Consider the following 115,343-nt stretch of genomic DNA (forward strand, 5'->3'; position numbering starts at 1 on the left):
AGGAGCCTGGGCGGGCCGGGGTGCCGCGGGGCGCATCGCCTCGTAACCCGCGGGCGCCGCCGGGCGCGGCTGCTGGGGCTGGGGGGCCGGGTAGCCGCGTGGTGCGGTGGCCTGCTGCGGGATGTACGCCGCGGGCGCCTGCTGGAGCGGGGCGGGCTGCGGCGCCTGCGGATAGCCGTAGGCGGGCTGGGACGGGGCCGCCGGCAGCGCCGGCAGCGCCGACGGGAGGGCGGGGAGGTTGCCGGCCGGCATGTCGTACTGCGCGGGGACCCGGATCGGGGCGATCTGCGGGGTACCCCGCTCGGCGACGAGCTTGTCGTAGATCGGGGTGTCCGGGAAGGAGGCGGAGTAGTAGCCGCCGCCATAGGTGGAGCGGGGGGAGGTCATGGCACATAAGTTAAGCCCACGATGTGCTGGTTGGGGAGACCGATAAGAGGGTTGTTTTCCGTGTCCGCAGTGACCCGGTATCCCCAATGCGAGCGAACTTGGCAAAAAGGGGCGCCGACCAGGGTTCTGATCGTGTAAAGGCCGAGTTCCGGGCAGGTTGCCGGGGGTTGGCCGCCGGTCTTCCGGTCGTCGTGCATGGGAGTTCGCCGCCGGGAGGAATAGGTTGTCCGAAGGGAACTCGTCCGGACGGCCGGGATGGGCCTGGCGCGGTGCCACGCAATGGGGGCGGACATGCAAATGCTGAAAGGTTCAAACACTCCTGTGCCCGCCGCGGCGCTGCGAGTGGAATTGGGCTGGCGCACCGGACCGGGCGTGCCCGACGCCGACGCCTCCGCTTTGCTGCTGATAAGTGGAAAAGTGCGTTCCGACGCGGACTTCGTCTTCTACAACCAGCCCGCGCACTCCTCCGGCGCGATCCGCCACGAGGGCAAGCGGAACACCGGCGGGCGCGTGACCGACACGCTCCTCGTCGACCTCGCGCGCGTGGAGCCCGCCATCGAGACGATCGTCCTCGCCGCCTCCGCCGACGGGGGCGCCTTCGGGCAGGTCCCGGACCTGTACATCGAGGTCCAGGACGCCGCCCAGGGCACCACGGTGGCCCGGTTCGACAACCCGGGCGCCACCACCGAAACCGCTTTCGTGCTCGGCGAGTTCTACCGCCGCCAGGGCGCCTGGAAGTTCCGCGCCGTCGGCCAGGGCTACAGCAGCGGACTCGAAGGCCTGGCCACGGACTACGGCATCACAGTGGACGAGCCGCAGCAGGCGGCACCCGTGACGGCGCCCGCGCCGCCGGCCTACACGCCCCCGACGACGACCCAACAGGCCACCCCGCCGCCCCCCGCGGAACCCCCCGCACCCGTCCGCCTCACCAAAGTCACGCTCACCAAGGCGGCCCCCTCCGTCTCGCTCACCAAGCAGGGTGGCACCTCCGGCGCCCTGCACGTGAACCTCAACTGGGAAGTGCGCAAGCAGTTCTCGGGGTGGAGCAGCAAGTTCGGCCGCCCGGCCGCGCTGCACTCCGACCTCGACCTCGACCTGTGCGCCCTGTTCGAACTCACCGACGGCAGCAAGGGCGTCGTACAGGCCCTCGGCAACACCTTCGGGGCACTGCACCAGCCGCCGTACATCCACCTCGACGGCGACGACCGAACCGGCGCTGTCGCGGCCGGTGAGAACCTCACCGTCAATCTCGACCACAAGAACGCCTTCCGGCGCATCCTCGTCTTCGTCACCATCTACGAAGGCGCACGCTCCTTCGCCGACCTGAACGCCACCGTCACCCTCCAGCCGCAGCACGGCGCCCCGATCGACTTCTCCCTCGACGAGTGCACGGTCCCCTCACCCGTGTGCGCGCTCGCCCTGATCACCAACACCGGCGGCGACCTGGTCGTCCAGCGGGAGGCCCGCTACCTGGTGCCCGAGCGCGGGGTGAGCCCGCAGCGGACCGTCGACCAGGCCTACGGATGGGGCATGAACTGGACCCCCGGCAGGAAGTGACGCCCTCCGGCGGGGATCAGCCCTCGTCGGGCACGGCGTCCGGGCGCGCGTAGGTGCGGCCCTTCCAGGCCGCACCCCGTCCCCGGTAGTGCTGCACGGCCGAATCGACCGTCATGAGGAGGTAGAGGAAGGCGGTGAACGGCAGCAGCGGCGCGAGCCACAGCGGTTGCCGGTAGTAGCGGAGCATCGGGACGTACGTCCCCGCCATCACGAGCCAGGCCAGGCCCCCGGCGACCGCCGCGGCCGTGCCGCCCGTGGCCAGGCCCACCACGAGTGCCACGGGCGGCACCAGGTACACCAGCGCCAGCCCCGCCACAGTCCCGGCCAGCAGCAGGGGGTTGTGCCGCAGCTGGGCGTACGCGCTGCGGGACACCATCCGCCACAGGTCGCCCAGCCGCGGATACGGCCGCACGCTGTCCACCCGGTCCGCCAGCCCCAGCCAGACGCGGCCGCCACCGCGCTTGACGGCCCGGGCCAGCGCCACGTCGTCGATCACCGCGTGCCGGATCGCGTCCGGGATCCGCGCCCGCTCGGCGGTCTCCGCCCGCAGCAGGACGCAGCCACCGGCAGCGGCCGCCGTCCGCGTCCCCTCCCCGCCGATCCGGCGGAAGGGGTACAACTGCGCGAAGAAGTAGACGAAGGCCGGCACGACGAGCCGCTCCCAGACGCTCTCCACCCGCAGCCGCGCCATCTGCGACACGACGTCGAACCCGCCGGAACGGGCCGCCGCCACCAGCTCCCGCAGACTGTCCGGCGCGTGCGCGATGTCGGCGTCGGTCAGCAGCAGGTACTCGGGACCACGCGCGCGTGCCAGGCCGATGCCGTGGCGCACCGCCCACAGCTTGCCGGTCCACCCCGCGGGCGGTTCACCCGGCGAGGACACGGTCAGCGGCAGCCCGCCGTGCCGGCGTGCCAGGTCACGCGCGAGATCACCGGTGCCGTCCGCACTGCCGTCGTCGACGAGGAAGACCTCCGCCCGCCCCGGATAGTCCTGCAGGAGCAGCGACGGCAGCGCGGCGGGCAGCACCGCCGCCTCGTCACGGGCCGGGACGACGACGCACACGTCCGGCCACACGTCCGGCTCCACGCGCCGGGGCAGTCGCACATCGGTACGCCAGAAGAAGCCCTGACAGAGCAGCAGCCACAGCCAGGCGAGAAGTGATCCAGCGGCAGTCCACACAACGGCGCTCACGCGCGCAGTCTGCCCCACGGGACCGGCCCGGGACCGCTCATCGTCTATCGTGATCGGGTGAAGATCGCGCTCATGGACTCCGGAATCGGTCTGCTGGCGGCCACCGCCGCGGTACGGCGGCTGCGCCCCGACGCCGATCTCGTGCTCTCCCTGGACCCCGATGGCATGCCCTGGGGCCGGAGGACACCGGAGGAGCTGACCGAGCGAGCCCTGGCCGTGGCCGAGGCGGCCGCAGCGCGCCGCCCCGACGCCCTGATCGTCGGCTGCAACACCGCGACCGTGCACGCGCTCACCGCCCTGCGCGCCCGCCTCGAACCCGAGCTTCCGGTCATCGGCACCGTCCCCGCGATCAAGCCGGCCGCGGCGGGCGGCGGACACCTCGCCATCTGGGCCACCCCGGCCACCACCGGCAGCACGTACCAGCGCACCCTGATCCGGGACTTCGCCGGCGGCGTGCCCGTCACGGAGGTGCCGTGCTGGGGCCTCGCCGAGGCCGTGGAGCACGCGGACGAGGCGGCGATCGACGCCGCCGTGGCCGCGGCCGCCGCACTCACCCCGGAGGACGTGACCACCGTCGTCCTCGGCTGCACGCACTACGAACTGGTCGCCGAGCGCATCCGGACCGCCGTCCAGCGCCCCGGCCGCCCGCCCCTCGTGCTGCACGGCTCCGCGGGCGCCGTGGTCGCCCAGGCCCTGCGCCGGCTCGGCGAGCAGCCCGCGCCGGGGGCCACCCCGCACGGCACCCTGACCGTGCTGCTGAGCGGACGCGAGGGTGCGCTGCCCGCGCCGGCCCTGGCGTACGAGGAGGGGCGGCTGCTGCAGGCGGTCACCCCGGCCCGCTGACTGCAGCCTCCTGACGGTCGCCGACGCGGTGGAACCGGCCGACGCCCGGCCGGCCCAGTCACGCTCCGCCACCGGCTACCAGCGCAGCGAAACCTGAGTACTCTCATATGCATGAGGGACCACCGCCACGGCGAGAACGCCTCTGCCGCGCATCCCGACGTATGGACCGGCCGTGCGACCAACCGCGTCCAGTGGCTGCTGGCGCTCGTCGGAGCGGCGTGCATGGCACTCGGTATCGAGCTCGCGGTCGACTCGGCGTGGACCTCCGGCACGGCTCCGCTCATCATGGCCGTCGTCGGGTGCATCGCCGCCGGGCTCCTCGTCCTCTTCGGAACCCTCGCCTTCGTGCACGTCGCCCTGCGGGTCGACGAGGACCATCTCGAGGTGCGCTGCGGCCACATCGGCCTGCCCCGCCGCCGTATCCCGCTCTCCCATGTGGCGGGCGCCACGTACACCTCCCACGTCACGCCCCGCCACTGGGGCGGATGGGGCTACCGGTGGCGGCCCGAGAAGGGCACCGCGGTGGTCGTACGCCAGGGGGAGGGCGTCGTGCTGGAGCTGTGGGACGGGCACACCTTCACGATCACGGTGGACGACGCGGAGGCGGCCGTAGAGGTGATCAAGGCCCGGCTGCGCCCCCGAAAGCCGGGCGCTCCCGCGCACTGAAGCGCCCGCGGCCGCTGATACCAGGGTCCGGCGCGCTGCCGTCTCCGGTCGCGCGGGTCTGACGCGCTGCCGTCTCCGATGGGACGAGCCCCGAGCCCCCCGAGTCACCCTGCCGCCAGGGCATCCCTCACCACGCGGGAGTGCGTCCGGTGTCCCGCGGACGCGGGTCCGGGGCGCGGCTCGGCGGCTCGTCGGCGAGTGGGCGTGCCGTGGCCATGCCCGCCAGCAGCCCAGCTCCCACCGACACCGCCGTGAAGCTCAACGCGTTGCCGAGCGCGGCGATGGCGGCGAGCACCGTCAGGGCCGCGCCCGCGGTCAGCGCCACCGGCGTCGGGCGCGGGCCGCGCCACAGCGCGTACAGCACCCAGCCGAAAGCCGCCGCCAGCAGGGCCACGCCGACGACGCCCTGCTCGGCCGCCTGCTGGAGCGGCGCCGAGTGCGGCTTGCCGTCGGACAGCAGTGACTGGGCGGACGTCGCGCTCAGCTCCCCGAACCGGCCCGGGCCGACCCCCAGGGCGGTGTCCCCGCGCAGCTGGCCCCACGCGTCCTGCCACAGCTGGACGCGGTGCGGCGTCAGGCGCCCCTCGACGGCGGCGCCGAACCCACCCGGCACGGCCCGCGCGGCGATCGCGCAGGTCAGGCCGGTCACCAGGACGACGACCGCGGCCATCGCGGCGAGAACGGCGCCGCGGCGCCGGGTGCGGCCGGCGGCCAGCGAACACAACAGCACCGCCACGCACGTGACGCAGCCGGTGGTCGAACCGAGCACGGCCGCCAGCACCGCGGTCCCGGCGGCCACCAGGCGCAGCGCGAACCGCACGGCCGGCGCGGGAGCCGCCCAGGCGGCGCAGCACGCGGCGCCCGCCGACAGCGTCAGCACGGCCGCCGTGGCCCCGGCGTGCCCCAGAGGCACGGTGATCTGCGGGCCCGGAGCGAGATGCGGAACGGCCACCGTCAGCCCGATGCCGGCCAGCGCGCCGGCGCAGGGCGCGGCGACCGGCAGCAGCGCCCCGCTGATCCGCCCGGCGGCGTACCCGGCCGCCACGGCCAGCACCGCGAGGAGCACACCCTCGGGCCGGCCGTCGCGCACGGCCGCCGTAATCAGGGACCAGCCGGCGCAGGCCCCCAGCACCGCCACGCCCGCCGCGTCCAGCGCGATCCGTCTCTCGCCGTCCGCGTCCGCCCCGGACGCGGACGTCATCCCACTGGCACCCACCCCGCCCCGCCCCCCGCACCCCGTCGCCCCCGACCTGTGAAGACCCCGGCCGCACGGACCGCCACCAACCGCACGACTGAGGCTTCGGCACACCGTAACGGCTGGTGGGCGGTTTGGGGATGTGTCGTGACGAAATGAGCAGGAACGTTGCTGCGGTGCGGGCGGCGAAGGGGCCGTGGTCCCGTGCGCGGCGACCGGAGCCGTGTCGCCGCCCCCTGGGCCGCGCTGTCGGCGTCCAGGCCGGTCGACTTACACTCCGGGAGTGACCGTCACCGCAACCTCCGTCGACGAGTCGGACCAGCTGAAGCCGCGGATCGCCTCCGGGACACCGGCGGCGTGGTCCCAGCGGCTCGTGCGCCTCCTCCCGGCCGCCACCGCCGCGCTCTCCGGCCTGCTCCTCTACGTCAGCTTCCCGCCCCGCACCCTGTGGTGGCTGGCCCTGCCGGCCTTCGCCGCCTTCGGCTGGGCGCTGCGCGGCCGCGGCTGGAAGGCGGGGCTCGGCCTCGGCTACCTCTTCGGCCTGGGCTTCCTGCTGCCGCTGCTGGTGTGGACCGGCGTGGAGGTCGGGCCGGGCCCCTGGCTCGCCCTGGTCGCGATCGAGGCGCTCTTCATCGCACTGGTCGGCGCGGGTGTCGCGGTCGTGTCGAAGCGGCCCGGGTGGCCGGTGTGGGCGGCGGCCGTGTGGACCGCCGGCGAGGCGGCACGCGCGCGTGTGCCGTTCGACGGCTTCCCCTGGGGGAAGATCGCGTTCGGGCAGGCGGACGGCTTGTTCCTGCCGCTCGCCGCCGTCGGCGGCACTCCGGTGCTGGGCTTCGCGGTGGTCCTGTGCGGCTTCGGACTGTACGAGGTCGTCCGGCTGGCCGTGTCGTGGCGGCGGACCGGGACGGTGCGGCGCGCCGCGGCGGCCGTGGGCCTGCTGAGCGTGGCCGTGCCGGTCGTGGGCGCGGTGGCGGCCCGGCCGCTGGTCAGCGACCAGGCCGAGGACGGCAGCGTCACCGTCGCGGTGATCCAGGGCAACGTGCCCCGCGCGGGCCTGGAGTTCAACGCCCAGCGGCGGGCCGTACTCGACTACCACGCGCGCGAGACGGAACGCCTGGCCGCCCAGGTCAAGGCCGGCAAGGTCGCACGCCCCGACTTCGTGCTCTGGCCGGAGAACTCCTCCGACATCGATCCCTTCGCCAACCCCGACGCCCGAGCCGTCATCGACACGGCGGCCAAGGCCATCGGCGTGCCCGTCTCGATCGGTGGCGTCGTCGAACGGGACGGCAAGCTGTACAACGAGCAGATCCTGTGGGACCCGGTGAAGGGCCCCGTCGACACCTACGACAAGCGCCAGATCCAGCCGTTCGGCGAGTACCTGCCGTTCCGCTCGCTCATCGGGGCGATCAACAGCGACTGGACCTCGATGCAGCGGCAGGATTTCAGCCGCGGCACGAAGCCGGGCGTGTTCACCATGGACGGCGCCAAGGTCGGTCTCGTCACCTGCTACGAGGCCGCCTTCGACTGGACCGTGCGCTCCGAGGTCACCGACGGCGCCCAGATGATCTCCGTGCCGAGCAACAACGCGACCTTCGACCGCAGCGAGATGACGTACCAGCAGCTCGCCATGTCCCGCGTCCGCGCCGTCGAGCACAGCCGTACCGTGGCCGTGCCGGTGACCAGCGGTGTCAGCGCCTTCATCATGCCGGACGGCAGGATCACGCAGCGGACCGGCATGTTCGTGGCCGACTCGCTGGTGCAGAAGGTGCCGCTGCGGTCCTCGCTGACCCCCGCCACGCGGCTCGGCGTGCTGCCGGAGATCGCCCTCGTCCTGGTCGCGGCGGGCGGACTGGGCTGGGCCGTCGGCGCCGGTCTGCGCGGGCGACGCGCCGGTGACGTCTAGACGCGCCGGTGACGTCCAGTCGTATCCCGGTCGCACGCTGCCTGAAACGGGTCGGGGCGCCCTGACCGGCCCCTTAGGGTCGACGTCATGGCTACTCCCGACTTCATCCGCGCCCTCCGTGCCTCCGCCGGGCATCAGCTGCTGTGGCTCCCCGGAGTCACCGCCCTGGTCTTCGACGACGAGGGCAGAGTCCTGCTGAACCGCCGGTCCGACACCCGCAAGTGGTCGGTGATCGGCGGCATCCCGGACCCCGGGGAGCAGCCCGCGGCCTGCGCCGTGCGGGAGGTCTACGAGGAGACGGCCGTGCGCTGTGTCGCCGAGCGGATCGTCCTCGTCCAGGCCGGGGACCCCGTCACGTACGACAACGGCGACACCTGCCAGTTCCTGGACATCACCATCCGCTGCCGGGCCATCGGCGGCGAGGCCCGGGTCAACGACGACGAGTCGCTGGAGGTGGGCTGGTTCGACGTCGACGCCCTGCCCGAGCTGAACGAGCACTGCCTGTTCCGGATCAAGCAAGCCATGTCGGACGCCCCCACATGGTTCGACCCCACTGACTCCAGCTGAACTATGGGGTCTGACCATATGGGGCGCGGCAGGGGCGCTGCCTAGGGTCGAGGCATGACCGCGCCCCGTGTCCTTCCGGCTCCCCACGCCTCCCCGCTCGACCTCGGCGGCCGCACCGCGCTCGTCACCGGCGCCGCCGGCGGCATCGGCCGCGCCTGCGCGCTGCGGCTCGCGGCCGCCGGGGCCAAGGTGAGAGCGGTCGACCGGGACGCCGCCGGCCTTGAGACGCTCGCCGAGCAGGGCCGTGACCTGGCCGGCACCGTGGAACCGCACGTCCTCGACCTCACCGACCTGGACGCCGCCGAGCTCGCTGCCGCGGGCACCGACGTCCTCGTCAACAACGCCGGGCTCCAGCTCGTGCGCCCCATCGAGGAGTTCCCGCCCGACGTCTTCCACACGGTGCTCACCGTGATGCTGGAGGCACCCTTCCGCCTCATCCGTGGTGCCCTGCCCCACATGTACGGGCAGGGGTGGGGCCGCATCGTGAACGTGTCGTCCGTCCACGGACTGCGCGCTTCCCCCTACAAGTCGGCCTATGTGGCCGCCAAACACGGCCTGGAGGGGCTCTCCAAGACCACCGCCCTCGAAGGCGCGCCCCACGGTGTCACCTCAAACTGTGTGAACCCCGCCTATGTGCGCACCCCACTGGTCGAGAAGCAACTCGCCGACCAGGCCCAGGCGCACGGCATCCCCGAGGAGCGGGTCCTGTCCGAAGTGCTGCTCCAGGACAGTGCGGTCAAGCGGCTCATCGAACCGGAGGAGGTCGCCGAGGCCGTGGCGTACCTGTGCGCTCCGCAGGCGTCCTTCGTCACCGGCACGTCGCTCGTGCTCGACGGCGGCTGGACCGCCCACTGAGCACGGCGGTGTCCGTCGGCCGGGGAGTTATCCACAGGGCTGACGGGACGGGCGGGTCATGGTGAATCCTGTGGGCATGTCCAGCGATCACGTTCAGCCGGCCGGGCGATTCGCCGGCGCCGCGGAAGGGCCGTCGGGTCGGGCGGAGGTGCCGTCGGGCCGCGCGGAGATGCCGTCGGCGCGTGCGGAAGTGCCGTCGGGTCGGGCGGAGGCGCCGTCGGGCCGCGTGGAAGTGCCGTCGGTGAGTGCCGAGACGCCGTTCCTCGAGCTGCTGGCCCGGGGCGCGTCCGCCGACGCCTACGAGCAGCCGGTGCTGCTGGCACGCGCCGAAGGACGGCCGGCCGAGTGGATCGACGCGCTGCAACGGGCCAAGCCGCTCGCCCTGCGCGTGCGTGCGGAGCTGGAGGGACGCCGCCGCCGCGAGGCCGAGCTGTCCGCCCTGTTCGAGACCGCCCACGATCTCGCCGGGCTGCGCGACCTGGACGCCGTGCTCCAGGCGATCGTGCAGCGCGCCAGGTCGCTGCTGGGCACGGACGTCGCGTACCTCAGCCTGAACGACCCCGAGCGCGGCGACACGTACATGCGGGTCACCGAGGGCTCGGTCGCGGCCCGCTTCCAGCAGCTGCGACTCGGCATGGGCGAGGGCCTCGGCGGCCTGGTCGCCCAGACCGCACGTCCCTACGTCACCGACGACTACTTCAAGGACGACCGCTTCCAGCACACCCTCACCATCGACGCGGGCGTGCGGGACGAGGGGCTCGTGGCCATCCTCGGCGTGCCGCTGACGCTCGGGCACCACGTCATCGGGGTGCTGTTCGCCGCGGACCGCCGTGCCCGGGTCTTCGAGCGGGAGCAGATCGCCCTGCTCGGCTCCTTCGCCGCCCTCGCCGCGGCGGCCATCGACACGGCCAACCTGCTCGCCGAGACGCGCTCGGCGCTCGCCGGCCTGGAGCGGGCCAACGAGATCATCCGGGACCGCAGCGGTGTCATCGAGCGCGCCTCCGAGGTGCACGACCGGCTCGCCGAGCTGGTGCTGCGCGGCGGCGGGGTGCACGACGTGGCCGCCGCGGTCTCCGAGGTCCTCGACGGCACGGTCGAGTTCGCCGAGGCCGCCACGGCACCCGCCGAGGCACTGGAGGCCTCCCGCGCGGACGGGCACGCGGTGCGGCACGAGGACGACTGGATCGCCGCCGTCGCCGCCGGCGGTGAACTGCTCGGCGCACTCGTGCTGCGCGGACACCCGGGGCTCGACCCCGTCGACCAGCGCACCCTGGAGCGGGCCGCCATGGTCACGTCCCTGCTGCTCCTGGCCCGCCGGTCCGCCGCCGAGGCCGAACAGCGCGTGCGCGGCGAGCTGCTGGACGACCTGCTGGACGCCCGCGACCGTGATCCGCGCCTGCTACGGGAGCGGGCGGCCCGTCTCGACGCCGACCTCGACGCCGTCCATGTGGTGCTGGCCGCGCGGCTGGAGGGCGGCGCGGCCGACGCCGGCCAGGAGGCGGACGCCCGCAGACGCCTGGCGGCCGCGGCGTCCCACCTGGCCGCGACCCGGCACGGCCTCGCCGCCGCACGCGACGGCGGCACCGTCCTGCTGCTGCCCCTCGGCCCCGGCGACACCGCCACCGACCTGGCGCGCACGGCCGCCCGGCAACTGGGCACCGCGGTCCACGCGCCGGTCACCGTCGGCGCCTCCGCACCCGCCGAGGACCTCTCCACCCGCCCGGACACGGTGGCCACGGCCTACGCGGAGGCCCGGCGCTGCCTCGACGCCCTGGGCCTGCTCGGCCGTTCCGGGGACGGGGCCGCCGCCGAGGACTTCGGCTTCCTGGGGCTGCTCCTGGCCGGCGACCGGGACATCCCCGGCTTCGTCGACCGCACCATCGGCGACGTCGTCGCGTACGACCGAAGACGGGGTACGGAGCTGCTGCGCACCCTCGACGCGTACTTCGCCTGCGGCATGAGCCCCGCCCGCACCAAGGACGAACTGCACGTCCACGTGAACACGGTCGCCCAGCGCCTGGAGCGCGTCGGCCGCCTCCTGGGCGACGACTGGCAGACCCCGGCACGCGTCCTGGAGATCCAACTCGCCCTGCGACTGCACCGGTTGTCGGCACCGGCGCGGCACTGACCCCCGTACGCGGGGACGTACGGGGGCCGGCCGCACCGGCGGAAGGCTCAGGGGGTCCGGGCGTCCGCCGCCGGGGCCGTGGCCCGGTCCGGGCCGGCGGCGGGGGTGACGTCGGACAGGTCCCGGTGGCGGGTCTCCTTCGCCGCCGCCACGGCGACGACGGTGAGGAGGGAAGCGGCGACGACGTACAGGGCGATCGGTGTGGAGCTGCCGTAGTCGGAGAGGAGCGCGGTGGCGATCAGCGGCGCGGGCGCGCCTGCCGCGACGGAGGCGAACTGGGCGCCGATGGACGCGCCGGAGTAGCGCATCCGGGTCGCGAACATCTCGGAGAAGAACGCCGCCTGCGGCGCGTACATCGCCCCGTGCAGCACCAGCCCCACGGTGACGGCGATGATCAGGTTGCCGAAGCCGCCGGTGTCGATCAGCGAGAAGAACGGGAACATCCACAGCCCCACACCGACCGCGCCCACCAGGTACACGGGACGGCGGCCGATCCGGTCGGACAGCGCCCCCCACGCCGGGATGACCGCGAAGTGCACGGCCGAGGCGATCAGTACCGCGTTGAGCGCGACCTGCTTGGAGACGCCGGCCGAGGTGGTGGCGTAGACGAGGATGAACGCGGTGATGACGTAGTAGCTGATGTTCTCCGCCATCCGGGCGCCCATCGCGACCAGGACGTCACGCCAGTGGTGCCGCAGCACGGCGACGAGCGGCAGCTTCTCCGCGTCCCCGGACCGGGCCGCCTTACGGGCCTCGGCCTGCGCCAACGCCTGCTTGAAGACGGGGGATTCATCGACAGACAGACGAATCCACAAACCGACGATCACCAGCACGCCGGACAGCAGGAACGGGATCCGCCAGCCCCAACTGCCGAACGCGGCGTCCGAGAGCAGGGCCGTCAGCAGGGACAGCACACCGGTGGCGAGGAGTTGCCCCGCCGGCGCGCCGGTCTGCGGCCACGACGCCCAGAACCCGCGCCGTCGCGCGTCACCGTGCTCCGACACGAGCAGCACGGCACCGCCCCACTCGCCGCCGAGCGCGAAGCCCTGCACGAGCCGGAGCACGGTGAGCAACACCGGCGCGGCCGTCCCGATGGTGGCGTGCGTGGGCAGCAGCCCGATCGCGAAGGTGGCCCCGCCCATCAGCAGCAGACTCAGCACCAGCAGCTTCTTGCGCCCGAGCCGGTCGCCGTAGTGCCCGAACACCAGCGCGCCGAGCGGCCGGGCGGCGAAACCGACCGCGTACGTCAGGAAGGACAGCAGTGTGCCGACGAGCGGGTCGGAGTCCGGGAAGAACAAGGTGTTGAACACGAGCGCGGCGGCGGAGCCGTAGAGGAAGAAGTCGTACCACTCGATGGTGGTGCCGATGAGGGACGCGGCGACGATGCGCTTGAGGCTGGCGGGGGGTGGGGGAGCGGTGGTTTCGGAGGCCATGTGCGCCACTTCCTCGTGTGCGGTGGGGACGGGTGGGTGTCGGCACACAGTAGAAACATGCAGGTCAGGCGCACATGTGGCGGGGCAACATAGTTCGAGGGTTGGCTATGCCTGTGGCCACCATGCCGGCTCGCGGAAGGGCGGTTCAGGGGCTCGGAAGTGGGTGGAGCATGTGCCGTCCGGGAGCGTAGTTCGGGGTGATTTGACGGTGCGGTGCTGACTCCCGTGCTGACTTGGTGCTGACTACGCTCCGTTGAACTCGGACATCTGGGGTTCATCGGCTCAGAGTCGTCGCGTGGTAGGTGACGGGGCTGAGAGACCGAGCCTGGCCCTGCCGTTCAGCCGCCGCGGGCTCGGGCAAGGCGCTGCACCCGTGTGCGGTGCGCGTTTCTCCCAGCAGGTTCTTCGTCTTGGAGCTGGCCACACAACCTCACCTGCCGGTCCGTTGTCAGTGTCACCAGTTAGGTTCGAGCACAGTGCGAGAGGCCGGGACGTCCTCGCGGACCCGCAGCAGGGCCAGCCTCTCCCTGCCGCTCCAGGCGTACTTCGCGACGGCGGCGAGGCACTCGCCGACCGGGCCAGCGAGTGAATGCCCTCGCCAGCATGCCGCACGGCCTCGGCGTTGCCGGCCGCACCTCGCCGACAGCGCGGCGGGCGTACGTCGGGCATGGCGGGCTCCAGGCGGGAGAGGGGCAACCGGGCGAGGAGCGGCGGAGTTCTGACGCGATCGGGTGGAGGCGGGCCTTGCCACCAGTGGGCGAGCGGCCTGACCACCGGGGCGGACATGGCCCGGCCGGCGCGTGGTCAGCGCGCCGAGCTCAGTGGCATGACCCTGCGATACGTCGGCACTGCGATCGCCGCGACCGCGACGTGCATCACGAGCAGCGCCACCACACCGGTCACCTCACCCTCGCCGAACTGGAAGAAGTCCGGAACGCAGGACAACACGACGACGGAGGGGACGAGCCGGCGGAGCAGCCGTTCGGGATCGGGGGAAAACCTGCGGACGAGGGCCCATCCGGCGGATCCCGCCAGCACTCCCAGCGCGGTCAGAAAGACGTACGACGAGGGCTCCAACGGGTCGAAGTCCTCCGGTGCACCCAGTGCGTGCGCCAGCACAGCGATCAACGCGTTCGCAAAAGAGGACAGCAGGAAGGCGACGAACACGCCTCCCGCCACCACGAGCGGACACCGACGTGAAGGGAGCGTCTCAGAGACAGGGGACATGGCAACTCCGGCTTATGAGAGGGAACATGGTCAGTTCTTGGGGCTACTGGTGGCATCCACTTGCTGGAGGAGACGGCCGCCGTCGACGCCGTCACGCCTGCCGGCCGCGCGCCGTGTCGCAGCCACGAGGTAGGCGACGGCAGCCGCGAAGACCAGCAGCGCGATCCAGTCGTTCAGGCGCAGGCCCAGGATGTGGTGGGCCTCGTCCACCCGCAGGTACTCGATCCAGAAGCGGCCGACGGTGTACGCGGCGGCGTACAGCGCGAACGCCCGGCCCCGGTCGAGACGGAAACGGCGGTCCGCCCATACCACCAGCGCGACCACGCCAAGACACCACAACGACTCGTACAGGAACGCCGGGTGATACGTCGCCAGGTCCGGGGTGGCCTCAGGCCGGTGTGCGGGGTCGATCTCCAGGGCCCAGGGGAGAGTGGTGGCCCGCCCGTAGAGCTCCTGGTTGAACCAGTTGCCCCAGCGGCCGATGGCCTGGCCCAGCGCGATCCCGGGAGCGACGGCGTCGGCGAACGCGGACAGGGCAACGCCCTTCCGGCGGCAGCCGATCCAGGCTCCGACGGCCCCACCGGCGATGGCGCCCCAGATACCGATGCCTCCGTCCCAGATGAAAAGGGCCTTGACCGGATCGCCGCCCTTGCCGAAGTACAGCTCGCCGGACGTGATCACGTGGTAGAGGCGGGCACCGACGACACCGAATGGAACAGCCCACAGGGCGATGTCCGCCACGACGGTCTTCTCTCCGCCGCGAGCGGCCCAGCGACGGCCGCCCAGCCACACCGCGGCGGCGATTCCGAGGATCAGCATCAGCGAGTAGCCGCGCAGTGGGAGCGGGCCCAGGTGGACCTCGCCGATGGACGGGCTGGGAATGAAGGCCAGGAGCACTGGTGGTTCCTCACAAGGGGCGGTGGGGCAGCAGGCCGTCGGCTGCGGGGCCGATCGTCGCCGCCCGCGCCCCTCACACACATCGACCGATCGACGCGCCCTGCATCCACCGATCGGTGGACCCGCCCCCACTGGCCGGCTGATTCTCCCGCTACGCGGCTGCGCCTACTCTGAGGGCCATGGCACTGCGACAGGCGTGGGAGTGGGAGCGGTGGAAGACCATGGGGCAGCACGCCTTCTTCGCCACCGTGCTCGCCCTGTCCGTGCCGGGTGCGCTGGCCGGGGCGGATATGACGACCGGCGCGGCGCTGTCGCGGATCGGCCCGGCGGTGGGGCTCGCCCTTTGGTACGCGTACTGGATCGCGCTGCGCGGTGGCGCCGACCGCCCGCCGCTGCCCTACCTTGTCGGGGCCATGGCCGGATGGGCGTTCATGGCCGTGGTGGACCCTGCGTTCCTCCCGGTCGCCGTGGCGGTGCTGAGCCCTTACTGGCTGAGGCGGGCCTGGTGGTCCGCCGGCGGGGTGCTGGTGCTGGGCGCCGGCTGGTCATGGCAGAGCCTCACCACGGACGGCTCCGTCGACGTACGGGCGCTCACGGGCTGCGTGCTCGCTACCGCGGTGGCGGTCACCATCACCTGCTACGTCGCCACCCTCGACCATGAGAGTCACAAACGGCAGCGGCTCCTCGACGAACTCACCGCCACCCAGGCCGAACGCGCGGCAGCGGAACGCCAGGCGGGTACCCTGGCCGAACGTCAGCGCCTGGCCCGCGAGGTCCACGACACGCTGACCCAGGGGTTCGCGTCCATCGCCATGCTGCTGGACGCCGCACGCGACGACCTGCCACCCGACTCCCCTGCGGCCCGCCGCGTCGAGCATGCCATGCGCACGGCCCGGGACAACCTCGCAGAGAGCCGCCGCCTCGTGCACGCCCTCCGCCCGGCGCCACTGGACCGCACCCACCTGGCGGACGCGGTCCGCGAACTCACCGCCCGGCTCGCGGAGGAGACCGGCGCCGAGGCCTACACGGTCGTGACCGGCCGCCCGGCCGCCCTGCCTCCCAGTACCGAGGGCGAGTTGCTGCGGGTCGTGCAGGAGGCACTGACCAACGCCCGGCGGCACGCCCGCGCGATCAGTATCTCGGTCACGCTCTCGTACCTCGGCGATGTCCTGGCGATCGACATCCAGGACGACGGCACCGGTTTCGCGCCTGCTGCCCGGCACCCGGGCGTCGGCCTGACCACCATGCGGGAGCGCATCGCCGCCTTGCACGGCACGTTCACGGTGGAAAGCGCCCCGGGCGAGGGTACGACCGTCGCCGTCACGGTGCCGCTCCCGGCCGAGCCTCCGTCCTCCGAACCCTCAGCCGTGTCGGGCGCCGAGCGGATGGCCCCGGCGTCATGAGGACTTCGACCGGCCCCACGATCCGGGTCCTCCTCGCCGACGACCACCCCGTGGTCCGCGACGGGCTTGCCGCCATGCTGGCCACCCAGCCCGACCTCACGGTCGTCGGCGAAGCCGCCAACGGTGCCGAGGCACTGCACCGCACCGCCTCACTCGCACCCGACGTCGTGCTGATGGACCTGCAGATGCCCGGCATGGACGGCACCGCCGCGACCGCCGCCATCCGTGCCGCCCACCCCGAGGTGCGGGTACTCATCCTGACCACCTATGACACGGACGCCGACATCACTGCCGCCGTCGACGCCGGCGCGGTCGGCTACTTGCTCAAGGACACCGGACGACACGAGCTCTGTGAGGCCGTCCGTACCGCCGCCCGGGGAGGTGCGGCTCTGTCGCCCACGGTGGCCGCCAAGGTCCTCGCCCATATGCGCGGCGACCGGGTCGCCGGCTTGTCCGGCCGGGAACTCGAAGTCCTGTCCGCCGTGGCCCGGGGGCAGAGCAACAAGCAGATCGCCCGCGCCCTGCGCCTGTCCGAGGCCACGGTCAAGACCCATCTGCTGCACATCTACACCAAGCTCGACGTCGGCGACCGGACCGCCGCTGTCACCGCCGCACTTGGCCGAGGAATCATCCGCATGGACTGAAGGCCTTGCTGGAGTGTTGCTCGGCGGTACGGCGAGAGGCCGAGGAGTTCCATCAGTCGGTCCGACCGAGTAGAACGTGTGCTTTGGTCAGTCTTTCGGTGTGCGATGACGAGGACGCGGCCCTTGTCGTCTCGTTGGGCGACGGCATGGCCTTCGCGCTCCGCCCCTTCCCCCAACCCCGAGCGCCGGCGAGCCACTTCCGGCCCGACCGGGGCCGCCGACCGCAGAGTACGCCGCCCGCGCGGTCCTCGCAGGCACCGCTGTCGAAGTATGTCGACGACCGGTCGCCTGCCGCGCGGCGTGCGCAGTCGTCCTTGCCCGTGCACACCGCGAGGCGCTGGTCGTAGCGCGGCGGAGAGAAGCGGGGCACGTCGGCGTCCTCGCCGCGCGAGGCCCGGGCCTGCTGCACGGGCTCGGGCAGGGCGGCTGTCAGGTCGACGATCCGCCCCGGCTTCGATTCCGGCGCATGAAGCGTCGGCGGCTCGCGGTCCTCCCGTTGGGTTTGGACGATCTGCGCGAGCGCCTGCGCGCGGTTGTCGTGGGTGAGCGCCTCGCCGGTGCCCCCACGCGCGACCGGCGCGTGCCCGGATGCCGCACGCAGGCCGGTCATGTGATTCGCCTCAGTAGGGCACTTGCAGGTGGTTTCGGGCTGGAGGCGCTGGCTCTGTCGGGGGTGGGTGTGGGCTGAATGGTGTGTGCCCGTCCGGGCAGGGCCTTCCGCACCATCAGGTCCGCCGTAAGGGTGCGGGCCTTTGGTGTCGCCCTATCCCGGAGGACTTTCTTGCACGTGGACACGACGGCCTCCCGCGAAGTGTCGGACCGCTCTCGGGGGAGAATGGCGGGACGGGCGGTGGTGGTCGGCGCAGGGATCGCGGGGCTCGTCGCCGCCCGGGTGCTCGCCGATCACTTTGAGACTGTCGTCGTACTCGAAGCCGCGCCGCTGCCGTCAACGCCCATGCCGCGCAGGGGGGTCGGCCAGGCTCGGCATCCGCACGGCCTCTTGGTCAGCGGTGCCGCGGAACTGCAGCGCCTCTTTCCCGGGCTGAGGGAGGAGTTGTCCGCTGCAGGGGCGCCGTCGTTCGACTACGGGCTGCGTACGTCGGTTGTCCTCGGGGGCCGTCGGGTACCGCGCGCTTCCGCCCAGGTCACCGTGCAGGCCTTCTCCCGCGACCTGTTGGAGTGGACCCTGCGCAGACGCGTGCTGGAGGACTTCGCAGTGACCGTTCGCGACCGCAGCCGGGTGGAGGGGTTGTGCTGGAACCAGCGCGCCTCACGGGTGACCGGAGTCCGCCTGGAGGGCGGGCGCACGCTCGATGCACTCCTGGTCGTCGACGCTTCCGGGCGCTTCTCCTCGCTCCCTGACTGGCTGGAGAAGGGTGGCCAGGTGCGCCCGGCGCAGTGGGTTACGGACGCGGGCCTGGTGTACGCGACCAGGACGCTGCAGGCGCCCGCGCAGGATTTCGACGCCCTGTTCCAGCCGTACAGCGCCCCGAAGCAGTCGCGGGGCGGTTTCGCCGCGCGACTGGAGCACGGGCATTGGCAGGTCACCCTGTACGGTGCGGGCGGCGACCACCCGCCCGTGGACCCCGAAGGCTGGCGGCGATTCGCCGCGAGCTTGGGCAACCGCGACCTCGACCGCCTGCTCGCCGGCGCCGTCCCCGTCCCGGGCGGCAGAGTGCACGTGTTCAGACGCACCGACAACCGCCTCACCCTGTATGCGCGGGCCCGTGGCTGGCCCGACGGGCTGGTCGCCGTCGGCGATTCCATCGGCGCCTACAACCCGGCATACGCGCAGGGCATGGCCATGGCCGTGCTGCACGCCCGTGTCCTTGCGGACCACTTGGCCCGGGCCCGACGTGGCCGACCGGCCAAGAGGCGCCGCACCGGCCACACCCGCATTGTGCAACGGCACCTCACGCGCATCGCCCGCAAGCAGTGGATCGTGACAGCGGGCGACGACCTCGTCTGGCAGTACCAGATGAAACAAGGCTCATTGCCCCTCTGGCTGCGCCCGCTCGCCTGGTACAAGGAGCGCCTGTTGCAGTGCGCGGCGACCAATGCAGATCTTCACCGTCTGTTCGTCAGTGTCTTCCACATGCTCAGGCCCCTCTCCGCGCTGGCCCACCCCATGACCCTCATAAAAGTCCTGCGCGCCCGCTGAACCCTCCGGTTCCAGCATTCCAGCCCATCGATTTCTGTGGTGCGATAATTCGATGCGCAGAGTAATTCGCCCAAGGTTTGATCGCGGAGAAGTCGGAAATGATTCCGCCGTCCACCGTTCGGTATTCGCCGGAAAGAACACGCATGGAGGCGTCGCGATGACCACGGAATCCGTCCTGCGGAAGTACGACCTGATCTTCGACCGACTGGACACCGACGGGAACGGGGTCCTGGAATTCGCCGACTGTGAGCACATGGGCCGAAAAATCATCGACTCGGGTTACGCGCAGGAGGGCTCGGCCAAGGCGGACGCCCTGTTCACCGCCTATCGGCAGGCCTGGGACCGCCTCGCGGCGGCGGCCGACGAGAACGGGGACGGCATCATCACCCGCGAGGAGTTCCACTCCGCCATGGCGGACACGCTGGGGCGACGGGAACAGGTGGTCACCGGCTGCCGCGCCGTGCTGGACGCCGAGTTCGCCGTCATCGATGAGAACGACGACGGTCTTGTTCCGGTCGCCGACTTCCAGCGCTACCTGGAGGCACTGGGCTCCAGCTCGGCACAGGCGGCGGAGACATGCGCACGGCTGGACGTGAACAAGGACGGACAGGTCTCGCGGGAGGAGTTCCACGAGGGCTGGGCTAAATACCTGCTCAGCGACGACCTGGACGACGCGGGAAGCCGTTTCCTGGGTGGCCTGGCCTGACAGATTCCTGGGTCACAGGGCCGGTGTCACGCACGCCGCGTCCGGCAATGCATGTAGGGAACCATGCGCGCTGGAATTCCCGTGCCCGCTGTTTACCGCGCCGATCCGCCCGGGAAACGCATTGACACGCAATAAAAGAGCGAAAGCGTGACGGCCTGATTCGCTCGCAATTCATCCGATGTGGCTACATTCCCTGGGGGGGAAGTGACGGCAGAATTTGCACTGCACGGTTCCGGATCGAGTGTTTCTGTCTTGGAGTCCGGCAGCACCCTGTGGCACTTGTTCCGCCGGCGTGCGGAGGAACGGCCCGCAGCGCCCTCCGTCACCGACGCGTTCGAGAGCCTGACCTACGCCCAACTCCTCGCCGAGGCCGTCATGTGGGCCCGGGCCTTGCTCGCGGACGGCACCGGGCCGGGGGAGCCGGTGGCGTGCGCGGTACCCCGGAGTGTGCGTGCGGTGGTGGCGCAGCTCGCGGTGTTCGCGGCGGGCGCGGTGTACGTACCGGTGTGCGCCGACGACGCCCCCGACCGGCTGGGCACCCAGCTGGCGGGGGTGGGCGCACGGCGGGTGCTCGCGCTGTCCGGGCAGCGGCTGCCCGACGGGCTTGCCAGGATCGACCTGGACGACCCGGGGGCCCGCCGGCGCGCGGCCGGGCTCGCGGACACCGTAGGCATGCCGGGCCCATCGCCGGAGGCGACGGCGTACCTCATCCACACCTCGGGCACCTCGGGCCGCCCCAAACCGGTCGCGGTCACGCACCAGGCCATCGCCCACACCATGCAGGCCTACGCGCACCGGTTCCCCACACCTGTCCGGCACATGGCAGCCGTGTCGCCGATGACGACGGACGCGTCGTTCCCCGGCATCTGGTGGACGCTGCTGGCCGGCGGGACCGTGTGGCTGGCACCGGCGGACCCCCGGCAGGCACTGGACGACCTCGCCGCGCAGCTGTCCCGGGGACCGGCAAGCCACGTCGTGCTCACGGCCTCGCTGTACGGGGCGATGCTGCCCCGGCTGGACGGGCCTTCTCCGCATCTGCGGCAGGTGCTCCTGGGGGGTGAGCCGTGCCCGAGCGAGCTCGCCGCCGAGCACCACCGCAGGCTGCCCCGGGTCGAGCTGGTCAACGCCTACGGGCCCACCGAGGCAGCTGTGTGGTGCACCGCGGCGGTGCTGCGGCCCGGCGAACCGATCACGGTCGGCACCCCACTGCCCGGCACGCCCGTTCTCGTCATCGGCGGCGACGGACAGCCCGTCCCGGCCGGTGAGCGGGGCGAGGTGTGCATCGCGGGCGCCGGACTGGCGCAGGGCTACCCGGGAGACGACAAGCTCACCGCCGCTCGTTTCGTGGCCCACCCGTACCACAGGCACGAACGGATGTACCGCACCGGCGACCTTGGCCGCTTCGACGAGCACGGCAGGCTGGAACTGCTGGGCCGCCTCGACGGCCAGGTGAAGATCCGCGGCTTCCGCGTGGAGCCCGACGGCGTCGCCCGGGTACTGCGTCAGGTTCCGGGAGTGCGGGACGCGGTGGTGGGCGTGCACCAGGGGCGTCTGGTCGCCCACGTGGTCCCGCAGTGGGACGAGCAGAGCGCGGCCGGGCAACTGCACACATCCTGGAACCGGCTCTTCAGCGGGCTGGACTTCCGAGACGAACGCACCGGATGGACCAGCAGCTACACCGGTGAACGGCTCCCGGACGCGGAGATGGACGAGTGGATCGACGGCACCGTCCGCCTGGCCACCGAGGGCGGCCCCCCGCGCAGCGTGCTGGACCTGGGCTGCGGATCGGGCATGATCCTTACCCGGCTGGCCCCGGCGGCCGAGCGCGCTGTGGGCGTGGACGCCTCCGCCGAGTCCCTGGCCGCCCTGCGCACCCGCCTTGACGGCCTGGGCCTGTCCCGGGTCGAACTGCGCCAGGGCGATGTGACCTGTGCGCCGGACGTCTCGGGCGTGGACCTGGTCCTGTGCAACTCTGTCGTGCCCTACCTGCACGGGGAAGGGCACCTGGCCCGTACGGTGACCGCCGCGCTGCGGTCGGTGGCGCCGGGCGGACGCGTGGTGTTCGGGGACGTGAAGGACCGTTCCGTACAGGACGCCTTCCACGCGTCGGTCGTCCTCGCCGGGGCCGACGACGCCGTGAGGGTGGAGGCCCTGCGCGCCCAGTGGCGGCGGCGGGTCGCACTCGATCCGCACCTCCTGGTGGACCCGCGCTGGTTCGCCCGTTGCGGCGGGGCCCATGCCGAGGTGCGACCACGCACGGGGACGGCCCGCAACGAGATGAACGACTTCCGCTTCGACGCGGTCCTCTTCCCGCGCCCGCCCGAATCACCCGGACTGCCCGGAAAGCCTGAACACGGCGCCCCGCCCGCTGTTGTCGACGTGAAGCAGTGGCACCCCTGGCCCGGAACTCTCGAGGACCTGCGCGAGCTGCTGTCGGACCAGGCAGACGCATGCGGTGTCCTGCGGGTACCCAACCGCCGTACATCCGGGGCGTGCGCAGTACGGGACGTCCTCGCCTCCGGCCCCGCCACTGCCACCGCCGCCGACCTGCGCGCTCTGGCCGCCGACGCGGAAGAGGCAGCCGTCCACCCCGCGGACCTGGAGGAACTGGCCGCGGAACTGGGACGCCCGGTTCGGATGTCCCGCGCTGCGGGCTACCCGGACGGCGCCTTCGACGCCGTCTTCCTCCCCGCAGCCCCCCTGGCCCCCGTCGCCCCGGACGGGGCACCGCACGTGCTCGTCCGCTGGCCGCAGCCGGCATCCGACGGTGAGCTCCTGTCCGCCCCTGTACACCGGCATGTGCTGGCGAAGGCGCACGAGGAACTCCTGCCGGCGCTACGCCGCGCGGCCGAGGCACGCCTGCCCGAGCAGGAACGGCCCGAGCGGTACGTACTGCTGACAGAACTCCCCCTGGGCGGCAACGGCAAGCTGGACCGTTCGGCCCTGCCCGTGCCGTCGGGTGAGCGGCCCGCGGTGTCCACCGCGTACCGCGCGCCCGAACTGCCGGTGGAGGAGACGCTGGCCGTGATCCTCGCGCAGGTCCTGGAGCTCGACCGGGTCGGTGCGGACGACGACTTCGTCGAGTTGGGCGGAGACTCGCTCAGAGCGGTCAGGGCCGCCACCCAGATCGGTCAGGCCCTGGGCAGGCGCCTCCCGGCTCGCACCGTGCTCGAACACCCCACCGTGGCGCGCATGGCCGCCCACCTGGCCGCCCTGCCCGCGGACCCGACCGCACCCGCACGGGCAGCGGCACCGGTGCCCGCGCAACGGGCCGTCCCGCCGTCGGCGGACGCCCTGCGGGAGGTTCCACCGGAGGGAGTGCGGCTCGCCGCCGGGCCCACCCACCAGTTCCTGCGCGTCAACGACGACCGGGCGGGCGGCATCCTGCCCAGTCACGGTCCGCGCTTCGCGCTCGCCTGCCACTACCGCATCCGCGGCCCCCTCGACGTGCGCGCGCTGTCGGCTGCCGTGGACAGGCTCGTCGCCCACCAGCCCGCGCTGCGCACCGCCGTGCACCTGACGGGTGAAATGGAAGCACTGCACCAGACGGTGCACCCCGCGCGCACCGGAATCCTGCGCCACCACCCCCTCCAAACGGACGCCTCCCGCACCCCGGAACAGATCCTGGCAGCCCTGGACGCCGCCGACCCCCTCGACGCTGCCACCGGGCACGTCTTCACGGCGACGCTGCTCACCATCGGCCCGCACGACCATCTGCTGGGCCTGCGATGGCACCACCTCACTTCTGACGGCTGGTCCCTCAACCTCGTCGAACAGCAGCTGTCCCTGCTGTACGCGGACACCACCAGCCGCACCGACCGATGCCTGCCGCCCACCGACTACCTCGCCCTGAACGCCCCCGAAGAGCCCCGTCCCGAAGACGTCTCCTTCTGGACGGACCGCCTCTGCGGCGCCCGCCCCAACCTGCTCATCCCGCCCGCCCATCTGGGCGCCCACACAGACGTCCATGACTGCCTGCTGCGCACCCGGCGCGTCCCCGCGGCCACCGCCACGGCGTTCCGGGCACTGGCCCGCGCCGAGCGGCTGACCCCGGCCAGCGCCCTGTACGCGTTGTTCGCCAACGCCGTGGCCGCCGACACACAACAACCCGAAACGCTGCTCCTCGCAGTCAGCGCCGCCCACCCCCAGCACACCGCCGACACCGCGGGCCTGTACGCCCAGGCCGTGCCCGTACGACATCACGTCCCCCAGGCACCCACACTGACGGCTCGTCAGGCCCTGCACGCCGCCGACACGGACCTGCGTCAGGCCCTCGCGCACGACAGCGCCTCCCTGCTCACGCTCGCAGGGGCCCACCCGCCGATCGGAGAACTCTTCGCCGCCTCCCAGTTCGTCTTCTACGACTACCTCCCCCCGGTCGAGGGCCTCCGCCTGCGCGGCTGCGTCATCCAGCGAACCGACCAACTCGACCCCACCTTCGCCGGCCAGCTCTTCCAGCTGCCCTGCGACCTCGGCCTGTTGGCGCGCGACAACGGCGACGCCCTGGACCTCGCCGTCATCTTCGACCCGGCCTACGCACCACCCCACTACGCCGAGAACCTGCTGCTCCGGCTCGCGGACGCGCTCACCGCCGTCGCCGAATCGGCCGACCGCCCATGGCGGGACCTGATCCCGGCGGACTCCTGGCTCACCAGCCTGCGCTGACCCGCCGGCGCGACCGCGCCGACAGCGAGCGCGGAAGCGCCGGGGACGGCCGCGTGCACGAAAAAGAGCCAGCCCCCAGGACCCCCGCCCCGCCACCACACCCGTGCCCCCGGCCGATCCCCGGCCCGCCCACACCGGACCACACGGTGTTCGCCCAGGAGGCCCAAAGTCCCCTGCCATACCTCGCTCTACCTGCTTGCGCCTTCCCAACCCGCCGAGAAAGGACACACCCATGCTCCCCACTCAGCACACCCATGACGAACGCCGCGAAACGAAGATCGCAGGCTGGATCGGGATCGCCATGGTGGCGCTCTTCCTTGTCCCGCTCCCCTTCGTACGCAACCCCCTGAGCCGCCCCTTTCCGTACTGGAGCGACTCCTCCGACACCATCGGCACGTGGTTCGCGCAGAACCCGTCGATCTCCGGCTACACCATCGACATCGCCTTCGGCATGCTCTTCATCTGGTTCGCCGTCGGGCTGAGGCGGTGGCTGACGTCCCCCGGGCGGACACCCCTGGAAGCCGAACTCCTCGTCCCCAGCGCCCTGTCCGTAGGCATCTGCTGGATGATGTCCAACGCCGCGTTCCTCCTCGGCCCCGTCGCCGCCGAACGCCCGGCCGCCGTCAACAGCGCCTACCTGCACCTCAGTTACGACCTGTGTGTCACCTTCGGCTACGCGGGGTCGCTGCCGCTCGCCCTGTTCTCCTACGCCGCGGGCAGCCTGATCCTGCGGAACACCACCCTGCCCCGCTGGACCGGCTGGATCTCCCACATCCTGGCCTTGGCGCACTTCGCCTACTTCTTCAACGTCCTGACCACGACGGACACGCCGTTCACGCCCTGGGGCTGGGGCAGCTTCGGGTCCTACGTCGGGTTCGCCCTGTGGGCACTGGCCCTGTGCGCCAAGATGATCCGCCTGCCGCACCCCGCGGCCCACTCCGCCCAGATCCCCACGCCCGCCAGGTCGACCACAACGGCCACCACCCCCTGAACCCCCGCTAGGCGCCACCTGGCAAGGCCCCCCCGGGCCTTGCCACCCCACCACCCGGGAGTTCCCATGGCAACCACTACCCACGCACCTCTGACCGTGCCGCCCCTGTACTGCCCCTTCCCGCCGCGCCGCTCGCCGCACGCCGCGGCCGTCGACGCGGAGAGCCTCACCTGGATGCAGCGCTTCGACCTCTTCCAGGACGACGCCCACCGCGAGTACACCCGCCGCGCCCACGTCGGAGAGTTCGTCGGCTTCGGCATCCCGGACGGCCGCGCCGACACCCTGCTGGCCGGCACCAACTACTGCAACTGGCTCTTCGCCTTCGACGACGCCCTGTGCGACGAGACACTCGGCGGCACCACCCCCGACACCCTCGCCCCCTACCTCTCCCGCCTCAGCCGCGCGCTCCAGACACCCAAGGCCCCGCTGATGCGGAACGACAAGTGGGCAGCCTCCCTCCTCGACATCCGCCACGACCTCGCCCGCCAGGGCACCCCGGCACAGGTCTACCGGTGGACCGACCAGGTCGACGCGTACTTCTCAGGCCTGGTCTGGGAAGCCGCCATCCGCCGGCGGCCGCGCTCCGCGAGCCTCGACGACTACCTGATGATGTGGCAGAACAGCAGCGCCGCCCTGTCCGCCCTCGCGTTCATCGAGATCGCCCAGGACTACGTCCTGACCGCCGAGGAGTACCACGACCCCCGCATCACCGTCCTGCACGACCTGTGCGTCGCCCTCATCGCCTGGCACAACGACACGACGTCCTACAACAAGGAAGCCTTCCGGGAACAGCACTTCGGCTACCCCGAGGCGATGAACCTGGTACCGGTTCTGGCCCGTGAGCACGAGTGCACCCCCGAACAGGCCCTTCGCGAGGCGACGCTGATGCACGACCGGGCCATGCACCGCCTGCACCGGCTCTCCCGGCGAGTGATCGACGGCGACAACCCCCGCCTCGCCCGCTACGCACGCGCCCTGACCGACTGGGTCGCCGGCAGCCTGCACTGGCACCTCACCAGCGGCCGTTACAACGACCCGAACAACCCCGGCCAAAACGTGGCCCCCCGCATCCCCATGCCCCACATCGTCACCCGCCCGGCCGACCCATCACTCCTCGACCAGCCCCTCGACACACCGGTTGCCGCCTGGTGGTGGACTGGCTGATCCACGCACCCCCACCGACCACTCGCCTCGCAGCCACGCCCAGGCCCCGGACACAGGACCGCCGCGTACTTCCGCTACGTCAGCGCTCGCGGCCCGACGCGTGTACGACGCCCTCGGCCACTGCGGCCGCCCCTTCCGCAAGCCGCCCCGCTGCGCTGTTGACTCCGGCCGCTCTCACCCCCCACTGATCCCTCCATCCCAGGGAGAACCGTGTCCCACGCCGCTTCCGTCACCCCTTGCACCTCGCCGCGCCCGCCGCTGCTTCCCGGCGCACTGCCCCTGGTCGGACATGCCCTGCGCCTGCTCAACAACCCGGCCCGCTTCCTGACCGCGGCGCCCGCACACGGACCGCTCTCCCGGGTACGCCTGGGCCCTCTCACCGCTACTCTGGTCGCCGATCCGGACCTCACGCGGCAGGTACTCCTCGACGACGTCCTCTTCGACAAGGGCGGGCCGTTGTACGACCGGATCGCCGATGTGATGGGCAACGGCCTGCTGGCCTGCCCCCACGCCCGCCATCGGCAGCAACGGCGACTGCTCCAGCCCGTGTTCCACAAGGACCGGCTCCCTGCCCACCTCGACCTGATGGCCGCCGAAATCACCCACGGCGTCGCACAGTGGCAACCGGGCCAGAGCCTCGACATGGCCGCCCAGGCCCATGCCCTGACCGCTCGCGCGATCGTCTCTACCCTCTTCGACGGCACGCTCACCCCCGCCACCGCCGCCAGCATGGTGGAGGACATGGCGGCCATCACCGCCGGCATCTACACCCACGCACTGCTCCCCGCCGCGTACACGCGCCTGCCCCTGCCCGCCAACCGCCGCTACACCCGCGCCCAGAAACGCCTGCGTGCCACGCTGGGCCGCGTGATCGCCGCGCACCGCTCCCGCACCACCGATCACGGCGCCTTCCTCACCCTCCTCACCGAACCCGCCCCGGACACTCAGCCCCACCCCCTGTCGGACAAGGACATCAGCGACCAGGTCATCACCTTCTTCATCGCCGGAATGGAAACCACCGGCAACGCCCTCGCCTGGGCCGCCCACCACCTGGCCCAGGACCCCGCACTCCAGCAACGCGTCCACACCGAGGCGGCAGCCCTGCCCCGAGGCCCCCTCACCCACGGCCACCTGCCACACCTGGAACTCACCAGCCGCGTCATCACCGAAACGCTGCGCCACTACCCGCCCGTCTGGCTCCTGACCCGCACCGTCAGGCGCGACACCACACTCGGCGGCCACCCACTGAACGCCGGAGACACCGTCGTCATCAGCGCCTACCTCGTCCAACACCTCCCCTCCGCCCACCCCGACCCCCAGCACTTCGACCCTGACCGCTGGTCACCCCCACACTCGACGCCCCCCGCCCCCGGCTCCCTCATCCCCTTCGGCCTGGGCGCCCGCAAGTGCATCGGCGACACCCTCGGCATGGGCGAACTCACCCTCGCTCTCGCCACCCTCACACGCCACTGGAAGCTCACCCCGGCCACGACGACACCGGTCCGCTACGAGAAGGACATCGTCATCCGCCCCCACAACCTCCACCTGCGCCCTCTCCCACACCCGAGCAACCGCACCGGAACCTGACCGCACCCGTCTACGGCTCGGGACTCTGGCAGTTCCCGGGCGGCAACCTCGACACCACGGGCGAGGGCCCGCTGCAGACCGCCCGGCGCGAGGCAGTCGAGGAAACCGGCCTCGACCTCGCCCTGGACACGCCGAAGCTGCTCCTGACGCGGAGCTGGACCGGCCGGGCCGGGCGAGTGATCACTAATCGGACAGGCATAACCGATCAACTCATCAATCCAGCAAAGAGACATGCCCTAGCCGTCCAGCGCCGCCGGGCCGCCCGAGCCGTGGGCACCGACGCGGGCGGACTGGCCACTCGTGCGTGGCGTTCCGCCAGCTCGTACGTCCTCAGCGGACTGCGCTCATTGGGACGGATGATGAGCGCCAACTGGTGCTCTTCATACGGCAGTTGGGTCGCGAGCTGGGCCACCGGAACGTGATCGTGGATGCGTCGTAGGAAGGCCGGGTCCAGTCCGGATGCCGAGTCGGTCGAACCTTCGCTGGGGATCGCCTTGTTGATACCCGCGCCGTGGGGGAGGAGGATGTGCGGGCCGCGCAGCAGTTCAAGGTCGCCCTTGGGGCTGGCGGCGACAATCAGGTTGTACGTGTCGTCGCGCGCTTCGCTCCACGGCACGGTGCGGCCTCCCACGGCGAACCGCCGACCGGGCCGCGAACAGAACCCGTGGCCCGTCGCCCGAAGTGTCGAATCTATCCGAGGACTGCGGCTGGATATTGCCGTTTCCGCAGGTCGAGGTGACCGCCAGGCGGATGCGCTGCTTGAATCGGTTCGCATGACACTTCGCGCTGGGTCAGCCCACCGCGAGTTCGCCCTTCGCCGTCAGACGTATGCGGAGTTCCTCGGAGCCGCAGAGGCGAAAATCCTCACAGAGCGGAACGGACGCCATGAGCGGCCGGACGAACTCAAGCGAGCGAACCCGGCTTTCGTTTCGGTGGCGCAGGAGTGCTGCCCGCCCCAGTGACCGTCCGTGGCCCGCCATGTTGAGACCAAGAGCAGCCCATGGCAGGCTCATTCCGCATGATCGATGAATTCGCGAAGGACAACCTGCACGGGAGACTGCGGCGGGACCGCCAGGCGCTGCTCTGGAAACTCGACGGGTTGTCCGAATACGACGCCCGCCGACCTTTGACAGCGACCGGGACCAACCTCCTCGGCCTGGTCAAACACGTGGCCACCGTCGAGGCCAGGTACTTCGGCGAGGTCTTCGACCGCCCTTCCCCTGAACCGCTGTGCCGGTGGCAGGAATCCGACGGCAGCGACCAGTGGGCGACCGAGGACGAGACCCGCGATCAGATCATCGAGTTCTACCGGCGCACGTGGGAACACTCGGACGCGACGATCGACGAGCTTCCCCTCGACGCCCCCGGCCATGTGCCGTGGTGGCCGGAGCCTTATTCCAACACCAACCTGTTCGCCGTCATGGTCCATGTCCTCGGCGAGTCCATCCGGCATGCCGGGCACGCCGATATCCTGCGCGAGGGCCTCGACGGCCGGACCGGGTTGCGCGCCGAGAACGAGCAGCAGATCGACGAGGAAGCCCGTGCAGCGCACTGCGCGAAGATCGAGCAGGCCGCCAGGTCGACCGCAGCAATCAAGGCTTAGCACTCCTGACGAATAATCAAGGCTCAGAACTCCTGACGAATAATTTTCGAAGTGGTTGGATCATTCGGGAACCGTTGATCCGGGGGGTGCGGGGTGGCTCGGCCGAAGCCGTGGGAAGTCGACGACGAGTCGTGGGCGGTGATCGAGCCGCTGTCACCCGGGGTCGAGCCTCGGAGTCGGCATCTGGACCGCACGGGCTGTAAAGGGAGTTGAGTCCTTCGTCATGAGTCAATACGTCAAGACGTTCCATGCCGTCGAGATCGGTGACGGCGGCGACGGGCGATGGGCCGAGCGCGTCCGGCCGGCAATGGTGAGGACGGAGGACTGGCTGACCGAGGAGGGCCGGACGCCTGAGGGCGCGGCCCGTGCCCGGCGGCTGTTCGAGGAGTACATGCCTGAGCTGGTTCCGGCACTCGACCGGCTCGCCGGCCAACTGGCCTCTCCCCAGGCCAGGACGCTTCTCACCATGGCAGCGGTGCGGCCGTTCTTCTCCGGCTGTACTCAGATCGGCCGCAACGGTACTTTGCTCAGAAACTACGACTTCGCCCCCGAACACTGTGAAGGCACCATCGTCTTCTCCCACTTCCTCCGCCCTGTGATCGGCATGCAGGAAGCCGGGTGGGGTCTGCTGGACGGCATGAACAACGCCGGTCTCGCGGTGTCGCTCACCTTCGGCGGACGGTTCGTTCACGGGCCGGGATTCGCGATTCCCCTCGTGCTGCGCTACCTCCTGGAGACCTGCCGGACCGTCGACGAGGCGCTGGGCAGACTGCGCACCCTCCCCATCGCGATCCCGCAGAATGTCACCCTCGTCGACGCGAACCGGACCGTGACGGTCTACGTCGGACCCGATATCCCGCTGACCGAGACACCGGGCTCCTGTGCCGCCAACCACCAGCACCTGCCGGTGCCGGACGAGCAGGAACGAACCACCCGGACACAGACACGGCTGGCCGCCATACAGGCGGCGGGCATCGATGCCGCAGCGATGCTACGACCGCCGCTGTACCAATGCGCGTACGACGAGTGGCTGGGCACGGTGTACACGGCCCAGTACCGTCCCGCCGAAGGCCGTGTGACATACCACTGGCCCAAGGAGAGTTGGGACCATTCATTCGTCGGTTTCTCTCCGGGCTCCCGCACCGTCACCTTGGGGCTTCCGGACGAGAGCGACGACCGCCGACACACGCCCGCCCCTGCGTGAGACAACCTGTTAGCCGGCACGTCCATCGCGGGCACGTGCATCACGATTCGGGCAATGTGAGGGCTGTGTGGGCTGGGTGCCCGGTTTCTGGTGGCATGGAGACGAGGCCGCGAAGTTTGTTGTTGCGCTTTTCCAGGGCTTCCGCGGTGATGGGGAAGAGCGCCGCGTCGCCTTCACCGACCCGTGCCTGGTTCAGTTCGACGAATCCGCGGATATCGCGTTCGTAGGCGGCGAAGGCCGCGGTGTGGTCGTGATGGGCGGCCAGGGAGCCGGCGAGCATATAGGCGCCGACGAGGGCGAGGCTGGACCCTTGCCCGGTCAGGAACGACGGGGCGTACGCGGCATCGCCGACGAGCGCGACCCGGCCGCTGGACCAGCACGGCATGCGGACTTGGCTCACCGTGTCGAAGAACGGATCGTTCGCGTCGCGCATGGCGGCGACCATGGCCGGGATTTCCCATCCGTCGCCGGCGAAGGTGGTGGCGACGAGGTCACGTTGTGCCTCGGGGTCGCGGAGGGCCTCGTACGGCGGTTCGGGGTGAGCGAAGTTGAGGAACGCGTGCAGCTCATCGCTGTCCCCGACCGCGTAGAGCGCGGCGGCCCTGCCGGGAGTGTTCCAGATGAGTACTTCATGGGAGAGCCCAAAGGTGTTGGGCATGGTGAATATGGCGAAGCAGTACCCCAGATAGCGGTGGAACTGCCGCTCGGGGCCGAATACGGACTCCCGGGTACGCGAGTGCATCCCGTCCGCCCCCAGGACCAGGTCGAAGCTGCGCTGGACGCCGCTGCGGAAGGTGACGTCGACGCCGTGCTCGCGTTCGGTGAGCGTCTCGATGGAGTCGTCGAACACGAACTCCACCTCGTCACGGACCGTCCCGTACAGGATGTCCGCCACATCACCGCGACGCACCTCGACGTCACGTCCCTCGACCCCGCCGGTGACCGCCTGTGGATGAACCACCGCCGCCTCACTGCCATCGGCATTGAGGAAGGTCAACCGGCGTGACTCGATATGCGCTTCCTGGAGTTGCGGCAGGATTCCCATCCGGCGAGCCACCTCCACCGCGGTGCCACGCACATCGATCGGATACCCACCGCCCCGCAGTCCGGTGGACTTCTCCACCACCGTCACCGCGAATCCGTACCGGTGCAGCCAGAACGCCACGGCGGGACCGGCGATGCTCGCGCCGGAAACCAGGACCGTACCTTTCGACGCACTTCTCATGCCCGTTCCCTTTCGGAAATCCATCACACCGCTTCCCGTTCAAGGTCGGGCGACGGCGAGTCGCTGCTGAGGCGTGTGCTCCGCACGAGCCTGACGGCCAGCACCGCGGCGATGGCGAACGCGACGGAAGCGATCCCGATATAGCTGAAGACGCCCGTGGCCGAGTTCGTTGTCTCACCGTCGACGACCACGGTGGTCGACTTGAGTACGGCCGCGCCCACGAAGTCCAGCACCACGGCCCCGATCGAGACCATGACCATGACCAGGCTGGACACGATGCCCTGCCGTTCGGGGGACGCCAGGCCGGCCGCCATGTTGAAACCGGATGTCCCGAGCGCTCCTACCGTGACACCCAGCAGGAATCCGCAGCAGAGCGCGGCGGGAAGCCGGGAAGCCCCGAGGAACATCCCGAGCGTCACCACTGTTCCGAGCACGATCGCCCCGGCCAGCGTCAAGGCCGGTCCGATGCGCGCGGCAAGCCATCCGGCCGCCGGGCCGCCGAGCGTGACACCGACTCCGGGCGCCGCGAGCAACAGTGCCACTGATCCCTGGCCGGCCAGCCCGTACCCGAGTTGCTGATCCGCCGAGACGTCACCGATGAGGGAGACGAGCTGAAGCATGCTCTGATACGAACCGGCTGCGAGGAAGACGACGAGGAGCGTAAGCACCAATGGCCTGCTGATGTCCCTGACGTCGATCAGGGGGTCGGGCTTTCGGCTCGACACCAGGAACCACCTGGCCAATGCCGCGACGCCACCGACGAGGAGAGCCAGCGGGCCGGCGGCGAGCCAGCCGAGGTCCGAGCCGAGACTGACATAGCTGAGCACCCCGGCGAGACCTCCGCCGAGAAGGAGGGCACCGCCGACATCGAGCTTCCCCGGTGTCCTGGCCGGGGATTCGGGAACGACCTTGCGCACGCAGATCGCCATCGCGGCCGCGAGGAAGGCCGATCCGAGGAACAAGATCTGGAAGCCGGACTCCGTGGCCAGTTCCTCGATGAGGAAACGGGACGCGATGTTGAGCACCGCGGAGCCGGAAGTCACGATGCCCACGATGATCATCGCGATGCGGGGTGCGCAGACACCTCGAACGATCGCGACGGAGAGGAAGACGGTGGCCAGAGCCGCTCCCTGCAGCATGCGCCCCGGCACGAACACCCAGAGGTCGGAGGCCAGGGCGCATAAGAGGGCGCCCGCGCAGCTGAGGAGCAACGTCAGTACGAGCACCCTGCGCCTGCCGTGGATGTCGGCGCTCTTTCCGAGCAGCGGTGCCCACAGCACTCCCGCGAGCATCGCGGTGGCGTTGAGCCACGCCGCCTGGTCGGTACGGAAATGGTCGAGCATCTCCGGGAGGACGACCAGCGGCGCCGTGATGGCCGAGTCGACCACGAAGTTCACCATGGTCAGGACGGCCACCAGGCCGACGAGCCGCCCGTTCCAACGCGTGTGCAGTACGGCGTCTGTGCTTTCGGTCCTGCTCTGCTGCATCAAGGACTCCTTGTCAGGGGATCCGCACCCGGCACTTAAGATACGCATCAGTTTCTTATCGGGGAGAGTAAGGTGTGCCGATAAGAAACGTCAACGTTTCTAAGGAGTGTTGTGGGACGACGGCGCGGCGAAGCGCTCGAGGCGGCGATCCTCGAAGCGGCCTGGGACGAGTTGAGCGAGCGGGGGTACGCGCACCTGACCTTCGACTCCGTCGCCCGGCGAGCCGGCACCAGCAAACCCGTGCTCTATCGGCGCTGGGCGGACAAGCAGAAGCTGGTCGAGGCGGCAGTCGTACGCCGCAACGTCATCCAGCTGATCAGCCCGGCCGACACCGGGTCCCTGCGCGGCGACCTGATCGCCACCCTCACCGAGATGAGCGAGAAGCGGGGGCCGTTCCTCGCGCAACTCAGCCTGCTGCTCGCCGACTACTTCGCCGAGACCGAAACCAGCTTCGCCGAGCTGCACGAGATGATCAGCGCCGGACGCCGCTCCGGACGCGACGAGATCATGGAGCGCGCCATCGAGCGCGGCGAACTCGATCCGGCCAAGCTCACGCCACGGATCGCGTCACTCCCCTTCGACCTGCTTCGAGCCGAGGCGATGATGACGCTACGGCCGGTCGCACCCGAGGTGATCGAGGAAATCGTCGACACGATCTTCCTGCCGCTGGTCCGTTAGAAGGCCAGCGGCCGGATGCGTGGGTTTCGGGCCCGCCGGCGGGGCGGCGAGGGCGTAGCGGCCGGGCTCGGCGAGGCGCTGCCGCAGCAGGCGCTCGATCGCGGCGAGCTGCAGGCGGCCGCCACGCGGCAGAGGGACGGACATGATGTCGCTGAGGCCGTCCCGTGCGACGCGTGTCATCGCCGCCCGCGTTGCCCGAGCGGGCCGACCGGCTCGTGAGCGCCGGCAGACGACCGCCTGCCGACACTCACCCCGGTGGGCACGAATCCGCAGGTGGGTGATGTCGGCAACGGGGCCGCGGGAGAAGACCGTCCAACAGGTCCCCGACACGGACGACAGACCGCTGGGCGGTGACCGAAGTGCCGGGCGTGTGTGCCCGGCACTTCGGCTTGGTCGAGCTTGGGGAACTGGCTCAGGGCCGCCTTATCCGAGGGCCCACCGCTGGTTGGATCCGCCGTTGCAGTTCCACAGGACCACTTGGGTTCCGTTGCCGGTGCCGGCGTTGTACGCGTCCAGGCACAGGCCGGAACGGGCGCTGGTGATCGAGCCGTTCGCGTTGACGTTCCACTGCTGGTTCTGCCCGCCGTGGCAGTCCCAGATGACGACCCGTGTGCCGGGAGAGGTTCCCGAGGCCTCGGCGTCCAGGCACTTGCTGCCGTGGACGCGCAGTTCCCCGGCGGCGGTGCGGGTCCACTTCTGGCCGGCCCGGTCGTCCAGGCAGTCCCACAGCTGGACCTGAGTGCCGTTGGTCTGCGACGAGTTGGGCACGTCGAGGCAGCGGTTGGAGGCGGCGCCGACGATCTGCCCGCCGCTCGGCGGGGGCGGGGTCGTGCCGCCGGGCGGCACGTACGGGCACTTGGTCAGGGACCGGGAGACGCCGGTGCGGTCCGCCAGCGACGGGCACAGGAACTGGGTGTACCGGGTGTCGTTGTCGAGGAAGATCTTGAGCCACGGGATCGTGCGGCGCGTCACGTTGGAGTTCCCCCAGGTGGGGAAGCCGTGGCCGCCGCTGCTGAGCTCGATGAAGGCGCTCTGTGTGGTGGCCGGCACGCCGCCGTAGAGCCCGTTGAGGTAGGACGGGGTGACCGTGCCGTCGTCCCGGGCGCCCATGATCATCGTCGGCACCCGCAGATTCGACAGGTTCTGCGAGGGGGAGAAGGGCGCGAGCGGGAGCGCGGCCTTCAGCGACGGTCGTCGCAGGGCTGCGCTGATGGCGCCGCCGCCACCCATGGAGTGTCCGATGACGCCCAGCCGGCTGGGGTCGACACGGTCGCGCACCGGGCTCCTCTGGGTGAGGTAGTCCAGAGCCGCCAGCAACTGGGTGCCGCGGGCGGTGTCGTAGTCATTGGGGCTGTTGGTGTCGATGCCGATGACGACGAACCCGAAGGACGCCAGCCAGGGTCCCATCCAGGCGCCTTCGGCGGCCCACTTGGCGGTGTAGCCGGGCACGGCCGCGACCGCGCCCCAGGTGCCCTGGCTGGTGTCGGTCGGGTAGTAGATCTTCCCGCCGTTGAAGCCGTTGCCGGGCGGCACGGTCATCTCCGCGGTGGCGAACGTTCCCCGCTGGGCCGCGACGCTGCTCACGGTGGGGTCGGGGCCCCGCTGGTACGGGTTGTCCTGAGCGGACGCCGGCCGCGCTGAGGCCGGCTGGATCGCGACCAGTGCGGTGAGCAGGCCGGTCACGGCCGCGACCACGGCCGCCCGTAACCCGGCCGTCCGGCCGGTCCGGCGAAGTCTCGCCCTGGTGGCCCGGGTGTCCTCGGACACCGGGACATCGGTGACGCTCGGATGCATCGTCCTGTTCCTCCATACCTTTGTGGTGGCTGCGGGAGCCGGGTCGGCGGATGGATCAAGGGGTGGCGTGCGCATGACAGCCTGAGGATCAGCGCTCGGCCAGGGGGGTGGTCAGGGGAGCAGCCGGGGCAGTGGTACGCGCGGCGCCGGAGTAGACCGAGGCCTCCTTGGCGGTGGCGGCGATGCCGTTCGCACCGTTGAAGAGACGCTGGCCCCAGCTGGTGAGCCGGTTGGGGTCGAAGTTGGTCACCAGGTCCAGGTACTGCACATCGCTGCCGTTGCCGCTCCACGACCAGCCGAGGTAGCCGATGCCGAGCCGCTGGGCCGCCGCCAGGATGGCGTCCTCGTCGGGGTTGCCGTCGGAGTGGTTGAAGCCGAACTCGCCCACGACGATGGGGAGTTTCGCGGCGACGAAGCGGTTCAGATAGTCGTTGACCTTCGCGGCCGTGTTGTAGACGCCGTACATGTGGACCGAGAAGACGGTGTTGCGGTCCCGGTCGGCGGCGAAGACCGACGCGGCGTTGTCCCGCATGATGAAGGACCAGTCCTGGCCCCAGTTGGGCGCGTCCACCATGAGGGTGTGGTTGAACCCGGCGTTCCGCAGCTTCTGGATGGCCGCCTTGGTGTCGGCGGTCCACCTGGAGGCGTTGTTGTTGCCGATCGGCTCGTTGCCGATGTTGACGATGACGTAGCTCTCCTGGCCGGTCAGGGCGCTCTTGACGCTGATCCAGTAGTCGGCGGCGCGGGAGAGGGTGGTCGCTCCGCTCTGGTCGCCGTAGCCCGTGGTGTCGTGGACCTCCAGGACGCAGATGAGCCGGTTGCGCTTGCACTGGGAGACGACGTTCGCCACGTCGGCGGTGTCGTTGCGGGCCCAGCGGTCACCGTTGGCGAGGACGACGCGGACGGTGTTGGCGCGCTTGGCCTTGATGTGGGAGATGGAGCTGATCCGGCTCGGGTACCAGGTGTGGGCGTGGTTGACGCCCCGCATGACGAAGTCGTTCCCGTTCGCCTCCAGCAGCCGGCCGTTCTGGACGCGGAAGCCGGTGGGCGCGGCGTGAGCGGACGTGCCGAAACCGAGCAAGGGAACGAGCAGGCCCAGGAGGGTGGCCAACACGGCGGCCACGCGTGGGGCGGTGCGGGTGGAAGATTTCATGGGGCTCCCATACGACGGGGACGGGGTGTTACGACGGGGACGGAGTGTTCAGGAGATGGCGGCTCGTGCCGTGCGGCTGACGATGGCCAGGGGAGTGCCGGCCGTCGCCCGGGGCGCCCGGCACGGCGCGGCCGAGGGCGGCGGTGAGGGCGGGGTACCAGCGGGCGGCGATCTTCTCGTTGCCGGAGGCGGAGGGGTGCACGCCGTCGTACGTGTCGGAGGCGGTGTTGAACCCCGTCCACTGGTCGACCACCGTCACCGGGGAGCGGCTCGTACTGGTAGCCCGGGCCCAGCCGGGGATCCGTGCGTTCAGGGCGGTCACGCGCTGGGCGCAGCCGGTGCAGCCCGACGGGTTCATCGGTATCAGCTGCGCGACGAGGATCTTCATGTTCGGATTCGACGCCCGCATCTGCTGCACCAGCTTCGTGTACGCGGCGAGGATGGTGTCGGTGGAGACGCTGCTCCACACGTCGTTGGTGCCGAAGTGCATGACAACGATGTCCGGACGCGTGGCAGCGAGCCTGCCGGGAAGCAGGTTCCGGTTCGCCACGTTGGTCACGAGCTCACCGCCGTGACCCTCGTTGTCGCCGTCGTGCGCCTGGGGGCAGCCCCGCTGGTTGAGGGTGCCGACGAAGTCGATGTTCCTGTATCCGGTGCTCTGCAGACGGTCCCACAGCAGGGCCCGCCAGCACCCCGGCGAGCCGGTGATCGAGTCGCCCAGCGGCATGATGCGTACGGGGGCAGCGGCGGTGGCGGCGGGGGCGGCGCTGGCCGACGGTACGAGTGCCAGGCCGAGCGCGAGCAGAAGCGTGGTCAAGAGGATGCGTAGGAGCGGTAATGGCCGGGTTCTGCGCATGCCTGTCCCTTCCTGCGTGGCGGGAGCAGTTCGAAGACGAAAACCGGGAGCAGTTCGAAGACGTGGTGCGGTGACCGGCTGTTCATGAGCGCGTTCGCCCGGAGCCGTTGATGTTGCGGGGCCGGCGAACGAGGCCTGCCCGTCGCAGATCTCGGCCTCTTGAGCGGCTACTCGGTCTCGACGATCGTGCCGTGAAGGCGGGGCGTCGACGTGCGTCGGTCACGATGACCTCCGATGCGTGGGGGGTGCCGAGTGAACGCGGCTCTGGTGGGGCAGGAAGGTGATCGTTCACTCCGGCAGGCATGGGAACGCTCCCACGGAGCGTAGGAACCCGCTGGGGCAGCGTCAAGGGTTCTGTTGAAGCTCGATGTTCGGCCTTGTTCGGATCCGTGAAGTTGGCTCTGCGCGTGGATTGACAGGCGGGAGTGCGGTCTGGAAACTGCGTGATGCAGGGCAGCTGTTGTGAACGCTCCCCTCCACTGAGCCGCCAGAGGACGAGGCCCCACCAAAAGCTTGCGGGAAAGCCTTCACGCCTTCGTTTTCCCCGATCTGACTGTGAACGTTCACATCCCTAGGCGGGGACCGCTGTCGTCGATGGCGCCAGTTCATGGGCGGCCCACCTCCGCACCGAGCCCCGCCCGGAACCCCAGGGCAACTGCCACCCGCAACGACCGAACACGCACCGACCGGGACGTCTCGCGTGCGGTCGGCGCACAGGAAGGAGCGACCATGTCCCCCACCCCTGTATCCGGTTCCGTAGCCGGTTCCGGGCGGATCAGCCGCAGGACCGTGCTCAAGGCCACCACCGCCACCGCCGGGGCGCTCGCCACCGCTGCCGTGCTCGCCGAACTCGAGACGCCGGCCAACGCCGCCGCGGGTTTCGTCAAGGGCGTCGACATCAGCTGGGTGCCGCAGATGGAGGCCCGCGGCTTCTCCTGGAAGAACGCGAGCGGTCAGCGGCAGGACCTGCTCACCATTCTCAAGGGGTACGGCATCAGCGCGGTGCGGTTGCGCACGTTCGTCAACCCCTCCAGCAGTCCCACGGACGGGCACTGCGGCATCAACGAGGTCGCCGCCTTCGCCAAGCGGGTCAAGGCCGCCGGAATGTCGATCATGCTCGACTACATGTTCGGCGACACCTGGAACTCCGTCGGCGTGCAGAACCCGCCCGCTGCCTGGCGGAACATGAGCTACAGCCAGATGCGCACCGCGCTGAGCACGTACGTGAACCAGACCATGACGGTCATGAAGAACAACGACGTGCTCCCCACCTGGGTCCAGATCGGCAACGAGATCAACAGCGGGATCTGCCGCCCCGTCGGCAGCGTCTCCAACCCGGCGCAGATGACAGGGCTGCTCAATGCGGCGTACACCCAGGTCAAGGCCGTGTCACCGAACTCGACCGTGTGCGTCCACCTGGCCCAGCCGCAGAAGTACGACGTGATGACGACGTTCTTCAGCCGCTACGCCGCGAACGGCGGCAAGTGGGACATGTCGGTGTTCTCCTCCTACGGCAGCGCCGACGTCGCTCCCGGGATCGTGGCGAACATGAAGAGGATCTCCGATGCCTACGGCAAGCCGTTCCTCCAGAGCGAGTTCGGCGGCCGGGTCGACAGGGCCTCCTCCACCCAGGCCGCGCTGGTCGCCTACACCAAGGCGCTGAAGGCCAACGGAGGACAGGGCATCTTCTACTGGGAGCCGGAGTGCATGTCCCCGTTCACCGGCTACAACATGGGTGCCTGGGACCCCTCCACGCAGCGCCCCACCGTCATCATGAACGGCTTCACCCAGGCCTGAGCTTGTCAGGTACATGTCCAGAAAGGGGCTGTGTCGGTGAACGAGTGTGCGGAGGTTGAGCTCAATGCGTCGCAGTGAAGCGCACGCGGGCCGGACGGAACCCCACTCCGTGAACCGGGTGTCGAGGTGGCTCGCGTCCGCCGTCGGTCTCGTGCTCCTCGCGGCCCTGGCCGGGGCGGGCCCGGCAGCGGCTGCCGAAAAACCGTATGAGCGCGGCCCGTTGGTCGTCGCCGAGAATCCGTACCAGCGGGGCCCGGCGGCGGTTGCCGAGAACCCGTACCAGCGTGGTCCGGACCCGACCCGCGACAGTGTGGCCGCTTCGCGTGGCACGTTCGCCACCGCCTCGGTGAAGGTGCCGGAGGGCAACGGCTTCACCAAGGGGGTGATCTACTACCCGACCGACACCAGTCAGGGCACGTTCGGCGCGATCGCGTTCGTGCCCGGTTACCACGGCTCGTGGGCCGCTTTGGAGTGGACGGGGCCGTGGCTGGCCTCGTTCGGATTCGTCGTGATCGGGTTCGAGGCGATCAACCCCGGCGACCGGGACACCGCCCGCGGGACCCAACTCCTGGCCGCCTTGGACTACTTGACCGGGCGCAGCCCGGTGCGGGACCGGATCGACCCGAACCGGACGGCGGTCATAGGCCACTCGATGGGTGGCGGCGGGGCCCTGTCCGCAGCGTCACGGCGTCCGTCGTTGAAGACCGCGATCGGGCTGGCGCCGGCCGTCTTCTCGACGGACATGCGCACCATGCGGGTGCCCACCCTGCTGATGGCAGGGCAGAACGACGGGACGGTCACGCCGTCGTACGTCAAGAACTTCTACGACCGGATTCCGGGGTCGACGGAGAAGGCATACCTCGAACTCACCGGCGCCGGCCACGGCTTTCCCAGCTGGACGCCGAACTCGGTGATGATGCGCAAGGTCATCCCCTGGTTCAAGATCTTCGTCGACAACGACGCCCGCTACAGCCAGTTCCTGTGCCCGCTCATGGACTGGACCGGCATCAGGGCCTACCAGAGCACGTGCCCACTCCTGCCCGGCGGACCGACTCCTACGCACACCCGCTAGGAGGCGGAAACTCCCCGGCAGGATTCGACAGAGGGAAGGAAAGGCAATGGAGCCGAGAACCGATCTGTGGCCGCGCCGCAGATTTCTCGCCACCGCCGGAGCGGCAGGTGTCGGCGGGATGGGTCTGAGTGTGTTCGGCGCTGAGCGCCCGGCAGGCGCGGCCGGCGCGGCGACAACGGTGTCATATGTGGACACGACGCGGTCCACGTACGACAAGCTGGTCCTGATGGTCGACGGCAAGCCGTTCTACCACAGCGGTATCCAGTTCCGGTACGAAAAGCACCGGTACAGCTACGGCTGGACCGACGCCCAGCTGAAGCCGGTGCTGGGAATGGTCGCCCAGGACGGCTTCAACGTCGTGAACATACCCATCTGGTGGTCGAAGATCGAAACCTCCAGGGACAACTTCAGCTGGGCGGACGTCGATCGGATGATCGACTGGTGCAAGGAGTACGGCCTCAAGCTCGAATTCCTGTGGTTCGGGCACGACTCCACCGGTTTCAGCTTCCCGGCTCGACTGCCGGCCTATGTCCTGAACGGCTACCAGTACGTGGTCCGTAGCGACGGCACGGAGTTGCGGAAGAAGGGCACCGGCGAGCCGGGCGAACCGCCGGAAGGCTTCGGACTGCTGGACAAGACCGACCCCAACCTGCTCAGCCGGGAGAAATACGCCCTGGGCAGGCTCATGAACCACGTCGCGGCCTACGACACCGAACACACCGTGGTGGGCGTGCAACTGCTGAACGAGCCGAACGTCTCGGGACTGTGGGACGTCAGGATCGACCGCAGCTACAGCTCCTACAGCAACGCTCTGTGGCGAAGCGGCGGGTACACCAACGCGACAGAGTTCCGCAAGGACGTGCTGCTGAACTATCTGAGCGGACTCGGCCAGGCCGTCAAGGAGTCCGACTACGTCGTCTACACCAGGTCGAATCCCAAAGGTGACGCGGATATCGCCGACAACGAGACCCGTCGCGCCCGGGGCGTCGCGTATCTCGACTTCTTCGGCTACGACCCGTACACGACCAGCGTGGACTACGTGTTCGACTACGGGCAGGACGCCTTCTGGGCCCAGGGCCGGAACTTCCCGATGATCATGGAGAACTACGCGGGAAATTCCACCGCCGACATTCTCAAGTTCAACGCCGTCGCGGGCAACGCGGCATACAACCTCTACGCGGCCGTGGACCCGGACGCCCGCAGCGGCAGCTCCGACAAGGCGCTGTACGACTTCGACCCGACGACGAAGGTGGTGACCCGCAAGGCCGTTTCCCCCAAGGTCGCCGCCATGAACCACCTGATCAACAAGATCAGTGCGGATCTCGCGACCAAGCGCCCCGCCGAGCGTGGCGGGACCAAGCTGCAGACGTTCAACCGCACCGCCGCCGCGAGCAGCAACACCACCAAGACACTCGACGGTCAGAGCGTGTCCTACGCGACCTCCAGCGGTGGGCAGGGCATCGCCGTCAAACACAGCCCCACCGAAATCGCCGTGCTCAGCACCAAGGCCGCTGCCTACACGCTGCCCGGCGGCTCGATCGGGTCCGTGGAAAGCGGCTACTACGGCAGCGACAACACCTGGGTGCGGACCGCAGCGAAGTCCTACAGCCCCTCGGGCGGAAGAATCACCATCAGCCTGAACGCGGGCGAATGCGTCCGCGTCGCCTACTCCGGCGGCTCCTCCGGTCCTGTCAGCGGGGCCACGTACAAGATCAGGAACTCGTCGACGGGCACGTACCTCGACACCGACGCGGACGGCGCGGTGGTTCTCGCCCCCGCCGGCACCTACGACGACCAGGACTGGATCCTCACCCAGACCACGTCCGGCGCCTGGACGGTCCGCAACGTCAGGACCGGGCGGTTCCACCTGACCGCCGGCGCCACCGGCAACGCCGTCTTCTGGAACTCCGGCGCCGTCGCCGCCGACTCGCTCTGGAATCTGGAACCGGTCTCCTCCGGAGGCTTCCGCCTCAACAACCAGAGCGCGGGCATCGAGTACCTCCACGCGACCTCCTCCGGCGCGGTCAGGTGGAACACCGGAGCCACCGACGCGGGCACGGTCTGGACCTTCGAACCCAAGTGACCAAGGAGACGGGCATACCCATGATTTCACCAGCAGGAAAACTCAAAGCAGTGTGCCTCGCCCTGATGTTGTCGGTCGTCGCATCCGTCGCCGGCCTGACCAACCAGGCATCGGCCGACACCACGAGACAACTGAACGCCTCGCAGATCGTCGCCGACATGGGCGCCGGCTGGAACCTGGGGAACCAGATGGAGGCCAACTCCAACGGATACCCCAGCGAAACGGCATGGGGTCAGCCGGTCATCACTCAGGCCCTCATCGACAAGGTGAAATCCGCAGGATTCAAAACCATACGCATCCCGGTCTCCTATCTGGGACACATAGGCCCCGGCCCGGACTACAGGATCAACGCCGCCTGGCTGAACAGGATCCATGAAGTCGTCAACTACGCCTACAACCGCGGCCTGTACGTGCTGATCAACATGCACGGCGACGGCTACAAGACCATCAACGGCTCCTGGCTGATCTGTGACTCGTCCAACCAGACGGCGATCAGGGCGAAGTACCAGAAGGTCTGGCAGCAGATCGCGACAAGGTTCCAGAACTACGACCAGCGCCTGATCCTGGAGTCCATGAACGAGAACTTCGACGGTCAGTTCGGCCGCCCCACCCAGCCGTGCTACTCGAACATCAACAGCTACAACCAGATCTTCGTGGACACCGTCCGGAGGACCGGTGGGAACAACGCTTCCCGGTGGCTGCTCGTTCCCGGCTGGAACACGAACATCGACTACACCGCAGGGAACTACGGCTTCGTGCTGCCGACCGACCAGTACCGCTCGCCCTCCATCCCCAGTAATGAGCAGCGCATCATGATCTCCGTTCACTACTACGACCCGTGGGACTTCGCCGGAGCGGAAAGCGGCACCATCACGCAGTGGGGGCGAGCAGCGACCAACCCGTCGAAGACGTCGACCTGGGGACAGGAAGACCATCTGGACGCGCAGTTGAAGAAGATGTACGACAAGTTCGTCGTGCGGGGATACCCGGTGGTCGTCGGTGAATACGGTGCGATCGACAAGTCGTCGTTCGATTCAGCGAACCCGAGGTATCGCGCGGACTACGTGCGCGCCGTCGTGTCCACCGCCAAGAAGTACGGAGCGGCCACGGTCTACTGGGACAACGGCGCAACCGGCCGGTACGGTTTCGGGCTGATCAACCGACGCACTCTGGCGGTGAGCCACCAGGGCGTACTCAATGCCATCATGAGCGGCCTCGGCGGCGGCGGTGGCAACCGTGATCTTCCGACGAGCACCCACACCTACGACGAATAGGACTGGGGCGCCGCGTTCCGCCCGCCACGCAGCTCCGCCCCCACCCACGCCGGCGGTGGCCAGGCTCATGCCGAGCGACACGATCGCCTTGGGTGGTGCGGAGGGAGGGGGGCGGGACGGCCGCGTCGTCGGGGCTCGTCACGCTGCCCGGCGGGCGGAGGAGGAATCAGGCCGCGGTGGTGATCGGGCGATCGGCTCCCGCGTACTGTCGGCAGGTCGTGCAGCAGGGCAGGACGGCGGCCATCGGTTCCGGACCGGCTCCCTCGATCGCCCGGCGGCGGGCTTCACCGGTCGAGGCGGGGGAGATGTGCGGAGGCGAGAACCGTTCCGCCTGCCCCCTCAGTACTGTGACTTCGCATGACCGACACCGAGATCGAGATCACCGCAGACCTGGTCCGTGACCTGTTGCAGGAGCAGCATCCGGACCTTGCCGGGCTGGCCATCCGGGAAGTGGCGGGCGGTTGGGGCAACCAAATGTGGCGCCTCGGGGACGAGTTGGCTGTGCGCATGCAGCGCATGGACCCCACCCCCGAGCTCCAGCTCAAGGAGCGGCGGTGGCTCCCCGTGCTGGCCCCGCGCCTGCCGCTCCCGGTGCCGACCCCGGTACGGTTCGGTGAACCGTCCGAGCGCTTCCCCAAGTACTGGACCGTGATGACGTGGGTTCCCGGCGAGCCGCTGGACCACGGCGCGATCAGCCGCGGCGGCCACGCGGCCGACACACTGGCGGGCTTCCTCCGGGCGCTCCATGTGGAGGCGCCCGCCGAGGCGCCGATCTCTACGGACTTCGGTGCCCACCCCAGGGACTGCACGGACGGCTTCGAGAACTTCTTCCAGGCCGTTGCCCCCGAGGACATCGCTGCTGACGTCCGGGCAGTCTGGGACGACGCGGTTGCGGCCCAGGCGTGGGAGGGCCCGCCGGTGTGGGTGCACGGCGACCTCCATCCCGCGAACGTCGTCGTCTCGGACGGAACGCTCTCGGGCATCGTCGACTTCGGTGCCATGGTCGCCGGCGATCCGGCGTGGGACCTGGCCGCCGCATGGGTGCTGTTGCCCGCGGGCACGGCCGCACGGTTCTTCGACAGGTACGCGCATGCAGACGAGGCGGCGATCCGGCGCGCCCGCGGGCTGGCCGCTATGAAGAGCCTGTTCCTGATGCTGATGGGGCAGAACGGAGATCGGGGTCTTCCCGGCGGCAAGGCACATTGGGGACCCATAGGCCGGGCGGCACTTGATCGTGTTCTGAAGGGTGTTTGATGCACGCGGCTGGGCGCGTGACGTCAGGGATCGCCGAGGAGGCGGAGGAGGCGGTGCAAGACGCGTATCTGCGCTGGAGCAGGGCCGATCGTGTGGTGATCGACCACCCGGGGGCCTGGCTCGCCAGGGTCGTCACCAACCTCTGCCTCAACCGGACCACCTCGGCCCGATGGAGTTGGCCGAGCAGCGCGATTCCCTGTCGACGGCGCTGCTGGGACATCGCCGGAGTGCTTGACTTGAGCGAGGCCAACTGCCGCCAGTTGTACCGCAGGGCCGTCCAGCGGGTGGCGACGCCCGAGGCCCGCTTCACACCGGCAGCCGAGCAGCAGCGCGAACTCGTCGAGTCCTTCGTTACAGCGGCACGTGAGGGAGATCTGGCAGGCCTGGAGAAGCTGCTCGCCGAGGACGTCACCGGGTGCGGGTCGTCGTCAACCCGGACAAACTCAGCTTCGCGGGCCGCCAGTTCGCTGCCATGGCTTCCGGGGCGTGAGCCGCGTGCGAGTGCAGACGCGAAGAGGCTGTCACATCTTCGGATGCTCGTCGGTTCCCAGCGGGTGACGGGCGCTCCACCGGGGAGCGCCCGCCCACCGAAGGGACGACGACTGCGATGACCACGATCCTGGTGACGGGCGGCACCGGAACGCTCGGCCGGCGCCTCACCGAGCGGCTGCGTGCGGACGGGCACGAGGTGAGAGTGCTGAGCCGGCGTTCCCGGCCGTACGCCGTGGACACGGTCGTGCACTGTGCGACCAACCCGCGCGGCGGCGACGAGCAGGCGGCACATCATCTGATCGAGGCGGCCCGCCGTGCCGGGGTAGGGCATCTGGCGTACATCGCGATCGTCGGCGTCGACCGGGTGCCGCTTGGCTACTACCGGACCAAGCTTGCCGTCGAAAGTGCGATCGAGGAGTCGGGGCTCGGCTGGACCGTGCTGCGCACGACGCAGTTCCACGACCTGGCGCTGCAGTTCCTCCAGGGCTCGGCGAAGCTCCCGGTCATGCTGCTCCCGGCGCAGGTCGCCGACCAGCCGATCGAGGTGGAGGAGGTCGCCGCCTACCTGGCCGAGCTCGCAACCGGGGCGCCCGCGGGGCGGGTGCCGGACATGCGCGGCCCCGAGATCCGTATGTTTCCGGAGTGGCCCGGGCCTATCTCCCTCGGCACCATCGACCCGCCCAGGACAGAATGTCCGTATGGAGGCTACCCATCGCTTTGAGGGGTCGGGGACGGGTGCGCGGGACGGCCGAAGGGTGGGACTTCGCCTCTACGACTGGTGCGAGGTGGTCCTCGACGGTCCAAACACCTTCGTGGACGCGGCCATCCGGTACTTGTGGCCGCAGGCACGGCCGGTACCCGCCCACGACGCTCTGCCGCAGGTGCGACTCGTGCTCGGCCGCATCGAGCCCGGGTTGGTGGCCGGCGCCTCACGCCGGAGGGTCACCCTCTACTCGTCGCCCGACGGTCGCGTTCCCGATTACAACGAAGGCGTCGAGTACACGGGAGCCCCCGGTGTGGACCGACTCGTCCTCAACCCGCACACGGGCAGCCACTTCCTGGTGACCGGTCACCGTGTCTGTGTGGTGAATTCCGAGTTCGAAGCGGGCATGCGCGACGCCTTACGGGTCATCAAACAGCTGGTGACCACAGCATTCGAGGCAGTGGGGGTGGTGACGGTCCACGCGTCCGCGTTCGCTGTCGGGGGCGAGGCCGTCGCCGTGGCCGGCCGCGCGGGTGCGGGCAAGACCTCGACGGTCCTCGCCGCGGTCGCGAACGGCGCCCGCATGGTGGCAAACGACAAGCTCTACGCCTGTACCGATACGGGCGGCACCCACGTCCGAGGCTGGACGGACCCCATCAGGGTGATCGACGCTCCGGGGCATCCCAAACGGAGCACCACGCTCGCCGCGTACTTCGCAGGCGACGCCGACCGTGTCGTCGAGGATCCGCTACCGCTGAGAACGGTCGTCCTGGCGCGGGTCGGCACACCGTCCGTGCCGGTTCGCTGTGAGGAACTCGACCGGGCCGCCGGCCTCCGGGAACTGCGGCGTGAGGTGCTGCCGCCCCGAGTCCGGTGGCTGGGCACGGAGCCCTCACCGGCGAGCGATCCGGCGCCGCCGACCGCCGACCGCTTTCTGTCCCTGACGTATGGCTACCGGGACGCCTCACAGGCGGTGGATCTGCTGATGCGACGCCTGCACGCCTGAGCGCGCGGGTGCGGGCGGTCGTTCGGACCTTGTGGTTCCCGTTGCCTGTGGTTTCTTCCGTAATACTCCAACTGCTGTTCATGCGCGCGACTTTGTATCACAATGGGCCGCTCGGGCGCCGCTGCCTCCCATGAGGTCGCGCGGAGCTCGCGGCACGAGGCGGGAGGGCCTGAACGTGTCCACAGGAGCACGCCGGATCGTCGCGTGGCTGGTCGGGGCCGTCTGTCTGGCCGTGGTGGTCTGGCTCGTGGTGACGGCCGTACTGGATCTGCCCACCGGTGACAGCACGGCAAGTGTCATCGCGGCCGTTGTGGCGGTGATCGGGCTCGGCCTGTCCGGGATCACTCTTCTGCGGACCCCTGGAAACACCGGATCGGCCCCCGGCGGCGGCAGAACCCTCCGGGTCCTGGCCCGGGGCAGGGGCAGCATCGCCGCAGGCGGGGACGTGCGGGGCAACGCCGTGGGAGCCCGGGCCAAGGTGAGCGGGCCGGCGGGGCCTTCCGCAGGCGGCCGTCCTGCCCGGGGCGTGCGGGACGTCGGTGCGCGCGGAACAGGTGCCATCGGAGCGGGTGGGGACATCGTCGACAACGCCATCGGCGAGGACAGTGAGCGATGAGGCTGTGGCCCTGGCTGTGGGGCTCTCGGGCGTCGCGTCCCAAGTCGTCGCCGGAGAGATCCACGACGGGACCGGGTGAGGACGAGGATCCGTCAGCTTCTCCGCCGCTCGCGGCCGTGTCAGGGACCGCGAGCGCCGTCGGCCACACGCCCGTGCCCGTGGCCGGACCCGACGGGCGGGCCGGACGCTCCGTCGTACGGGCGGACCGGGGAGCGCTGGGAGCCGGCGGCGACATGACGGGCAATGCCATCGGCCCCGGCAGCAGTACCACCTTCATCGAGCAGGTGGTGGTCGGCGGGGCTGCCGGCCAGGAGACGCCTTGTCGCCGGCAACTCGCGCCGCCGCCGCTGGGCGAGACCGCGCACCGGGCGGAAATCAGTGCGGCAGTGAAACGGGTGCTGCTGGGCAGTGAGCACGAGGGCCGGGCACCGGTGCTGTTCCTGGAGGGCTACGGCGGGATCGGCAAGACCACGGTCGCGCTGCAGACCTGTCGGCTTCCGGAAGTGGCCGAGCGCTTCCCGGGCGGAGTGGTGTGGACGGTCATCGGCCAGTCACGGACCGGTCCCGACCTGGCCGACCACATCGCGGACATCTGCGAGCACCTGTCCGGGCACCGTCCCACCACGACCGACCCCCTCCTCGTGGGTGCGCTGCTCGGAGAGATCCTCGACGAAGGCGGTCCCGCCCTCGTGGTGGTCGACGACGTCTGGAACGAGGAGCAGGTCAACGCCTTCCTCGTCGGAGGCGCCGGTTCCGCCCGGATCTTCACCGCACGCAACCGGGGTCTCGCGCCGACCGTCGCCCACATCGTCGAGGTGGGCCAGATGACGGAGGACGAAGCACGCGTGACCGCGTCGGCCGGCCTGCCCGCGGTCGACGCGTCGGTGCTGGAGAGCCTCCTCCGCTTCGCCAAGGGCTGGCCCGTCCTGCTCGGTTTGATCAACGCGTCGTTGCGGGCCCACATCCAGGCCGGTGGACCACCGGCCGAGGTGGCCGCCTGGGTCGCCCGCCTGGTCGCATCGCACGGGCCGGAGGCACTCGACGCGACGATGCCGCCCCACATGCGCCGCACGGTGGCGGCGACGGTCAGCGCCAGCCTCGACCTGCTCTCCGCCGAGGAGCGCGAGCGCTACTTCGACCTGGCCGTCTTCGACGAGGACGCCGAAGTCCCCGAACACGTCGTGGCCCTGCTGTGGAGCGTGACCGGGGGACTGGAACGCACCGAGAGCCGCAGAATGGCCGCTCTCCTGTCGTCCCTGCGTCTGGTGTCCGAACGGTGGTGCGACGGCGGACCGGCGCTCGCCGTGCACGACGTTCTGCGGTCGTACGTACGCCACCAGATGTCTCCAGCCGACCTGGTGACCCGGAACCAGTCGCTGGTGACCGCGCTGCGTGCTCTGTTGCCCGCCGGTGCGGATGCTCAGTGGTGGCTGCTGCCGCAGGGAGAGAAGTTTGCGCTGCAGTATCTTCCGTACCACCTCCAGGCGGCCCGGTTGGACGGGGAACTCGCCGAACTCGCCTGTAATCCCCGGTGGATCGAGACCCAGATCCGGCATCTGGGCTCGGTGGTCCCCGCCGTCTCCACGCTGTCCGGAATCCGCACCGCCCGGGCCGGCTCGCTCAGGACCGTACTCGACCGTGACGTCGAAATCTTCGTTCCCGAGGTCGCGCCGTCGGCCGTCGGGGTGACTCTCGCCAGCCGACTGGCCGGAACCGGGGACCTGGAAGCCGTCGTCGGACGCTACCTCGACGGGATGCCGCGACCACTGCTGCGCTCGTACTGGCCGCTGCCCGACACCGACACGGCCGCCGACGACGGCCACACCGGCCCCATCGGCGACTGTGCCGTCTCACCTCGCGGTGACGTGATCGCCACCGCGTCCGACGACCGGCTGGTGATCCTCTGGGACTTGGCCACCCTCGGGATCCGCCGTGTCCTTCGGGGGCACAGTCAGCGAGTCCGCGCCTGCGTGTTCAGTCCCGACGGATCTCGGCTGCTGTCGGCGGCCACGGACGGAACCGTCCGGGTATGGCACGTCGACGAGGGCCGTGCCCTGCACGTTCTGGGGGAGCATTCCGCCCGGGTGCTGGGATGCGCGTGGTCGCCGGACGGCAGGCGGGTGGCCTCGGTCACCGGCGACGGAACGGTGACCCTCTGGGACGCCGACACCGGCGAGAAGCAGCGTGAGATGCGCAGCCCCAGCGGAAACGAGTGGGATTGCGCCTTCGCCCCCGACGGACACGGCCTCGTCTCGGTGGGAGAGGACGGGGTCCTGCGGATGTGGGACACCGCTCGGGGCGTGGTGCGCTGGAGCACGGCCGTGCACGAGGGAAGGATCCGCTGCTGCACCTTCGCCCCGTCCGGCGCCCTGATGGCCACGGCGGGCAGCGACGCGACGGTCCGTGTGCTGCGGACCGACACGGGGCAGGTGACGCAGGTCCTGCGGGGGCACACCGACCGCGTCCGCTCCTGCGCTTTCTCACCTGACGGCACCTTGCTGGCCAGTTCCTCGGAGGACCGGACGATCCGGCTGTGGGACACGGCGAACGGACGGCAGGTCCGCCGCCTGCGCGGACACACCGACTGGGTGGGCGCCTCGGTGTTCACGGCGGACGGCCGGACGCTCGTCAGTTGCGGCGGGGACGCGACTCTGCGGACCTGGGACTTGACTGCCGATGTACCGCCCCGGACCGTACGCGCGACGCGCCGGGCCGTGGGGTGTTGCGCGTTCTCCCCGGACGGGCTGCGTGTGGTGGCCGGGCTGAGCGACGGCGTCGTCCGGCTCTTCGACGTCGGGACCGGGCGGCTGGAGTTCGAGGCCGAGGGACACGACGGCCGAGTGCTGGACTGCGCGATGTCGCCCGACGGGGACGTCGTCACCGTGGGTGGTGACGGCGAGCCGGTGCTGTGGGACGCGAGCACGGGCGCCGTCCGGCGCCGGTTCAAGCGCCATTCGGGACGCGTCTGGGGATGCGCGGTCTCTCCGGACGGCGCCTGGATGGCATCCGCGGGCGAGGACGGCGTCGTGCGGGTCCATGACCTGCGCACCGGGGACGTCGTCAACGAACTGGCGAACCACGAGGGCCACGCGCTCGGCTGCGCCTTCTCACCCGACGGAGCCCACCTGGCCTCCGTCGGGGACGACGGCAGATTGCGGCTGTGGGACAGCCGCACCGGACGCCTGGAGTCGACACTCTCCACGGGGCGGGAGACATCGCTGTGGAGCTGCCGCTTCTCACCCGACGGTTCACTCCTCGCCTCGGTCGGATCGCCCGCGGCGGCGCTCGCCCTGTGGTCGACCGCGGACCGGAGCGTGGCCACCTCCGTCCCGATAGGCGGGGACCGGATCACCGGTTGCGCGTTCTCCCCCTCGGGGCGGCAGATCGCGACGTGCGGCGACGAGGGCTATCTGGGTGTGTGGGACGTGGCCACGGGCACGCCCCTCACCGGAATCCGGGTCGCCTATCCGCTGCACCGATGTGCCTGGTCGGACACGGGCGCCGGGTCCGTGATCGCCGCCGCGGGCAACGGTGGGTTGTACCTCTTCGCCTACGAGGACGAGTGAGGTCTCACGACTCCGGCTCGTGCCGAATGAAGCCGTGCCGTGAGTACGACGCCGTCTGTACCAGCTCGGTCACCAGCCGACCGGGGGTGTGCTCACGGATGGCCGCCAGGAACTCCCGTGTCCCCCCGGCGAACAGCCGCGGGGTGATGTCGGGGTGGTCCAGGAGCGAGACCCCGGGCGCCAGGGGATAGGCGCGCCCGTTCAGGGTCAGTCGGTCTTCGGACTGCGTGATGTGCAGGGAGCGCGACGCGGTCATTCCCCATCCGTGCGGGACGACGAGGCGATCCTCCCCGGCCAGGAGGCGTACGGCGTTGAGACCGCCAACGGCGGGCCGGAACATGGCGATCGGCCGTCCCACCGCGCTGAACACGGGCACCTCCTCGTCGGGCTCGCACAGGTAGCAGCCGATCGCCGCGGAGGCGGGCGTCGGCATGAAGTAATGGTGCTTGTGATATTCGCCGACGATGGCGATGCGCCCGTTCAGCAGCATGGTCGCCATGAAGCGGTGCCGCAGGATGTTGAACCGCAGCAGCATCTGTGCGAGGTCCGCGAAGAGTTCCGCCTTGTGCCCGATCAGGAGTCGGATGCGCCGTTCCCCCTCGAAGACGTGCACCGAGTCCGCGAACCAGTTTCCCGGCGTGGGGCACAATCCGTTGAACTGGTCCTTGAACTCCTTCTCGTTGCTGTGCAGCAGCAGCGCGTATCTGCCGTCGCTCACTCGGCGGCAGGTCAGGATGAAATGGTTGCCCCGGTCGAAGTTCCACTCGTAACTGCTGTCATCGGCGATGCGCCCGCGCAGTGCGCTCACCGCCTCCTCGGTGAAGGCCTCCGCCGGGTCTCCGTCGAGCCAGAAGACCGACGACGTGTCGATGTTCATCGTGGTGTCCACGGGAACCACTGGAACGCGGCATTCCCATTCGACGAGACAGCCGGTGGCGAATCCCCCGGCCAGTCGCAGGACGTCGTAGGGGATGCCCAGGTCGGCGGCGGGGCTGAGCCGGCAGTCCGCCCGGGGATCCAGTGTGCGCAAGGCCCTGCGCAAGAGCGATTCGGTCCTCCGGAGATGGGGGACGAGGAATTGCTGTGCCCGGTCGTGCTCGACTATTCCGTCCGGTTCGGACACCGGTCGTGCTCCTCTTCCGAGGGGGCGGTGAGGTGAACGCAGTGGGCTTGTCTACTGAGCGACGGCGGCGGCTTCGATGGTCCGCAGAGTGTCGTCGGTGAGGGTGAGTCCTGCCGCTCCCACCCAACCGTCGACCTGCCGAGGAAGGCGTGCGCCGACGATCGCCCCGCTCACTCCGGGCCGGCTGAGCACCCAGGCCAGTGCGAGCTCGGAAACGGTGTGGCCGAGTGAGGCGGCGATCGTCCGCAGGGCGTCGACGACGGCCAGTTTCCGGGTCAGTGCGGGCTCGGCGAATTTGGCGGACCTCCTGCGCCAGTCGTCGGGCGCGAGGTTCTCGACGCGTTCACGGTCGAAGGCTCCGGTCAACAGCCCGGACGCCAGAGGGGAATAAGCGATGACGCCCGTGCCGTGGTCCAGACACCAGTCGAGGAGCGGAAGCGACCTGCGGTCGAGAAGGCTCAGTGAGGGCTGCAGCGAGTCGACGTGCCGGACAGCCTCGCAGCGGTCGAGCAGTTCACGGTCCACATTCGACAGCCCGATCCAGCGGACCTTGCCCTCGTCGACGAGTTCTCCGAGGGTGGCCCAGGAGTCCTCGATGGGAGTTCCGGTCCGGGTGTCCGGCCGGTGGACCTGGTAGAGGTCGATCCGCTCCACACCAAGGCGTTTCAGGCTGGCCTCGCACTCCTGGCGGATGCTGCTCGGCCGCAGGTCGGACACGACCTTTCCCGGATCCCGGGTGTCCCAGACGCGCCCGCACTTGGTGAAGACCAACGGCCGCTCGCCCGGTCCGAGTTGTCGTAAAGCGCTGCCCACGACCTCTTCGGAGTGGCCGCACCCGTAGGCGGGAGCGGTGTCGAGCCAATTGAGGCCTCTGTCGACCGCATGGAGGACGGTCCGTACCGAAACGGCGTCGTCGACCGGCCCCCACCCGTACTCGTACGGTCCGCCGATGGCCCAGGTGCCCAGTCCCAGGCGCGTGATCTCAGGGCCTTCGCGACCCAACCGCATGCTGTCGGGCTGCTCCTGGACCGCCTGCGATCGCGCTTTGTCTGGGTTCACGGTGGCGCATCCTACTTGAGGTGCAACTGGCTGTCGAGGTAAGGGTTTTGGAGCGATGAGTATTTGATCCCATGTGATCACCCGCGCTCATGGTCTCCGTTTCGTTGAGCGCTGCCGCCCTGTTCTTCGTCGGGCTGGGCATGGGGCGGACTGCTGATCAGCCGTCCTTGCCGCCCATCGCCTTGCGGACGGCGTCGCGGGTCCGGTCGATCACGGCGGCCATGGGGCCGACGGCGATGTTCTGCGCCCCGGTCTCCACTCCCGGATGCGGGTGGGTGGGCGCCATGGCCTCGGCAGCGCGGACCGCGGTGGCCATCATCGAGAGCTGCCGCGCTCCGGCCTTCTCGCGCAGCCGGGGGAACTCGTACTGCTCCTCGGAGGCCGCGTGCTGCAGCACCTCGGCGCGCAGCTCCCGAAAGGCGGGCATGAACCCGGGGTCGTCGGGGTCCATGTCGTCGAGCCGGCTCAGTTTCTCCTTCGCGGCCCGCTCTTCCTCCAGCCGGTCGTCGACCACCTGCTCGCCGTCCTCCAGGAAGCGGCGGGCCGCGGGGTGGACCACTTCCTCCTCGGCCGTTTCGTGGACGGCCAGCAGGCGGACGAGTCCGCGGAATGCCTCGGCCCGGTCGCCCGCAGTGGCGTTCTCCACCTCGGCGAAGAGGTTGCGGATGCGGTGGTGCTGCTGCGTCAGCAGCGTCACGACGTCGTCGTTCTCGCCCGCGTCGTCCATGTGCGGCATGGCGTCGGTCAAGAGGTCCTCCTGCGTGCGGTTCCGGACCGGGCGCCGGGCCCGGAGTACCGGCGGACTGGGCCCGTCCAGGCTCTCGCCGGTGACGGGCGGTCGCTACCGCACAGGGCCGAACGGGAAAGGGCGTGGGCGTTCCGCACGGACCGTCCTGGTCCGTGCGGAACGTCCACGCTCATCACGGGTGGGTGTCGTCACTGCTCCGTCAGGGTGACTTCGTCGCAGTAGCCGTCACCACTGCCGGAGACGAGGTGGCAGTAGACGCGCGCCGTGGTCACGCCCGTCCCGGTCGTGAAGGTCGTCGACTGCTTGGAGTAGGTGCTCGACGTGGTCGAGGCACTCGTGACGGCGGATCCGTTGTAGAGCTTGGCCTCCAGTGCCGTCGTCGTGCCGGCGGTCTGGCTCCTGATCGCGCCGCTCAGCCGGTAGGTGGTGTTCGGCTTGAGGGTGTAGACCAGTTGCCACAGGGTGGCGCCGCTCAGGGACGCGTTCGTCAGTCCGGCGGCGTTGCCGTTGGACGACGTGCTCGTGAGGGAGAAGTCGCCGTTGCGCCAGGGCACGGTGTGGCCGGACTCGAAGTTGCCGTTGATGACGTGGTTCTTGACGGGGGAGACGGCGAGATCGTCGCAGTAGCCGTTCCCGCTGCCGGAGCTCTTGTAGCAGTACAGGCGCACGGTGCTGTTCGCCGCCCCGGTGGTGAAGTCGGCGGACACATAGGTCCACGCGGTGCCGCTCGCGCTCGCCACCGTCTCTAGGCCGCCGGTGTTCTTGACGCCGACGTTCATGACCTCGCCCGCGACAGCGGACTTCACCCAGCCCGAGACGCGGTACGTCGTCCGGGGCCCGACGGGGACGTACTGTTCGACGGAGGCGGGCGACGGTCCGACCCGGGCCGCGTAGGTTCCGCTGTGGGCGCCCGAGTTCACCACGGATGCGGAGTTCCACGCGCTCCACGCCGTGAGCGACCCCTTCTCGAAGCCGAGGTTCTCGTTCGCGAGGCAGGTCGCGTCGGACGGCGTGCTGTACTGGTCGGCGCCGATGTCGGGTGCGCAGACCGCCGGGACGGGGGAGCCCCAGTAGTCCTTGCCGCCGTTGTCGGGGATGACGACGCCCGCGCCGATGGCCGGAGACCCTGCGGTCAGCTGGTAGCCGTCGACGGAGCCGATGCCCGTGCCGCCGCTGCCGGGCGAGGCCAGCAGCGGATCCGCGGTGATGTTCCCGTTGCCGGTCGGCTCGCCGGCCGGGTGGTTGCCGTAGAAGAGGTTGTTGCGCCAGGAGAAGTTCGAGGCCGGCTGGCCGGACGTGTAGACGTAGTCGCCGCTGCCCAGGTTGTAGACGAGGTTGTTGGCGAGGGTGAGGTCGTTCCAGGCGCCCGAGACCTCGAAGACGTTCGCGGTGGATCCCGACGGAATGTAGATCGTGTTGTTGTAGAACGTGGAGTCCTGGGAGCCCAGCATGTTGACGACACGAAGACGGTCGTTCTCGCTGACGTTGTAGCGGACCACCGCGTTGCTGCTGAGGCGTGAGCCTCCGCCGCAGCCGCAGAAGAGGAGGAACCCGCCCTCGTTGTCGTGGCTGTAGTTGTACTGGACGACGGTGCCGTCCTGGCCGTAGTCGACGTCGAAGCCCTGGCCGTCGGGGTTCCCGGAGTTCTTCTTGGTCCCGTACGCCTCGTTGTACTGGATGACGGTCCCGTCGGAGTCCCAGGCCCAGATGCCGGCGTTCGCCGCGTTGCTCGCCTTCGCCGCGTTGTAGACGACGTTGTGCTCGATGAGGGCGTCCTTGGACATCTGCACGACGATGCCGTCGCCGTCGGTGTCGTGGACGGTGTTGTTCCTGACGACGACGCCGGTCCAGGGGGTCCAGGCCGGGTTGTTGCAGCCGATGGACGGCCGGCACAGCCAGGTGCTCGACATGTTGATACCGCTGCGGGCGATGTCGGCGACGGTGTTGCCGTCGATGACGACGTCGTTGAAGGCACTCGGTGTCGTCGTCCCGAGAACGGCGAAGAGAATGCCGGCGCTGCCGTCGACCTCCTTCGAGTTGTTGCCGTTCACGTCGTGGATATCGAGGTTGCTGATCTTGTAGTGGTTACCCGTGCCGTAGTTCTCCAGGACCACGTAGACACCGCGCCGCGCGTTCGCGCCCTTGACCGCGCCGGTGTTCGTCACCTCCAGGTTGGAGATCTCCCAGTACTCCTGGTTGTAGAGGTAGATGGCATCTGTGGCGCCGCCCGCGGCGATGACCGGCAGGGCGCCCGTGCCGTAGGCGTCGATGGAGATCGACCCGCCTGCCGCGCTGCCCGAACCCAGCGGGTGCAAGGTGCCCGAGCAGGTCGTCCCTCTCTTCAGCAGCAGCTGGTCGCCTGGCGCGAAGGTCTTGGCGTTCGGGCCCGCCAGCGAGTTCCACGGCGAGTCGGAGGTGCCGGTGCCGTTGGCGGCCGCCGAGCAGTCCACGTAGTAGGACGAGCCCGCGGCGTGTGCCGGTACGGCCGGTGTCAGCGCCACGGCGGCGCAGGCGAGCAGCAGGGTGGCGACCACGCCCGCGAGGAACCGTCTGATCTCTGTGGCATGTCTCATGGTGTCTCTCCCCGTACAGCACTGTCGGGATGGGTGGAGGGGCTCGCCGTGGCCTTGCGGAGCGCGGCGACGATGGCCTGCGTGGGAGCGGCCTGGTTCGGCCAGTCGGCGGCCACGTGTCCGTCGGCGCCGATCAGGAGGGTGTGGAGCTGTCCGTCCCTGGGCAGCTGTGGGCCGGCGGAGGGCGAGTCCGCAGTGACCAGCAGTCCGGGCGGGAGGGCCCAGTTCGCCGCGAAGTTCCGCAGTGCGGCGTCGGTCGTACGGCCGTCGGAGTCGGTGATGAGGACCCGGACACCGGGATACTGCAGGGCCACGCTCTTGAGCGACGGGATCTGGCTGCGCGCCGCCGCCGCGTCGACGTCGCCCTGGTCGTCGATGGGCAGGGCGGAGAGGACGGCCGGGCCCGAGACGGGAGTCCGGCCCCCGTCGAGGAGGGCCGCGTCGGAGCCGGCCGGCACGTCGGCACGGCACGCGGTGACGAGGAGCAGCGCGGCGGCGAACGGGATCATCGTGAGGAGATGAGCCCGTCTCCCGCGGACATGGGTATGGCTCGGTGGAAGCATCTTTGCTCCGCTCTGTCCACAACGGGATGGTGGGTGACGTGACTCCGGCGCGGGCCGGGGAGATCTGCGGCTACTTCTCTGACATCACCGGGTCGGCCCTCCCGGAGGGAGGACGGGGGCTTCGAGGGCTTCGTCGCGGTCGCACACGAGGGTGTCTCCGCTCACCCGCAGCCGGGCGACCTGGATCGAGCTTCGGCGGTCGTCGTAACCGCTGTGCCGCCCCGCGTTCTCGCCGGAGCGCCCGGGGTGCGTGAAGTAGAAGACGAAGGCGCCGAGTTCGCTGGTGACGACATCGGCGTGGAGGCCGTGGGCCGCGTCGTCCGTGCCCCGGCCCGGACGATCGAGGATGAGCCCGTGCGGTTCCCAGGTCTCCAGGTCCCCGGAGCGGAGAACCCGCAGGCCGTGCCATTTCGTCGACGAGCATCCAGTAACTGCCGCCGAGTTCGAAGACGTTGGGGCCTTCGTGTTCCGAGCACTCGACGGCAGGTCCCCGGACGGTCCATCGTGTCAGGTCGTCGCTGTCCGCGGCGTAGGTGTGCTGATGGTCGGCCTCGTCCTTGTACCACATGCGGTAGCCGCCCGTGGGGAGCCGCAGGACGCAGGCGTCGATCACTGTGTCGGACGACAACGACAGGGTGGAGCGGTAGGTCCAGGAGAAGAGGTCGTGGCTCGTGTAGTGGCGGATCAGGCGTGGGTGGCCCTCCCACCGCGACGGAACACCGCGGACGACACTGACGAACATGTGGTACTCGGTTCCGTCGTCGACGATCTCGGGGGCCCAGTAGGTGTGCCGGCCGGGCTCGATGTCCAGCCCCTGGGCCGTTCCCCGGTACAGCCAGGTGGCTCCGCCGTCCACGGACGAGGCGATCCCGATGTCGGTCCCGTGCACCCAGCTCACGTCGTCGACCGGCGGGGCGTCGGCGCGGCGGTTCGTGTAGAACATCCACCACTCGCGGGCGTTCCGGTTCCAGATGACGGTGGGGTCGGCCGCGCCGTCGTGAACGGGGTCCCGGAACAGGGGGCGGGCCATGGCTGTCATCGGTGCTTCCCAGGGGGTCGTGGGCGGTCGGAGATCGGCGTCGTCAGTTCCGCCGGGGTGTCAGGCGGATCGTGTTCCAGGACAGCGGTTCGAGTTCGGCGTGGAGGACACCGTCGGTGAGGGTGGTTCCGGCGGCGGTGTGCGGGGTGACGCGGTCGGGCCGGTCCGCGGTGTTCGCGGCCTCCGGGTCGCTGTCGGCCAGGACCAGGTGCTCCACCAGGGTGTGGTCGCCGGCACCGCGCAGGTCGATCCGCAGCGGCAGGGCGTCCGTCTGCCCACGGTTGACGGCGAAGACGGTGATGTCGCCGGTCTCGTCGTCCATTACGGCGGTGGCGTGGAGCAACGGCACCTCCCCGAACCTGGCCGTGGGATACGTCGGGCTGTCCACCTCCACCCGGAGGACCCGGCCCCGTCCGTACGCCGAAGCCTGGGCGAACGGGTAGAAGGTGGTCTGCCGCCAGGCCGCGCCCCCCGGCTCGGTCATGATCGGCGCGATGACGTTGACGAGCTGCGCGAGGGAGGCGGCGGTGACCCGGTCGGCGTGCCGCAGCAAGGCGATGAGCAGCGAGCCGAAGACCACGGCGTCGGTGACGGTGTAGACGTCCTCCAGCAGGCGCGGTGCCTGCTGCCAGTCCTCCACGTGGTGCGGGTTGGGCCGCTTCTGGTACCAGACGTTCCACTCGTCGAAGGAGAGGTCGATGCGCTTGGCCGCCTTGAGGCGGGCGCGGACGTGGTCGCAGGTGGCGACGACCGACTCGATGAAGTGCTCCATGTCCACGGCGGAGGCCAGGAAGGAGTCGCGGTCGCCGTCGGTCTCCTCGTAGTAGGCGTGCAGGGAGACGTAGTCGACGAGGTCGTACGCGGCCTGCAGGACGGTCGACTCCCAGGCGGCGAAGGTCGGCATGGATGAGCTGGAACTGCCGCAGGCGACCAGCTCCAGGCCGGGGTCGACCTGCCGCATGGCGCGGGCGGTCTCGGCGGCGAGGCGGCCGTACTCCTCCGGGGTCTTGTGCCCGGTCTGCCAGGGGCCGTCCATCTCGTTGCCCAGGCACCACATCCGGATGCCGAACGGCTCCTTGTCGCCGTGGGCGATGCGCCGGTCGGACAGCTCGGTGCCGCCGGGGTGGTTGCAGTACTCCAGCAGCCGTACGGCGTCCTCGACGCCGCGGGTGCCGAGGTTGACGGCCATCATCGGCTCCATGCCGGTCTTCGCGCAGAAGCCCATGAACTCGCTGAGGCCGAACTCGTTGGTCTCGATGGACTTCCAGGCCAGGTCCAGCCGGGCCGGGCGCTCCTCGCGCGGGCCCACGCTGTCCTCCCAGCGGTAGCCGGAGACGAAGTTGCCGCCGGGGTAGCGGACCGTGGTCACGCCCAGCTCCCGGACCAGCTCCAGGACGTCCTGGCGCAGCCCGTCCGCGTCGGCGGCGGGGTGGCCGGGCTCGTAGATGCCGGTGTAGACGCAGCGGCCCATGTGCTCGACGAACGAGCCGTACAGACGAGGGTCGACGGTGCCGACGGCGAAGGCCGGGTCGAGGGTGAATCTCGCGGGGGTGGTGCCGGGGTGGGACATGACTGCCTTTCGGACGAACCGGGGTGAGGGTGGTCAGAGCGCCAGTGCGCAGACGACCGAGGGGGCGGAGAGCGGCGGGTGCGGTCGGCGGAGGGTTCCGTCGTCCTGGACGCGCAGGGCGGCGAGGGTGCCGCTGTGCTGATTGGCGACGAGGAGATGGCCGGCCACGAGGGTCAGACCGCGGGGCCAGCTGCCGCCCGCGGGTGCTTCGCCGAGGGGTTCGAGACCGGTGCCGTGGAGGCGGAAGGCGGCGACCGTGTCCGCCCCCCGGTTGGTCACCCACACGAAGCGCCCGCAGGGCGACGCGACGATTCCGCCGGGCTGGTTGACGACGCCCCGAGCTGTCGTCGCGGGGACGGAGGACAGGGCGGTCAGGGTTCCCGTGGCGGCGTCGTAGCGGTGGCAGGTGACGGTCGACGACAGCTCGTCGGCGCTGAACACCAGGTCACCGCCGGGTGCGAAAGCGAGATGGCGGGGGCCGGACCCGGCGCGCAGCCGGTTCACCGCGACCCGCTCCAGGCTTCCGGTGCGGGTGTCGAGCCGGTAGGTGAACACGGCGTCGGCCCCGAGGTCGGTGGCCAGGACGAAGCGGCCGGCCGGGTCGACGAGGACCTGGTGGGCGTGACTGGTCTCCTGCCGTCCGGTGACGGGCCCCGAGCCCGGGTGGACCACCAGATCGGTCGGTTCCCGCAGGCGTCCGTCGCCGTCGAGCCGGTGCACCGCCACGGTGCCGGGTGCCGTGTCACTGCCGTAGTTGGCGGTCAGCAACCACTCGCCGCCCGGGTGGACGGTGAGGTGGCACGGGTTCGTGCCGCCGCTGCTGACCGGGTCGCCCAGCGGGGAGAGCGTGCCGTCGCCGTGGCGTTTGACGGCGCTGACGGTTCCCGCCTCCGTCTCGTTCGTGCTGTAGACGACATCGAGCGACGGGTGTGCCGCCAGGAAGGAGGCGCCGGTGACGGGCAGCGGCTTCACCTCCTCGTCGTACGTCGGCCGGCCGGTCGTGGGATCGAGCCGCAGGGCGGCGACACCGGGCCCTTCGCCGCCGGAGTCCGGGGTGTAGGAGCCGGTGAGGACGGAGAGCGCGCCGGGGGAGGGGCTGGTGGGCATGGGTGGTCCTGGAGTCGCGTGGTCGGGCGTAAGGGTGACGGGATGTCAGCGGACGATGTCGTCGTGGTGCTCCAGCAGTGCCAGTTCGGAGCGCCGGGGCAGGCCCTCCCAGTCGCCGGCGGTGCTCACCGCGAAGGCACCGAGCAGGGCGGCCGTCCGCAACCGCCGCCCGGCGGGCTCACCCGCGAGCAGTTCGGCGAGGTACCCGGCCGCGAAGGCGTCTCCCGCGCCCACCGAGTCGTGGACGCGGACCGGCACGGCCGGCTGCCGGTGGGACTGCCCGTCGAGGAGGGCGTACGCCCCGTCGGCACCGAGCTTGATCACGGCCCCGGCCGGTCCGAGGTCGCAGATGCCCCGGGCCAGTTCCTCCGGTCCGTCGGCCCCGGGCACCACGACAGCGGCCTCGTGCGGCCCGGCGAAGACCAGGTCGCTCCGGCGCAGCAGGCGCAGCAGGACCGGACGGGCCTCGGCCTCGGTCCACAGCAGGGAACGGAAGTTGATGTCCAGCGAGATGGTGACCCCGGCGTCGGCGGCGATGTCCACGGCCCGGGTCACGGCCGCGGCGGGGCCCTCCCCGAGCGCCGGGGTGATGCCGGTGATGTGCAGGATTGCCGCGCCCGCGACGACGTCCTCGGGGATGTCGTCGGCGGTCAGCCGGGCCCCGGCCGTGTGGGTGCGGTAGTAGCGCGTACGGCTGTGGGTGGCCGTGCGGCGTTCCTTCAGCAGCAGGGAGGTGGGGGCGGGGTCGCGCACGGCGACCGTGGTGACCCCTTCGGCCCGCAGCTCCCGCAGGACGAGGTCGCCGAGTTCGTCATCGCCGACGCGGCCTATCCAGGTGGCGGATCCGCCGAGCCGGCTGACCCCGACGGCGACGTTGGACTCGGCGCCCGCGATCCCGAGGCGCAGGGTCGAGCCGAGCGCGAACGGGCCGGGGTCCCGGGCGGCCATGACGGCGAGCACGTCGCCGACGGTCACGAGGTAGGGCTCGCGGGGCGAGGGCGAGGGCGAGGGCGGGGGGCTGCTCACGCGGTCGCCTCCCCGGCTCGTGCGGTGGCGCCGACCGCGTCCAGCAGGGTGCGCGCCCTCGCGGTGAGGGCGTCCAGGGCCTGCGGAGCCGGGTCCCGGTCCGCCCCGCGCAGCAGCGGGGAACCGATGCCGACGGCGCGGGCGCCCGCCTCCAGGTACTGCCGTGCCTCGTCGATGCCGACGCCGCCCACGGCGACGAGCGGGATCTCGGGCAGGGGCGCTCGCAGTTGGCGCAGATGGCCGGGGCCGCCCGTGCTCGCGGGGAACAGCTTGACGGCGGCGGCACCCGCCCGCCACGCCTGCCACACCTCGGTCGGTGTCCAGGCACCCGGGTAGCAGGGGATGCCCCGGTCCGCCGCGTTCCGGACGACGGTGGTGTCCACGACGGGGGCGACCAGGAACTCCGCTCCCGCCGCCAGGGCGTCCCTGGCCTGATCGCCGGTGAGCACGGTGCCGGCGCCGACCGCGACGTCGGGGCCGAGCTCCGCCCGGATGCGGGCCAGCGCGTCGAGGGCTCCGGCGGTGGTGAGGGTGACTTCCAGGCAGGTGATGCCGGCCTCCGCGAGGGTCCGGGCCACGGCGGGCAGCCCGGAGGCGTCGGCCGACCGCAGGATGGCCATGACCCGGGTCCGGCCGAGCTGCGGGGTGACGGGCGGACGTTCCATCACTCCACCGCCCTGAAGGACGTTCCGGTGCCCTGGGTGTCGGTCATGGAAGTTCCTTTACGAGTAGGTCCGTTGGGTGATCGATTTCCGCCCGGTTCTGCCCAGATGTCGGTCACTTCAGTCCGGAGGTGGCGATCCCGGAGACGAATCCGCGCTGCATGATCAGGAAGAGCGCGAGCACGGGGACGACGTACATCACGGTGCCCGCCGCGACGAGGTTGCTCAGCGGCTCGCCGTGCTGGTTGACGTACCCCTTGGCGAGCCGGACGGCGAGGGTGGTGCGGTCGTCGTCCAGCAGCAGGGCCGGCGCGATCCAGTCGCCCCACGTCCAACTGAAGGAAAGGATCAGGCTGGTGGCGATGACCGGCCAGGACTGGGGCAGGAAGATCCGCCAGAAGATACGGATCTGTCCGCAGCCGTCGACGATCGCCGCCTCCTCCAGCTCCTTGGGCATGTTCGCGAAGAACTGGCGGAACAGGAAGATCAGGTACGGCGCCCCGCACAGCCCCCACAGCACCCACGGCATATAGGTGTTGAGCAGGCCGATCCTGCCGAACAGCAGGTAGGTCGGGACGAGGGTGATGATCTGCGGCAGCATCATCGTCGACAGCAGCACGCCGAAGATGACGCGCTTGCCCGGTGCCTCCAGCCGGGCGAAGCCGTACCCGGCCCAGGCGGAGGCGAGCGTGGCCAGCACCGCGTAGAGCGTGGAGACCATCAGGGAGTTGCGGGCGTAGCCGAGGTACGGCCAGAAGGACAGCGCCTGCTGGAAGTTGCCCAGGCTCGGCTGGTGCGGCCACCAGTGGATGGGCAGGGCACGCAGCTCCGACGGGTCCTTGAGGGCGGTGATCACAAGCCAGCCGAAGGGGCTGAGGAAGAGGACGACGAGTCCCACCAGGAGCATGTAGAGCGCGGTGCGCCGGGGAAACATCATCACTTGCCTCCCAGCGTCCGAGGCCGCTTCACGGCGGTCTCCGGCTCCACGGAGTAGAAGACCACGCCCCTGCTCAGCCGGAAGACGAGGGCGGTGAGCAGCATGATGATCGCGAAGAGCACCCACAGCAGGGCCGAGGCGTAGCCGTAACGGCCGGCGGCGAAGTACTCGGTGAGGACGTGGATCATGAACAGGAAGTTGCCCTGGGGTACGGACGCCATCCCCTGCGGGCTGGCGTCGAGCGAGATGAACAGCGGCGCGAAGCTCTGCAGCGCCGCGATGATCCCGGTGACCACCTGGAAGAACAGCACCGGGGAGAGCAGCGGCAGGGTGATCCGGGTGAAGGACTGCCAGGGGCTCGCCCCGTCCACCTTCGCCGCTTCGAGGACCTCCTTGGGGATGTCCTGCAGCCCCGCCAGCGAGATGATCATGATGTTGCCCGCGCCCCACATCGTGAGCACGATCAGCACCCAGCGGGCGTAGGGATCCGTCAGCCAGGACACGCCGTTGACGCCGAGGAGGTCCAGGATGCCGTTGGCCGAGCCGGAGTCGCGGTCGAAGATGAGCTTGAAGGTGAGGCCCGCGCCGACGGGCGGCATCACGGCGGGCAGGTAGAGCAGCGTGCGGAAGAGGCCGCGGCCGCGCAGCGGCTGGTTCACCAGGACCGCGAGGACGAGTCCGGCCGCGATCGTCAGCGGCACCGTCAGCGCGGTGAACAGCCCGGTACGGGCCAGGGAGTCGAGGGTGGTCTGGTCGGTGAGGACCTCGCGGTAGTTGGCCAGGCCGACGAAGCGGGGGTGCGGCGACAGGCCGTCGGAGTTGGTGAAGCTCAGCCACAGCGCGTAGCCGAGCGGGAACGCCGTCAGCGCCAGGAAGCCCAGCATCCAGGGGCCGGTGAACAGGTAGAAGGACAGGGCCCTGCGTTGCCGCGGCGAGCCGAACCGGCGGCCCGGCCCCCCGGCCCCCGGGGCGGTGGCCGCCCCGGGGGCCGACGCGGGCGCCGGCGCGGTGAGCTGACCGGTACCGCTCATCCCAGCACCTGCTTGCCCTTGGCGATCTGGTCGTTCATCAGCGAGTTCAGCTCGTCCGCCACCTTGCCGGCCGAGGCACCCGACTTCACCATCCGGGGCAGCACCTGGTTGAGCGTCGCGTCCAGGGCGGCCAGCTGGGCGTACGGGGTGAACGTGAGCACCTTGAAGTAGTCGAGCTCCCGCTGCTGCACCTCGAACGCCTGCTTCTGGAAGGGCGTGCCCTGCGGCATCTGCGGGCGCAGGGACTTCAGCGTCGGGATGCCCCAGCCGCTGCTCGCCCGGTCCTTGGCGGGCCGGCCGCCGAAGTACCACTCGAAGAACTTCCAGGCCGCGTCCTTGTTCTTGGCGGCCTTGGGGATCCAGTAGCCGGTGGCGCTGAAGCAGGGGCTGATGCGGGAGCTTCCGAGCTGCGGTGCGGGAGCGAACCTGGACACCTCGGCGGCCTTGGGGTCGCCGCCGATCGCCCCGCCGAACCAGTAGCCGTCGCAGGCGATCGCCATCCGGTTGGCCTGGTAGGTGGGCCAGTCCCAGCCGTCCGGGTTGGGGTTGACGACATTCGGGCCGATGTCGGCCTCGGTGTACTCCAGGAGCCACTTCAGCGCCTTGAGCGCCTCGGGGGAGGAGAAGTCGACCGAGGCCAGATCCTCGGCGAACACGCTGCCGCCGGCCGATGCCGTCATGCCCATGAGCTGGGAGAAGTTGCCGAGCCCGGTGGCGTTGAGCCCGTACACCTTGACCTTGCCGAGCCGGCGCTTGACCAGCCGCTTGCCGAGGTCCAGCCACTCGTCGTACGACAACGGCTCGGTGGCGCTCGGGTGGTCCAGCTTCGCGGCGTCGAACAGGTCGGTGCGGTACCAGAACATCTGGTCCTGCGAGTAGTCCTTCGCCATGCCGTAGCGGGGGCCCGCGCCCTGCCGGTGGCCGTCGTAGCGCCACACGTCGTTGACCGGGTCGAGGTCGGCGGCCTTGAGGACCGAGCTCTTGGCGAAGTACGGGTCCAGGTTCTCCATCAGCCCGCGGGCGGCGAAGTACGGCGTCTCCACGGCGCCCAGGCCGCGCACCAGGTCCGGCGGGTTCTTGGCCGCCAGCATGGCGTTCAGCTTGGTGTCGTCGGAGGCGATGAGCCGGATCTTGATGCCCAGGGCCTGCTCGGCGGCCTGGATCGTCTTCTTGTCCAGCTCGTTGTCCTGCGACATCACGGTGAGCGTCGTCGTGGAGCCACCTCCGCCACCGCTGCTCGAGCCGTCGTCGACGGACGCTGCGCAGGCGGACAGCGCGGAGGCGCCGAGCGCGGCACCGGCCGAGACGGCGAGGAAGCGCCGTCTGTCGAGAGAGGTCGTGGACATGGGCATGCTGATGGGCCTTTCGTGCGGGGCGTACGCGAGTGCGGGACGTACGGCGGCTGCGGAACGTACGACGGGTCCATGGCGGCATGAGGGGCTGCCGTCGGGAAGCGAACGGAGAGCGGACGGCCGGTGGGACACCGGCGCGCTCGGCGGTGGTGCGAGATGCCCTTGACCGGGCGCATCCGTCTGCGTGGACGGGTGCGCGCACCGGTGTCATGGGGCCGCGGAGTGCGACGGTGGTCGCGTCCGCGGTGAGCCCCGGGGCGGCTCATCGGCCACAGCTGACTCCAGGTCAACTGTGGCCGACATCTTGCTGTAGTCGGTATGGCCGGTTTCTGGAGATTTTGCTCAGACGTGTCGCTTATTTCCGTCTGAGGAAACCGGTTGACTGAAACTTTCGCGAACGTTAGGTTGCGTCGCCAGAAGGTGTCAAGAGGTTGTAATCAGTCACCCTCGGCTCGTGCCAGCGGCCCAGGGCGACACCCATCGGAGAGGGGGAGCACGTGGCGGAACAGCCCGTCCGGGCCAGGCTCGTGGACGTGGCACACGCGGCCGGGGTCTCCAAGGCCACCGTGTCCAAGGTGCTCAACGGCCGGCAGGACCTGTCCGTGCGGCCGGAGACCCGTCGGCGTGTCCACGAGGCCGCCGAGGCGCTCGGCTACCGGCCGCACTCCGGCGCGCGCGCCCTGGCCGGCGCCAGCACCCACGCGCTGGCCCTGCTGGTCCCCGCCCTCGGCAACCCCACGTACGTCACCATCGCCCGCGGCGCCTACCAGCGCGCCCGCGAGCTGGGCTATCTCTCCCTGCTGGCCGAGGACTTCGACGGGCAGGAAGCCGACGAGTCCTTCAACGACCTGGTGCAGGAGGGCAGGGTCGACGGACTGCTCATCGCCTCGGCCCGCCCCGGTCACCCGCTCCTGACCGCGCTGAACAGCGGCGCCGTCCCCCATGTCTTCCTCAACCGCTCGGTCGAGGGGTCCGGCCGCAACGTCACCATGGACGTCGCCCGCTCCAGCGTGACCGCGCTCGACCACCTGCACAGCCTCGGGCACCGCGCCGTCGGCCACATCGCGGGCCCTCCCGGGATCACCCCCAGCGAGGTCCGCAAGGAGGCGTTCCTGCGCCACGCCGACACACTGGGACTCGCCGCGGCTCCCGTCGCGTCCGGCGACTTCACCGAGGACGGGGGCGGCTCGGCCGCGCGGGAACTGCTGCGCCCGCCCGCCGGCGGCACGCGCCCGCCCGTCACCGCCCTGTACACCAGCTCGCTCGCCCAGGCGATCGGCGCCATGGCCGCGATCAGGGACCTCGGCCTCAGGATCCCGGAGGACGTCTCCGTGGTCGGCAACGACGACCTGCCCGTGGCCGCGCACCTCCACCCTCCGCTGACCACCGTCGCGATGCCCCTGTACGAGTTGGGGACCGCCGCCGTGGACGCCCTGGTGGCCACCATCGAGGGCAGGCCGGTGGGAGACGTCGTCGTACCGACCGAGCCGCGGCTGGTGCTGCGCGGCTCCACGGCCAGGCCGGCAGGCCCAGGAGGAACGCCATGACCCTCGCCGCGGCACCGGCGCGTTTCACCGGCCGGACGGCCCTGCTCACCGCGGCCGGCTCCGGCATCGGGGCGGCCACCGCCCGCCGGCTGGCGGCCGAGGGGGCGTCCGTCCTCGTCACCGACGTGGATGCCAAGGCCGCCCAGGGCGTGGCCGAGGAGATCCGCGCCGGCGGCGGGCGGGCACAGGACCGGCCCCTCGACGTCACCTCCCCGGGCCAGTGGGCCGCGGCGGTCGCCGAGGCCGAGTCCTGGACCGGCCGCCTCGACGTGCTCCACCTCAACGCCGGCCGCAACCTCCCTGGAGCGGCCCACGAACTCGACGACGCCGCCTGGCACGACCAGCTGCGGCTCGGCCTCGACTCCGTCTTCTACGGCGTCCGGGCCGCCGTGCCCCTCCTCAGGACGGCCGGCGGCGCGGTGGTGATCACCTCGTCGGTGCACGCGGCGGTCGGCTTCAAGGGCTTCCCCGCGTACGCGGCCGCCAAGGGCGGGATCGACGCCCTCGTACGCCAACTGGCCGTCGAGTACGGAGGACAGATCAGGTTCAACGCCGTCCTGCCCGGAGCCGTGGTCACCGCCCTGTGGGCCGGGACACCCCAGGAGTACAAGGACCGGACCATCGCGCGCACCCCGGTCGGCAGACTCGGCACCCCCGAGGACATCGCCGCCGCCGTGGCCTTCCTCGCCTCCGAGGACGCCTCCTTCATCACCGGCCAGAACCTCCTCGTGGACGGCGGCCGCAGCATCAGCTCCCAGGAATAGGACGCCGCGCCCCGCCGCGCTTGACCGCGTGATCGCAGGGAGACCCCCACCCGCCGCAGCGGCCCTTCCTCAAGCCCACGCCTCTTCCCCCCTCCCGGTCGGGCAGTTCCCCGAGCTCGCGCCCCCGGCCACGACCGACTCACCGCCACGACCGACTCACCGCCACCACCACCGAGCCCCGGCCCGACGCCAGGCCGTACCGCACAGGACCCGGAGGTCCACGCATGAAGATCACTGGATACGAACTCTTCCTCGTCGAGCCGCGCTGGCTCTTCCTGCGCGTCGACACCGACGAGGGCATCTCCGGCTGGGGCGAGCCCATAGTCGAGGGCAAGGCCCACACCGTCGCCCGCTGCGTCGAGGAGATGTTCGACTACCTGGTCGGCCAGGACCCGGCCCGGATCGAGGAGCACTGGCAGGTGCTCGCCAAGAGCGGCTTCTACCGCGGCGGCGTCGTACTGAACAGCGCCCTCGCCGGAATCGACCAGGCCCTGTGGGACATCGCGGGCAAGACCCATGGCGTCCCGGTCCACCAGCTCCTCGGCGGCCACGTGCGCGACCGGGTGCGCGTCTACGGCTGGGTCGGCGGCGAAACCCCCGAGGAACTGGCCGAGTCGGCGGCCGAGCAGGTCGCCAAGGGCATGACGGCCGTCAAGCTGAACCCCTGCGGCCAACTGGAGCCGCTCGCCGCACCCGCCGCGATCAACGCCATCGTGGACGGAGTGACCGCGGTCCGCGAGGCCATCGGGCCCGAGCGCGACCTGGCGCTGGACTTCCACGGCCGGTTCAGCGGGGCGATGTCCCGCCGCGTCCTGCCCCTCCTCGAGCCGCTCCTGCCGCTGTTCGTCGAAGAGCCCGTCCTGCCGGAGTTCACCCGCGACCTCGGCTCCGTGGTGCGCTCGACCTCCATTCCCATCGCCACCGGCGAACGGCTGTACTCCCGCTGGGACTTCCGCCAGGTGCTCTCCGACGGCATCGCCGTGGCCCAGCCCGACATCAGCCACGCCGGCGGCATCTCCGAGAGCCGCCGGATCGCCGCGATGGCCGAGACCTACGACGTCCTGGTCGCCCCGCACTGCCCGCTCGGCCCGATCGCCCTCGCGGCCAGCCTGCAACTCGACTTCGCGATCCCCAACTTCCTCATCCAGGAACAGGCGCTGGGCATCGGCTACGGCGACAGCAGCGGACTGCTGGACTACCTCGCCGACACCACGCCCTTCACCTTCCGCGACGGCTACATCGATCGCCCCACGGCCCCCGGCCTGGGCATCACCATCGACGAGGACGCGGTCCGCGCCGCCGCCGAACGCGGCCACCGCTGGCGCAACCCGGTCTGGCGCAACGCGGACGGCTCTTTGGCCTCCTGGTAGCCCGGGGCAGCGCCCGGCCGGGCGGTCGCGTCCTGCGATCGTGCGTGCCCCCACTGACAAAGCGGGCCGTCCGCTTCGGCCGCAGTCACCTCGCTCCCGGCACGTGCCCCCAGGAGGGCGGGTGGTGTCAGCAGGCCGTGGGCTGTCTCAGGCCCCGGCCGACGCGTTCCCGTCGTCTGCGGCCTGGCCTCGCAACGCTGTCGAGAAGTGCTGGGCCAGTTCCCGCTTGAACGCGTCCGTGTCGCCTTCCAGGGCGACTGTGGCCAGCCGCGCGTGCTCGACGGCGATGTCGTGCAGGTCGCTGTAGGACGGGTGGTCGACCAGGAGGTAGAGGCGCAGCTTGGTCTCCCAGCCGTTCCACAGGTTGCGCAGCGTGCCGTGTCCCGACAGGTCGTAGAACAGCCTGTGGAACTGGAGGTGAGCGTCGACGCTGCCCGGGATGTCGTTCTTCTCGGTCGCGCGGTGAAGGTCCTCTATCGTCTGCGTCAGCCGCGGCCGCTCGGGTCCGCGGAGCGCGTCGATGGCGAGCTCCGCGGCGTAGGGCTCGACGAGCAGGCGGATCGAGGCGATCTCGGCGATCTCCTGAGCGCTGACCTCGACGACGAACGCCCCACGGAAGGGGACCTTCACGACCAGGCCCTCCTCCTCGAGCCTGGTCAGCGCCTCCCGCAGCGGGGATCGGCTGATCCCCAGATCCGTCGCGATGTCCCTTTCGCGCAGCTGTCCACCGGGAGGCACTGTCCCGTCGAGGATGGCTCCGCGCAGCACGCGGTACACACCCTCCGGAGTCGTCGTCCGCTCCAGCCCTCCGAACTTGGAGTCCATCCCGGTCACCTCTCTGGTCGCTTGTCGACCACACAGGCTACAGCTCGCCCGTGCCGCACGGATCTGTCGGACGGGAGCCCGGGCCAGGTGGTGGAGGGCCGTCCGGTCAAGGCCGCGGCAGGCCCAGGAGGACCGGCAGGTCGGCGATGTCGGTGATCCGCTCGTGGCCGAGCCACGGCTCGTCGGGCTCGAAGCCACGGTCCATGTAGACCGTGTGCGCGATGCCGAGGGCGGCCGCGGTGCGCAGGTCGTACTTCGGGCTGGCCGAGACGTGCACGATCTCGTCCGGAGCGGCCCCCAGCTTGTCCAGCATGTACTCGAACGCGCCGGCGCGGGGCTTGTAGAGACCCATCTGCTCGGCGGTGATCAGGACCTCGATCGGCGCCTGGAGGTTGTCCGCCAGCTGCGACGCGAACGCGTCGTCGCTGTTGGTCAGGAGCACCAGGGGGTACGCCTCGGCCAGCCTGTTGAGCGCCTCGGTCACTCCCGGGTACGGCGTCCAGGTGGGGATCTCTTCGTACACCGCTTGGCCGTCGCCCTCCCGGTACTCCACGCCGAACCGCGCGCAGGTGCGGACCAGCGCGTCGGTGACGATCTGGTGGAACGGCTTGTACTCGCCCATGCACTCGTCGAACCGGTAGTAGTTGCCGACCCGGGTGAAGGCGTCGGCGAGCTCCGGGGGCAGCCGGTCGCCCAGGACCCGGCGGATCGCGTCGCCGATGCGGAAGTGGATCAGGGTCCCGTTCATGTCGAACGAGACGAACTTGGGCTTGATGTCAAATGCCACGGGGTCCTCCACGTTTGAGTGTCCCCAGGGCGTCGGTGACGCCCTGGCTTTTGGTCGATTGTCGACCATTCTTGCCGCTTGTCAATAGTGGCTGAGGTTGTGCCCGGTCGGGCCGGTCAGGGTTCGGTCTCTTGTCGATTGTCGACCATATGTGTATGGTCGGCCCCTGTCAACGGGCCTTCGAACAGCGAGCCGACTTCCGACGGCGGCTGACAGCACTGGCAGGAGAGAGCAGCGATATGAAGTTCACCCCCTATTGGCTCGACACCGCGCCCAACGGTCCTGACCGGTCCCGGACCCAGATCGGTGGGAGTGTCGACGTGGCGATCGTCGGAGCCGGCCTGACCGGCCTGTCGGCGGCACTTCACCTGGCCCAGAAGGGCGCCTCCGTGCACGTCTTCGAGAAGGACACCGTCGGCTTCGGCGCTTCCGGCCGCAACGGCGGCATGGCCACCACGGGACTGTCGATCGGCTTCCGCTCCGCGATCGCCCGCTACGGCTTCGACACCGCCAAGGCCTATCTGATGGCCTACCACGACGCGGTCGACACCCTGGAGAAGCTCATCAGGGACGAGAACATCGACTGCGACTTCGCCCGCACGGGCAAGCTGAACCTGGCGTCCAAGCCGGCCCACTTCGAGGGGCTGCGCAAGACCCACGAGATCATGTCCGGCCGGCTGGGGCTTGAGACCCGCCTGATCCCCAAGAGCGAACTGCGTTCCGAGATCGGCTCCGACGCCTATCACGGCGGGATGGTCGAGGCCAGGAGCGCCGGGCTGCACGTCGGCAAGTTCACCAAAGGGCTCGCCGAGGCCGCCGCGCGCATCGGCGTCACGATCCACGAGAAGGCCCCGGTCGAAAAGGTCACCCGGCTGGGCGGCACACGGCACGAGCTGGTCACCCCGCGCGGGACCGTCCGGGCCGACCAGGTGCTCGTCGCGACCAGCGGCTACACGAGCCGGCCGTTCCGCTGGCACCAGGTGCGGATCGCGCCCGTCGGCAGCTTCATCATCGTGACCGAACCGCTGGGCAAGGACGTCTGCGACCTGCTGCTGCCCAACCGGCGGATGGCATCGAACAGCATGAACCTGCTGAACTACTTCCGCATCACCCCGGACCACCGGCTGCTGTTCGGCGGCCGCGCCCGCTTCGCCGGTTCCGACCAGCAGTCGGACGCCAAGAGCGGCCGCATCCTGCACAAGACGATGACCGAGGTCTTCCCGCAGCTCACGAACGCGCGCGTCGACTACTGCTGGGGCGGCCTGGTCGACATGAGCATGGACCGCATGGTCCACGCCGGCGAACACGACGGACTGTTCTACTCCCTCGGCTACTCCGGCCACGGCGTCCAGATGGCGACCCACATGGGCAAGCAGATGGCCGAGTACATGAACGGGACTCCGACCGCCAACCCCTGGAGCGACCTGCCCTTCAAGCGCATCCCCGGCCACTTCGGCCCGCCCTGGTTCCTGCCCTTCGCGGGCGGCTTCTACAAGTTCATGGACCTCATCAAGTAAGTGGGACAAGGAGGCTGAGCGGACGGGCGGGTGCGGTTGAGGGAGGCACGAGTGAGGAGGCCAGGCCGTCGCCGACGACAACGTCGCGCGCGGCCTGGCCTCCTCGTCGCAGGGGTCAGGTCAGGTGAGGGGTTCGACGGGGAGGGTGCCGCCGTTGCGGTGGCCGCCGAGTTTGCGGACGGCGGCGACGAGGGCGAGGGCGAGGATGGCGAGCGCGATGAGGACGGCGCTGACTGCGGTGACGGTGGGGTCGACGTCGAACTGGAGGGCGTTGAAGACGAGGACCGGCAGGGTGCGGGTGTCGGGGGTGGACAGGAACTGGGCGATGAAGAATTCGTCGAAGCTGGTGATGAAGGAGAACACCGCTGCGGCGATGAGGCCGGGTGTGGCCAGGGGGAAGGTGATACGGCGGGCGATGGTGATGCGGCTGGCGCCCATGCTGGCGGCGGCGTCTTCGAGGCGTTCGTCGATGCCCTTGAGGGTGGAGATCATGATGAGGATTGCGATGGGTGCGGCGAGCACGGTGTGGCCCAGGGCGATGGCCAGGGGGCTGCCGAGCATGCCGGCGGGTTCGAAGAACAGGAACAGCCCGAGCGCGATGACGACTTGGGGGATGAGCATGGGGGCGAGGACCAGTCCGTAGACGGCCGCGTGCAGGGGCAGCCGGCCGCGGGCCAGGGCGGTGGCGGCGGTCACGCCCAGGATGAGGGAGAAGACGGTGGTGAGGGAGGCGATGAGGCTGGACAGGGCGATGGAGGTGGCCCAGTTCCCGCCGGGTGCGGCCATCTGCTCGTACCAGCGGGTGCTGTAGTCCTTGGGCGGGAAGTCAGCACGATCGGCGGCCGGTAGACCAGCACCCGGCACAGCGCGACACGCTGCTGCTGACCGCCGGACAGTTCGCGGGGCTTGCGGCCGGCGAACTTCGACAGGCCCGCCGCCTCCAGCGTCTCCCCAACCCTGCGCCGGATCTCCGTCTTCGACACCCCGCGCAGTTGCAGGGGGAAGGCGACGTTCTCCGTCACGGTCATGTGGGGGAAGAGCAGGTACTGCTGGAAGACGAAACCGAAGTCGCGCTTGCCGGGGTTGAGGCGGGTGATGTCGCGGCCGTCCACGGCGATGGTGCCGGAGTCGGGCTCGGTGAACCCGGCCAGCATCATCAACGTCGTCGTCTTGCCGGAGCCGGAGGAGCCGAGGAAGGTGACGAACTCACCCGCCGCGATCTCCATGTCCACACCGTCGACCACCGTCGTCCCGCTGTAGGACTTCCGCAGCCCCTTCACCGACAGCGACTTACCGGTCAGCGAAGAGCCCGGGGCCAGAGCCGAGGCGAGAAGTGTGGTCTGCTCAGGCATCGGCCCACTCCTGCCAGCGCTTCGTGACCGCCTCCTGGTTCTTGTCCCACCAGGCGACATCGGCGTCGAACCCAATCTTGAGGTTCTCGGGCGAGGTGGGGAGCGTGGCCAGGACGTCGTCGGAGAGCATCTTGACGGCGCCGGGGACCACCGGGCCATGCGGGAAGAGCTTGGAGAACGCCGCCTGGACCTCTGGGCGCAGCGAGAAGTCGATCAGCTTGTAGGCCGCGTCCGTGTTGTCCGCGCCCTTCGGAATGCCCCAGCCGCTGGTCATCCTGCGGGCCCCGTGCCACTGGTAAGCGATCGGAATGCCCTGCTTGATCAGCTCGTCCGCGCGGCCACCCCACAGGCTGGTCATGACGACCTCCTTGCGGCCGAGCAGGACGGCCGGCAGGGCGCCGGTGTTCCAGAACTTCTTCACGTCACTGCGGATCCGGGACATGGACGCGAACGCCCGGTCCATGTCCAGCGGATACAGCTTGTCCAGCGGAACGCCGTCCGCGAGCAGGGCGAACTCCAGCTCCGGCAGGTCGACCTCCGCGCTCTGCAGCGAGCGGGGGCCGGGGAAGGCGTCCGTGTTCCAGAAGTCGGCCCAGCTCTTCGGGGCGCGCTGCAAACTGTCCGTGCGGTAGGCCATCAGGCTCGCCCACACGTTCTTGCCGACCGAGTGCTCCGGCAGGTTGTGTTCCGCGATCCCGGCGCCCTTGACGCTCTTCAGCCGGTCATGATCGATGGGCTCCAGACAGTCCAGGCGCGCCATCTTCTGGAAGATCAGCAGGGAGTTGTCCATCAGGTCGACCTGCGGGCGCCCCTGCCTGACCTGGGCGATGACCTGCGCGGACTGGTAGTTGACCGTGGTGACCGTGATGCCGGTCTCCTTGGTGAACGGCTCATAGATCGCCTTGGTCAGCGCGTCGTTGTACGTGCCGCCGCTGTTGCTGACGACGAGCTGCTTCTTGCCGCCACCGCCCGACGAGCCGCGGCTTTCGCCGGAGCCCATCAGGGTGCCGCAGCCGGTCAACGCCGAGGCGGCGGCCACAGCGCCTGCGGTGCGCAAGAGTGTTCTGCGGGCTGTCCGGTTGCTTTCCATGGCAGGGCCTCCTGGAGATCGTTGGGAATGGGGATACGGGAATCCGTAAAGCGGACAAGGCAGGTGAAGAGGGCAAGGGGGAGGAGCCGGTTGCCGCCATCGATGGGCCGCCAAGTGGCGGCCGGCGCCCACCGGTACGCCGACGTACTCGCCCGCCTCAGGACCGCGGACGAGGTTCTCCACAGGGGGGGCGAACGAGGTTCTCAGCAGGGGTGCGGGCGAGGTTCTCCGCGGGGGCGCGCTGTGGGTGGCGCAGTTGGTGTGCGGCGACCGGGGTGCGCGCTCGACATCGGCGCGCAAGCCCGCACCACCGCCTGGAGTGCGACGTCCCTACGTCGCCTCTCCCGCGGCATGCGCTCGATCATGTGGTCGATCGGTCATGCCGCCATGGTTCAGAAGGCGGTGTACCCGCCGTCGACGGGAAGGACCGCTCCCGTGATGTACGAGGATTCCGACGATGCGAGGAAGAGGACCGCGTCGGCCACCTCTTCGGGGGTGGCGAGGCGTTGGAGCGGAATCTGGGACTCGCGCTCGCGGCGGTACGCCTCCGGGTCGGCGCTGCGCTGGATCGCTGCTTCGATGATCGGGGTGGCGGTCAGGCCCGGGGCGACGACGTTGACGCGGATGTTGCGCGGTGCCCATTCGATCGCCGCGCCCTTGGCGAGCATGATGAGGCCTCCCTTGGCGGCGGAATACAGCACCTCGCCGGGCTTGCCGACCATGCCGAGCCGTGAACCGACGCAGACGAACGAGCCTCCTTCGGGGGGCATCAGCGGTGCGAAGTGCTTCATCACCAGGAACGCGCTGAGCAGGTTGCTGTCGAGCACCCTCTTCGCGTCGTCGTACGGCATCTCGGTGAGCGGGCTGCTCGCCTGCAGGCCGTGGTTGAGGACGACGACGTCGACGGTGCCGAGGGACTCGGCGGCCCGGTCGGCCAGGGCCTCGACGAACGCCTCGTCGTTGAGGTCTCCCGGGACGTACAGGTCGTCGGGCCGGGCGGTGGGAAGTCGCTCCTTGCGGCCGGTGAGCAGCAGTCGCGCGCCCTCGCGGCGGAAGTGGGAACTCACTGCCTCCCCGATGCCACTACTGGCACCGGTCACCAGGGCCGTGACGTTCTTGAGTCTCATGTCAGGCACTCCTTCACGGGGTGGGGTGGTCGGGTCGCGGGCTCGGGTACGAGGGTCTCGTCCGGGGCCCGTCAGCTGAGGAATCCGCGGGCGTCGACCGGCCACCGCTGCAGCGACGTGCCCGCGCTGTCGGTGACGATCAGCTCCTCGAAATTGACGACGACCGGGCAGACGTGGTTGGGCACGACCGGCACCACGGTGCCGACGCCGGGGCGGGCCTCGCCCGCGGGCAGCGCGAGGAACCCGTGGTACTCGTTGAGCTTGGACAGGACGGCCTTCGTGCCGGCGACCCGGCCGTAGCCGCGCTCGTTGCTGCCTTCGCGGCTGAGGGCCTTGGTGCCCGCGTCGAGGATGACCTGGCCGGGCACCCAGTCGCTGACCACGGTGGCGGCGACGAACAACGCGATCTGGTCGTCCGCGCAGGCGCCGAGCCGGGCGTTGTTCAGGTCGCCGAAGACGTACTCGCCGGGACGGATCTCGGTGATCACGCTGCTGGTGGAGAACTCGACGGTGGGGGTCGAGCCGGCGCTGACCACGTCCGCGGTGATGCCGACGCCGTCGAGGCCGCGTACCGCGGTGGTGAGCGCCGCCTCCTGGTCCCGCGCGGCGCGCTCGCGTGCGTCCGGGCCGGAGCTGCCGTGACCGGGATAGGTGAAGACGCCCACCGGCACCAGGCCGCGCTTGCGGGCGGCGAGCGCGAGGTCGCCCGCGGCCTCGGGCGGCGCCCCGGAGCGACGGGCACCGCAGTCGACCTCGACCACGACCCGCAGCCGGTCCGGTTCGTCTCCCATCGCGTCGGCGAGGGCCTCGATCGCCGCGAGGTTGTCGACGCCGACCCGCAGCCGGATGGACTCGGCGAGCCGGCGGATCCGGGGACCCTTCGTTCCCGCGGGCCAGACCGGATAGGCGAGGAAGATGTCGTCGAATCCGGCCGCGGCGAAGACCTCGGCCTCACCGACGTTGCCCGCGGTGATGCCGACCGCCCCGGCCTCGATCTGCCGCCGGCCGATCTCCACGCACTTGTGGGTCTTGACGTGAGGCCTGACATCGAGGTCGTGCCGGGCGGCGAAACCCTGCATGCGGTCGATGTTGTCCTGCATGACGTCGGCCAGCACGATCGGCGCGGGGGTGTCGACCCGCTCGACCACAGTGGCGAGTGCTCGCTGGAGCCGGTTCACGCTGCACTCCTCTTGCTTGTGTCCGGGAATGAACGAGGGGAGCGGATGCCGACTCCCTCGAATGGCGTACGTGCGTGGCCCGCGGCATCACGGGAGCTCGCGCCGCACCGCCGTCGTGCCCGCCCCTACACCGCGGTGCAGACCATCTGGATCTCGACCGGGCTGTTGAGCGGCAGCCCGGCGACACCGATCGCGGTGCGCGCGTGCCGTCCGTTCTCGCCCAGCACCTCGATGAGCAGTTCACTGGCCGCGTTGGCGACCTTTCCCTGCAGACCGAAGTCCGGCGTGCTGGCCACGAAGACCAGCATCTGCACGATCCGAACCCGGTCCAGATCTCCCACCGCCTGCACAGCGGCGGCGAGGGCGTTGAGTACGGCATGGCGCGCGAGCTCCCGCGCCGTGTCCAGCTCGACGTCCCGGCCGACGATGCCCTGCCCCAGCAGCTCACCGTCCTTGTACGGCAGCTGCCCGGATATGTGGATGCTGGAGCCCGACGTCCGGTGGTCCACGTAGTACGGGTTGCTGCCGAGGCGGGGAAGGTCCAGGCCGAGGGCCTTGAGCCGGCTCGTGGCCGAGCCGCTCGCAGCGGCCGGCAGCGCAGGCCCGCTCACTGTGCCACCGACGTGACCGACGCGGGACCCGAGCCACCGCGGGTGGCCCCATGAACACACTTCGTCTGCATCTCGATCATCTGTGCCCGGTTCTCCTTCTCGGCAACGGGGGGTGGGGAGGCGGAACGCCGCGCGGCTCAGCCGCCATATTGTCGTTTGTCGACCATTTGCGGCCGTCGCTCACTGCCGCGTGGTGGCTCAAGATAGCCCCCGGATTGTCGTTTGTCGACCATCTGGGTGAAGAGCTCTCGACGGTTCTCTGTCTCCCGTGGCCCGGTCGCGGAGCGAGGACGTACCGGGCCACGGGAGTCCCGGATCAGTAGCCGTAGATCATCTTGTAGGCGACCTCGGGGAGGAACTGCCCGGCCGAGGAGCCCCCGCCCACGCCGCAGTTGCCGTCGGACTCGCCCGGTGTCTTGATCCACAAGAGCATCTCGGCGCCTCCGCCCAGCTGGGTCGGCGTGCCGATACGACGCCCGGCGGGATTGCACCACTGGCCGTTCGAGCCGTTGCCGTTGCGGCTGGTGTCCACGACGAACGGCTTGGAGTAGCCGTACCGGGCGCTCAGTTCCCTGTTGACGGCGTTGCCGTAGGCGGTGTTCTCGGCGGTGGTGAGGTAGTTGGAGACGTTGAGCGAGAAGCCGTGCGCCTGCCGGAGGCCCGCTTCGTGGAGGCGCCGGGCCATGGTCGCCGCGTTCGTCCAGGCCGGGTTGCCGGCATCCAGGTAGACCCAGGTGTTCGGGGCCTGGCGGTTGAACTCGGCGAGGGCGCCGGTGAGCATGCCCTCGCGTTCGTCGATCTGGGCCTGGGTCATGCAGCCGTAGTCCCCGAGGGAGTCCGGCTCGAGGATCACGACGGCCGGGCGGTTGTTGATCCCCCCGGCGAACTGGGCGATCCAGCTCCTGTAGGCGGACGGCGAGGCGGCACCGCCCGCGGAGTGCCCGCCGCAGTAGTCGCGGTTGTAGATGTTGTAGGCGACGAGGACGGGCAACTTGTCGACGCGGTCCGCCGCTCCCGTGTACGCGCCCGTGGCGGTGCCGATGGCGCCACTCCAGGAGCCGAACCAGCGGGCCATCGGGGTGTTGGCGATGGAGGCGTTGATGGCGGCGGCCCGGCCGTCGCCCTGGTTGGCCGCCACCCACCTCTTCGGGCTGGAGTCCGGGTCCACGTAGAACCCGTTGGTCATGGTCGTCGGGTCGGCCGCGTACGCGGACGGTGCGACGGTGAGCGCCAGCGGCAGCGCGAGGAGTGCTGCGGCCAAGGCGCGGAGTCTGCGGCGCATGACGGAACCTCAACTTCCTGGAAGCGGGGATGTCGCATGCTCTGGTGCGAGCCTGCGACCTGAGCGAGAGAGGTGCTTCCACCGGTACTGGGAGCGCTCCCATGAGAAGCGGTCCCGGCCGGGTGTGGGCCCCGCGCGAGCGGCGGGGCCCACACCGGGGTCAGCAGGTGGAATTCGTCTGGGTCAGCAGGCCCAGGCGCCACGGGAGGAGGTTGTAGTCACCGCCCGCGTTGGGGTTCATGCCTTGGTACAGGTACTGGAGCCGGCAGGCGGGAATGGTGAGCGTCTGGTCGTAACCGGCGCGGATCATCTCGCCGTGGCTGATGTCCCGGGTCCAGGCCCCCGAGGGGAAGGTGACGTTGTTCGCCCGGGCGAACGGGTTGCTCTCGGACGCGGACAGGGGAGTCCAGGAACCGGCGAGGCTGGTCGTCGTCCAGGAGCGGAAGTAGCGCCGGCCGTCCGATCCGATGGCCTCGACGAGGAGCAGGTACTGGTTGGAGTCCTGCACCTTGTACACGTTGCTCGCCTCGAAGAGGGCGTACTTGGAGTCCCGGGCCGCGATGACGGTGTTCGTGAAGCCGTTCGGGAACTGGCCGACGGTCGTCTGGGAGCGGTACAGGTGCCCATTGTCGTCGGAGGAGAACAGGTAGCAGTTGGCGCTGTCGCAGATCACCCACATGTCGACCCAGTGGCCGTTGCCGATGTTCTGCTTGATGATGTCCGGCATCGACGAGTAGAAGTGGCGCGGGGCGCTCCACCCGTTGGGGTTGGTGATGTCGGGGTTCGTCGAGTACGACGCGTTGCCGGTCTGGTAGACGAGGTACCACAGGCGCTGCGGCGCGTAGTAGAAGACCTGCGGCGCGGCCCGGTACCCGCGTCCGATGGCACTGCGGTCCAGATAGTGGTGCGTGGCCGAACCGGCCTGGGACCAGTCGCTGAAGTTCAGGTACACCAGGTTGTATCCGGAGGAGCTCGCGGTACTGGCGAACACGTGGTACTTGCCGTTGTACCGGACCACCGTCGGATCCTTGATGCCGGCGATGTTGTGGGTGGCGTCCGACTTCGGTGAGATCAGCGGTCCGGTGGAGTTCCAGGAGAAGCGGGAGGGCAGCGCGGCGGCGGACCGGGGCGCGGGGGCGTCGGCCCGCTTCGTCACGGCCGAGCCCCCCATCGAGGTGAGCGCGGACCGGTAGGCCGGCTTCTTGTTGCCGCTGCGGTCGAACAGCAGGGGGTTCTCCTGGCTGCGCCAGGAGTCGCTGTCGCGGATGCCCCAGACGGTGATGCCGGTGCAGCGCTGTACGTTCATGCAGGCCCGGACGGTGTTCGCGTACGCGGTCGGCGGCGCCTGCGCGATGTCCAGTTCGGTGATCTGCACGTCGACGCCGAGGGCGGCGAAGTTCGACAGCGTGGTCTGGAAGCTGGCGGGCGGGCCGCCGGCGCCGAAGTGGGCCTGGAGTCCGACGCAGTCGATGGGCACGCCGCGTGACTTGAAGTCGCGGACCAGGCGGTAGACGCCCTGGGTCTTGGCCGCGTTCCAGTCCTCGATGTTGTAGTCGTTGTAGCAGAGCTTGGCGGCCGGGTCGGCGGATCGTGCGGTGCGGAACGCCTGCTCGATGAAGCCGGTGCCGAGGACGTCCCGGAAGACCGAGCCGCGCAGCTGGCCGCTGCCGCCGTCGGCGAAGGCCTCGTTGACCACGTCCCAGGAGTGGATGCGGCCCTTGTAGCGGTTCATCACCGTGGTGATGTGGTTGTTCATCACGCCGCGCAGCGTGTTCGCGTCCCTGATGGAGCTGACCCAGCCGGGCAGTTGGGAGTGCCAGACCAGGGTGTGGCCGCGCACGCGCTGACCGCGGGCCGCCGCGCGGTTCACTATCTGGTCGGCGGCGCCGAAGGTGAACTGCCCGCGGGATCGCTCGGTCGCGTCCCACTTCATCTCGTTCTCGGGTGTGACCGAGTTGAACTCGCGGTCCAGGATGGTGGTGTACGCGCCGTCGCCGAGCCTTCCGGCGGCCACGGCGGTCCCGAAGTACCGTCCGGACTGGGCCGCCTGGGCCCCCAGAGTGGACGCCCGGACGTCGTCGGGTGCGGCGGTCGCGGCGGCGGGCGTCACCAGGGCGCCGATGGCGAGCAGGGATAACACCGACGCTCGGCGACGGCCGAGCCGTGTCAGCGGGTTCATGGAGCTCCTCTGCGGTGTTTTGACGAGGGCATGACAGGTGCAGCGATGTGAAGGTGAAGCGCCTGGGGTGATCCCATCACTGTTCGGAATGTCGGACGCTCTTCGGACTGCCGAGCATTCTGGATGATAGAAGGTCGGTCGCGGCAGTCAATATGCCTCGCATGGTTCGTCTAAGTCACCGAAACATTCGAAGGTCTCGTGAGAGCTAAAATCCAGGGTCATTGACCGGATGGGGCGAAGGTGTTGACGTGTCCGGGCGCCTCTGCAGTACCCGTGAGGCCCCGTGCTTTCCGAATGGTGATCGAACTGCGAACACACCCAGTCACTTCACGGTGATGTGATGACATCGAGGGGCTGTGCGCACCAGATCGTCTTGCCGTCGGTGGTGTGCCGGGTGCCCCACCCCTGGGTGAGCTGGGCGACGAGCAGCAGGCCCCGGCCGCCTTCGTCGAAGGCGCGCGCCCGGCGCAGATGCGGTGCGGTGTTGCTGGCGTCGGAGACCTCGCAGATCAGCGAGGAGTCCCGGATCAGCCGCAGCATGATCGGGGGCTCGCCGTATCTGATGGCGTTGGTGACCAGCTCACTGACCACCAGTTCGGTGACGAACGACGCCTCCTCCAGCCCCCAGGCCGCCACCTGGTCGAGGGCGAACTTCCTGGCGCGCGGCACCTCCGCGGGGTCGGGTGCGACGTCCCAGTCGGCGACGTGCTGGGGATCCAGCGCGTGCGTGCGGGCGAGCAGCAGGGCGGCGTCGTCGGTGCGGCGTTCGAGCAGCATGGCGTCCATGACCGTGTCACAGAGGCCCTCCAGCGAGGTGGCCGAACGGTTCAGGACCCGCAGCAGTTCGGCGACGCCCTGGTCGGCATCGCGCTCCCGGCTGCGCACCAGCCCGTCGGTGTAGAGGGCGAGCAGGCTGCCCTCGGGCAGTTCGAGCTCGGTCGCCTCGAACGGCAGGCCACCGAGGCCGAGCGGCGGCCCGGGCTGTGCGGGGACCGGGGTCCTGGTGCCGTCCGGGGAGATGATCAGCGGCAGCGGATGACCGGCGCTCGCCAGGGTGAAGCGGCGGGAGACCGGGTCGTAGACGGTGTAAAGGCAGGTGGCACCGAACTCTCCGGTCGGCTGGAAGTGGCCGACGGGCTGAAGATCACTGGCGAGGTGGATGACCAGGTCGTCCAGGTGGGTCAGCAACTCGTCCGGCGGCAGGTCCACGTCGGCGAGCGTGCGGACCGCCGTGCGCAGCCGGCCCATGCTGGCCGAGGCGTGCAGGCCGTGACCGACCACATCGCCGACGACCAGGGCGACCCGGGCGCCGGAGAGCGGGATGACGTCGAACCAGTCACCGCCCACCTCCGCGCCGGTCCCGGCGGGCAGGTAGCGGGACGCCACCTCCAGCGCCTCCTGGCTCGGCAGCCGCTGCAGCAGCAGGCTGCGTTGCAGGGTCAGCGCGGTCGTGCGCTCGCGCGCATACCGACGGGCGTTGTCGATGGCGACGGCCGCCTTGGCGGTCAGCTCTTCGGCGAGGATCAGGTCGTCGGCGGTGAAGGCCTCCGGCCGGTCGCTGCGGGAGAACGCGACGACGCCGAGCAGCGCGCCGCGCGCCCGGAGCGGCACGGTGATCCGGCCGGTCAGCCCCGCCGCGGCGAGAGACTCGTCGATCAACGGATTGCCCGGCGGCCAGTGGGCCGGGTCGGCGGCGAGCCCGGGCCCGAAGGCCCATTCGCCACCCGGGCCGGGCTCGGCCGCGAGCTGAACCGTGGACCTGCCGGTGGCCATGCAGCGGGCGGCGACGGAATCGGGAGCGTGACGGACCGGCTCGGGGCGCCCGGGAGCCCGGTCGGTGTCGTACGCCGCGCTGTGCCGGGCGGCGCGGCTGAGCGCGATGGCTTCGCCGGATGCGGGGGGAAGGGGCGGTTCCTCTCCGCGCAGCACCTCTTCGAAGAGATCCACGGTGACGAGGTCGGCGAATCCCGGGACCGGGGTCCTGGCCAGTTCCTGGGCGGTGCCGAGCACGTCGAGCGTCCGGCCGATGCCGCCGCCGGCCTCGTTGAGGATGAGCAGGCGCTGCCGGGCCCAGTACTCGGCGCTCATGTCGAATCCCCAGTTGGCCACCGCGCGGACCCTGCCCTCGGCGTCCCGCACCGGCCACATGCTGGTGGCCCAGGCATTGGCGTAGTCGCTGCCGAGCGGACGGAAGACGGTGATGAGACGCGCGGGCTCACCCGTCCTCGCCACCTCGGAGAGCTGGTCGGTGTACGCCTGGTCGTCCAGTTCGGGGAACAGCTCGCGGTACTTCTCACCGAGCACCTGCTCCTCGGAGTGCGCCATCACCCGGCACGCGGAGGCGTTGACCCACAGGAACCGCAGATCGGGGTCGTAGACGCCCAGGGCGAAGGGGCACTGTTCGAAGGCCAGGTCGGCGATCACCGGGCGGCGTTCCCAGCGGTGGACGGTGATCGCGTGGCCGAGCGCGCGGCCGCCGGCGCCGAGCAGCGGGTCGGCCGACACCAGGGCGTCCACCGTGGAGCCGTCCCGGTGGCGCAAGGGGAGGAGCCCCGTGTGGTCGGGGCCGTTGCCGGTGCTCTCGGGGAAACCGGGCGGTGGGGGAGCGGCCAGCAGGTCGGTCACGGGGCGCCCGACGGTGTCCTCCGCCGTCCAGCCCAGCAGGAGCCGCCCACTCTCGCTCCAGCCGCTCACCACGCCGTCCGGGCCAACCACCAGCGCGGCGGCGCGGGCATCCTGCTTGCCGCCCATGTCCACGCGCGTCACCTCCGCCCGGACAGCCGTACCCGTCAGAGCTGGTTTCCAGCCGCAGCTTCCAGCCTAGGACCGCTTCCGCCGCACGGCGCTCCGGCCAGGTGCGCGCCTGGCCGCCGGGTGCGGAACCGAGCGCGGCCGGTGCCCCCGTGGGCCGGTTCGACAACAGGCGAGGTCCGCCGCCGCGACCGGCTTCCCTCATACGCGCCCCACTATCATCGGCTCATCCCCGGCATGCGGACTCCGGAACAGGTCGCGTGCTCCGGGGGCACGTACGGGGAGGGGCGAGGGGTGTCACTGACGGACAAGGCCATCGAGCAGATCCGTGAGCTGATCCGGACCGGTGCCCTGCCCCCGGGCTCGAAGCTCCCACCGGAACCGGACCTCGCCGCCCAGCTCGGCCTGTCGCGCAACCTCGCCCGCGAAGCGGTCAAGGTGCTGGCCGTCGCGCGCGTCCTGGAGGTCCGGCGGGGCGACGGCACGTATGTGACCAGTCTCCAGCCGAGCCTGCTGCTGGAGGGGGTGGGCGGCGCGGTGGAACTGCTGCAGGGTGACTCGGCCGCCCTGCAGGACCTCATGGAGGTGCGGCGGCTCCTCGAACCGATGGCCACGGCCCTTGCCGCGACCCGGATCTCCGACGCCCGACTGGCCGAGGTGAAGCGGCACCTGGACGCCATGCGCGAGGCCCGCGACGACGTCGAACGGCTCAACGCCCACGACGCCGCCTTCCACCGCGCCGTGGTCGCTGCCACGGGCAACGAGTCCCTCCTCACCCTCCTGGAGGGGATCTCCGGCCGCACCCTGCGCGCTCGCATCTGGCGCGGTCTGATCGACGACAAGGCCGCGGGCCGCACGCTCGCCGAGCACGAGGCGATCTTCAACGCGCTGTCCACCCGTGACCCCGCCCTCAGCCAGGCCGCCGCGCTGCTCCACGTGAGCAACACCGAGCAGTGGCTGAGGAAACACCTGCGCTCCGGTGTGCCCGGTGCTGAAGGCCCGGCAGCGCCTTGACGAGCCTGAGCAACCGCGTGGGGCAGCGGCTTGCACTGCGGATCTCCGGGTACAGCGATGGGGTGAGGGGGACCCCCGCACTCCCCGGAGCTTACTGAGAGAGATCCGCCCGTGACCCGTCTCGCCGGCCCTCGCGACGACGATGCGCAGGGACCAGGCGCTGGTCCGGAGGCCATCGCCCGGGACATCGCCGACGCCGTGGAGAGCCTGGCCAACCTGTGGGCGCTGTCCACGCAGGAGGCTGCCTTGAGGCTGTCCCTGCACCAGTTGCGGGCTCTGCGTGCTCTGGGAGCGGCCTCGGAACTGAACCTCACCGCGCTGGCGGAGCGCTTGGACATAGGGCTTCCCACGGCCAGCCGGTTGTGTGACCGGCTAGAGGCTGCCGGTCTGCTGGAACGGGCGCTGCATCCGCACAAGCGTCGCGAGGTGCGGCTGAGCCTCACCCCGCAGGGCCTGGATGTGCTCAGGGAGGTCGCCGCACGTCGGGCCCGGGCGCTGGCGGTGGCGCTGGGGGCGATGGAGCCCGATGAGCGTGTCGCTCTCAGCCGCGGGATGAAGGCGTTTCTCGCAGCCCAGGCAGCCCAGGCAGCCCAGCAGGAGGTACTCCCGCGTGCGTCGGATGCCGATTAGAGCGACCGGGCGTCGATACCGCGTCCGTTCCAGTCGAGGCAGACGACAGCGGCGTCCGCGGTGAGGTGTCTGCTGCCGAAGTGCTCCATGAGACCGGCCACGATGGAGCGCGCGGCCTCGTGCGGCGGCGCCAGCCGTGCCGCGCCGAGGGTCTGCCGGAGGGCGCGCTCGCCGAAGAGGCCGCCGTCCGCGGAGCGAGCGCCGTGCACACCCGAGCTGACCGCGATCAGCCGGTCGCCCGGCTCGACGTGGAAGGTCTGCTCCTCGTACGGGGTCTCCTCGAACATGCCGAGCGGGAGCTGTGCCTCCAGCTCTATCTGCTCGATGGTCATGCCGCGCAGGCGGAAGAGCTGGGGGGACCCGGCGTCGACGGCGTGGACGGTGCCGGTGTCGAGGGCGAAGTGCAGCAGCAGCGTGGAGGCGTAGACCTTGCCGCCGTACTGGGCGTAGATCGCCTGGTCGGCCAGGCATGCCTGGTCGGCGAGGCCGATGCCGGCGCGGCGGGCGTTGCGCAGGGCGCCGACGGCCAGGCTGGTGAGCAGGGAGGCGTCGATGCCCTGGCCCATGCCGTCGGTGACGGTGAGGGTCAGGTGGTCGGCGCTGGTGGACCAGTCGAAGTTGTCGCCCCCGATGGCGTAGGCGGGCTCGAGGTGGGCGCCGATGACGTACTCCTGGCGGGCGCACCCCCGGCCGGGAAGCAGCTGCCACTGCATTTCCGCGGCGAGGGTCAGGCGGCGGGTACGGCGGGCCTGCAGATACAGGTCGGTGTCCCGGCCCGCGGTGTCGACCTCATGGCCGAGCGCGGTGGCGAAGTCGCCGAGCCGGAGCACCAGGGCCGCGTCCACGACATGGGACGGCAGGCGCACGGAGAGGACACCCAGCCGGTCGCCGCGAACGGTGATGGGCAGGTGCACGACCTCGGTGGCCGGATCCCGGGTGACCTCGACGACCGGTGCCTGGGTGGTGAAGGCACGCCCCGCCGGGCCGTCGTGCGCGGGCACGGGCTCACCGGTGTGGGGCAGGTGCGTGACGGGCTGCAGGACCGTCAGCCCGTAGTCGGCCAGGAGCAGGGTCACCTCCTGGGCGCCGGTGCGTTCGGCCAGCAGGTGACCGGCGGTAGCGACCAGCGCATGGGGTGGAGCGGCGCGCAGCAGGCTCTCCGCGGACGCGGCCGGTTCCGAGGTGTTCATGGCATCCGCCCTCTCCGCTGGTGGTTCCCACGCTATCGCGGCCGGGTCCCGCGGTGGCCACGGGAAAGGAACAAGTGACCGACTCCGGATGAGCCGCGCGGTCACGGGGGGTGGGGGAGGCCGTGGCGGGCGGCCTCCGGGGCGGTGCGGCACAGTAGCAGGCAGACGTCGTCATCGCGTTCCGAGTCATGGATCATCGGTTTGAGCAGCGACTCCGCCGCCGTGTCCAGGTCATGCTCCAGTTCGGTGGCGCTGAGTGCGGCCAGGGCGTGGCCGAGCCGGACGATGCCCGGGTCGATGCCCTCGGTTCGGCGTTCGACCAGTCCGTCGGTGTAGAGGGCGAGTGTCGAGCCGGGCGGGAGGGCGACGGTGTGGTCCTCGTACGCGTAGGGCATGGGTACGCCCAGCATGATCCCGGGCTTGGTCTCCAGCACGTGGACGGTGCCGTCGGTCTCGCGCACCAGGGCGGGCGGGTGGCCGGCGGCCGCCCAGACGACGGTGGGGTCGCCGGGGCGGAAGCGGGCGATGACGGCGGTCGCGTACAGCTCGTGCTGCTGGTGGCGGAGCATGCGGTGCAGGCGGGTGAGGATGCCTGCCGGGGTGTCGCTCTCGAGGGCGTAGGCGCGCAGCGCGGTGCGCAGTTGTCCCATCATGACGGCCGCGCGCAGGCCGTGGCCGGTGACGTCTCCCACGACGGCCAGCAGGCTGCCGTCGGACTGGACGAAGGCGTCGTACCAGTCGCCGCCGATGTTCAGTCCGCGTGTGGCGGGCAGGTAGCGGGCTGCCAGGAACAGCTCCGGGGTGGTGGGCAGTTCGGTGAGCTGGGCCCGTTGGAGGGCTTCGGCGGTGTCGCGGTGCTGCTCGTAGCGGCGGGCGTTGTCCAGGGCGATGCCGGTGCGGCGGGCCAGTTCGATCAGCATGACGGCCTCGTCGGGATCGAATCGGGAACCGTGCGCGGTCAGGGTCAGCACGCCCAGGATGCGGTGCCCGACGAGGGGGACACACAACAGGGGACGGGTGGGGGCGAGGGCCGAGGGCGGCAGGTCGTCGACGCCGGGCAGGCTGCCGGGGTGGGCGGCGGCGTGCTGGGGCCGGCCGGTGCGTGCGGCGGCCACGGCGGCGGCCGGCCGGTGTCCGTGGCGGGTGGTGGGGTCGTCGTCGAAGAGCCAGACGTCGAGGTGGCCGGCGTAGCGGGGGACGAGGAGCTCGGGCAGGCGCTGCAGGATCTCGTCGTGGTGGAGCGACGCGGTCACGGCGTCGCCGGCGTCGGCGAGGAAGGTCAGCAGACTCCGTGCGTTCTCCGCCTGGACTCGTGCGGCCCGTTCGGCGTCGAGCAGGTCGTGCTGGGTCACGGCGGCGGCTTCCAGCTCGGCGTGCAGGGCCAGGACGCCCTGGTTGGTCTGGTGCAGTTCCTCGCGGTAGGAACGGAGCAGACCTTCCTGCGCGTCGATCCGCTCCAGGAGTTCGGCGGTGTCCTCGTCCGCCGCCAGGAGCGCCTCGGCCATCCCCGCACTGTCGACCTCGGCCGGACCGCCGGTGTCCACGTCGCCGGGTTCGGGGCACATGAGCGAAAGCCGCCAGTCCGGCTGATCGCCCTGCGTGTGCCCGGCAGCCGGGCGCACGGTGACCTCGAGGCGCCTGTGGCCGCGGGCGTCGGCCTGATGCAGGCGGAGGAGCAGGTCCGAGGCCGCGCCTCGATCGAGGCACCACCGCAGTTTCTCGGTGACGGCGGTGAGGAACCGGGCGCGCTCGACCAGGGGCACCCCCGCGGCGGCAGTGAGCCGGGCCGTGGCCGTCCGGGCGCGGGCCGCGTCGGCGGCCGAGGCGATGGGCCAGATGTCAGGTACGGCGGTCATGGGCGCCTGCCCGGCGGTCGGGGGCCAGGACGGCCACGCTGGTGTCGTCGCGCAGGGGGCGGGCGGCGCTGCCGGCATCGCGCAGGATCGTCGCCGCCACCACCGCCGGGTCATGGCCGAGGAGGTCGGTGTCCTCCGGCGGCGTCCAGCGGCTGGGCAGTCCGTCGCTGTGCAGGACGAGGAGGCTGTCCCGGCTCCACGCCAGGTGCTGCACGGGCACCCTGGCGGGGAAATGGGCACCGACGATGCCGGGATGGGAGACCAGCGGCTGCCAGCTGTCCCCTGTGCGGATGCGGGCACCGACGTTGCCCACGCCCGCGAAGCCGAGCCGGTGGGTGTCCGTGTCGAGCTGGGCCACGGCGACAGCGGCGCCCCGCGTGGTGCGCAGTGCCCCGTCCAAGTGCCGCAGGATCTGCTCGGGCGGCAGGTGCGCGCTCCGGTGCAGTTCGTCGACGGCCGCGTCGGATGCCGTGGCGGCCTTGGCGCCGTGCCCCAGGCCGTCGGCGAGCATCAGCGTCAGGCGGGGACCGGAGCGCACCCAGGCAAAGGAGTCACCGGAGTGCGCGGCCTGGGCGAGGGGGGCGTTGATCCCTCCCAGGCGGTGGTGGTGCCCGGTCTCCGCCCGGTGGGTGACCGGCTCCTGGTCGATGCGGGCCATGACGACGGTGCCCCGGCCGCGCACGCTGTACAGGTCGAAGGCGCTGGAGATGCGGACGCAGGTGCCCAGGCCCGCGCCGAGGGACGCGGCGGCGGTTGTGTAGCCGTCGCGCAGCGCCGCCGCGACGTCGGGGATGCCCGGGCCGTGGTCGATGGAGACGAGCTGCACCGCGGCGCTGCCGGACCCGGCGTCGGTCGGCGGGCGTTCCAGGAGGTTGATCAGGACGCTGCCGCCGCCGGCGTGCTTGAGCAGGTTGGTGGCCAGTTGGGTGGCGACCAGCGCGGCGATGGCGGTGCGGTGCGGATCGAGGCGGGCCCTGGCACTGGCCGCCTCGGCCGCGACGCGGACGTCCCGCACCCGGGTGGAGTCGTGCACGGGGGTCTCCCAGACCCTGCTCATCCGTCCTCCGCGCGGGGGTGGGGCAGGCCGGTGGCCCACGCGGCGACGGTGATGGTGGTGCCATGGCCGGGACGGCTGTCGACGCTGAACTCCTGGACCAGGCGTTTGGCCCCGCTCAGGCCCATCCCCAGCCCGTTGCCGGTGGTGTAGCCGTCGGTCATCGCCAGCTCGATGTCGCGGATGCCGGGGCCGGCGTCGGTGAAGGCCAGCCGGAGCCCCTGAGCGGAGCCCTGGTGCAGCATGGTCATCTCGACCTGGCCGCCGCCCCCGTGGATGAGGGTGTTGCGGGCCAGCTCGCTGACCGCGGTCACCAGCTTCGTCTGCTGCACCAGCCCGAACCCGAGCTCGGCTGCCACCTGTCTCACCTGCTGCCGCACCCACGCCAGATCGGCGTCCGAGCCGATCGGCAGCCTGATGGTGCGCGTGTCATGGGAGGTCTGCATGGTGCGCCCTCCGGGGGTGGGGCGGATCGGTGGAGGGGCCGTGCTCAAGCAGGGTCATGGCCCGCTCGACGTCCAGTGCGGTGCGCAGTCCGGGCAGGGTGAGGCCCAGCTCGACGAGGGTGATGGCCACGGCGGGCCGCATTCCGGCCAGCACCGTCCGGGCAGCCATCAGACGGGCGCTGGAAGCGATCTCGGCGAGCACGCGGCCCAGGAACGAGTCGACGATGTCCACACCGGAGATGTCGATCACCACACCCGTCACCCGGCTGTGCGCGATGCGGCGGGTGATGTCGTGCTGGAGCTGCTCGGCCTCGCTGTCGTGCAGTTCCCCCTGCAGGGTGATCAGGAGGGTCTCGCCCAGGGCCAGTACCGGCACCCGGGAGGTGTGGCCCCGCCTCGCTCCGGTCACGACAGGCTCGTGCCGACCGGAGCGCGGGCAGCGACCACGATGCCTTGCTGCTGCAACGCGTACGCCAGAGCGTCGGCCAGCGACGACCGGGTGAGCACGGTCCCGAGGTCGATGCCGAGGTGGACGATGGTCTGCGCGATCGCGGGCCGGATGCCGGAGACGACGCACTCGGCGCCCATCAGCCGCGCCGCGGCCACCGTCTTCATCAGGTGCTGGGCGACCAGCGAGTCGACCGTGGGCACGCCGGTGATGTCGAGGATGGCGTACCGGGCGCGCTCGGCGACGATCGCGTCCAGCAGGCTCTCCATGACCACCTGGCTGCGGGCGCTGTCCAGCGTGCCGATCAGCGGGACGGCGACGATGCCGTCCCACAGCTTGATCACCGGGGTGGCCACCTCCATCAACTGCTGGCGCTGCCGTTCGATGAGTTCGTCCCCCTGGCTGAGCGTCGTCTCCATCACGACCAGGCGCAGGGTGCCCATCAGCACGGTCAACGCCAGCACGCACTGCTGCGCCTGGTCGTCGGCCGGATCCGGGAACTCTCCGCGAAGAAGCCTTACGGCCGGCTGGTGCAGGACGGCGACCTCCCCGGCGACCTGCGCCGGGGTCGCACCGGTGCGGGCCCGGGAGGCGGCCATCCGGCCCAGTTGGTCACGCACCGTCCGGAAGCCGGGCGCCGTGATGTCGTCCAGCCGCCCGGAGGCGGCGACGTCGGACAACGCGTCCACCACGGCCTTGCCCGCCTCCACCGCCTCGTCCCGGGACACGGTGAACACCGTGCGGAAGAGCTCGGCGTCGGCCCAGCGCTGGGCGATCTGCTCCTGCCTCGCCCGGAGGAACTCGCCCACCTTCCGCGCCGCCCACTCCGAGACCGCGTCTTGCTCCGACACCTGCATCTTCCCCTCGTACCGGATCTCCCGATGCCCGGCACATGGCAGGCCATCAGACAATTATTGCCGCATGGCAAACATTAGCCCTGGCGGTGCGGAGCAAACAACAGCCGACCGCAAGACGTGCGGACCTCGTGCGGCCGTGGTCAGCGTCCGCGCCAGTCCAGGCAGACCACCAGGGCGTCGTCGTCCGGGGCGGTTCTGCCGCGGTGGCCGGTCAGCTCGCGCAGGATGGCCCGGGGCACCTCGGCGGCAGGCAGCAGCCGGGTCGACTGGATCGCCCGGGACAGGGCGGCGTCGCCATAGGCCTCTCCGCGCGGCGAGGCGACGTCGTAGACGCCGTCGCTGACGAAGACCAGCCGGTCGCCCGGCTCGGCCCGGAACTCCTGGGCCACGTAGTCGGTCTCCTCGAACATGCCGAGCGGCAGCTGGGCCTCGAAGGTGATCCGCTCCACCGTCCCGCCGCGCAGGCGCAGCATCTGGGGGGAGCCCGCGTCCACCACCCGGGCGCGCCCGGTGGCCAGGTCGAAGTCGAACATCAGCACCGACAGGTAGCAGCGGCCCCGGTAGTGGGCGTACACCGCCTGGTCGGCCAGGGCGGCCTGGTCGGCCAGCGGGATGCCGGCCCGGCGCGCGTTGCGCAGCGCGTTGATCGCCAAGTTCGTCAGCAGGGAGGCCTCTATGCCCTCGCCCATGCCGTTCGTGACGTAGAGCATGAACCGGTCGGCCGTGGCGGACCAGTCGAAGTTGTCGCCGAAGATCGCGTACGCGGGCTCCAACTGCGCGCCCAGCTCGTACTCCGGCCGGGCACAGGAGCGGCCCGGCAGCAGCTGCCACTGCATCTCGGCGGCCAGGGTCAGCCGGTCCTTGCGGCGGGCCTGGAGGTACAGGTCGGTGTCCCGCTCGGCCACGACCACCTCGTGCCCGAGCACCTCGGCGATCTCCGCGAGCTCGGCGCGGCAGGCGGTGGCGTGGTCACCGTCCGAGAGGGTCACCGACAGTACGCCCAGCCGGTCGCCGCGCACCGTGACCGGCAGATGGACGCGCACCCGGCCGCCTCCGACCGGTTCCGCATAGGGTTCCTGGGCGCCGAAGGCCCGGCCGGCCGGGCTGTCGTGCACCGGAACCGGCTCCAGGGTGTGCGGCAGCACGGACACCGGCTGGAGCACGGTCAGCCCGTAGTCGGCCATGAACAACTCGACCGCGTCCGCCTCGTACCGCTCGCTCAGCACACGACGGACCGCGCTGAGCAACTCGTGGGGAGCCGCTGTTCGCAGAGCGCGTTCAGCGGCCACAAATCTGTTCATGAGGGTTGATACACCAATCTTTCGCCGGACGGCCGGCGACGCCTCGTTCCGCGCCGAAGCCGTCGGATGCGCTCCGCGCGGATCGTCCAAGTCATCTGTCGCCAGCGCGTGCGCCTAGTACGCTGACAGCCTTCCCCGTGCCTGCGAGAGTGTGACTGTGACTGCCTTCAGCCCCCGCCGAGAGCCGAACGAGGTCGCCCGAGTGACCTCCACGGCCGCGGAGCTGCTGGAAGTCCTGCTGGGGCAGGCGTCCACGGCGCCCGTTTCCGGGTCCCAGTTGCGCGTGCTGCTCATCCTCGAGCACCACGAGGGCATCAACCTGCGCACCCTCGCCGACACCCTCGCCTCCACCCCGCCCTCCACCAGCCGGCTGTGCGACCGGCTGCAGGCCGCGGGCTTCGTCGAGCGCGAGATGAGCACGACCGACAGACGTGAGGTGCGGCTGCACCTCAGCGCCCGGGGCCGCGCCTTCCTCGACGACCTGCGCGCACGCAGGGAGAAGGCGCTGCAGGCGATCCTCGACCAGATGCCCGCCGCGAAACGGGCAGCCCTGCTCCAGGGGCTGGAGGCGTTCTGCGCCGTGGCGGCGACCCGGATACACGACGACGCCGAGGATCCGGGCAGGCAGACGGCCTGAACGCCTTTGTACGCAGCCTCCCTGCCCGCCGTCGGGTACGGATGGTCAGCGCACGGAGCGGTCTCCGCCCACCGGAACATTCCAGATCCTTCCCCGTGCAGGTCCGAGCACGGTTACTTTGTTGCCTCACGGCTATAGTTGTCAAACGGCAACTGTCACTCCGCGGGCATGGAACGGAAGACCTGGGGTAGGCGCGGCGCAGGTCGGTCAGCCAGGCGACTGGGACGGCCGAGGCGAGAGGGAGGGCTTGTGGCAGCGACGACGACACATGTCGAGGCAACGACGGACTCTGGTATCGGACTGCCACACGTGGACGACCCGCACAAGCTGGCGCCCAAGGACGCCCGGGCACTGTCCGGACTCTTCCTCGACCGGCTGGCCGTGCTGGAGGAGGGGACCCCCGAGTACCAGTACGCGCGCAACACGCTCATCGAGATGAACATGTCGCTGGTGCGGTTCGCCGCCCGCCGGTTCCGCAGCCACGGCCAGGACATGGAGGACGTCGTCCAGGTCGGGATGATCGGCCTGATCAAGGCCATCGACCGGTTCGAGGTCTCGCGCGAGGTGCAGTTCACCAGCTTCGCCGTGCCGTACATCGTCGGCGAGATCAAGCGGTTCTTCCGCGACACCTCCTGGTCCGTCCACGTGCCGAGGCGCCTGCAGGAGGCACGCGCGGAGCTGGCCAAGGCCCGCGACGAACTCAGCACCCGCCTGGGCCGCGCCCCCAAGACCTCGGAACTGGCCGCCCTGATGGGCCTGACCGAGGACCAGGTCATCGAAGTCCACATCGCGGCGAACGGCTTCACCGCCGCGTCCCTCGACGCCGCCATCACCAGCGACAGCGAAGACGGCGACGCCACGTTCGCCGCGTTCGTCGGCGAGGAAGACCCCGCCCTGGAACTCGTCGAGGACTTCCAGGCCCTGGCGCCGCTCATCGCCGGCCTGGAGGAGAGGGACCGGCGCATCCTCCACATGAGGTTCGTCGAAGAACTCACGCAGGCGCAGATCGGCAAGGAGCTGGGCATCTCCCAGATGCACACCTCGCGGCTCATCAGCCGCATCCTGGCCCGCCTGCGGCAGGGCATGCTCGCCACCGCCTAGCGGCCGTCTGCGGCGGTCGGCGGTCGTGCGGGGTCGGAAATTCCCTCGCGCCGCGCCGCGGACTGACCGAGACTCGCCTCATGACTGACATGGGGGAGTTCGGGGACGCGGTCGCCGCGTGGGCGGCGGGAGGCCCCGAGGCCCCCGCGCGGGAACTGGCCACGCGGCTGTCCGTCAGGGCAGCCGTCCTGCTCGAAGGGCGCAGCGACGTCGCGGCGGTCAACGCGCTGGCGCAGCGCCGCGGCCGGAACCTGGCGGCCGAAGGGGTCTGCGTCCTGTCGATCGACGGCGCGATGAGCGTCGGGCGCTACGCCCGACTCCTCGGTCCACCCGGCCTGGGCCTCCGCCTCAGGGGACTGTGCGACGAGGCCGAGCGTCCCTACTACGCCCGCGGCTTCGACCGGGCCGGCGCGGCGCGGCAGGGCTTCTTCGTCTGCGCGGCGGACCTGGAGGACGAACTCATCCGCGCGCTGGGTGTGCCACGGGTGGAGGAACTCGTCGAGCAGGAAGGGGACCTGCGCCCCCTGCACACCTTCCTGCGCCAGCCCGCACAGCAGGGCCGTGCCCCGCAGCAGCAGTTCAGGCGCTTCCTCGGCACGAAGAAGGGGCGCAAGATCCACTACGGCCGTGTCCTCGTCGAGGCCCTCGACCCCGACCGCGTTCCCGCCCCGCTCGACGACCTGCTGCGCAGCCTCTGACCCCGAGCCGCAACCCGGTGCCGCCCTGTCTCATGGCGGAGCGCGAACTTCCCGCCCGCACGGACCGTTGTACCGGACGCGGAGATCGCACACACGACATGACGAGGGGGTCTGCGGTGACAGACTTGACGGCCGCGGTCGAATCGGTGGAACAACTCTCCACGGTCTGGCGCGCCATGGTGCTCGACCGGGAAGAGAACGCGGACGTACGGGACCTCCCGGGGGTCGCCGTCCGCTGGGCCGACTGCCGCTTCGCCTTCTGGAACGCGGTGACACTCACCGACGTCGGCGCGGACCAGGCCTTACTCGAACAGCGCCTCGGCCAGGCGGCGGACATCATGCGCTCCAAGGAACAGCCCGGTTTCCTGTGGCTCTTCGAGGACCTGCTCGCGGACGACGCGCGCGCCGCACTGGACGAGGCGGCGGAGCGCGCGGGCCTGGCCTACGCCTTCCCCGGTACCGGCATGGCCGGCGACCTGCTGCCGATCCCCGCGCCACACCACCCCGACCTGACGTTCGAGCGGGTGACCACCGACGATCAACTGCGGGCCTACGCGGACATCAACTCACGCGCCTACGGCTTCCCCCTGGAGGAGGGCCGCGACGGCATCGCCGGCTCCACGCTGTGGAAGAAGGAGGTCCACGCCTACCTGGCCCTGCGGGACGGCGCCCCGGTCGCCTGCGCGGCCACGATCGAGGCGGAGGGCCGCCTGTTCGTCGTGCTCGTCGCCACCGAGCCGGACGCGCAGCGCCGCGGCTACGGCGAGGCGGTGACCCGCAAGGCGCTGTACGAAGGCGCCCGCGCCACCGGACTGACCCGCGCCACCCTGCACGCGACGGCCGCCGGCGCACCCGTGTATCCGCGGATCGGCTTCGAACCGAACTCACCGATGCGCTTCTACGGGCTGGCGGGCTGAGCCGCAGAGCACCGTTCCGACAGGGGGCGACCCACCGCCTGTCAAGATGGTGACAGAGAGTGGGGTCGCCTCTGTGTGCGAGGCTGGTTCCGCGTGGCCGGACGACGGGAGAAAGGTGGTGCGCCATGAGCGACGTCGAGGAGAGGGCGCTGCTGGCGGGTGGTTGCTTCTGGGGCATGCAGGAGCTGATCCGGTCCCTCCCCGGGGTGCTGCGCACCCGGGTGGGATACAGCGGCGACGACGACAAGCCCCGCCCCACCTACCGTGACCATGGAAACCACGCGGAATCGATCGAGATCGTCTTCGATCCCACGGCCACCGACTACCGCACGATCCTGGAGTACTTCTTCCAGATCCACGACCCCACCACGAAGAACCGGCAGGGCAACGACCTGGGCCCCAGCTACCGCTCCGCCATCTTCTACCTCGACGAGGAGCAGCGCCGCGTCGCCCAGGACACCATCGCCGACGTCGAGGCGTCCGGGCTGTGGCCGGGGCCGGTGGTCACCGAGGTCGTGCCGGCCGGCCCGTTCTGGGAGGCCGAACCGGAGCACCAGGACTACCTCCAGCGCTACCCGGACGGCTACACCTGCCACTTCCCCCGCCCGAACTGGCGCCTGCCCAAGCGCGCCGAGTCCTGAACACCCGGCGCGGCCGATGACGGTACGCCTGCCTCAGCGTGTCGCCGTGGCGGGCGCCGTCCTCTTGCGTGCGTGGCAGGCGGCCGCCCTTGAACCCCGTTTCACCGCCTGCCGGGCGACGGTGGCCAGATACCACAGCTTGACGAGTGACAGTGGTGCGCCGCACGGAGCCTCTCGGCCGCGCCGCGGCTCCGTCTCCCGTCACTCGCGTGCCGGTTCCAGGCGCAGCTCGCGGCCTTGCCACCGCCGGCGCAGCCAGCGGTCGTGGCTCGCGACCACGATCGCACCCGGGCTGCTGCCCAGCGCCGCCTCCAGCTCGTCGCACAGGCGCGGCGAGAGGTGATTGGTGGGCTCGTCGAGCAGCAGCAGGTGCGGCGGGCGGGCCACCAGGAGCGCCAGGGCCAGACGCCGGCGCTGCCCCACGGAGAGCTGCCCGACCGGTTTGCCCAGGTCCGCCTCGTGCAGCAGGCCGAGTGAGCCGAGCGGCACCTTCTCCGCCCGCTCCGGGCCGAGCGACAGCGCGTAGGTGTCGCGGACCGTGCGGTCGGGCCGTTCGAACACGGTGTCCTGGGTGAGCAGCCCCACCGTCAGCCCGCGCCGCCGGCGCACCTCGCCCTCGGCGGGGAGGCGCCCGGCGAGCACGGCGAGCAGTGTGGACTTGCCCGCGCCGTTGCCGCCCGTGACCAGCAGCCGGTCGGTCGCCGCCACCTCCACGGCGTCCACCGCGAGCCGGCCGGGCACCCGTACGTCCCGCAGGGCCACCAGCGGCTGTGGCCCCTCCTCCGCCCACGCCGCCACAGCCCCGGCCGCGAAGCTCAGCGGGCGGGGCGGCTCGGGGACCCGGGTGCGCTCCAGGTCCTCCAGCCGCCGGGTGGCGTTGCGGACGCGGCGGGAGATCTGGCTCTGCACCCGGCCCCCTCGGTGGCCGTAGCCCATCTTCTCGTTGTCGCGCGGCCCGCGGTCCGGGGCGACCCGGCGCGCGGTCACCCCCGCCGAGTGGCGCAGTCGCTCCAGCTCCTCCTGCTCCTCGGCGTACCGCCGCTCCCAGCGCTCCCGCTCGGCGCGTTTCTCGGACAGGTAGGCGCTGTAGCCGCCGCCGTAGCGGACCGGGCCGTCGACCGCCGGGTCGAGGTCGATCACATCGGTGCAGACGGCGTCGAGGAAGGCCCGGTCGTGGCTGGCGAGCACCACGGTCCCGGGCAGGCCGCGCAACTGCTCCTCCAGGAAGGCGGCGGCATCGTCGTCGAGGTGGTTGGTCGGCTCGTCCAGCAGCAGTGCCGGTGGCCGGCGGACGAGCAGCGCGGCCAGGGCCAGACGGGCGCGCTGCCCGCCGGAGAGCGAACCGAGGGTGCGGTCGTGTCCGACCGCGCCGAGGCCCAGGCCGTCCAGCACCAGGGCCGCGCGGCGGTCGGCGTCCCAGGATTCCCGGTCCTGGGCCTGCTCCAGCCGCCTGCCGTAGGCGTCGAGGAGTTCCCGGTGGCGGGGATCGTCCTCCGGGACCCGGGCCAGCTCCTCGCCGAGCCGGTCCAGCTCCGCGAGGTCCTCGCGGGCCTCACGCAGCGCCTCGTCCAGCACCGCGGCGATCGTCGAGTCGGCGTCGTACGGGAGTTCCTGGTGGAGGAAGCCGAGGCCTTCGGGGCGGGTGACGCTTCCCGCGTCGGGTGCGTCCACGCCGGCGAGCACCCGCAGCAGGGTGGACTTGCCGACGCCGTTCTCCCCGATCAGGCCGATGCGGTGGCCGGGGGAGGCGGTCAGGCAGACGCCGTCGAGGACGCGCCGGCCGCCCAGGTGGCGGACGACGTCGTGGGCGAGCAGAGCGGGTCGGGGCATGGGTGTCCGTCCTCCGTGTTCGGTGGTCGGCCCGCCGGGCGTACGGCCTCGGACGCGGGCCACGTGGCACGCCGACGGCTCACACCGCCGAAGCCCCCGTCCGGAGGTTGTTCTGGGCGACCAGGCCCGTACGGCCGGTGGTGACGGTGAAGGACGGGTCGTCGAGGACCGGGGTGTCGTCGGGCCGGACGAAGGAGAGGTTCGAGCAGACGATGGCGGCGTCGGACATGGAGGCGACCTCGAAGGAACTGAGGGCAGACAGGGCTCTGCCCCGGCAGACGTGGGAAAAGGGGTACGACGAACCGGCCACGTCGGCCGCGCTCCGCCGCGCGCCGGTGGCCGTCAGCTCCGGATCTCACCCGGAGATGTCGTCTTCACCCACCACGTCTGTGACTCCTCGACGCATGGTCAATGCCGCCGCCAGCGTAACAGCGCGCCTCTGGCATGCAGGGACGATTTCAGACAGGGGCGTGAGCCCGAACGCTGCGGGCCCGGGCCGTCAGCCGACGCGGTAGCGCACCGGCAGGGACAGCACGCCGCGGATGATCCCGGAGCCGATCCAGTCGAGCGAGTCGACCGGGGCGGCGAGTTCGAGTTCCGGGACGCGGGACAGCAGGGTGCGCAGGGCGATGTCCGTCTCCAGCCGGGCGAGGGGCGCGCCCAGGCAGTAGTGGATGCCGTGTCCGAAGGCGAGATGACGGGCGCCCGGCCGCGTCACGTCGAGAACGGCGGGGTCGTCGCCCACGGCCTGCGGGGCGTCGTGCCCGGCCGATCCGAGAGCCACGACGATCATGCTCCCCCGGGGGATCGCCACCCCGCCCAACTCCAGGTCCTGCGACGCGTAGCGGCTGGTGGAGCGTTCGACCGAGGTGTCATGGCGCAGGAACTCCTCCACCGCGCCGGGCATCAGCCCGGGCCGCTCCCGCAACAGCTCCAGTTGCTCGGGGTGTCGCAGGAGGGCCAGCACGGCGTTGCCCAGCAGATTCACCGTGCTTTCGTGGCCGGCGACGACCAGCATCATGGCCGTCCCCACCAGTTCCTCCTCGGAGAGCCGGCCGTCCTCCTCGTCGCGTACGGCGACCAGGGCGGACAGCAGGTCGTCCTGGGGGCGGCGGCGCTTCTCCGCGACCAGGTCGGCCAGCAGCCCGTGCAGACCGGCCAGCGCCGGACGGTGCTCGGGTGAGGCCACCCGGAGCGCCTGTCCGGACCAGCGGCGGAAGTCGAGGTGGTGCTCCCGGGGGATGCCGAGGAGTTCGGCGATGACCGTGGCGGGCAGCGGGGCGTTGAAGGCCTCGACGAGGTCGGCCTCGCCCGACGGCGGCAACGCGTCGATCAGGTCGTGGGCGATCTGCTCGATGCGCGGGGCGAGTTCGGCGGTGCGGCGGGGGGTGAAGGCCGCCGAGGCCAGTCGGCGCAGCCGGGTGTGCTCGGGCGGGTCGGCCTCCATCATCTGCGCCCCGAGTCCCACCTTGGGCTGGTGGAGGACGTAGCCGGCGGCGGCCAGGGCCTCGGCGGCGGGTGTGGCGTCCTTGAGCAGAGCGGGGTGGGTCAGCGCCTCCCGGGCCAGGTCGTAGCCGACGACCACCCAGCCCTGCAGGCCGAGGTGGAACTCGGCCGGGTGAATGGGGCCCAGCTGCCGCAGCCGGGCGTAGCGCGCGGGGGCGTCCGCCTTGAAGGCGGGATCGATGACCACCCTGCCGTCCTGGTAGGGGCATGGCTGCTGCGGGCTCATGGAGCGTCTCTCCCGTTCTGGTGATCGCGCGGACCGCATGACGCAGGTTCACAGACGGCCTCTGGCTACGCTAACCACCTGTGACGGGCGCGGTACGGCGAACGGCTGGGCGAGACCGGTTGTTCGGCGACCGGGCAGGGAGGAAAGCGTTGATCGTCTGGGTGAACGGTGCGTTCGGCAGCGGGAAGACCACGCTCGTGGACGAGTTGCGTGCCCGCTGGCCCGAGGCGCTGGTCTTCGACCCGGAGATGGTCGGCTTCGTGCTGCGGCAGATCGTGGAGGTGCCGACCGGCGACTTCCAGGACCTCCGCCTGTGGCGCCGCCAGGTCGCCGACCTCGCCATCGGCCTGGTCGAGGAGTACGACCGCCCGGTCCTGGTCCCGATGACCTTGGTCAACCCCGGGTATGTCGGTGAGATCTTCGGCGCGTTGAAGGACGCGGGCGTCGACGTTCACCACTTCTTCCTCAAGGTCTCGCGGCAGGTCCTGGAGGAACGGATCGACGGGCGGAGCTTCACACCGGACGACCCCGCGCAGGACGAACGGGTCCGGCGCTGGTGCAAGGACAGGATCGCCCCGTGTGTCGCCGCGGCCGACACGCTGCCCGGGGGCACGGTGTTCCTCGACGGTGAGCTGACTGCGCGGCAACTGGCCGAGCAAGTGCTGGCCCTGGTCCGAGCCGGTGCCTGATCAGTCGGTGGACGCGCTCGTTGCCCGGCCCGGGGAGTCATGCCCCACGCACAGACGCCGAATGATGCTCGGTCAGCGGTCCAGGGCCGGCAGGTGGGTCAGGCCGGTGTCGGACATGATGCGGTCGACGGTCTCGTGCAGGGCGCTGTCGGCCCCGATGACGGTCTCGTGCCCGTCGGGCAGCAGGTCGCGCGGCCGGTACCAGTCGCGCAGTTGCGTCTCGGTGACGTCGTCGGCGATGGGCTTCGTGGCATGCCGGGCGAGGGTTTCGTCGAACGGCACGTCCAGGTAGTAGCCGTGGGTCGGGCCGCGGTGGTCGGTCCGCAGCCGGGCGAGCATGTCGCCGTAGTGGTCGGCGTAGAGGAGGCCTTCGACCACGACGTGGTACCCGGCGTCCAGGGCGTAGCGTGCCGTCAGGTCGATGAGGCCGATGTTCGCCGCGCCGGGCCGGTCCCGCTCGCGGAGCACGATGCGGCGGAGGTTGTCCTGGCCGACCAGGGCCAGGCCGCGGCCGAACCTCTCGCGGAGGCCTGCCGCGACGGACGACTTCCCTGAGGCGCTGTTGCCGCGCAGCACGATCAGCCGGGTTTCCTGGGTTCCCACCCTCATGCGGTCAGGTTACCGGCGTCCGGTGACCCTGCTTCAGGCCGAAGATCTCATGCTGGGCTCGTCCAGAGTTTCGTCAGGGCGCGGTGAGGTCCGGGGTGTCGCCGCGGCGCCGTCCCCCGGCACCGGCGGCCGGTTCGCCGATCGCGTGGCGGATCGCGGTGAGGAAGGCCTGGATCAGCGGGTGCTCCCCGGCTCCCGCGCGTACCGTCGCGAGCACGGTGCGGACGTGGCCCGCGGAGCCGTCGAGGAAGAGGCCCGGCGTGCGGTCGGACCCCAGCATGTCGGGCAGGAACGCCGCCGCGTGGCCCTCCTCGACCAGCCGGGCGTGCACCAGCATGTCCGCGGACACGTAGGCGACGTCCGGCTCGAAGCCCGCAGCGTGGCAGACGCCGGTCGCCCAGGCCCGGGCGGGGGTGCCGACGGGCTCCATCACCCAGGGGTGTTCGGCCAGTTCGGCGAGCGACACCACGGGGGCGGGGGCCGCCAGCCGCATGGCGTCCTCGCCCAGCGGATGGTGCTCGAACTCCGCGTGGCGGGCCGGCCGCGCATGCCCGGGGAAGGTCTCGTCGATCACGAGGTCGAAGTCCCGGGTCAGCAGACCCGGCAGCGAGGTGTCGGGCTCCGCCTGCGTGGCCTCCACCCTGATCCCGGGGTGGTTCTCCCGCAGCCACGTCAGCGCGACGGGCATCAGGGCGAGCATCGCCGTCTGGAAGGCCGCGACCCTGATCACCCCGGTGGTCTCCCGCAGCGACGCCGCGATCTCCGCCTCGGCGCGCTCCAGTTCCCGCAGCGCCTTCTCCGTGCGGGCGACGAGGATCTCCGCCTGCGGCGTCAGCCGGACTCCCCGGCCCTCCCGTTCCAGCAGCGGAGCGCCGACTTCGGACTCCAGCGACGTCAGCTGCTGGGAGACGGCCGAGGGGCTGTAGGACATGGCCGAGGCTACAGCGGCCAGCGTTCCCCGGTGCTTCAACTCCCGCAGCACCACCAGGCGGCGCAGGTTGTACACGCCCCGTCTCCATTCATCAGATTCCGTGGCCGGTGACCTCCGGAAACGTTCACTTTACTGAAGGGGAGCGGTTTGGAACCGTGAAGGCGCAGCGACGCCGCACAGACAGAGGGAGACACGAAGGGCATGGACATCGAAGCGCTCCGCCGGGACACCCCGGGCACCGCGCACCGGATCCACCTCAACAACGCGGGCGCGGGCCTGCTGTCGCGGCAGACGCTCGAGGCCGTGACCTCCCACGTGGAGCTGGAGGCAACGATCGGCGGCTACGAGGCCGCGAACCAGGAGCGGGACCGCATCGACTCCACGTACGGGCACCTCGCACGCCTGGTGGGCGGCACGCCGGACGAGATCGCCCTGTTCGACAACTCCACCCACGCCTGGAACGCCGCGTTCTACTCCCTGACCTTCAAGCCGGGCGACCGCATCCTCACCGGCCGCGCCGAGTACGGCAGCAGCGTCCTCGCCTACCTGCAGACGGCGCGGCGGACCGGAGCCGAGGTTGTCGTCGTCCCGGACGACGAGTCCGGCCAGCTCGACACCACCGCCCTGGCGAACCTGATCGACGACCGCACCAAGCTGGTGGGCCTCACCCACGTCCCCACCAGCGGAGGCCTGGTCAACCCGGCCGCCGAGGTCGGACGCATCACCCGCGCAGCCGGCGTTCCCTTCCTCCTCGACGCCACCCAGTCCGTCGGCCAGTTCCCCGTGGACGTCACCGAGATCGGCTGCGACATGCTCACCGCCACCGGCCGCAAGTTCCTGCGCGGCCCGCGCGGCACGGGCTTCCTCTGGGTGCGCACCGAGGCACTCGACCGCCTGGAGCCGCACGTCATCGAGATCGCCGCGGCCACCTGGGACGGCAAGCGCGGCTTCACCTGGCACGACGGCGCGCGACGCTTCGGGACGTGGGAGGCCGGCTACGCCAACGTCCTGGGCCTGAACGCCGCCGTCCAGCAGGCCCTTGACCTCGGCATGGACGAGATCGGCCGACGTGCCCTCGCCCTCGGCTCCCGCCTGCGCGAGCAGTTGGACGCCGTGCCCGGCATCACCACCTACGACCTCGGCCGTCAGCGGTGCGCGATCGTGACCTGCAAGGTCGACGCCATGACGACGGCCGACGCCGCGGCCGCCCTCGCCGGGCACGGCATCAACGTCAGCACCACCGACCCCGCGCAGACCCAGTTCGACACCGAGGCCCGGGACGTCCACCCGCTGCTACGGCTCTCGCCGCACTACTACAACACCGAGGCCGAGATCGACCGCGCCGTCGGGGTCCTCGCCGAACTCGCCGCCGCCCACTGACCGCCCCTCGGCGCCGCGCACCTGGGAGGGTGTAGCTGCCCACATGCATGCCCACATGCAGGCCCGCGTGCTGCCCGCACGGCCCATCGGAAGGGACTTCTCGGCATGGCCGTCATCCACCGCACCACCCTCAAGCCGACCAAGCTGGAACTGCTCACCTCCTGGCTGCCCTCCCGCCCCTGGTACCGCGGTGGCCCGGCCGGACCGACGCTGGCGAAGGCCGGCGGCTTCCGGCTGGACGATCCGCGGGGCGAGGTCGGGATCGAGTTCATGGTGGTCACCGACACCTCCGGTCCCCACCCGACCGCCTACCTGCTGCCGCTGACCTACCGCGGTGCCCCGCTCGACGGCGCCGAGCACGCCCTCGTCGGCACCATGGAGCACGGCGTGCTGGGGCGGCGCTGGGCCTACGACGGCTGCCACGACCCCGTGCTGGTCGCCCAGTTGGCGGCCCTGATCGAGGGGCGGGCACAGGCCCAGGACCAGAACACCAGCGACGCCCCCGACCGGGAGGTCACCGCCTCCTTCACCGGGGACGTCCCCCTCTCCCCGGACGTCACCGTCACCGACGACCGGGAAGGCACCGGACTGACCACGCCGCACGGCATGACCCTCCGCCTGCAGCGGGCCCTGCGGCCCGCACCGGACGACCGGCCGCTCCCGGCGCAGGGAGCGATCGGCCATGTCTCCGGTTCCTGGCAGCTGCCGGACGGCACTCGCGCCCGGGGGCTGTTCGCCGTCCTGCAGACCGATCCCCGGGCCTAGCCCCGCCGCCCCCGGCTCGCGGGGGCGGCGGTCACCGGTCTGGCGTCACCCGGTCGTGCCCAGCTCCAGGTCGTCCAGGACGGTCACCAGCCGGCGTCGGGCGTCGACGGGCAGGCCGCGCAGGGGCAGTGGCAGGTTCGGCTCGGCGGCCAGGCCCAGCTGCGCGGCTGCCGCCGACATCACGCGCAGGCCGCCGTACCGGCGGAAGAGTTCCCACAGGGGCTCCAGCCGTGTCGAGCGGGCGATGGCCCCCTCGGCGTCACCGCCGATGGCGGCACGGGTGAGGGCGAGCGCCGTGCGGGGGAACAGGCCCCCGATGACCGAGTACCAGGTGTCGCACCCGGCGTTCAGCCCGGTGGCCGCCGCCCAGTCGCCGCTCACGCCGACGGCGACGGTCTCCGGGAGCAGCGCCCGCAACGCCGCGACGCGCTGCCGGGCGGCCGCCGGGTCACCGGGCACCGGCGGGAGCTTCACGGCCGCGACGTTCGGCAACTGGGCGATGCGGCCGTGCAGTTCGTCGGTGAAGTCGACGTGCGTGGTGCGGGGGTTGTCGTACACGCACAGCGGCACCGACAGCTCCCGGGTGACGTCCTCGTACAGGCCGAACACCTCGTCCTCGGTGAGCGGCTGGTACGTCATCGGGGCGAGCAGGACCGCGGACGCGCCCGCCTTCTGCGCGTCCTCGGCATGGGCCAGGACCTGCGCGGTCCGCAGCGCGCCGATGCCGACGACGACCGGCACCCCGGCGGCGGCCTCCACCGCGAGCGCGGCCACGCGGGCGCGCTGCTCGCGGGTGAGGTAGGCGTAACCGCCGGTCGAGCCGAGAGCCCCTATGGAGTCGACGCCCGCGGCGGCGAGCCGGGCGACGAGCGCGCTGAACGCCCGCTCGTCGATGCCGTCCTCGGTCGTGGGGGTGAGCGGGAAGGCGCTGAGGCCGCGGAACATGCCAGGACTCCTCGGGACGGCTGCGGTACGGGTCGCCAGGCAGGCTGTCACAGATCCGGGCCCCGCCTTGTCCTTCCGGTGTATCAGCAACCAGCGACGGGAGACAGTGATGAAGATCGTGGTCGTCGGCGGGACGGGGCTCATCGGCTCGCAGGTGGTCGCGCGTCTGCGCGACAGCGGTCACACGGCCGAGGCCGCCGCCCCCTCCACGGGCGTCGACACCCTCACCGGCGAGGGCCTGGACGCGGCCCTCGAAGGCGCGCAGGTGGTCGTGGACGTGTCCAACTCGCCGTCCTTCGACAGGGAGCCCGCCCTGGACTTCTTCACCCGCTCGGCCCGCAACCTGTTCGCCGCGGAGAAGGAGGCGGGCGTGGGCCACCACGTCGCGCTGTCCATCGTCGGCGTCGACCAGGTGCCCGGCTACGGCTACTACGAGGCGAAGGTCGCCCAGGAGAACGCCGTGCGCGGCAGCGGCGTGCCCTACAGCATCGTGCGCGCCACCCAGTTCTTCGAGTTCGTCGCCCCGGTGATGAACATGTCCACCGAGGGCACCGAGGTGCGGCTGCCGTCCACGCGGCTGCGCCCCATCGCCTCCGCCGATGTGGCGGCGGCCGTCGCCGAGGCGGCGCAGGGCGAGCCGTCGAACGGCATCCGCGACATCGCGGGCCCGGAGGTGTACGGGCTGGACCGGCTCGGCGAGATCACCCTGGCGGTGAAGCCGGACGGCCGCACCGTCGTCACCGACGAGACCGCCGGCCTGTTCGCGGGCATGCCCGACGTGCTCACCGGCGACGGCATCGCGCACCTGTCCACCACCCGCTACGAGGAGTGGCTGAAGCAGAACTGACCCGCCGGCTACGGGCGGTCGGCGCCCCGGCGCGCCGACCGCTCGTACGCCCGCAGCTTCTCCGGCGCCAGCACCCAGTAGAGGCCGTCGATCCCGCCGGGCCCCGCGGTGGCGCTCACCAGGGCGACGGCGGCCCCGTCCCGGACGAGCAGCAGGCAGGGCTGCCCGTTGGCCTCGGCCACGCGGTACTCGGCCCCGGGGAAGAACTTCTGCGCGAAGGCGGTGACCTTGGCCACGCGCCCGGCCCCCACGATCTCCAGCCGCGCCACGCCGCGCATGCCGTTGCCGTCCGCGTAGGCGACGACGTCGGCGGACAGCACGCTCTCCAGCGCGGCGACGTCACCGTGCCGGGCGGCGGCGACGAAGGCCTCCAGCAGGCGCCGGTGCTGTGCCGCGTCGACCGGTTCACGGCGCTCGGCGGCCAGGCGCCTGCGGGCCCGGGAGACGATCTGCCGCGTGTTGGCCTGGCTGAGCCGGAGCATGTCCGCGATCTCGTCGTAGGCGTAGTCGAACGCCTCCCGCAGCACGTACGCCGCCCGCTCCACGGGGTTCAGCCGCTGAAGGACCAGCAGCACGGCCAGCTCCAGCGCCTCGCCGCGCTCCGCGCCGACCTGCGGATCGACGCCGGTGTCCACGGGCTCCGGCAGCCAGGGCCCCACGTAGGCCTCGCGGCGGACCCGCGCCGACCGGGCCACGTTGATCGCCAGCCGGGTGGTGGTCTTCGCCAGGAACGCCCCCGGGTCGAGGACCGCGGTCCGGTCGGCGCCCTGCCAGCGCACCCACACGTCCTGCACCACGTCCTCGGCCTCGGACACGCTGCCCAGGACCCGGTAGGCGATCCCGAACAGCCGCGGCCGCAGCCGCTCGAAGGCGTCCGCGGCCGCGTCCAGCGCGTCGTCACTGAGGGGCTGGTGCTGGTCCATGCTGCCGATGCCTCCGCGGGTCGACCGTCCTGCCCCAGACAGTACGGCCCCCGGAGGGCGGGCACGCGGCGGTGTTCAGTCCGCGTAGCGGGGCGTCCACTGCGCCTGCGCGACCGCCTTGCGCAGTTCCTCCTCCGTGGCCTGCGGGGCCACCCCGTCCTCGACGGCGGCGAGGGCCGCGGCCAGAGCGATCTCGCGGGCCGCCTCCCGCATGCCGGCCAGGGGCGGCAGCAGCGGTACGGGCCCGTCGTCGCCGTCCGCCGCGCGCACCGCGCACTGCGCGACGGCCCGGGCGGCGGCCACGAACATGCGGTCGGTGACGCGCGTGGCGCGGCTCGCGGTCACCGCGAGGCCCATGGCCGGGAAGACGTACACGTTGTTCGACTGGGCCACCGGCACCTCGCGCCCGTCCACCGTCAGCGGCGGGAAGGGCGAACCGGTGGCGATCAGCGCCCGCCCGTCGGTCCACCGGGTGAGGTCGGCGGGGTCGGCCTCGGAGTGGGAGGTGGGGTTGGAGAGCGGGAAAATGACGGGCCGTTCGCAGGTCGAGGCCATCTGCCGGACGATCTCCTCGGTGAACGCGCCATGAGCCGTCGACAGCCCGATGAGCGCCGTCGGCTCCACGCGGCGCACCACCTCGGCGAGCCCGGTGCCGTCCCAGCCGGCCACCTCACCGTCGTCGCGCGCGAACTTCCGCTGCTGGGGCGTCAGTTCGGTGCGGGAGGACACCAGCAGGCCGTCCACGTCGAGGATCCAGAACCGATCCGTGGCCTCGTCCTCCGGCAGCCCCTCGTCGGTCATCGCCGTACGGATCATGTCGGCGACGCCGATGGCGGCCGACCCCGCGCCCAGGATCACCAGGCGCTGTTCGCGCAGCGGGGTGCCCGCCACGTCCGCGGCGGTCGACAGGGCGCCGAGCGTCACGGACGCCGTGCCCTGGATGTCGTCGTTGAAGGTGAGCAGCCGGTCACGGTAGTGCTCCAGGATCGGATACGCGTGGGCGGTGGCGAAGTCCTCCCACTGCAGCAGCGTCCCCGGCAGCTCCGCCTCGACCGCCGACACGAACGCCTCGATCATCTCGTCGTACTCGGCGCCGGTCAGCCTGCGGGCGCGGCGGCCCAGGTAGCGCGGGTTGTCGAGCAGTTCCTCGTTGTCCGTGCCGACGTCGAGCAGGATCGGCAGGGTGCGGGCGGGGTGGATGCCGCCGATCGCCGTGTAGAGGCTGAGCTTGCCGATCGGGATGCCCATGCCGCCGACGCCCTGGTCGCCCAGGCCGAGGATGCGCTGACCGTCGGTGACGACGATGACGTCCACGTCCTGGTCCGGGTGCGGGCGGTTGCGCAGGATGTCCCGGAAGCGGTGCCGGTCCTCCCAGGTCAGGAACAGACCCCGGGGCCGCCGGTAGATCTCGCTGAACCGCTGGCAGGCCTCACCCACCGTCGGGGTGTAGACGACGGGCAGCAGCTCCTCCAGGCGCTCGGTGACCAGACGGTAGAAGAGCACCTCGTTGGTGTCCTGCAGCTGCCGCAGGTAGATGTGCCGGTTGAGGGGCTTGTCGTAACCGCGGAACGCCTCGTAGGCCCGGGCGACCTGTTCGTCCAGGGTCTCGACGGCGGGCGGGAGGAGTCCGTCGAGACCGAGTGCCTCGCGTTCGCCGCGGCTGAAGGCGGTGCCCTTGTTGACCAGCGGGTCGGCCAGGGTCGTGACGGCGGGGCTCGTGGTGGGGCGGGGGAGGTTCATCGGCTGGTCCATGGGGTGACGTGTTCCCGCGAATGGCTGGATCTTGCGGGTGAGCTGCGCCATCCACCGAGGGCATTCTCCCCGCACGCCCCGTATCGCCGGTACGGCCGTCGCCCCGCACACCGCCGCCCGCGGAGGCACCCCCCCGTGGACAACCCGAACAGCCCAGCGCCACTGCGCCGGAGGAGGCGACGGTGGATGACCGGTGTGAACGTGGTGGAAGGGATGCGCGTGCAGACCGGGACGAGGAGGCGCGATGGCGGAGGCAGTGGTCGAGACGGGCGCGGAGAGCGCCGCCACACGGGGCGGTGCGGACCTGCCCGTGTTCGAGCAGCTCAGCGCCGTCGCCGACGCCGTCCTCTACGAGGGCTACCTCCTCTACCCCTACCGCCGTTCCTCGGCCAAGAACCGCGTCCGCTGGCAGTTCGGCGTGCTGTTCCCCCGGGACTGGGTGGAGTCGGACGGCCCGGTCGTCCCCGGCGTCTCCGGCTCCGCCGACTCCTGGTACCAGCAGACCGAGTGCCTGCTGCGGGTCCGGCGGCCCGACAGCGCCCGCGTACGCGTGCGGATCCGCTACCTCCAGATGCAGCGCAAGCAGGTGGAGGACACCGGCCAGCGCCCCGTCGAGTCGCTGCGCACCGACGACGGCACCGCGCACCTGACCTTCGACGAGGCCGTACCGCGTGAAGCCGGCATCGAGGTCCCCCTCGACGAGCTCCTGCGCGGCGGACGCACCGTCGCGGTGGGCGCCGCGGCCGGCGAGGACATCGAGCCGCTGCCCGGAGGCGCCGGGCGGGTGGTGCGGCGACGCGAAGAGGTACGGGCCGAGACCACCGTCACCGCCGAGCGGCTCTCGGACGACCTGTGCCGGCTGCGCGTGCGGACCGCGAACACCGCGCCCGGGCCGGCACCGCGGACCTCGCGTGAGGAGGCTCTGCGCCGGGCCCTCATCGCCACCCACACCCTCATCGGCGGCGAGGGCGTGGAGTTCGTCTCGCTCATCGACCCGCCCACGGACCTCGAAGCGCCCACGCGCGCCTGCCGGAACGAGTTCACCTTTCCCGTCCTCGGCGGTACGGCCGAGGACACCGCACGCGTTGTGCTGTCCGCCCCGATCATCCTGCCCGACCACCCCCAGGTGGCCCCCGAGAGCCCGGGCGACCTGCACGACGCCGCCGAGATCGACGAGATCCTCACGCTGCGCACGATGCTGCTGACCGACGAGGAGAAGCGCGAGGCCCGGGCCACCGACCCCCGGGCGGCGGCGATCCTGGACCGCGTCGACACCATGCCGCAGGAGGTCTTCGAACGACTGCACGGCGCCGTCCGCTCCCTGGCGCCGTCCGCCCCGCCCGCTCCGGCACCCGCCGACCGCCCCTCCTGGTGGCAGGAGGGCGCCGACGACGGACTCTCGCCGTCCACCGACACCGTGCTCGTCGACGGCGTCCGGCTCGGCGGCGGCAGCCGGGTACGGCTGCGCCCCCGCGGCCGCGGCGCCGACGCCCAGGACATGTTCCTGGCCGGGCGGACCGCCGAGGTCGCCGCCGTCTTCCACGACGTCGACGGCAGCGTGCACCTCGCCGTCACCCTCGACGACGACCCCGCGGCCGAACTGCACTCCTGGTACGGCCGCTTCCACTACTTCCGGCCCGACGAGCTCGAACCCCTCGGGCCCGCCGGATCCCCGGACGAGCCGTCGGCACCGGCTCCCGCCGCGGCCCCCTCGCGGCACACGACCGACTCCGAGACCCCCGCAGCGGAGGCCGAGTGACATGACAACCCACAGCAGCACCACCGAAGTCAGCAAGGAGCCCGAACGGGCCGAGGACCGCCAGGGCATAGACGAGATCACCATCCTCTGGATCTCCGAGGGCATGAGCTGCGACGGCGACACCGTCTCGCTCACCGCCGCCGACCAGCCCTCCATCGAGGACCTGGTGCTCGGCCTGATCCCCGGCCTGCCCAAGGTCAACCTGGTCAACAAGGTGCTCTCCCCGAGCCTGGGCGGCGAGGACTTCCTCGCCCCCTACCGGGCGGCCGTACGGGGCGAACTCGCCCCGTTCATCCTGGTGATCGAGGGCTCGATCCCCAACCAGAACATCATCGAGGGCGACGGCTACTGGACCTCCTTCGGCAACGACCCGGAGACCGGCGAGCCGCAGACCCTCAACTGGTGGATCGACCAACTCGCCCCCAAGGCCTGGGCGGTGGTCGCCGCCGGCACCTGCGCCACCTTCGGCGGCATCCACGCCATGTCCGGCAACCCCACCGGCTGCATGGGCCTCGCCGACTACCTCGGCTGGGACTACACCTCCCAGGCCGGACTGCCGGTCGTCAACGTGCCGGGCTGCCCGATCCAGCCCGAGAACTTCATGGAGACCTTGATCTGGGTCCTCTACCACGCGGCCGGCTCCGCACCCCCGCCCCCGCTCGACCACATGCTGCGCCCCCAGTGGCTGTTCGGGAAGACCGTCCACGAGGGCTGCGACCGGGGCTCCTACTACGAGCAGGCCAGCTTCGCGAAGGACTACAACTCGCCCAAGTGCCTGGTCAAGACGGGCTGCTGGGGACCGGTCGTCAACTGCAACGTGCCCAAGCGCGGCTGGATGGGCGGCCTCGGCGGCTGCCCGAACGTCGGCGGCATCTGCATCGGCTGCACGATGCCCGGCTTCCCCGACGCGTTCATGCCGTTCATGGACGAACCCCCGGGCGGCACCCTGTCGTCCCTGGCGATCAAGCCGTACGGCGCCGTCATCCGCCGGCTGCGCGGCATGACCAACGAACTGGTCAACCACGAGCCCAAGTGGCGCCACAACAAACGCAAGCTGACCAGCGGCTACGACCCGCGCTGGCGGCCCTGATGCGACCCGCGACCCACCCCACCACCGACCACGAGGGGCAGTACCGCAGATGACCACCACCGAGGCCCGGCCCACCGAGCGCAAACCGCCACAGCTCGTGGACATGTCCTGGGACCCGATCACCCGGATCATCGGGAACCTGGGCATCTACACGAAGATCGACTTCGCCAACCGGGAAGTCGTCGAATGCCACAGCACCTCGTCGCTGTTCCGCGGCTACTCGGTGTTCATGAAGGGCAAGGACCCGCGCGACGCGGGCTTCATCACGTCCCGGATCTGCGGCATCTGCGGCGACAACCACACCACCTGCTCCGACTACGCCCAGCAGATGGCCTACGGCGTCAAGCCGCCCCCGCTGGCCGAGCACATCGTCAACCTCGGCGAGGCCGCCGAGTACATGTTCGACCACACGATCTTCCAGGACAACCTGGTCTTCGTGGACTTCTGCGAGGCGATGGTCAAGGCCACCAACCCCGGCGTGCTGGCCCGCGCCGAACGCACCGACGCGCCCCGCGGCGACATCCACGGCTACCGCACGATCGCCGACATCATGAAGGCCTTCAACCCCTTCGAGGGCGAGGTCTACAAGGAGGCCCTGAAGGTCAGCCGGGTCACCCGGGAGATGTTCTGCCTGATGGAGGGGCGGCACGTCCACCCCTCCACGCTCTACCCGGGCGGCGTCGGCACGATGCCGCAGCCCACCGCGTTCACCGACTACCTCAGCCGCCTGATGCGGGTCATCGACTTCGTGAAGAAGGCCGTCGCCATGAACGACGACGTCTTCGACTTCTTCTACGAGGCACTGCCCGGCTACGAGGAGGTCGGCCGCCGCCGCGTCCTGCTGGGCTGCTGGGGAGCCTTCCAGGACCCCAAGGTCGTCGACTACCGCTACGAGTCGATGAACACCTGGGGCAAGGCCATGTACGTCACCCCGGGCATCATCGTCGACGGCGAACTGGTCACCAACAACCTCGTCGACATCAATCTCGGCCTGCGCATCATGCTCGGCAGCTCCTACTACGAGGACTGGGTCAACGAGACGCCCTTCGTCACCCACGACCCGCTCGGCAACCCGGTCGACATGCGCCACCCCTGGAACCAGACCACCGTCCCGGTGCCGCAGAAGCGCGACTTCGACGACAAGTACAGCTGGGTCATGAGCCCCCGCTGGTTCGACCAGCGCACCGGCGACCACCTCGCCCTGGACACCGGCGGCGGCCCGCTCGCCCGCCTGTGGTCCACCGCGCTGAGCGGCCTGGTCGACACCCCGTACGTCAAGTCCACCGGCCACAGCGTGCGCATCTCCCTGCCCAAGGGCGAGTCCCTGCCGGAGACCACCCTGGAGTGGCGCATCCCGCGCTGGAGCAACACCATCGAACGCGACCGCGCCCGGCCGTACTTCGTGGCCTACGCCGCCGCCATGGCCCTGCAGTTCCTCGAAGAGGCCATGGGCATGGTGCGCGCCGGCGAGACCAAGGTGTTCGAGAACTACGAGGTGCCCGACGAGGCGATCGGCTGCGGCTTCCACGAGGCCGTGCGCGGTGTCCTCTCCCACCACCTGGTGATCAAGGACAAGAAGATCGCCAACTACCACCCGTACCCGCCGACCCCGTGGAACGCCAGCCCCCGCGACATGTACGGCACGCCGGGCCCGTACGAGGACGCCGTCCAGGGCCAGCCGATCTTCGAGGAGAACGGACCGGACGACTTCAAGGGCGTCGACATCATGCGCACGGTCCGCAGCTTCGACCCCTGTCTGCCGTGCGGTGTGCACATGTACGTCGGCAAGGGCAAGACCCTCACCACCCTGCACTCGCCGACCTACGGAGCGAACCATGGCTGAGCCCGCCGCCGCACGGCTGGCCGACCCGGACGTCGAGGCCCGGCTCGCCCGGCTCGACGAGGTCCTGGAAGCCCTCGCATCCCTCCCCGGCCCCGCCACCGAGGCGGTCCGGCTGCTGACCGAGGTCTACGGCGAGGCCCTGGCCCGCGTCCTGGACCGGGCCGACGAGGAACTGGCCGCACGCCTCGCCGAGGACGAGCTGCTGGAGCACCTGCTCGTCCTGCACGACATCCACCCCGAGCCCGCCGAGCGCC

At 70.7% G+C, this 115,343-nt stretch carries 95 protein-coding genes and 5 pseudogenes (2 of these 100 cut by a window edge); 49 read left to right on the forward strand and 51 right to left on the reverse strand.

Features of this window, described 5'->3' with window-relative positions; all coding sequences use genetic code 11:
* Positions 1 to 387 carry the 5' portion of a DUF6643 family protein gene (locus tag ABZ386_RS08020; RefSeq protein WP_351336360.1) on the reverse strand. Its footprint begins 42 nt before the window's first position, so only the first 387 of its 429 coding nucleotides appear in the window; its start codon is at positions 385 to 387; its stop codon lies off the left edge, out of view.
* 297 nt (positions 388 to 684) lie between these two features.
* Here ABZ386_RS08020 and ABZ386_RS08025 point away from each other — a divergent pair, with 297 nt between their 5' ends.
* Positions 685 to 1,944: a TerD family protein gene (locus tag ABZ386_RS08025; RefSeq protein WP_351337125.1), complete on the forward strand. Its 1,260-nt coding sequence runs from the start codon at positions 685 to 687 to the stop codon at positions 1,942 to 1,944.
* 16 nt (positions 1,945 to 1,960) lie between these two features.
* Here the strand turns inward: ABZ386_RS08025 and ABZ386_RS08030 are convergent, their stop codons facing one another.
* Positions 1,961 to 3,154, reverse strand: a complete 1,194-nt coding sequence (locus ABZ386_RS08030; RefSeq protein WP_358964220.1) for a glycosyltransferase — start codon at positions 3,152 to 3,154, stop codon at positions 1,961 to 1,963.
* Positions 3,155 to 3,193: 39 nt separating this feature from the next.
* Here ABZ386_RS08030 and ABZ386_RS08035 point away from each other — a divergent pair, with 39 nt between their 5' ends.
* Positions 3,194 to 3,979, forward strand: a complete 786-nt coding sequence (locus ABZ386_RS08035; protein WP_114250359.1) for an aspartate/glutamate racemase family protein — start codon at positions 3,194 to 3,196, stop codon at positions 3,977 to 3,979.
* Between the two features lie 111 nt (positions 3,980 to 4,090).
* Positions 4,091 to 4,645, forward strand: a complete 555-nt coding sequence (locus ABZ386_RS08040) for a hypothetical protein (protein ID WP_351336356.1) — start codon at positions 4,091 to 4,093, stop codon at positions 4,643 to 4,645.
* 127 nt (positions 4,646 to 4,772) lie between these two features.
* On the opposite strand, the gene ABZ386_RS08045 is transcribed toward ABZ386_RS08040, so the two are convergent.
* Positions 4,773 to 5,846 carry an O-antigen ligase family protein gene (locus ABZ386_RS08045; RefSeq protein WP_356504788.1) on the reverse strand — a complete coding sequence of 358 codons (1,074 nt, stop codon included), beginning with the start codon at positions 5,844 to 5,846 and terminating at the stop codon, positions 4,773 to 4,775.
* A 277-nt stretch (positions 5,847 to 6,123) separates the two neighbouring features.
* On the opposite strand from ABZ386_RS08045, the gene lnt reads away from it, so the two are divergent.
* The 4 genes from lnt (at position 6,124) to ABZ386_RS08065 (ending at position 11,293) form a co-directional block, all read left to right on the forward strand.
* On the forward strand, positions 6,124 to 7,743 hold the full coding sequence (gene lnt / locus ABZ386_RS08050) for an apolipoprotein N-acyltransferase (protein WP_358964223.1): 1,620 nt from the start codon (positions 6,124 to 6,126) through the stop codon (positions 7,741 to 7,743).
* 87 nt (positions 7,744 to 7,830) lie between these two features.
* The gene (locus ABZ386_RS08055) at positions 7,831 to 8,310 is read left to right on the forward strand and encodes an NUDIX domain-containing protein (protein ID WP_356504786.1); all 480 of its coding nucleotides are present in this window, start codon (positions 7,831 to 7,833) and stop codon (positions 8,308 to 8,310) included.
* A gap of 54 nt (positions 8,311 to 8,364) precedes the next feature.
* The gene (locus ABZ386_RS08060) at positions 8,365 to 9,165 is read left to right on the forward strand and encodes a 3-hydroxybutyrate dehydrogenase (RefSeq protein WP_358964226.1); all 801 of its coding nucleotides are present in this window, start codon (positions 8,365 to 8,367) and stop codon (positions 9,163 to 9,165) included.
* 58 nt (positions 9,166 to 9,223) lie between these two features.
* A complete protein-coding gene (locus ABZ386_RS08065; RefSeq protein ID WP_358964229.1) occupies positions 9,224 to 11,293 on the forward strand; it encodes a GAF domain-containing protein in 2,070 nt (689 codons plus the stop codon).
* A 47-nt stretch (positions 11,294 to 11,340) separates the two neighbouring features.
* Here the strand turns inward: ABZ386_RS08065 and ABZ386_RS08070 are convergent, their stop codons facing one another.
* The 3 genes from ABZ386_RS08070 to lgt all read right to left on the reverse strand — a co-directional run bounded on the left by ABZ386_RS08070 (position 11,341) and on the right by lgt (position 14,850).
* Complete coding sequence (locus ABZ386_RS08070) at positions 11,341 to 12,726, reverse strand: MFS transporter (protein ID WP_358964231.1); 1,386 nt, start codon at positions 12,724 to 12,726, stop codon at positions 11,341 to 11,343.
* An 804-nt stretch (positions 12,727 to 13,530) separates the two neighbouring features.
* Complete coding sequence (locus tag ABZ386_RS08075) at positions 13,531 to 13,893, reverse strand: DUF6069 family protein (protein ID WP_351336336.1); 363 nt, start codon at positions 13,891 to 13,893, stop codon at positions 13,531 to 13,533.
* A 90-nt stretch (positions 13,894 to 13,983) separates the two neighbouring features.
* A complete protein-coding gene (gene lgt, locus ABZ386_RS08080) occupies positions 13,984 to 14,850 on the reverse strand; it encodes a prolipoprotein diacylglyceryl transferase (RefSeq protein ID WP_358964233.1) in 867 nt (288 codons plus the stop codon).
* A 179-nt stretch (positions 14,851 to 15,029) separates the two neighbouring features.
* Between lgt and ABZ386_RS08085 the strand changes: the two genes are divergently transcribed.
* Both ABZ386_RS08085 and ABZ386_RS08090 read left to right on the forward strand, forming a co-directional pair.
* A complete protein-coding gene (locus ABZ386_RS08085; protein WP_358964236.1) occupies positions 15,030 to 16,253 on the forward strand; it encodes a sensor histidine kinase in 1,224 nt (407 codons plus the stop codon).
* A complete protein-coding gene (locus tag ABZ386_RS08090) occupies positions 16,250 to 16,897 on the forward strand; it encodes a response regulator transcription factor (RefSeq protein WP_351336328.1) in 648 nt (215 codons plus the stop codon). Before ABZ386_RS08085 ends, ABZ386_RS08090 begins: the two co-directional genes overlap by 4 nt.
* Positions 16,898 to 16,949: 52 nt before the next feature.
* On the opposite strand, the gene ABZ386_RS08095 is transcribed toward ABZ386_RS08090, so the two are convergent.
* The gene (locus ABZ386_RS08095) at positions 16,950 to 17,507 is read right to left on the reverse strand and encodes a hypothetical protein (RefSeq protein ID WP_358964239.1); all 558 of its coding nucleotides are present in this window, start codon (positions 17,505 to 17,507) and stop codon (positions 16,950 to 16,952) included.
* 177 nt (positions 17,508 to 17,684) lie between these two features.
* Here ABZ386_RS08095 and ABZ386_RS08100 point away from each other — a divergent pair, with 177 nt between their 5' ends.
* From ABZ386_RS08100 to ABZ386_RS08130, 7 genes and pseudogenes are all read left to right on the forward strand, one after another.
* The gene (locus ABZ386_RS08100) at positions 17,685 to 19,058 is read left to right on the forward strand and encodes a tryptophan 7-halogenase (protein WP_351336323.1); all 1,374 of its coding nucleotides are present in this window, start codon (positions 17,685 to 17,687) and stop codon (positions 19,056 to 19,058) included.
* A gap of 157 nt (positions 19,059 to 19,215) precedes the next feature.
* Positions 19,216 to 19,764 carry an EF-hand domain-containing protein gene (locus ABZ386_RS08105; RefSeq protein WP_351336320.1) on the forward strand — a complete coding sequence of 183 codons (549 nt, stop codon included), beginning with the start codon at positions 19,216 to 19,218 and terminating at the stop codon, positions 19,762 to 19,764.
* A gap of 279 nt (positions 19,765 to 20,043) precedes the next feature.
* The gene (locus tag ABZ386_RS08110; RefSeq protein ID WP_358964241.1) at positions 20,044 to 24,429 is read left to right on the forward strand and encodes an amino acid adenylation domain-containing protein; all 4,386 of its coding nucleotides are present in this window, start codon (positions 20,044 to 20,046) and stop codon (positions 24,427 to 24,429) included.
* Positions 24,430 to 24,661: 232 nt separating this feature from the next.
* On the forward strand, positions 24,662 to 25,420 hold the full coding sequence (locus ABZ386_RS08115) for a hypothetical protein (protein ID WP_356614808.1): 759 nt from the start codon (positions 24,662 to 24,664) through the stop codon (positions 25,418 to 25,420).
* A gap of 66 nt (positions 25,421 to 25,486) precedes the next feature.
* On the forward strand, positions 25,487 to 26,584 hold the full coding sequence (locus ABZ386_RS08120; RefSeq protein ID WP_351336313.1) for a hypothetical protein: 1,098 nt from the start codon (positions 25,487 to 25,489) through the stop codon (positions 26,582 to 26,584).
* A gap of 210 nt (positions 26,585 to 26,794) precedes the next feature.
* Entirely contained in the window at positions 26,795 to 28,171 is a 1,377-nt protein-coding gene (locus tag ABZ386_RS08125; RefSeq protein ID WP_351336310.1) for a cytochrome P450, read from the forward strand.
* Positions 28,168 to 28,278 (forward strand): annotated as a pseudogene (locus ABZ386_RS08130) (NUDIX hydrolase); the annotation flags it as partial. The gene ABZ386_RS08125 and the pseudogene ABZ386_RS08130, both read left to right, overlap by 4 nt.
* A gap of 98 nt (positions 28,279 to 28,376) precedes the next feature.
* Here ABZ386_RS08130 and ABZ386_RS08135 read toward each other — a convergent pair.
* Positions 28,377 to 28,787 carry a hypothetical protein gene (locus ABZ386_RS08135; protein WP_358964458.1) on the reverse strand — a complete coding sequence of 137 codons (411 nt, stop codon included), beginning with the start codon at positions 28,785 to 28,787 and terminating at the stop codon, positions 28,377 to 28,379.
* Positions 28,788 to 29,189: 402 nt separating this feature from the next.
* Between ABZ386_RS08135 and ABZ386_RS08140 the strand changes: the two genes are divergently transcribed.
* From ABZ386_RS08140 to ABZ386_RS08150, 3 genes and pseudogenes are all read left to right on the forward strand, one after another.
* Positions 29,190 to 29,774, forward strand: coding sequence for a DinB family protein (locus tag ABZ386_RS08140; RefSeq protein WP_358964244.1), 585 nt, complete (start codon positions 29,190 to 29,192; stop codon positions 29,772 to 29,774).
* Between the two features lie 93 nt (positions 29,775 to 29,867).
* Positions 29,868 to 29,957 (forward strand): annotated as a pseudogene (locus tag ABZ386_RS08145) (IS5/IS1182 family transposase); the annotation flags it as partial.
* Positions 29,958 to 29,997: 40 nt separating this feature from the next.
* Positions 29,998 to 30,978, forward strand: a complete 981-nt coding sequence (locus ABZ386_RS08150; protein WP_358964247.1) for a C45 family peptidase — start codon at positions 29,998 to 30,000, stop codon at positions 30,976 to 30,978.
* 40 nt (positions 30,979 to 31,018) lie between these two features.
* Here the strand turns inward: ABZ386_RS08150 and ABZ386_RS08155 are convergent, their stop codons facing one another.
* Positions 31,019 to 32,203, reverse strand: coding sequence for an FAD-dependent monooxygenase (locus ABZ386_RS08155; RefSeq protein ID WP_358964250.1), 1,185 nt, complete (start codon positions 32,201 to 32,203; stop codon positions 31,019 to 31,021).
* Between the two features lie 23 nt (positions 32,204 to 32,226).
* A complete protein-coding gene (locus ABZ386_RS08160) occupies positions 32,227 to 33,690 on the reverse strand; it encodes an MFS transporter (protein ID WP_355720736.1) in 1,464 nt (487 codons plus the stop codon).
* A 111-nt stretch (positions 33,691 to 33,801) separates the two neighbouring features.
* Here ABZ386_RS08160 and ABZ386_RS08165 point away from each other — a divergent pair, with 111 nt between their 5' ends.
* Positions 33,802 to 34,368, forward strand: coding sequence for a TetR/AcrR family transcriptional regulator (locus ABZ386_RS08165; protein ID WP_351336299.1), 567 nt, complete (start codon positions 33,802 to 33,804; stop codon positions 34,366 to 34,368).
* 423 nt (positions 34,369 to 34,791) lie between these two features.
* On the opposite strand, the gene ABZ386_RS08170 is transcribed toward ABZ386_RS08165, so the two are convergent.
* The 3 genes and pseudogenes from ABZ386_RS08170 to ABZ386_RS08180 form a co-directional block, all read right to left on the reverse strand.
* A complete protein-coding gene (locus ABZ386_RS08170; protein WP_351336296.1) occupies positions 34,792 to 36,162 on the reverse strand; it encodes a ricin-type beta-trefoil lectin domain protein in 1,371 nt (456 codons plus the stop codon).
* A gap of 88 nt (positions 36,163 to 36,250) precedes the next feature.
* Entirely contained in the window at positions 36,251 to 37,315 is a 1,065-nt protein-coding gene (locus tag ABZ386_RS08175; protein ID WP_351336293.1) for a glycoside hydrolase family 5 protein, read from the reverse strand.
* A 103-nt stretch (positions 37,316 to 37,418) separates the two neighbouring features.
* Positions 37,419 to 38,171, reverse strand: a pseudogene (locus ABZ386_RS08180) (SGNH/GDSL hydrolase family protein); the annotation flags it as partial.
* Positions 38,172 to 38,900: 729 nt separating this feature from the next.
* On the opposite strand from ABZ386_RS08180, the gene ABZ386_RS08185 reads away from it, so the two are divergent.
* The 10 genes and pseudogenes from ABZ386_RS08185 (at position 38,901) to ABZ386_RS08230 (ending at position 52,034) form a co-directional block, all read left to right on the forward strand.
* Positions 38,901 to 39,968 carry a glycosyl hydrolase 53 family protein gene (locus tag ABZ386_RS08185; protein ID WP_351336290.1) on the forward strand — a complete coding sequence of 356 codons (1,068 nt, stop codon included), beginning with the start codon at positions 38,901 to 38,903 and terminating at the stop codon, positions 39,966 to 39,968.
* Between the two features lie 64 nt (positions 39,969 to 40,032).
* Entirely contained in the window at positions 40,033 to 41,040 is a 1,008-nt protein-coding gene (locus ABZ386_RS08190) for a dienelactone hydrolase family protein (protein ID WP_356614801.1), read from the forward strand.
* A gap of 187 nt (positions 41,041 to 41,227) precedes the next feature.
* Positions 41,228 to 43,123, forward strand: coding sequence for a DUF4978 domain-containing protein (locus ABZ386_RS08195; RefSeq protein ID WP_358964254.1), 1,896 nt, complete (start codon positions 41,228 to 41,230; stop codon positions 43,121 to 43,123).
* Complete coding sequence (locus ABZ386_RS08200) at positions 43,120 to 44,397, forward strand: glycoside hydrolase family 5 protein (RefSeq protein WP_351336283.1); 1,278 nt, start codon at positions 43,120 to 43,122, stop codon at positions 44,395 to 44,397. Before ABZ386_RS08195 ends, ABZ386_RS08200 begins: the two co-directional genes overlap by 4 nt.
* A 357-nt stretch (positions 44,398 to 44,754) precedes the next feature.
* Positions 44,755 to 45,651: an aminoglycoside phosphotransferase family protein gene (locus tag ABZ386_RS08205; RefSeq protein WP_358964257.1), complete on the forward strand. Its 897-nt coding sequence runs from the start codon at positions 44,755 to 44,757 to the stop codon at positions 45,649 to 45,651.
* Positions 45,651 to 46,262 carry a sigma factor gene (locus tag ABZ386_RS08210; protein ID WP_351336277.1) on the forward strand — a complete coding sequence of 204 codons (612 nt, stop codon included), beginning with the start codon at positions 45,651 to 45,653 and terminating at the stop codon, positions 46,260 to 46,262. The genes ABZ386_RS08205 and ABZ386_RS08210 overlap by 1 nt, the downstream gene beginning before the upstream one ends.
* Positions 46,259 to 46,803 (forward strand): annotated as a pseudogene (locus ABZ386_RS08215) (NAD(P)H-binding protein); the annotation flags it as partial. The gene ABZ386_RS08210 and the pseudogene ABZ386_RS08215, both read left to right, overlap by 4 nt.
* A gap of 95 nt (positions 46,804 to 46,898) precedes the next feature.
* Positions 46,899 to 47,852, forward strand: coding sequence for a hypothetical protein (locus ABZ386_RS08220; RefSeq protein ID WP_351337185.1), 954 nt, complete (start codon positions 46,899 to 46,901; stop codon positions 47,850 to 47,852).
* Positions 47,853 to 48,027: 175 nt separating this feature from the next.
* A complete protein-coding gene (locus ABZ386_RS08225; RefSeq protein ID WP_355718307.1) occupies positions 48,028 to 48,468 on the forward strand; it encodes a hypothetical protein in 441 nt (146 codons plus the stop codon).
* Positions 48,469 to 48,584: 116 nt separating this feature from the next.
* Complete coding sequence (locus tag ABZ386_RS08230; RefSeq protein WP_358964260.1) at positions 48,585 to 52,034, forward strand: NB-ARC domain-containing protein; 3,450 nt, start codon at positions 48,585 to 48,587, stop codon at positions 52,032 to 52,034.
* A 4-nt stretch (positions 52,035 to 52,038) separates the two neighbouring features.
* Here ABZ386_RS08230 and ABZ386_RS08235 read toward each other — a convergent pair whose 3' ends face one another.
* The 12 genes from ABZ386_RS08235 to ABZ386_RS08290 form a co-directional block, all read right to left on the reverse strand.
* Positions 52,039 to 53,157 (reverse strand): hypothetical protein, encoded by a 1,119-nt coding sequence (locus ABZ386_RS08235; protein WP_358964263.1) that lies wholly within the window; start codon positions 53,155 to 53,157, stop codon positions 52,039 to 52,041.
* Between the two features lie 51 nt (positions 53,158 to 53,208).
* A complete protein-coding gene (locus ABZ386_RS08240) occupies positions 53,209 to 54,216 on the reverse strand; it encodes an aldo/keto reductase (protein ID WP_355718314.1) in 1,008 nt (335 codons plus the stop codon).
* A 157-nt stretch (positions 54,217 to 54,373) separates the two neighbouring features.
* Positions 54,374 to 54,964, reverse strand: coding sequence for a hemerythrin domain-containing protein (locus ABZ386_RS08245; protein ID WP_351336265.1), 591 nt, complete (start codon positions 54,962 to 54,964; stop codon positions 54,374 to 54,376).
* A 188-nt stretch (positions 54,965 to 55,152) separates the two neighbouring features.
* Positions 55,153 to 57,537: a carbohydrate binding domain-containing protein gene (locus ABZ386_RS08250; protein ID WP_358964267.1), complete on the reverse strand. Its 2,385-nt coding sequence runs from the start codon at positions 57,535 to 57,537 to the stop codon at positions 55,153 to 55,155.
* Positions 57,534 to 58,046 (reverse strand): hypothetical protein, encoded by a 513-nt coding sequence (locus ABZ386_RS08255; RefSeq protein WP_356620022.1) that lies wholly within the window; start codon positions 58,044 to 58,046, stop codon positions 57,534 to 57,536. The genes ABZ386_RS08250 and ABZ386_RS08255 overlap by 4 nt, the downstream gene beginning before the upstream one ends.
* A gap of 1,136 nt (positions 58,047 to 59,182) precedes the next feature.
* Complete coding sequence (locus ABZ386_RS08260; RefSeq protein ID WP_358964270.1) at positions 59,183 to 60,709, reverse strand: alpha-N-arabinofuranosidase; 1,527 nt, start codon at positions 60,707 to 60,709, stop codon at positions 59,183 to 59,185.
* Positions 60,710 to 60,742: 33 nt separating this feature from the next.
* Entirely contained in the window at positions 60,743 to 61,816 is a 1,074-nt protein-coding gene (locus ABZ386_RS08265) for a lactonase family protein (protein ID WP_356503751.1), read from the reverse strand.
* Positions 61,817 to 61,861: 45 nt separating this feature from the next.
* On the reverse strand, positions 61,862 to 62,842 hold the full coding sequence (locus ABZ386_RS08270; protein ID WP_358964272.1) for a sugar kinase: 981 nt from the start codon (positions 62,840 to 62,842) through the stop codon (positions 61,862 to 61,864).
* On the reverse strand, positions 62,839 to 63,507 hold the full coding sequence (locus ABZ386_RS08275; RefSeq protein WP_356620029.1) for a bifunctional 4-hydroxy-2-oxoglutarate aldolase/2-dehydro-3-deoxy-phosphogluconate aldolase: 669 nt from the start codon (positions 63,505 to 63,507) through the stop codon (positions 62,839 to 62,841). The genes ABZ386_RS08270 and ABZ386_RS08275 overlap by 4 nt, the downstream gene beginning before the upstream one ends.
* A 112-nt stretch (positions 63,508 to 63,619) precedes the next feature.
* Positions 63,620 to 64,441, reverse strand: a complete 822-nt coding sequence (locus ABZ386_RS08280; RefSeq protein WP_356503747.1) for a carbohydrate ABC transporter permease — start codon at positions 64,439 to 64,441, stop codon at positions 63,620 to 63,622.
* Positions 64,441 to 65,472: a sugar ABC transporter permease gene (locus ABZ386_RS08285; protein WP_358964275.1), complete on the reverse strand. Its 1,032-nt coding sequence runs from the start codon at positions 65,470 to 65,472 to the stop codon at positions 64,441 to 64,443. Before ABZ386_RS08285 ends, ABZ386_RS08280 begins: the two co-directional genes overlap by 1 nt.
* Positions 65,469 to 66,818 carry an extracellular solute-binding protein gene (locus tag ABZ386_RS08290; RefSeq protein WP_351336239.1) on the reverse strand — a complete coding sequence of 450 codons (1,350 nt, stop codon included), beginning with the start codon at positions 66,816 to 66,818 and terminating at the stop codon, positions 65,469 to 65,471. Before ABZ386_RS08290 ends, ABZ386_RS08285 begins: the two co-directional genes overlap by 4 nt.
* 503 nt (positions 66,819 to 67,321) lie before the next feature.
* On the opposite strand from ABZ386_RS08290, the gene ABZ386_RS08295 reads away from it, so the two are divergent.
* The 3 genes from ABZ386_RS08295 (at position 67,322) to dgoD (ending at position 70,505) form a co-directional block, all read left to right on the forward strand.
* On the forward strand, positions 67,322 to 68,371 hold the full coding sequence (locus ABZ386_RS08295) for a LacI family DNA-binding transcriptional regulator (RefSeq protein ID WP_358964277.1): 1,050 nt from the start codon (positions 67,322 to 67,324) through the stop codon (positions 68,369 to 68,371).
* On the forward strand, positions 68,368 to 69,135 hold the full coding sequence (locus tag ABZ386_RS08300) for an SDR family NAD(P)-dependent oxidoreductase (RefSeq protein WP_358964279.1): 768 nt from the start codon (positions 68,368 to 68,370) through the stop codon (positions 69,133 to 69,135). The genes ABZ386_RS08295 and ABZ386_RS08300 overlap by 4 nt, the downstream gene beginning before the upstream one ends.
* Positions 69,136 to 69,359: 224 nt before the next feature.
* Positions 69,360 to 70,505, forward strand: coding sequence for a galactonate dehydratase (gene dgoD, locus ABZ386_RS08305; protein ID WP_358964281.1), 1,146 nt, complete (start codon positions 69,360 to 69,362; stop codon positions 70,503 to 70,505).
* 147 nt (positions 70,506 to 70,652) lie between these two features.
* On the opposite strand, the gene ABZ386_RS08310 is transcribed toward dgoD, so the two are convergent.
* Together ABZ386_RS08310 and ABZ386_RS08315 are read right to left on the reverse strand one after the other, a co-directional pair.
* Positions 70,653 to 71,330, reverse strand: a complete 678-nt coding sequence (locus tag ABZ386_RS08310; RefSeq protein ID WP_351336227.1) for a GntR family transcriptional regulator — start codon at positions 71,328 to 71,330, stop codon at positions 70,653 to 70,655.
* A gap of 106 nt (positions 71,331 to 71,436) precedes the next feature.
* Positions 71,437 to 72,117 (reverse strand): haloacid dehalogenase type II, encoded by a 681-nt coding sequence (locus ABZ386_RS08315; RefSeq protein WP_356503737.1) that lies wholly within the window; start codon positions 72,115 to 72,117, stop codon positions 71,437 to 71,439.
* Positions 72,118 to 72,356: 239 nt separating this feature from the next.
* Between ABZ386_RS08315 and ABZ386_RS08320 the strand changes: the two genes are divergently transcribed.
* A complete protein-coding gene (locus ABZ386_RS08320) occupies positions 72,357 to 73,634 on the forward strand; it encodes an FAD-binding oxidoreductase (protein WP_351336221.1) in 1,278 nt (425 codons plus the stop codon).
* A gap of 120 nt (positions 73,635 to 73,754) precedes the next feature.
* Here ABZ386_RS08320 and ABZ386_RS08325 read toward each other — a convergent pair whose 3' ends face one another.
* The 9 genes and pseudogenes from ABZ386_RS08325 to ABZ386_RS08365 form a co-directional block, all read right to left on the reverse strand.
* Positions 73,755 to 74,420 (reverse strand): ABC transporter permease, encoded by a 666-nt coding sequence (locus tag ABZ386_RS08325; RefSeq protein ID WP_358964283.1) that lies wholly within the window; start codon positions 74,418 to 74,420, stop codon positions 73,755 to 73,757.
* A gap of 41 nt (positions 74,421 to 74,461) precedes the next feature.
* Positions 74,462 to 74,986: pseudogene (locus ABZ386_RS08330) on the reverse strand (ATP-binding cassette domain-containing protein); the annotation flags it as partial.
* Positions 74,979 to 76,076, reverse strand: coding sequence for a polyamine ABC transporter substrate-binding protein (locus ABZ386_RS08335; RefSeq protein WP_358964284.1), 1,098 nt, complete (start codon positions 76,074 to 76,076; stop codon positions 74,979 to 74,981). The gene ABZ386_RS08335 and the pseudogene ABZ386_RS08330, both read right to left, overlap by 8 nt.
* Positions 76,077 to 76,468: 392 nt before the next feature.
* Positions 76,469 to 77,203: an SDR family NAD(P)-dependent oxidoreductase gene (locus ABZ386_RS08340; RefSeq protein ID WP_351343903.1), complete on the reverse strand. Its 735-nt coding sequence runs from the start codon at positions 77,201 to 77,203 to the stop codon at positions 76,469 to 76,471.
* 71 nt (positions 77,204 to 77,274) lie between these two features.
* Positions 77,275 to 78,381 (reverse strand): alanine racemase, encoded by a 1,107-nt coding sequence (locus ABZ386_RS08345; protein WP_356503725.1) that lies wholly within the window; start codon positions 78,379 to 78,381, stop codon positions 77,275 to 77,277.
* Between the two features lie 125 nt (positions 78,382 to 78,506).
* The gene (locus ABZ386_RS08350; RefSeq protein ID WP_358964286.1) at positions 78,507 to 78,992 is read right to left on the reverse strand and encodes a RidA family protein; all 486 of its coding nucleotides are present in this window, start codon (positions 78,990 to 78,992) and stop codon (positions 78,507 to 78,509) included.
* Positions 78,993 to 79,308: 316 nt separating this feature from the next.
* Entirely contained in the window at positions 79,309 to 80,274 is a 966-nt protein-coding gene (locus ABZ386_RS08355; RefSeq protein ID WP_358964288.1) for a glycoside hydrolase family 6 protein, read from the reverse strand.
* Positions 80,275 to 80,434: 160 nt separating this feature from the next.
* On the reverse strand, positions 80,435 to 82,453 hold the full coding sequence (locus ABZ386_RS08360) for a non-reducing end alpha-L-arabinofuranosidase family hydrolase (RefSeq protein ID WP_358964289.1): 2,019 nt from the start codon (positions 82,451 to 82,453) through the stop codon (positions 80,435 to 80,437).
* 327 nt (positions 82,454 to 82,780) lie between these two features.
* Positions 82,781 to 85,204 carry a SpoIIE family protein phosphatase gene (locus ABZ386_RS08365; RefSeq protein ID WP_358964291.1) on the reverse strand — a complete coding sequence of 808 codons (2,424 nt, stop codon included), beginning with the start codon at positions 85,202 to 85,204 and terminating at the stop codon, positions 82,781 to 82,783.
* Positions 85,205 to 85,498: 294 nt separating this feature from the next.
* Between ABZ386_RS08365 and ABZ386_RS08370 the strand changes: the two genes are divergently transcribed.
* Complete coding sequence (locus tag ABZ386_RS08370) at positions 85,499 to 86,218, forward strand: FadR/GntR family transcriptional regulator (protein WP_355719781.1); 720 nt, start codon at positions 85,499 to 85,501, stop codon at positions 86,216 to 86,218.
* A 111-nt stretch (positions 86,219 to 86,329) separates the two neighbouring features.
* Positions 86,330 to 86,848 (forward strand): MarR family transcriptional regulator, encoded by a 519-nt coding sequence (locus ABZ386_RS08375; RefSeq protein ID WP_356619286.1) that lies wholly within the window; start codon positions 86,330 to 86,332, stop codon positions 86,846 to 86,848.
* Here ABZ386_RS08375 and ABZ386_RS08380 read toward each other — a convergent pair.
* The 7 genes from ABZ386_RS08380 to ABZ386_RS08410 all read right to left on the reverse strand — a co-directional run bounded on the left by ABZ386_RS08380 (position 86,845) and on the right by ABZ386_RS08410 (position 94,000).
* Entirely contained in the window at positions 86,845 to 88,038 is a 1,194-nt protein-coding gene (locus tag ABZ386_RS08380; protein WP_356503715.1) for a PP2C family protein-serine/threonine phosphatase, read from the reverse strand. The two genes, ABZ386_RS08375 and ABZ386_RS08380, sit on opposite strands and share 4 nt — an antisense overlap.
* A gap of 101 nt (positions 88,039 to 88,139) precedes the next feature.
* On the reverse strand, positions 88,140 to 89,894 hold the full coding sequence (locus ABZ386_RS08385) for a SpoIIE family protein phosphatase (RefSeq protein ID WP_356673059.1): 1,755 nt from the start codon (positions 89,892 to 89,894) through the stop codon (positions 88,140 to 88,142).
* Entirely contained in the window at positions 89,878 to 90,951 is a 1,074-nt protein-coding gene (locus tag ABZ386_RS08390) for a SpoIIE family protein phosphatase (RefSeq protein ID WP_356619282.1), read from the reverse strand. The genes ABZ386_RS08385 and ABZ386_RS08390 overlap by 17 nt, the downstream gene beginning before the upstream one ends.
* Positions 90,948 to 91,394 carry an anti-sigma regulatory factor gene (locus ABZ386_RS08395; protein ID WP_351343936.1) on the reverse strand — a complete coding sequence of 149 codons (447 nt, stop codon included), beginning with the start codon at positions 91,392 to 91,394 and terminating at the stop codon, positions 90,948 to 90,950. The genes ABZ386_RS08390 and ABZ386_RS08395 overlap by 4 nt, the downstream gene beginning before the upstream one ends.
* Positions 91,378 to 91,803 carry an STAS domain-containing protein gene (locus tag ABZ386_RS08400; protein ID WP_351343939.1) on the reverse strand — a complete coding sequence of 142 codons (426 nt, stop codon included), beginning with the start codon at positions 91,801 to 91,803 and terminating at the stop codon, positions 91,378 to 91,380. The genes ABZ386_RS08395 and ABZ386_RS08400 overlap by 17 nt, the downstream gene beginning before the upstream one ends.
* Positions 91,800 to 92,699 (reverse strand): STAS domain-containing protein, encoded by a 900-nt coding sequence (locus ABZ386_RS08405; RefSeq protein WP_358964294.1) that lies wholly within the window; start codon positions 92,697 to 92,699, stop codon positions 91,800 to 91,802. The genes ABZ386_RS08400 and ABZ386_RS08405 overlap by 4 nt, the downstream gene beginning before the upstream one ends.
* Before the next feature lie 140 nt (positions 92,700 to 92,839).
* Entirely contained in the window at positions 92,840 to 94,000 is a 1,161-nt protein-coding gene (locus ABZ386_RS08410) for a PP2C family protein-serine/threonine phosphatase (protein ID WP_356619278.1), read from the reverse strand.
* A gap of 151 nt (positions 94,001 to 94,151) precedes the next feature.
* Between ABZ386_RS08410 and ABZ386_RS08415 the strand changes: the two genes are divergently transcribed.
* The 5 genes from ABZ386_RS08415 to msrA all read left to right on the forward strand — a co-directional run bounded on the left by ABZ386_RS08415 (position 94,152) and on the right by msrA (position 97,994).
* On the forward strand, positions 94,152 to 94,637 hold the full coding sequence (locus ABZ386_RS08415) for a MarR family transcriptional regulator (RefSeq protein WP_351343948.1): 486 nt from the start codon (positions 94,152 to 94,154) through the stop codon (positions 94,635 to 94,637).
* Between the two features lie 300 nt (positions 94,638 to 94,937).
* Positions 94,938 to 95,738 (forward strand): RNA polymerase sigma factor SigF, encoded by an 801-nt coding sequence (locus ABZ386_RS08420; protein ID WP_351344463.1) that lies wholly within the window; start codon positions 94,938 to 94,940, stop codon positions 95,736 to 95,738.
* Positions 95,739 to 95,818: 80 nt separating this feature from the next.
* The gene (locus ABZ386_RS08425; RefSeq protein WP_351343951.1) at positions 95,819 to 96,436 is read left to right on the forward strand and encodes a TOPRIM nucleotidyl transferase/hydrolase domain-containing protein; all 618 of its coding nucleotides are present in this window, start codon (positions 95,819 to 95,821) and stop codon (positions 96,434 to 96,436) included.
* A gap of 116 nt (positions 96,437 to 96,552) precedes the next feature.
* The gene (locus ABZ386_RS08430) at positions 96,553 to 97,353 is read left to right on the forward strand and encodes a GNAT family N-acetyltransferase (protein ID WP_358964296.1); all 801 of its coding nucleotides are present in this window, start codon (positions 96,553 to 96,555) and stop codon (positions 97,351 to 97,353) included.
* A gap of 125 nt (positions 97,354 to 97,478) precedes the next feature.
* Positions 97,479 to 97,994 carry a peptide-methionine (S)-S-oxide reductase MsrA gene (gene msrA, locus ABZ386_RS08435; RefSeq protein WP_114250304.1) on the forward strand — a complete coding sequence of 172 codons (516 nt, stop codon included), beginning with the start codon at positions 97,479 to 97,481 and terminating at the stop codon, positions 97,992 to 97,994.
* Positions 97,995 to 98,195: 201 nt separating this feature from the next.
* Here msrA and ABZ386_RS08440 read toward each other — a convergent pair whose 3' ends face one another.
* The 3 genes from ABZ386_RS08440 to ABZ386_RS08450 form a co-directional block, all read right to left on the reverse strand.
* Positions 98,196 to 99,824: an ATP-binding cassette domain-containing protein gene (locus ABZ386_RS08440; RefSeq protein WP_358964297.1), complete on the reverse strand. Its 1,629-nt coding sequence runs from the start codon at positions 99,822 to 99,824 to the stop codon at positions 98,196 to 98,198.
* A 79-nt stretch (positions 99,825 to 99,903) separates the two neighbouring features.
* Complete coding sequence (locus ABZ386_RS08445; RefSeq protein ID WP_351343964.1) at positions 99,904 to 100,053, reverse strand: hypothetical protein; 150 nt, start codon at positions 100,051 to 100,053, stop codon at positions 99,904 to 99,906.
* 270 nt (positions 100,054 to 100,323) lie between these two features.
* A complete protein-coding gene (locus ABZ386_RS08450) occupies positions 100,324 to 101,556 on the reverse strand; it encodes a cytochrome P450 (RefSeq protein WP_355720667.1) in 1,233 nt (410 codons plus the stop codon).
* Positions 101,557 to 101,705: 149 nt separating this feature from the next.
* On the opposite strand from ABZ386_RS08450, the gene ABZ386_RS08455 reads away from it, so the two are divergent.
* Entirely contained in the window at positions 101,706 to 102,245 is a 540-nt protein-coding gene (locus tag ABZ386_RS08455; RefSeq protein ID WP_351343970.1) for an AAA family ATPase, read from the forward strand.
* Between the two features lie 72 nt (positions 102,246 to 102,317).
* On the opposite strand, the gene ABZ386_RS08460 is transcribed toward ABZ386_RS08455, so the two are convergent.
* Together ABZ386_RS08460 and ABZ386_RS08465 are read right to left on the reverse strand one after the other, a co-directional pair.
* A complete protein-coding gene (locus ABZ386_RS08460; RefSeq protein WP_351343973.1) occupies positions 102,318 to 102,854 on the reverse strand; it encodes an AAA family ATPase in 537 nt (178 codons plus the stop codon).
* A 73-nt stretch (positions 102,855 to 102,927) separates the two neighbouring features.
* Positions 102,928 to 103,860: a LysR family transcriptional regulator gene (locus tag ABZ386_RS08465; RefSeq protein WP_351343976.1), complete on the reverse strand. Its 933-nt coding sequence runs from the start codon at positions 103,858 to 103,860 to the stop codon at positions 102,928 to 102,930.
* A 126-nt stretch (positions 103,861 to 103,986) separates the two neighbouring features.
* On the opposite strand from ABZ386_RS08465, the gene ABZ386_RS08470 reads away from it, so the two are divergent.
* Positions 103,987 to 105,165, forward strand: a complete 1,179-nt coding sequence (locus ABZ386_RS08470) for an aminotransferase class V-fold PLP-dependent enzyme (protein ID WP_356503707.1) — start codon at positions 103,987 to 103,989, stop codon at positions 105,163 to 105,165.
* A 105-nt stretch (positions 105,166 to 105,270) separates the two neighbouring features.
* Positions 105,271 to 105,930: a 1,4-alpha-glucan branching protein gene (locus ABZ386_RS08475; protein ID WP_355720676.1), complete on the forward strand. Its 660-nt coding sequence runs from the start codon at positions 105,271 to 105,273 to the stop codon at positions 105,928 to 105,930.
* A gap of 45 nt (positions 105,931 to 105,975) precedes the next feature.
* Here the strand turns inward: ABZ386_RS08475 and ABZ386_RS08480 are convergent, their stop codons facing one another.
* Complete coding sequence (locus tag ABZ386_RS08480) at positions 105,976 to 106,875, reverse strand: dihydrodipicolinate synthase family protein (protein ID WP_356503705.1); 900 nt, start codon at positions 106,873 to 106,875, stop codon at positions 105,976 to 105,978.
* A gap of 109 nt (positions 106,876 to 106,984) precedes the next feature.
* On the opposite strand from ABZ386_RS08480, the gene ABZ386_RS08485 reads away from it, so the two are divergent.
* Positions 106,985 to 107,722: an NAD(P)H-binding protein gene (locus ABZ386_RS08485; protein WP_355720682.1), complete on the forward strand. Its 738-nt coding sequence runs from the start codon at positions 106,985 to 106,987 to the stop codon at positions 107,720 to 107,722.
* A gap of 8 nt (positions 107,723 to 107,730) precedes the next feature.
* On the opposite strand, the gene sigJ is transcribed toward ABZ386_RS08485, so the two are convergent.
* On the reverse strand, positions 107,731 to 108,645 hold the full coding sequence (gene sigJ, locus ABZ386_RS08490; protein WP_351343991.1) for an RNA polymerase sigma factor SigJ: 915 nt from the start codon (positions 108,643 to 108,645) through the stop codon (positions 107,731 to 107,733).
* A gap of 75 nt (positions 108,646 to 108,720) precedes the next feature.
* A complete protein-coding gene (locus ABZ386_RS08495) occupies positions 108,721 to 110,397 on the reverse strand; it encodes an NAD-dependent malic enzyme (protein ID WP_358964451.1) in 1,677 nt (558 codons plus the stop codon).
* 244 nt (positions 110,398 to 110,641) lie between these two features.
* Here ABZ386_RS08495 and ABZ386_RS08500 point away from each other — a divergent pair, with 244 nt between their 5' ends.
* The 4 genes in view from ABZ386_RS08500 to ABZ386_RS08515 are tightly spaced (at most 49 nt apart) and all read left to right on the forward strand, a layout consistent with a single transcriptional unit that may run on beyond the window.
* Positions 110,642 to 112,156, forward strand: a complete 1,515-nt coding sequence (locus ABZ386_RS08500; protein ID WP_358964300.1) for a hypothetical protein — start codon at positions 110,642 to 110,644, stop codon at positions 112,154 to 112,156.
* Between the two features lies 1 nt (position 112,157).
* On the forward strand, positions 112,158 to 113,246 hold the full coding sequence (locus ABZ386_RS08505) for a hydrogenase expression protein HypE (protein ID WP_031119308.1): 1,089 nt from the start codon (positions 112,158 to 112,160) through the stop codon (positions 113,244 to 113,246).
* A 49-nt stretch (positions 113,247 to 113,295) separates the two neighbouring features.
* Positions 113,296 to 115,089 (forward strand): nickel-dependent hydrogenase large subunit, encoded by a 1,794-nt coding sequence (locus ABZ386_RS08510; protein ID WP_351343995.1) that lies wholly within the window; start codon positions 113,296 to 113,298, stop codon positions 115,087 to 115,089.
* On the forward strand, positions 115,082 to 115,343 hold the 5' portion of the coding sequence (locus ABZ386_RS08515; RefSeq protein WP_356619261.1) for a NifU family protein. The gene runs 287 nt beyond the window's last position; 262 of the gene's 549 nt are visible here — the first part of the coding sequence; the start codon lies at positions 115,082 to 115,084; its stop codon lies off the right edge, out of view. Before ABZ386_RS08510 ends, ABZ386_RS08515 begins: the two co-directional genes overlap by 8 nt.

It is taken from the genome of Streptomyces sp. NPDC006140 (genome assembly GCF_040628815.1).
GTDB lineage: Bacteria > Actinomycetota > Actinomycetes > Streptomycetales > Streptomycetaceae > Streptomyces.

Bases quoted from the DNA above. Each gene is read 5' to 3' on its own strand.
- ABZ386_RS08025 (WP_351337125.1), top strand. From the start codon at position 685: ATGCTGAAAGGTTCAAACACTCCTGTGCCCGCCGCGGCGCTGCGAGTG.
- ABZ386_RS08040 (WP_351336356.1), top strand. From the start codon at position 4,091: ATGAGGGACCACCGCCACGGCGAGAACGCCTCTGCCGCGCATCCCGAC.
- ABZ386_RS08045 (WP_356504788.1), bottom strand. From the start codon at position 5,846: ATGACGTCCGCGTCCGGGGCGGACGCGGACGGCGAGAGACGGATCGCG.
- ABZ386_RS08055 (WP_356504786.1), top strand. From the start codon at position 7,831: ATGGCTACTCCCGACTTCATCCGCGCCCTCCGTGCCTCCGCCGGGCAT.
- ABZ386_RS08060 (WP_358964226.1), top strand. From the start codon at position 8,365: ATGACCGCGCCCCGTGTCCTTCCGGCTCCCCACGCCTCCCCGCTCGAC.
- ABZ386_RS08065 (WP_358964229.1), top strand. From the start codon at position 9,224: ATGGTGAATCCTGTGGGCATGTCCAGCGATCACGTTCAGCCGGCCGGG.
- ABZ386_RS08070 (WP_358964231.1), bottom strand. From the start codon at position 12,726: ATGGCCTCCGAAACCACCGCTCCCCCACCCCCCGCCAGCCTCAAGCGC.
- ABZ386_RS08085 (WP_358964236.1), top strand. From the start codon at position 15,030: ATGGCACTGCGACAGGCGTGGGAGTGGGAGCGGTGGAAGACCATGGGG.
- ABZ386_RS08090 (WP_351336328.1), top strand. From the start codon at position 16,250: ATGAGGACTTCGACCGGCCCCACGATCCGGGTCCTCCTCGCCGACGAC.
- ABZ386_RS08095 (WP_358964239.1), bottom strand. From the start codon at position 17,507: ATGACCGGCCTGCGTGCGGCATCCGGGCACGCGCCGGTCGCGCGTGGG.
- ABZ386_RS08105 (WP_351336320.1), top strand. From the start codon at position 19,216: ATGACCACGGAATCCGTCCTGCGGAAGTACGACCTGATCTTCGACCGA.
- ABZ386_RS08115 (WP_356614808.1), top strand. From the start codon at position 24,662: ATGCTCCCCACTCAGCACACCCATGACGAACGCCGCGAAACGAAGATC.
- ABZ386_RS08120 (WP_351336313.1), top strand. From the start codon at position 25,487: ATGGCAACCACTACCCACGCACCTCTGACCGTGCCGCCCCTGTACTGC.
- ABZ386_RS08140 (WP_358964244.1), top strand. From the start codon at position 29,190: ATGATCGATGAATTCGCGAAGGACAACCTGCACGGGAGACTGCGGCGG.
- ABZ386_RS08150 (WP_358964247.1), top strand. From the start codon at position 29,998: ATGAGTCAATACGTCAAGACGTTCCATGCCGTCGAGATCGGTGACGGC.
- ABZ386_RS08155 (WP_358964250.1), bottom strand. From the start codon at position 32,203: ATGAGAAGTGCGTCGAAAGGTACGGTCCTGGTTTCCGGCGCGAGCATC.
- ABZ386_RS08160 (WP_355720736.1), bottom strand. From the start codon at position 33,690: ATGCAGCAGAGCAGGACCGAAAGCACAGACGCCGTACTGCACACGCGT.
- ABZ386_RS08170 (WP_351336296.1), bottom strand. From the start codon at position 36,162: ATGCATCCGAGCGTCACCGATGTCCCGGTGTCCGAGGACACCCGGGCC.
- ABZ386_RS08175 (WP_351336293.1), bottom strand. From the start codon at position 37,315: ATGAAATCTTCCACCCGCACCGCCCCACGCGTGGCCGCCGTGTTGGCC.
- ABZ386_RS08185 (WP_351336290.1), top strand. From the start codon at position 38,901: ATGTCCCCCACCCCTGTATCCGGTTCCGTAGCCGGTTCCGGGCGGATC.
- ABZ386_RS08190 (WP_356614801.1), top strand. From the start codon at position 40,033: ATGCGTCGCAGTGAAGCGCACGCGGGCCGGACGGAACCCCACTCCGTG.
- ABZ386_RS08205 (WP_358964257.1), top strand. From the start codon at position 44,755: ATGACCGACACCGAGATCGAGATCACCGCAGACCTGGTCCGTGACCTG.
- ABZ386_RS08210 (WP_351336277.1), top strand. From the start codon at position 45,651: ATGCACGCGGCTGGGCGCGTGACGTCAGGGATCGCCGAGGAGGCGGAG.
- ABZ386_RS08250 (WP_358964267.1), bottom strand. From the start codon at position 57,537: ATGAGACATGCCACAGAGATCAGACGGTTCCTCGCGGGCGTGGTCGCC.
- ABZ386_RS08255 (WP_356620022.1), bottom strand. From the start codon at position 58,046: ATGATCCCGTTCGCCGCCGCGCTGCTCCTCGTCACCGCGTGCCGTGCC.
- ABZ386_RS08260 (WP_358964270.1), bottom strand. From the start codon at position 60,709: ATGTCCCACCCCGGCACCACCCCCGCGAGATTCACCCTCGACCCGGCC.
- ABZ386_RS08265 (WP_356503751.1), bottom strand. From the start codon at position 61,816: ATGCCCACCAGCCCCTCCCCCGGCGCGCTCTCCGTCCTCACCGGCTCC.
- ABZ386_RS08275 (WP_356620029.1), bottom strand. From the start codon at position 63,507: ATGGAACGTCCGCCCGTCACCCCGCAGCTCGGCCGGACCCGGGTCATG.
- ABZ386_RS08280 (WP_356503747.1), bottom strand. From the start codon at position 64,441: ATGATGTTTCCCCGGCGCACCGCGCTCTACATGCTCCTGGTGGGACTC.
- ABZ386_RS08285 (WP_358964275.1), bottom strand. From the start codon at position 65,472: ATGAGCGGTACCGGTCAGCTCACCGCGCCGGCGCCCGCGTCGGCCCCC.
- ABZ386_RS08290 (WP_351336239.1), bottom strand. From the start codon at position 66,818: ATGTCCACGACCTCTCTCGACAGACGGCGCTTCCTCGCCGTCTCGGCC.
- ABZ386_RS08300 (WP_358964279.1), top strand. From the start codon at position 68,368: ATGACCCTCGCCGCGGCACCGGCGCGTTTCACCGGCCGGACGGCCCTG.
- dgoD (WP_358964281.1), top strand. From the start codon at position 69,360: ATGAAGATCACTGGATACGAACTCTTCCTCGTCGAGCCGCGCTGGCTC.
- ABZ386_RS08310 (WP_351336227.1), bottom strand. From the start codon at position 71,330: ATGGACTCCAAGTTCGGAGGGCTGGAGCGGACGACGACTCCGGAGGGT.
- ABZ386_RS08320 (WP_351336221.1), top strand. From the start codon at position 72,357: ATGAAGTTCACCCCCTATTGGCTCGACACCGCGCCCAACGGTCCTGAC.
- ABZ386_RS08325 (WP_358964283.1), bottom strand. From the start codon at position 74,420: ATGGCCGCACCCGGCGGGAACTGGGCCACCTCCATCGCCCTGTCCAGC.
- ABZ386_RS08335 (WP_358964284.1), bottom strand. From the start codon at position 76,076: ATGGAAAGCAACCGGACAGCCCGCAGAACACTCTTGCGCACCGCAGGC.
- ABZ386_RS08340 (WP_351343903.1), bottom strand. From the start codon at position 77,203: ATGAGACTCAAGAACGTCACGGCCCTGGTGACCGGTGCCAGTAGTGGC.
- ABZ386_RS08355 (WP_358964288.1), bottom strand. From the start codon at position 80,274: ATGCGCCGCAGACTCCGCGCCTTGGCCGCAGCACTCCTCGCGCTGCCG.
- ABZ386_RS08360 (WP_358964289.1), bottom strand. From the start codon at position 82,453: ATGAACCCGCTGACACGGCTCGGCCGTCGCCGAGCGTCGGTGTTATCC.
- ABZ386_RS08365 (WP_358964291.1), bottom strand. From the start codon at position 85,204: ATGGGCGGCAAGCAGGATGCCCGCGCCGCCGCGCTGGTGGTTGGCCCG.
- ABZ386_RS08380 (WP_356503715.1), bottom strand. From the start codon at position 88,038: ATGAACACCTCGGAACCGGCCGCGTCCGCGGAGAGCCTGCTGCGCGCC.
- ABZ386_RS08385 (WP_356673059.1), bottom strand. From the start codon at position 89,894: ATGACCGCCGTACCTGACATCTGGCCCATCGCCTCGGCCGCCGACGCG.
- ABZ386_RS08390 (WP_356619282.1), bottom strand. From the start codon at position 90,951: ATGAGCAGGGTCTGGGAGACCCCCGTGCACGACTCCACCCGGGTGCGG.
- ABZ386_RS08395 (WP_351343936.1), bottom strand. From the start codon at position 91,394: ATGCAGACCTCCCATGACACGCGCACCATCAGGCTGCCGATCGGCTCG.
- ABZ386_RS08405 (WP_358964294.1), bottom strand. From the start codon at position 92,699: ATGCAGGTGTCGGAGCAAGACGCGGTCTCGGAGTGGGCGGCGCGGAAG.
- ABZ386_RS08410 (WP_356619278.1), bottom strand. From the start codon at position 94,000: ATGAACAGATTTGTGGCCGCTGAACGCGCTCTGCGAACAGCGGCTCCC.
- ABZ386_RS08425 (WP_351343951.1), top strand. From the start codon at position 95,819: ATGACTGACATGGGGGAGTTCGGGGACGCGGTCGCCGCGTGGGCGGCG.
- msrA (WP_114250304.1), top strand. From the start codon at position 97,479: ATGAGCGACGTCGAGGAGAGGGCGCTGCTGGCGGGTGGTTGCTTCTGG.
- ABZ386_RS08440 (WP_358964297.1), bottom strand. From the start codon at position 99,824: ATGCCCCGACCCGCTCTGCTCGCCCACGACGTCGTCCGCCACCTGGGC.
- ABZ386_RS08445 (WP_351343964.1), bottom strand. From the start codon at position 100,053: ATGTCCGACGCCGCCATCGTCTGCTCGAACCTCTCCTTCGTCCGGCCC.
- ABZ386_RS08450 (WP_355720667.1), bottom strand. From the start codon at position 101,556: ATGAGCCCGCAGCAGCCATGCCCCTACCAGGACGGCAGGGTGGTCATC.
- ABZ386_RS08460 (WP_351343973.1), bottom strand. From the start codon at position 102,854: ATGAGGGTGGGAACCCAGGAAACCCGGCTGATCGTGCTGCGCGGCAAC.
- ABZ386_RS08470 (WP_356503707.1), top strand. From the start codon at position 103,987: ATGGACATCGAAGCGCTCCGCCGGGACACCCCGGGCACCGCGCACCGG.
- ABZ386_RS08475 (WP_355720676.1), top strand. From the start codon at position 105,271: ATGGCCGTCATCCACCGCACCACCCTCAAGCCGACCAAGCTGGAACTG.
- ABZ386_RS08480 (WP_356503705.1), bottom strand. From the start codon at position 106,875: ATGTTCCGCGGCCTCAGCGCCTTCCCGCTCACCCCCACGACCGAGGAC.
- ABZ386_RS08485 (WP_355720682.1), top strand. From the start codon at position 106,985: ATGAAGATCGTGGTCGTCGGCGGGACGGGGCTCATCGGCTCGCAGGTG.
- sigJ (WP_351343991.1), bottom strand. From the start codon at position 108,645: ATGGACCAGCACCAGCCCCTCAGTGACGACGCGCTGGACGCGGCCGCG.
- ABZ386_RS08495 (WP_358964451.1), bottom strand. From the start codon at position 110,397: ATGGACCAGCCGATGAACCTCCCCCGCCCCACCACGAGCCCCGCCGTC.
- ABZ386_RS08500 (WP_358964300.1), top strand. From the start codon at position 110,642: ATGGCGGAGGCAGTGGTCGAGACGGGCGCGGAGAGCGCCGCCACACGG.
- ABZ386_RS08505 (WP_031119308.1), top strand. From the start codon at position 112,158: ATGACAACCCACAGCAGCACCACCGAAGTCAGCAAGGAGCCCGAACGG.
- ABZ386_RS08510 (WP_351343995.1), top strand. From the start codon at position 113,296: ATGACCACCACCGAGGCCCGGCCCACCGAGCGCAAACCGCCACAGCTC.